This is a genomic window from Mycobacterium sp. H4Y (assembly GCF_000364405.1).
Lineage (GTDB): Bacteria > Actinomycetota > Actinomycetes > Mycobacteriales > Mycobacteriaceae > Mycobacterium > Mycobacterium intracellulare.
This window is the reverse complement of the sequence record NZ_AKIG01000001.1, coordinates 2,133,215-2,248,557: the sequence shown is the minus strand read 5'-3', so window position 1 is coordinate 2,248,557 and position 115,343 is coordinate 2,133,215. Positions and strand designations below refer to the sequence as shown.

Annotated in this window: 90 protein-coding genes and 7 pseudogenes (2 of these 97 running past the window's edge); 30 read left to right on the top strand and 67 right to left on the bottom strand. The window is 65.0% G+C overall.

Annotation, left to right across the window (positions count from 1 at the left end; translation table 11 throughout):
* The 4 genes from nbtC to W7U_RS09855 all read right to left on the bottom strand — a co-directional run.
* Nucleotides 1-1,472: the start of a nocobactin polyketide synthase NbtC gene (gene nbtC, locus W7U_RS09870; protein ID WP_014942255.1), read on the bottom strand. It extends 1,630 nt beyond the left edge of the window; only the first 1,472 of its 3,102 coding nucleotides appear in the window; it begins with the start codon at nt 1,470-1,472; its stop codon lies off the left edge, out of view.
* A gap of 3 nt (nt 1,473-1,475) precedes the next feature.
* Nucleotides 1,476-2,774: a polyketide synthase gene (locus W7U_RS09865; protein WP_008257493.1), complete on the bottom strand. Its 1,299-nt coding sequence runs from the start codon at nt 2,772-2,774 to the stop codon at nt 1,476-1,478.
* On the bottom strand, nt 2,771-3,529 hold the full coding sequence (locus tag W7U_RS09860) for an alpha/beta fold hydrolase (RefSeq protein WP_008257491.1): 759 nt from the start codon (nt 3,527-3,529) through the stop codon (nt 2,771-2,773). The genes W7U_RS09865 and W7U_RS09860 overlap by 4 nt, the downstream gene beginning before the upstream one ends.
* A gap of 165 nt (nt 3,530-3,694) precedes the next feature.
* Entirely contained in the window at nt 3,695-4,246 is a 552-nt protein-coding gene (locus tag W7U_RS09855; protein WP_008257489.1) for a GNAT family N-acetyltransferase, read from the bottom strand.
* A 264-nt stretch (nt 4,247-4,510) separates the two neighbouring features.
* Between W7U_RS09855 and W7U_RS09850 the strand changes: the two genes are divergently transcribed.
* Together W7U_RS09850 and W7U_RS09845 are read left to right on the top strand one after the other, a co-directional pair.
* Nucleotides 4,511-9,541 carry a non-ribosomal peptide synthetase gene (locus W7U_RS09850; RefSeq protein WP_008257486.1) on the top strand — a complete coding sequence of 1,677 codons (5,031 nt, stop codon included), beginning with the start codon at nt 4,511-4,513 and terminating at the stop codon, nt 9,539-9,541.
* A gap of 19 nt (nt 9,542-9,560) precedes the next feature.
* Nucleotides 9,561-14,108 (top strand): non-ribosomal peptide synthetase, encoded by a 4,548-nt coding sequence (locus W7U_RS09845; RefSeq protein WP_008257484.1) that lies wholly within the window; start codon nt 9,561-9,563, stop codon nt 14,106-14,108.
* A gap of 122 nt (nt 14,109-14,230) precedes the next feature.
* Here the strand turns inward: W7U_RS09845 and W7U_RS09840 are convergent, their stop codons facing one another.
* On the bottom strand, nt 14,231-15,607 hold the full coding sequence (locus W7U_RS09840; RefSeq protein ID WP_170320569.1) for a SagB family peptide dehydrogenase: 1,377 nt from the start codon (nt 15,605-15,607) through the stop codon (nt 14,231-14,233).
* A 399-nt stretch (nt 15,608-16,006) separates the two neighbouring features.
* Between W7U_RS09840 and W7U_RS09835 the strand changes: the two genes are divergently transcribed.
* The 3 genes from W7U_RS09835 to W7U_RS09825 all read left to right on the top strand — a co-directional run bounded on the left by W7U_RS09835 (nt 16,007) and on the right by W7U_RS09825 (nt 18,801).
* Entirely contained in the window at nt 16,007-16,714 is a 708-nt protein-coding gene (locus W7U_RS09835) for a YoaK family protein (protein WP_008257479.1), read from the top strand.
* A 529-nt stretch (nt 16,715-17,243) separates the two neighbouring features.
* The gene (locus W7U_RS09830) at nt 17,244-17,450 is read left to right on the top strand and encodes a hypothetical protein (protein WP_225331673.1); all 207 of its coding nucleotides are present in this window, start codon (nt 17,244-17,246) and stop codon (nt 17,448-17,450) included.
* Between the two features lie 55 nt (nt 17,451-17,505).
* Nucleotides 17,506-18,801 carry an MATE family efflux transporter gene (locus tag W7U_RS09825; protein ID WP_033717554.1) on the top strand — a complete coding sequence of 432 codons (1,296 nt, stop codon included), beginning with the start codon at nt 17,506-17,508 and terminating at the stop codon, nt 18,799-18,801.
* Nucleotides 18,802-19,018: 217 nt separating this feature from the next.
* Here W7U_RS09825 and W7U_RS09820 read toward each other — a convergent pair whose 3' ends face one another.
* Both W7U_RS09820 and W7U_RS09815 read right to left on the bottom strand, forming a co-directional pair.
* The gene (locus tag W7U_RS09820; protein ID WP_008257473.1) at nt 19,019-20,434 is read right to left on the bottom strand and encodes an ATP-binding protein; all 1,416 of its coding nucleotides are present in this window, start codon (nt 20,432-20,434) and stop codon (nt 19,019-19,021) included.
* A complete protein-coding gene (locus tag W7U_RS09815; RefSeq protein ID WP_225341437.1) occupies nt 20,427-21,218 on the bottom strand; it encodes a response regulator transcription factor in 792 nt (263 codons plus the stop codon). The genes W7U_RS09820 and W7U_RS09815 overlap by 8 nt, the downstream gene beginning before the upstream one ends.
* A gap of 821 nt (nt 21,219-22,039) precedes the next feature.
* On the opposite strand from W7U_RS09815, the gene W7U_RS09805 reads away from it, so the two are divergent.
* Genes W7U_RS09805 through W7U_RS09790 form a run of 4 tightly spaced genes read left to right on the top strand, consistent with a single transcriptional unit; the run spans nt 22,040 to nt 25,018 of the window.
* A complete protein-coding gene (locus W7U_RS09805) occupies nt 22,040-22,699 on the top strand; it encodes a TetR/AcrR family transcriptional regulator (protein WP_008257468.1) in 660 nt (219 codons plus the stop codon).
* On the top strand, nt 22,696-23,634 hold the full coding sequence (locus W7U_RS09800; RefSeq protein WP_008257465.1) for an alpha/beta fold hydrolase: 939 nt from the start codon (nt 22,696-22,698) through the stop codon (nt 23,632-23,634). The genes W7U_RS09805 and W7U_RS09800 overlap by 4 nt, the downstream gene beginning before the upstream one ends.
* Nucleotides 23,631-24,605: a carbon-nitrogen hydrolase family protein gene (locus W7U_RS09795; RefSeq protein ID WP_008257463.1), complete on the top strand. Its 975-nt coding sequence runs from the start codon at nt 23,631-23,633 to the stop codon at nt 24,603-24,605. The genes W7U_RS09800 and W7U_RS09795 overlap by 4 nt, the downstream gene beginning before the upstream one ends.
* Nucleotides 24,593-25,018: a hypothetical protein gene (locus tag W7U_RS09790; RefSeq protein WP_008257461.1), complete on the top strand. Its 426-nt coding sequence runs from the start codon at nt 24,593-24,595 to the stop codon at nt 25,016-25,018. Before W7U_RS09795 ends, W7U_RS09790 begins: the two co-directional genes overlap by 13 nt.
* On the opposite strand, the gene W7U_RS09785 is transcribed toward W7U_RS09790, so the two are convergent.
* On the bottom strand, nt 25,015-26,325 hold the full coding sequence (locus tag W7U_RS09785) for a hypothetical protein (RefSeq protein WP_008257454.1): 1,311 nt from the start codon (nt 26,323-26,325) through the stop codon (nt 25,015-25,017). The two genes, W7U_RS09790 and W7U_RS09785, sit on opposite strands and share 4 nt — an antisense overlap.
* Nucleotides 26,322-28,205, bottom strand: a complete 1,884-nt coding sequence (locus tag W7U_RS09780; RefSeq protein ID WP_008257453.1) for a N,N-dimethylformamidase beta subunit family domain-containing protein — start codon at nt 28,203-28,205, stop codon at nt 26,322-26,324. The genes W7U_RS09785 and W7U_RS09780 overlap by 4 nt, the downstream gene beginning before the upstream one ends.
* Nucleotides 28,206-28,382: 177 nt before the next feature.
* Here W7U_RS09780 and W7U_RS09775 point away from each other — a divergent pair, with 177 nt between their 5' ends.
* Nucleotides 28,383-29,753 (top strand): GMC oxidoreductase, encoded by a 1,371-nt coding sequence (locus W7U_RS09775; RefSeq protein WP_008257450.1) that lies wholly within the window; start codon nt 28,383-28,385, stop codon nt 29,751-29,753.
* A gap of 33 nt (nt 29,754-29,786) precedes the next feature.
* On the opposite strand, the gene W7U_RS09770 is transcribed toward W7U_RS09775, so the two are convergent.
* Entirely contained in the window at nt 29,787-31,061 is a 1,275-nt protein-coding gene (locus W7U_RS09770; RefSeq protein WP_008257447.1) for a DegT/DnrJ/EryC1/StrS family aminotransferase, read from the bottom strand.
* Nucleotides 31,062-31,254: 193 nt separating this feature from the next.
* Here W7U_RS09770 and W7U_RS09765 point away from each other — a divergent pair, with 193 nt between their 5' ends.
* Entirely contained in the window at nt 31,255-31,521 is a 267-nt protein-coding gene (locus W7U_RS09765; protein WP_008257445.1) for a hypothetical protein, read from the top strand.
* Nucleotides 31,522-32,302: 781 nt separating this feature from the next.
* Here the strand turns inward: W7U_RS09765 and W7U_RS09760 are convergent.
* The 3 genes and pseudogenes from W7U_RS09760 to W7U_RS09750 all read right to left on the bottom strand — a co-directional run bounded on the left by W7U_RS09760 (nt 32,303) and on the right by W7U_RS09750 (nt 35,408).
* The gene (locus tag W7U_RS09760; protein WP_225325413.1) at nt 32,303-33,553 is read right to left on the bottom strand and encodes a pyridoxal-phosphate dependent enzyme; all 1,251 of its coding nucleotides are present in this window, start codon (nt 33,551-33,553) and stop codon (nt 32,303-32,305) included.
* Nucleotides 33,554-33,857: 304 nt separating this feature from the next.
* Nucleotides 33,858-34,142 (bottom strand): annotated as a pseudogene (locus W7U_RS09755) (transposase); the annotation flags it as partial.
* 219 nt (nt 34,143-34,361) lie between these two features.
* Nucleotides 34,362-35,408 carry a PLP-dependent cysteine synthase family protein gene (locus tag W7U_RS09750; protein WP_008257440.1) on the bottom strand — a complete coding sequence of 349 codons (1,047 nt, stop codon included), beginning with the start codon at nt 35,406-35,408 and terminating at the stop codon, nt 34,362-34,364.
* A 261-nt stretch (nt 35,409-35,669) separates the two neighbouring features.
* Between W7U_RS09750 and W7U_RS26915 the strand changes: the two genes are divergently transcribed.
* The 3 genes and pseudogenes from W7U_RS26915 to W7U_RS09740 all read left to right on the top strand — a co-directional run bounded on the left by W7U_RS26915 (nt 35,670) and on the right by W7U_RS09740 (nt 38,570).
* On the top strand, nt 35,670-35,795 hold the full coding sequence (locus W7U_RS26915; protein WP_014942244.1) for a hypothetical protein: 126 nt from the start codon (nt 35,670-35,672) through the stop codon (nt 35,793-35,795).
* Between the two features lie 816 nt (nt 35,796-36,611).
* Nucleotides 36,612-37,007: pseudogene (locus tag W7U_RS09745) on the top strand (response regulator); the annotation flags it as partial.
* Nucleotides 37,008-37,373: 366 nt separating this feature from the next.
* On the top strand, nt 37,374-38,570 hold the full coding sequence (locus tag W7U_RS09740) for an ATP-binding protein (RefSeq protein WP_008257437.1): 1,197 nt from the start codon (nt 37,374-37,376) through the stop codon (nt 38,568-38,570).
* A gap of 722 nt (nt 38,571-39,292) precedes the next feature.
* Here W7U_RS09740 and istB read toward each other — a convergent pair.
* The 15 genes and pseudogenes from istB to W7U_RS09670 form a co-directional block, all read right to left on the bottom strand.
* Entirely contained in the window at nt 39,293-40,144 is an 852-nt protein-coding gene (istB, locus tag W7U_RS09735) for an IS21-like element helper ATPase IstB (protein WP_008257435.1), read from the bottom strand.
* Nucleotides 40,141-41,500 (bottom strand): annotated as a pseudogene (locus tag W7U_RS26175) (IS21 family transposase). Before W7U_RS26175 ends, istB begins: the two are co-directional and overlap by 4 nt.
* A 526-nt stretch (nt 41,501-42,026) precedes the next feature.
* Nucleotides 42,027-43,430 (bottom strand): NADH-quinone oxidoreductase subunit N, encoded by a 1,404-nt coding sequence (locus tag W7U_RS09725; protein ID WP_008257434.1) that lies wholly within the window; start codon nt 43,428-43,430, stop codon nt 42,027-42,029.
* Nucleotides 43,431-43,448: 18 nt separating this feature from the next.
* Nucleotides 43,449-44,939 carry an NADH-quinone oxidoreductase subunit M gene (locus W7U_RS09720; protein ID WP_008257432.1) on the bottom strand — a complete coding sequence of 497 codons (1,491 nt, stop codon included), beginning with the start codon at nt 44,937-44,939 and terminating at the stop codon, nt 43,449-43,451.
* 2 nt (nt 44,940-44,941) lie between these two features.
* The gene (locus W7U_RS09715) at nt 44,942-46,774 is read right to left on the bottom strand and encodes a proton-conducting transporter membrane subunit (RefSeq protein WP_008257430.1); all 1,833 of its coding nucleotides are present in this window, start codon (nt 46,772-46,774) and stop codon (nt 44,942-44,944) included.
* 17 nt (nt 46,775-46,791) lie between these two features.
* Nucleotides 46,792-47,094, bottom strand: a complete 303-nt coding sequence (locus tag W7U_RS09710; protein ID WP_008257429.1) for an NADH-quinone oxidoreductase subunit K — start codon at nt 47,092-47,094, stop codon at nt 46,792-46,794.
* A complete protein-coding gene (locus W7U_RS09705; protein WP_008257421.1) occupies nt 47,091-47,654 on the bottom strand; it encodes an NADH-quinone oxidoreductase subunit J in 564 nt (187 codons plus the stop codon). Before W7U_RS09705 ends, W7U_RS09710 begins: the two co-directional genes overlap by 4 nt.
* A gap of 3 nt (nt 47,655-47,657) precedes the next feature.
* Nucleotides 47,658-48,596, bottom strand: a complete 939-nt coding sequence (locus W7U_RS09700) for a complex I subunit 1 family protein (RefSeq protein WP_008257418.1) — start codon at nt 48,594-48,596, stop codon at nt 47,658-47,660.
* Complete coding sequence (locus W7U_RS09695) at nt 48,589-49,707, bottom strand: hypothetical protein (RefSeq protein WP_008257417.1); 1,119 nt, start codon at nt 49,705-49,707, stop codon at nt 48,589-48,591. Before W7U_RS09695 ends, W7U_RS09700 begins: the two co-directional genes overlap by 8 nt.
* Before the next feature lie 161 nt (nt 49,708-49,868).
* Complete coding sequence (locus W7U_RS09690; protein ID WP_008257416.1) at nt 49,869-50,213, bottom strand: NADH-quinone oxidoreductase subunit A; 345 nt, start codon at nt 50,211-50,213, stop codon at nt 49,869-49,871.
* 764 nt (nt 50,214-50,977) lie between these two features.
* On the bottom strand, nt 50,978-51,358 hold the full coding sequence (locus tag W7U_RS09685) for a nitroreductase/quinone reductase family protein (protein ID WP_008257415.1): 381 nt from the start codon (nt 51,356-51,358) through the stop codon (nt 50,978-50,980).
* Between the two features lie 122 nt (nt 51,359-51,480).
* On the bottom strand, nt 51,481-53,505 hold the full coding sequence (locus W7U_RS25030) for a hypothetical protein (protein WP_139016037.1): 2,025 nt from the start codon (nt 53,503-53,505) through the stop codon (nt 51,481-51,483).
* Nucleotides 53,439-54,974: an adenylate/guanylate cyclase domain-containing protein gene (locus W7U_RS25025; RefSeq protein ID WP_139016036.1), complete on the bottom strand. Its 1,536-nt coding sequence runs from the start codon at nt 54,972-54,974 to the stop codon at nt 53,439-53,441. The genes W7U_RS25030 and W7U_RS25025 overlap by 67 nt, the downstream gene beginning before the upstream one ends.
* Nucleotides 54,974-55,894 carry a TIGR03619 family F420-dependent LLM class oxidoreductase gene (locus tag W7U_RS09675; RefSeq protein WP_008257414.1) on the bottom strand — a complete coding sequence of 307 codons (921 nt, stop codon included), beginning with the start codon at nt 55,892-55,894 and terminating at the stop codon, nt 54,974-54,976. The genes W7U_RS25025 and W7U_RS09675 overlap by 1 nt, the downstream gene beginning before the upstream one ends.
* Nucleotides 55,891-56,955 (bottom strand): NAD-dependent epimerase/dehydratase family protein, encoded by a 1,065-nt coding sequence (locus W7U_RS09670; RefSeq protein WP_008257412.1) that lies wholly within the window; start codon nt 56,953-56,955, stop codon nt 55,891-55,893. Before W7U_RS09670 ends, W7U_RS09675 begins: the two co-directional genes overlap by 4 nt.
* 849 nt (nt 56,956-57,804) lie before the next feature.
* Between W7U_RS09670 and W7U_RS09665 the strand changes: the two genes are divergently transcribed.
* Together W7U_RS09665 and W7U_RS09660 are read left to right on the top strand one after the other, a co-directional pair.
* Entirely contained in the window at nt 57,805-58,212 is a 408-nt protein-coding gene (locus tag W7U_RS09665) for a nuclear transport factor 2 family protein (RefSeq protein WP_225325687.1), read from the top strand.
* 245 nt (nt 58,213-58,457) lie between these two features.
* Nucleotides 58,458-59,684 carry a cytochrome P450 gene (locus W7U_RS09660; RefSeq protein WP_033717547.1) on the top strand — a complete coding sequence of 409 codons (1,227 nt, stop codon included), beginning with the start codon at nt 58,458-58,460 and terminating at the stop codon, nt 59,682-59,684.
* Between the two features lie 79 nt (nt 59,685-59,763).
* On the opposite strand, the gene W7U_RS09655 is transcribed toward W7U_RS09660, so the two are convergent.
* Together W7U_RS09655 and W7U_RS09650 are read right to left on the bottom strand one after the other, a co-directional pair.
* Nucleotides 59,764-60,897: a helix-turn-helix transcriptional regulator gene (locus W7U_RS09655; protein WP_008257409.1), complete on the bottom strand. Its 1,134-nt coding sequence runs from the start codon at nt 60,895-60,897 to the stop codon at nt 59,764-59,766.
* Complete coding sequence (locus W7U_RS09650; protein ID WP_008257408.1) at nt 60,894-61,997, bottom strand: helix-turn-helix transcriptional regulator; 1,104 nt, start codon at nt 61,995-61,997, stop codon at nt 60,894-60,896. Before W7U_RS09650 ends, W7U_RS09655 begins: the two co-directional genes overlap by 4 nt.
* A 334-nt stretch (nt 61,998-62,331) precedes the next feature.
* Between W7U_RS09650 and W7U_RS09645 the strand changes: the two genes are divergently transcribed.
* On the top strand, nt 62,332-64,899 hold the full coding sequence (locus W7U_RS09645) for a LuxR family transcriptional regulator (protein WP_225325686.1): 2,568 nt from the start codon (nt 62,332-62,334) through the stop codon (nt 64,897-64,899).
* A gap of 659 nt (nt 64,900-65,558) precedes the next feature.
* On the opposite strand, the gene W7U_RS09640 is transcribed toward W7U_RS09645, so the two are convergent.
* From W7U_RS09640 to W7U_RS09600, 9 genes and pseudogenes are all read right to left on the bottom strand, one after another.
* The gene (locus W7U_RS09640; protein WP_008257405.1) at nt 65,559-65,843 is read right to left on the bottom strand and encodes a WXG100 family type VII secretion target; all 285 of its coding nucleotides are present in this window, start codon (nt 65,841-65,843) and stop codon (nt 65,559-65,561) included.
* Between the two features lie 11 nt (nt 65,844-65,854).
* Complete coding sequence (locus W7U_RS09635) at nt 65,855-66,151, bottom strand: WXG100 family type VII secretion target (protein WP_008257404.1); 297 nt, start codon at nt 66,149-66,151, stop codon at nt 65,855-65,857.
* 90 nt (nt 66,152-66,241) lie between these two features.
* A complete protein-coding gene (locus W7U_RS09630) occupies nt 66,242-67,432 on the bottom strand; it encodes a PPE family protein (protein WP_014942231.1) in 1,191 nt (396 codons plus the stop codon).
* 15 nt (nt 67,433-67,447) lie between these two features.
* Entirely contained in the window at nt 67,448-67,747 is a 300-nt protein-coding gene (locus W7U_RS09625) for a PE family protein (protein WP_008257399.1), read from the bottom strand.
* 248 nt (nt 67,748-67,995) lie between these two features.
* On the bottom strand, nt 67,996-68,424 hold the full coding sequence (locus W7U_RS09620) for a hypothetical protein (protein ID WP_008257397.1): 429 nt from the start codon (nt 68,422-68,424) through the stop codon (nt 67,996-67,998).
* Between the two features lie 683 nt (nt 68,425-69,107).
* Nucleotides 69,108-70,325, bottom strand: a pseudogene (locus W7U_RS09615) (MFS transporter); the annotation flags it as partial.
* Complete coding sequence (locus W7U_RS09610) at nt 70,322-71,467, bottom strand: PLP-dependent cysteine synthase family protein (protein WP_008257392.1); 1,146 nt, start codon at nt 71,465-71,467, stop codon at nt 70,322-70,324. The gene W7U_RS09610 and the pseudogene W7U_RS09615, both read right to left, overlap by 4 nt.
* Before the next feature lie 111 nt (nt 71,468-71,578).
* Entirely contained in the window at nt 71,579-71,977 is a 399-nt protein-coding gene (locus W7U_RS09605; protein WP_008257390.1) for a hypothetical protein, read from the bottom strand.
* Nucleotides 71,978-72,342: 365 nt separating this feature from the next.
* Nucleotides 72,343-72,999: a class I SAM-dependent methyltransferase gene (locus W7U_RS09600; protein WP_033717528.1), complete on the bottom strand. Its 657-nt coding sequence runs from the start codon at nt 72,997-72,999 to the stop codon at nt 72,343-72,345.
* Between the two features lie 198 nt (nt 73,000-73,197).
* Between W7U_RS09600 and W7U_RS09595 the strand changes: the two genes are divergently transcribed.
* Entirely contained in the window at nt 73,198-74,673 is a 1,476-nt protein-coding gene (locus W7U_RS09595) for a multicopper oxidase family protein (RefSeq protein ID WP_008257387.1), read from the top strand.
* Nucleotides 74,674-75,030: 357 nt separating this feature from the next.
* Here the strand turns inward: W7U_RS09595 and W7U_RS25495 are convergent, their stop codons facing one another.
* From W7U_RS25495 to W7U_RS09540, 14 genes and pseudogenes are all read right to left on the bottom strand, one after another.
* The gene (locus W7U_RS25495) at nt 75,031-75,378 is read right to left on the bottom strand and encodes a DUF732 domain-containing protein (protein WP_014942227.1); all 348 of its coding nucleotides are present in this window, start codon (nt 75,376-75,378) and stop codon (nt 75,031-75,033) included.
* On the bottom strand, nt 75,378-75,611 hold the full coding sequence (locus tag W7U_RS25490) for a hypothetical protein (RefSeq protein WP_014942226.1): 234 nt from the start codon (nt 75,609-75,611) through the stop codon (nt 75,378-75,380). Before W7U_RS25490 ends, W7U_RS25495 begins: the two co-directional genes overlap by 1 nt.
* A gap of 27 nt (nt 75,612-75,638) precedes the next feature.
* On the bottom strand, nt 75,639-77,237 hold the full coding sequence (locus tag W7U_RS09585; RefSeq protein ID WP_008257385.1) for an Nramp family divalent metal transporter: 1,599 nt from the start codon (nt 77,235-77,237) through the stop codon (nt 75,639-75,641).
* Between the two features lie 74 nt (nt 77,238-77,311).
* Nucleotides 77,312-78,604: a CBS domain-containing protein gene (locus W7U_RS09580; RefSeq protein ID WP_008257382.1), complete on the bottom strand. Its 1,293-nt coding sequence runs from the start codon at nt 78,602-78,604 to the stop codon at nt 77,312-77,314.
* Nucleotides 78,605-78,871: 267 nt separating this feature from the next.
* Entirely contained in the window at nt 78,872-81,193 is a 2,322-nt protein-coding gene (locus tag W7U_RS09575; RefSeq protein WP_008257380.1) for a heavy metal translocating P-type ATPase, read from the bottom strand.
* An 80-nt stretch (nt 81,194-81,273) separates the two neighbouring features.
* Nucleotides 81,274-81,555, bottom strand: a complete 282-nt coding sequence (locus W7U_RS09570) for a DUF1490 family protein (RefSeq protein ID WP_008257377.1) — start codon at nt 81,553-81,555, stop codon at nt 81,274-81,276.
* Nucleotides 81,556-81,605: 50 nt separating this feature from the next.
* A complete protein-coding gene (locus W7U_RS25485) occupies nt 81,606-81,965 on the bottom strand; it encodes a metalloregulator ArsR/SmtB family transcription factor (RefSeq protein WP_008257374.1) in 360 nt (119 codons plus the stop codon).
* Nucleotides 81,966-82,227: 262 nt separating this feature from the next.
* A pseudogene (locus W7U_RS09565) lies at nt 82,228-82,830 on the bottom strand (isoprenylcysteine carboxylmethyltransferase family protein).
* Nucleotides 82,831-82,835: 5 nt separating this feature from the next.
* Nucleotides 82,836-85,118, bottom strand: coding sequence for a manganese-exporting P-type ATPase CtpC (gene ctpC, locus W7U_RS09560; RefSeq protein WP_014942224.1), 2,283 nt, complete (start codon nt 85,116-85,118; stop codon nt 82,836-82,838).
* A gap of 8 nt (nt 85,119-85,126) precedes the next feature.
* Nucleotides 85,127-85,408: a DUF1490 family protein gene (locus tag W7U_RS09555; protein ID WP_008257367.1), complete on the bottom strand. Its 282-nt coding sequence runs from the start codon at nt 85,406-85,408 to the stop codon at nt 85,127-85,129.
* 434 nt (nt 85,409-85,842) lie between these two features.
* Nucleotides 85,843-86,178, bottom strand: a complete 336-nt coding sequence (locus tag W7U_RS25480) for a zf-TFIIB domain-containing protein (RefSeq protein ID WP_008257365.1) — start codon at nt 86,176-86,178, stop codon at nt 85,843-85,845.
* A gap of 122 nt (nt 86,179-86,300) precedes the next feature.
* Nucleotides 86,301-87,041, bottom strand: coding sequence for a DUF1275 family protein (locus W7U_RS09550; protein WP_008257363.1), 741 nt, complete (start codon nt 87,039-87,041; stop codon nt 86,301-86,303).
* A 50-nt stretch (nt 87,042-87,091) separates the two neighbouring features.
* Nucleotides 87,092-88,054, bottom strand: coding sequence for a cation diffusion facilitator family transporter (locus W7U_RS09545; RefSeq protein ID WP_008257362.1), 963 nt, complete (start codon nt 88,052-88,054; stop codon nt 87,092-87,094).
* Nucleotides 88,055-88,157: 103 nt separating this feature from the next.
* Nucleotides 88,158-88,778, bottom strand: coding sequence for a cation transporter (locus W7U_RS09540; RefSeq protein ID WP_020822717.1), 621 nt, complete (start codon nt 88,776-88,778; stop codon nt 88,158-88,160).
* A gap of 1,859 nt (nt 88,779-90,637) precedes the next feature.
* Here W7U_RS09540 and W7U_RS09535 point away from each other — a divergent pair.
* The 3 genes and pseudogenes from W7U_RS09535 (at nt 90,638) to W7U_RS09530 (ending at nt 93,175) form a co-directional block, all read left to right on the top strand.
* The gene (locus tag W7U_RS09535) at nt 90,638-91,015 is read left to right on the top strand and encodes a BlaI/MecI/CopY family transcriptional regulator (protein ID WP_033712913.1); all 378 of its coding nucleotides are present in this window, start codon (nt 90,638-90,640) and stop codon (nt 91,013-91,015) included.
* A 1,197-nt stretch (nt 91,016-92,212) separates the two neighbouring features.
* Nucleotides 92,213-92,308 (top strand): annotated as a pseudogene (locus W7U_RS26170) (RNA polymerase subunit sigma); the annotation flags it as partial.
* A gap of 143 nt (nt 92,309-92,451) precedes the next feature.
* A pseudogene (locus W7U_RS09530) lies at nt 92,452-93,175 on the top strand (zf-HC2 domain-containing protein).
* A gap of 842 nt (nt 93,176-94,017) precedes the next feature.
* On the opposite strand, the gene W7U_RS26445 reads toward W7U_RS09530, so the two are convergent.
* Nucleotides 94,018-94,161: a hypothetical protein gene (locus tag W7U_RS26445; RefSeq protein WP_154074424.1), complete on the bottom strand. Its 144-nt coding sequence runs from the start codon at nt 94,159-94,161 to the stop codon at nt 94,018-94,020.
* A 1,069-nt stretch (nt 94,162-95,230) separates the two neighbouring features.
* Nucleotides 95,231-95,671: a heavy metal-responsive transcriptional regulator gene (locus W7U_RS09525; RefSeq protein WP_008257349.1), complete on the bottom strand. Its 441-nt coding sequence runs from the start codon at nt 95,669-95,671 to the stop codon at nt 95,231-95,233.
* 278 nt (nt 95,672-95,949) lie between these two features.
* On the opposite strand from W7U_RS09525, the gene W7U_RS09520 reads away from it, so the two are divergent.
* Nucleotides 95,950-96,240 carry a DUF1490 family protein gene (locus W7U_RS09520; protein ID WP_008257347.1) on the top strand — a complete coding sequence of 97 codons (291 nt, stop codon included), beginning with the start codon at nt 95,950-95,952 and terminating at the stop codon, nt 96,238-96,240.
* A gap of 59 nt (nt 96,241-96,299) precedes the next feature.
* Nucleotides 96,300-98,645 (top strand): copper-translocating P-type ATPase, encoded by a 2,346-nt coding sequence (locus W7U_RS09515; RefSeq protein ID WP_008257346.1) that lies wholly within the window; start codon nt 96,300-96,302, stop codon nt 98,643-98,645.
* Nucleotides 98,646-98,873: 228 nt separating this feature from the next.
* Here W7U_RS09515 and W7U_RS09510 read toward each other — a convergent pair whose 3' ends face one another.
* A complete protein-coding gene (locus W7U_RS09510; protein WP_008257344.1) occupies nt 98,874-99,512 on the bottom strand; it encodes a DUF5134 domain-containing protein in 639 nt (212 codons plus the stop codon).
* Between the two features lie 1,370 nt (nt 99,513-100,882).
* Here W7U_RS09510 and W7U_RS09505 point away from each other — a divergent pair.
* Nucleotides 100,883-101,842 carry a M56 family metallopeptidase gene (locus W7U_RS09505; protein WP_008257340.1) on the top strand — a complete coding sequence of 320 codons (960 nt, stop codon included), beginning with the start codon at nt 100,883-100,885 and terminating at the stop codon, nt 101,840-101,842.
* Nucleotides 101,843-102,192: 350 nt separating this feature from the next.
* Complete coding sequence (locus W7U_RS09500) at nt 102,193-103,176, top strand: DUF732 domain-containing protein (RefSeq protein ID WP_008257338.1); 984 nt, start codon at nt 102,193-102,195, stop codon at nt 103,174-103,176.
* 607 nt (nt 103,177-103,783) lie between these two features.
* Here the strand turns inward: W7U_RS09500 and W7U_RS09495 are convergent.
* Both W7U_RS09495 and W7U_RS09490 read right to left on the bottom strand, forming a co-directional pair.
* A complete protein-coding gene (locus W7U_RS09495) occupies nt 103,784-104,296 on the bottom strand; it encodes a GNAT family N-acetyltransferase (RefSeq protein WP_008257335.1) in 513 nt (170 codons plus the stop codon).
* Between the two features lie 3 nt (nt 104,297-104,299).
* Entirely contained in the window at nt 104,300-104,569 is a 270-nt protein-coding gene (locus W7U_RS09490; RefSeq protein ID WP_008257334.1) for a DUF1778 domain-containing protein, read from the bottom strand.
* Between the two features lie 282 nt (nt 104,570-104,851).
* Between W7U_RS09490 and W7U_RS09485 the strand changes: the two genes are divergently transcribed.
* Nucleotides 104,852-105,247, top strand: coding sequence for a hypothetical protein (locus tag W7U_RS09485; RefSeq protein WP_009954006.1), 396 nt, complete (start codon nt 104,852-104,854; stop codon nt 105,245-105,247).
* An 11-nt stretch (nt 105,248-105,258) separates the two neighbouring features.
* Here W7U_RS09485 and W7U_RS26910 read toward each other — a convergent pair whose 3' ends face one another.
* From W7U_RS26910 to W7U_RS09475, 3 genes are all read right to left on the bottom strand, one after another.
* The gene (locus tag W7U_RS26910) at nt 105,259-105,393 is read right to left on the bottom strand and encodes a hypothetical protein (RefSeq protein WP_008257331.1); all 135 of its coding nucleotides are present in this window, start codon (nt 105,391-105,393) and stop codon (nt 105,259-105,261) included.
* Between the two features lie 55 nt (nt 105,394-105,448).
* Entirely contained in the window at nt 105,449-105,883 is a 435-nt protein-coding gene (locus W7U_RS09480; RefSeq protein WP_008257329.1) for a DUF4383 domain-containing protein, read from the bottom strand.
* Nucleotides 105,884-105,969: 86 nt separating this feature from the next.
* A complete protein-coding gene (locus W7U_RS09475) occupies nt 105,970-107,526 on the bottom strand; it encodes a succinic semialdehyde dehydrogenase (protein WP_008257328.1) in 1,557 nt (518 codons plus the stop codon).
* Between the two features lie 426 nt (nt 107,527-107,952).
* Between W7U_RS09475 and W7U_RS09470 the strand changes: the two genes are divergently transcribed.
* On the top strand, nt 107,953-109,191 hold the full coding sequence (locus tag W7U_RS09470) for an acyl-CoA desaturase (RefSeq protein WP_008257326.1): 1,239 nt from the start codon (nt 107,953-107,955) through the stop codon (nt 109,189-109,191).
* Nucleotides 109,192-109,340: 149 nt separating this feature from the next.
* On the opposite strand, the gene W7U_RS09465 is transcribed toward W7U_RS09470, so the two are convergent.
* The 4 genes from W7U_RS09465 to W7U_RS09455 form a co-directional block, all read right to left on the bottom strand.
* A complete protein-coding gene (locus tag W7U_RS09465) occupies nt 109,341-109,544 on the bottom strand; it encodes a cold-shock protein (RefSeq protein ID WP_008257323.1) in 204 nt (67 codons plus the stop codon).
* 161 nt (nt 109,545-109,705) lie between these two features.
* Nucleotides 109,706-109,840 (bottom strand): hypothetical protein, encoded by a 135-nt coding sequence (locus W7U_RS26905; protein ID WP_255348940.1) that lies wholly within the window; start codon nt 109,838-109,840, stop codon nt 109,706-109,708.
* Between the two features lie 232 nt (nt 109,841-110,072).
* A complete protein-coding gene (locus tag W7U_RS26740) occupies nt 110,073-110,540 on the bottom strand; it encodes a DUF5994 family protein (RefSeq protein ID WP_008257318.1) in 468 nt (155 codons plus the stop codon).
* Between the two features lie 250 nt (nt 110,541-110,790).
* On the bottom strand, nt 110,791-111,582 hold the full coding sequence (locus tag W7U_RS09455; protein WP_008257316.1) for a transglutaminase family protein: 792 nt from the start codon (nt 111,580-111,582) through the stop codon (nt 110,791-110,793).
* 107 nt (nt 111,583-111,689) lie between these two features.
* On the opposite strand from W7U_RS09455, the gene W7U_RS09450 reads away from it, so the two are divergent.
* Complete coding sequence (locus W7U_RS09450; protein ID WP_036428932.1) at nt 111,690-112,436, top strand: ANTAR domain-containing protein; 747 nt, start codon at nt 111,690-111,692, stop codon at nt 112,434-112,436.
* Between the two features lie 32 nt (nt 112,437-112,468).
* Here the strand turns inward: W7U_RS09450 and W7U_RS09445 are convergent, their stop codons facing one another.
* Together W7U_RS09445 and W7U_RS26165 are read right to left on the bottom strand one after the other, a co-directional pair.
* Nucleotides 112,469-113,260 carry a GAP family protein gene (locus W7U_RS09445; protein ID WP_014711784.1) on the bottom strand — a complete coding sequence of 264 codons (792 nt, stop codon included), beginning with the start codon at nt 113,258-113,260 and terminating at the stop codon, nt 112,469-112,471.
* A gap of 179 nt (nt 113,261-113,439) precedes the next feature.
* Nucleotides 113,440-113,625: a hypothetical protein gene (locus W7U_RS26165; protein ID WP_136244581.1), complete on the bottom strand. Its 186-nt coding sequence runs from the start codon at nt 113,623-113,625 to the stop codon at nt 113,440-113,442.
* Between the two features lie 679 nt (nt 113,626-114,304).
* Here W7U_RS26165 and W7U_RS25455 point away from each other — a divergent pair.
* Together W7U_RS25455 and W7U_RS09440 are read left to right on the top strand one after the other, a co-directional pair.
* Complete coding sequence (locus W7U_RS25455; protein ID WP_008257310.1) at nt 114,305-114,526, top strand: MbtH family protein; 222 nt, start codon at nt 114,305-114,307, stop codon at nt 114,524-114,526.
* 50 nt (nt 114,527-114,576) lie between these two features.
* Nucleotides 114,577-115,343: the beginning of a non-ribosomal peptide synthetase gene (locus tag W7U_RS09440; RefSeq protein WP_036428930.1), read on the top strand. It continues 30,496 nt past the right edge of the window; the window shows 767 of its 31,263 coding nt (coding positions 1-767); the start codon lies at nt 114,577-114,579; the stop codon falls past the right edge of the window.

Here is a 115,343-nt window from a genome sequence, read left to right as displayed (position 1 = left end):
GTTTCGGCGATCCGATCGCGCGCCGAATCGGCCACTGCGGCAACGGGTGTGACAGCGGATGGTTGACGGGCACGCACGGGCAGAACCTCGTTATAGGGCAGCCACAGCCGGGTCTCGTTCATCCGGGTGTTGGGGAAATCGCGTAACGGCAGCCGGACGTGGCCGTCAGATTCGGTGCGCAGGCACTCCCACGAATAGTCGAGGTCGTGTACTGCCACCTGCGCGAGGCCGCGGGTGAACTCGCCCAAATCGGTGGCGGTTCGTTCCGACGTGCCGACCACCACCGCCTCGCGTTCGTCCGCCTGGACAGCGAGATTCTCGTGAATCGCCAACTGCAGCGTCGGATGTTCGGCCAGTTCGACGAAAGTGTCGATGCCGTGCCGCACCGCGGTCGCAATCGCTTTGTCGAAGCGAACGGTGTTGCGCAGGTTCCAGAACCAATATTCGTCGACCGGCAGCTCAGGCATGATGGGGCCGCCGAGAGTGCCTCCGAGGCAGTCGATGTCGGTGTCGAGGAACTGCGGATTTTGCAGTTGGCGCTGCATGGACGCACGTACCGAAGCGGCGAGCTCATTGATCAAGCTGCTGTGCGCGGGATACTGCACGCGAATGACGCGCGCGAACGTGCCGCGCTCGGTCAACGTGTCCACGATGCCCTGCACCGTCTCTTGATCACCTGAAATGCCCACCATGCTCGGGGAATTCACCACCGAGAGCTGGGCCCAGCCCGAGCAACGCGCGAGTAAGTCCTCGCAGGTGTCACGGTCGGTGGCGACAACGGCCATGGCGTAATCACCGGAGGCGAACTCGTCGGCGGCACGTGCGCGGAGCCCGACGACGAGCGCGGCATCTGCCAAAGTGGTCATCCCGGATACGTAGGCCGCGGCGATCTCGCCTTGGCTGTGCCCGATGGTGACGTGGGGCGCAACGCCGAATGATCGCCACATCGCGGCCAGGCCGGCCATCTGTGTGAACAACGCGGGCTGGACGACGCCCGAACTGTCTTCGGCAGGAAAGTTGTCGTCGAGAAGGTATTTCAGCGGTGACTCGCCGAACTGCGTCTGGAATGCCTCGGCACAGCGATCTGCCTCGATTCGGAATGCCGGTATCGCTTCGTAAAAGAGCCGCCCCATCCCCGGTCGTTGGCCTCCCTGCCCGGGAAAAACATAGGCGAGCCGGCGGGTGCTGGCGGGTGTATTGGTGCGCACCAACGAAGGATGTTCGTGTTCATCGATAACCGCGTGCAGGGCGCTGATCAACTCGTCGCGCTGGGTCACCATGGCTAGGGCTTGGTGCCGGCGCGCGATCCGCGTCCGAAACAGCATTTCGGCGATCCGGTCGGGTGTCACCTCGGGATGGTCTGCGGCATAAGAAAGGAGGGCGACAGCCTCATCCCGCAGTAGTTCGCGCGTTTCGGCCGATAACAGGACGGGAATGGTGTCGTTCGGAAGCCGGTAGGTAAGAGGTGCCACTATTCACTCCAGGGAACTTGCGGGCATCGCGATGATCGCATGCGCGTTGGCGCCACCGGCGCCGAACGATGAGACCGCGCCGTAGCGGACGCCGCCTATGGGCTCCCACTGGTGCAGTTTTGTCGCCAATCGCAGGCCCGTCAGGTCCCAGTCCACCGTCTCGGTGGGGTTGTCCGAGAAGAGCGTTGGTGGGATCTGACCGTGCTGGCCGGCGAGTAACAGTTTGATCAGTCCGAGGATTCCGGATGCCGCTTGTGCGTGCCCGGCGTTCGACTTCAACGAGCCCAGCCGCGCCTTGGATCCCGCCGCGCCGTAGGTCTTGAAAAGGGCCAGCAATTCCACCGGGTCGCCCGCGCGGGTCGCGGTGCCGTGCCCTTCAATCATTCCGACTTCGGCCGGATCGATCCCCGACGCGTCAATTGTCTTGCGGATGAGCTGCTCTTGCGCGCGCACCCGGGGTACGAGGATCGGCTTGCCTTTGCCGTTGTGGTTGGTGCGGACGGCCAGGATGCGTCCATAGATCCGGTGTCCCAGTCGGCGTGCGCGGGATTCAGGTTCGACAACGACCATCCCCGCGCCTTCCCCCCACACGGTGCCGCTGGCGTCCTCCGAGTAGGCGCGGCAATGCCCGTCAGTGGAAAGCGCATTGAGCCTTGCGAATTCGTAGAAAGCTCCCGGTGACCCCATGACGCACGCCGCGCCGGCAAGCGCCCATTCGCATTCGCCCGTCCGCACCGCCGTCGCGGCCAGGTGCAGTGCGGTCAACGACGACGCACACGCCGAATCGATACACATCGATGGCCCGGACAGTCCAAGGCAGTGCGAGATACGCCCGGCGGCCCCCAGCTGGCCTAGGCTGGCGATCCGATGCCCGCTGTGGGCATCGGCTAAGGCCGCACGCGGGCCGTACTCCATCGGGGACATCCCGACGAAACAGCCGACGTCGGCGCCGTCGAGCGCGCCGGGGTTTATCCCCGAATTCTCCAGTGCCTTCCACGCCACACGCATCGCCACCCGTTGCTGGGGCTGCATCACGAGGGCCTCGCGATGCGTGATACCGAAAAAAGGAGGGTCGAATGTTGTTGCGCCGTCCAGGAACCCGCCCGCGTCGAAAACCGGCCCCCAGCCGTCTAGCTCGGATACCGACAGGAGATCGTCGATCGGCCAGCCGCGGTCGCGTGGAAAGGGGGCAATCAGTTCCCTGGCTTCGGCAAGCGCGGACCACAAGGCTGCGGGACTGTCGATTCCCCCGGGCGCCTCGACGGCCATTCCGGAAATGACGATTGGGTCGTCGCTGCTCACGCCGTCTGCTCGCGGTGCGCACTAGACGCCAACAACTCCGCGACGGCGCCTATGTGCGATTCCAGGTAGAAGTGTCCGCCGTCGAACATCGTGACCTTGAGGGTGTCGGTATGTTTGCCCCACCCGTACAGATCGCCCAACGTTATATACGGGTCTTGATTACCGCCCATCGCATGTACCGGAGCCGCTACCTTGATGTCGTCGGCGCAGGAGTAGGCGTCAAAGGCATTGTAGTCGGCTTTAATTACCGGAAGCGCCCGTCTCATGATTTCGCGGTCGGTGAACACATCCGTGCTGGTTCCCTCCAGCGCCGCTAGATGGTTGAGGATCCCCTCGTCATCCTTGGGATGCGGTGGCTTGGCCGCGGCGCGGTAAGGGGCAACCGCCGCGGAGACGTTCAACTGGCGCACATCGATTCCGCTGGCTTCGGCGATACGGACAAACTCGAACGCGACCAACGCCCCCATGCTGTGCCCAAACGTGACGATTGGGATCCCGCGATTGTGCTCTGACGTCCAGAATTCGCCGAACGCTCCAGCGGCGATGTCGGGGAGTGATTGCAACGACGCTTCAGCCGCCCGGTCCTGTCGTCCCGGGTACTGGAAAATAATGACCTTGAATGTCGTGCGCAGTGCTTTCGAAAATTCGCGGTAGGCCGACGCGCCAGCCCCAGCATGCGGAAAAATCAGCAACGGAACGCTTTCGGGCAAATCCGGTTCGTGGAACTGTCTGATCCACCCCAGTGTGCGCGGCATGCAACGCTACCTTTCGCTTCGTGTCGCTGTATGCGCCTCGAGGAGCCCGCGCGGCGGCACAACCACCGCATGCGTCATTAACTTAGCGTAGGCTAACATAAGCTCCTCGCCTTCGGGGGATCGCACCGGCCCGCCGTCCGGGTTTGGGGCGGCGCTTGGTCGGCCCTATCGGTCACGGATCATGAGGGCGGCGCGCTTGTTTGGCAGATCGAGGTCCGTGATGCGCTGAAACCCGGCGTGGTCGAGCACCCGGAGCACCCGCACATTGTCAACGTCGGGCTCGGCGACCACCCGTGCGGCCAGCGGATCCGCCTCCAGTTGCCATGACGAGACCGTGCGTAGCAGGTCCACCGCCAGCCGCCGTCCGCGGCACTCGGGTGGACCCAGCAGCATGTGCACGCCTGCGTCGTGCTCGCGGGCGGGGTAGTAGTCGGACAGCGGATCAAGATCGGCGCGGTAAAGCTCCCAGTAACTCATCGGGACGCTATCCAACAGACCCAGGTACGGAACCGAGTGTGCGCTGGAGTGCTGTTGATGCAGATAGGACGCAATCCGGACGCGGGACCACGGCTTCCGCCAGAATCGCGCCACCTCGGGGTCGTTCATCCAGCAATGCATCAGGTCGAGGTCGCCGTCGGGGTCCAGCCGGCGCAGCGAGAATTCGCCCGCGAACACTTCATGATCAACCGCGGCGCGGCATTGCTGCAGATCTTGCATCTGCACCCGTGTACCTCCCGACCAAAGGGGCCCTGTAGTGCGCGACGAGCACATAAAGCGATGGGCGATCCGATCTCGTCGCCGCGGCAGGCGCACGAGCCCTGTAACTTAGTGAAGGCTAACATAAGCCCGCAGTCGCGGTAGGGTGCCGGCGACGAAGGGATCGTTACTGCGTGTCGTGTCGTTCGGGTTCCGGATCTGGGGTGTAGGACGCCCCATGCTCGGACCGATCCGGCGAACTGAATAACGGGAGTGAGGCGAGCCATGGCCGACGACGTCAAGACTTTGGAGCAACGTCGCCTGGAACTGCTACGTAGGCGCATCGCCGAACGCGGTCTGGCGGCGCGGGAGTCGGTCGAGCTGGTGCGGATCTGTGCGGGAGAACGTTACCGTCTGTCGCCCGGCCAGCGGCGGATGTGGTTCCTGCAGGCCATGGACACAAGCGACGTTACGCTGAACATTTGCGTCGCCTACCGGCTCACGGGCGCCCTGGACGAGGCACGCTTGCGCGCCGCCTTCAATCAGGTCGTTGCCCGGCACGCGATCCTGCGTACCACCTACGCGGTGGACACCGAGGGTGAGCCTTATCAAGTGTTTTCCGATGGCGTTGAGATCGGTTGGCGAACAGATGATTTGACCCATCTTTCAGAGGAGGACCGCGATCGCCGGGTCCAGGCGCTGGCACGAGACGAGTTCGGCCGGTCATTCGACCTCACCGAGGAGCTTACGCTGCGGACAACCCTGATCCGCTCCGGCCCAGACGAATTCGTGCTGTTCTTCGTCGTACACCACATTTGTTGGGATGACGATTCCTGGGCTGTCTTCTTCGGCGAGCTGAGCGCTGCCTATAACGGTCTTCAGTTGAATAGCCGTGCGCCACAGTTCGTTTCGGTCGCGGTGCTAGGTAATGAGGCGGAACCCGCGAGTGCCGACGTCGGTTACTGGGCGGACACTTTGCGGCCGTCACCGGATCCGCTGGAGCTTCCCGGTGCGGCTGCCGTGCATCCGTCCAGGCAGGCCGATCGTCGGGCTCGCGCCCTTCCCGCCGGCTTGTTCGGCAGGGTCGAGGATTTTGCCCGAGACCGCTCCGCTTCACCATTTATGGTGTTGTTGGCGGCCTTTGGCGTGCTGATACGCCGCTATACCGGCGCAGCAGATTTTGTGATCTCCGTGCCGGTCACCGGACGCAGCGCCCCGGCCGAGGGGGCGATCGGGTACTTCGGCAACACGCTGTTGCTGCGGATCGTCGTTCGACCGCACGACACGTTCACCTCGTTCGTCGACGCGGTACGCGAAACCTGTTTTGCCGGGTTCGCCCACCAGTCCGTTGGCATCGATCGAGTGGTGCGCGAAGCCAACCCGGAGCGGGCAATGGGGCACGATGGCATGGACCAGCTGGTCCGCTTGGGTTTCAGCATGCGCAACAGCGCAAGTGGATTGATACTGGACGGTGTCACGGTAGGACAACTCGAATTGGGCGCGGTAGCCGCCCAGCTTCCGTTGGCCTTGACGGTTGTGCTCGACCCAAAGGGAGTATCGGTCGAGCTCGAGCACCAGACCGACGTGTTGAGCTCGGCACTCGTTGATCAGATGCTGACCCATTATCTGCAGCTGTTGAACAACGCCCTGGCCGAACCCGAACGTCGCCTAACCAAATTGGACCTGCTCGGCGCCGGCGAGCGGGAAGCCGTCCTGGCGCAGTCGCACGGGGAAGTTGTCGCCACGCCGGCCACCACGATGGTCGCGATGCTTGAAACAGCCGCGGCCGTCGCTCCCGACGCGGTCGCGCTAGTTTCCGACGCGGGTGAAGTCACCTATGCCGACCTGCATGCTCGCGCGAATCGTTTGGCGCGCTGGCTTATCGGACGAGGCTTCGGTGCCGAGGACGTCATCGGGCTGCGCATGACCACGTCGATAGAGTTCATCGTCGCGCTGCTCGCCGTGCTGAAAGCCGGTGCGGCCTACCTGCCGATCGACCCCGCCTATCCCGACGACCGCATCCAATACCTTGTCACGGATGCCCGACCCCAGACGGTTATCGGGCGACAGGAACTCGACGCCGCCGAAGACGCCGCCGCACAGTTGTCGGACGCCGCGCTCACCGATGCCGACCGGCTACGTCCGTTGCGTCCCGACCACTTGGCTTACGTCATCTACACTTCCGGTTCCACCGGGCGGCCCAAGGGCGTGGCTGTCTCGCACCGCGCGATCGCCGAGCACGTGGATGGTTTCATTGCCGAGTGGAGCGTGACCGGAGAAGACCGGTGGCTGCAATCGTCGTCGGTGAGCTTCGATGCTTCACTGGCAGACATCTTCATCCCGTTGTCGCTTGGCGCACAGCTGATCGTGCCCAGGCCCGAGGCCTTCGGTGACATCGATTACGTTGCCGAGCTGATCAATCGCCGCGGCGTCACCGTGCTCCACATGGTGCCCTCCATGCTGAGCACCCTGCTAATGCTGCCGCAGGCCAGCCAATGGCGGCAGTTGCGTCATGTGCCGGTGGGCGGAGAAGCGCTTCCCACTGAGGTAGCCGACAAATTCGCCAGCTACTTCGACGCGGAGCTACGCAATCACTATGGCCCGACCGAGGCCGTCGTGTGCTCGACACACAAGCGGGTCGCGGGGTCGCAGGGCGCGCGCGTAGTGCCGATCGGCGTGCCGAACCGCAACGTCTACGCCTACGTGCTCGACGAGCAGTTGCAACCGGTGCCCGCGGAGGTCGTCGGTGAGCTGTACCTCGGTGGCATTCAGTTGGCGCGTGGGTATCTCGGTCGTCCCGGGCTGACCGCGCAGCGATTCATCGCCGACCCTTTCAATCCCGGCATGAGGCTGTATCGATCCGGAGACCTGGTCCGCCGCAACATCTCTGGCGACCTGGAATTCGTCGGCCGAGCCGACGAGCAGGTCAAGATTCGTGGCTTCCGCATCGAGCTCGGCGAGGTCGAGTCCGTCATCAAAACGCATCCAGCGGTGCGGCACTGCCTCGTCGCCGTGGAAGACACCGAGGCTGGGCCCATGCTGGCCGCGTACCTGGTGCCAGCGGCTGATGAACACCTCTCCGCCGACTTAGATCTCGATGAGATACGCGCACATGCCGCCTCGGCGCTGCCTGAATACATGGTGCCCAGCGCATTTGCAGTTATCCATGAGATCCCGCTGACTGTGAGCGGCAAACTGGACAAACGGGCACTGCCCGCACCTACGCCTATCGCTGTGCGCCGCTACCGTGAGCCGGCGACCGAGACCGAGCGCCGGATGTGCTCGATTTTCGCCGAACTGTTCGGCTGGGAGCGTGTGGGTGCTGAGGACTCATTCTTCGGGCTGGGTGGCCATTCCCTGCTGGCGGCTCGGCTGGTCGCGCAGATCCGTGCCGAATTCGGCATAGAGCTGACCGTTCGCGCCGTGTTCGATACGCCCACCCCGGCCGGATTGGCGGCTGCGCTGGTCGAGCAGTTCCGTGCCGAGTTCGACATCGACCTTGACGCGATGGACGCCGAGGACACTTTCGACGACGCAACGTCGGCTTGGCAATCGAGCCGCCCAGAACTCGTCGAATCGGTTCGCCCGGAGCGGCTCCCGTTGTCCTACTCGCAGCTCGCCGCGTGGTTCCAGTATCGGATGGAAGGGGCGGGGGACGGCTTTAACATGCCCTTTGCGCTTCGCTTCGACGGTCCCCTGGACATCGTCGCCCTCACCGAGGCGGTCAACGACGTCGTTAAGCGCCACGACGCCCTGCGCACGAACTTCGATGAGCACGAAGGCGTTCCGTATCAAATCGTGCACCCGATCTTGCAGTTGGAACTAAAAGTCCGGGAGGTCACCCCGGACGGCTTCGATGACGCGGTGGCGCAGCAGCGCCGGCACGTGTTTACGCCCGAGTCGGGGCCGTTGATTACGGTCACCCTGTTGGCGCTCGGCACGGATACGCATGTGCTGTTGGTGGTCGTTCACCACATCGTCAGCGATCACGCCTCTCTGGGGATCTTCTTTGACGACCTCGTCACCGCCTACCGCGCGCGGCACCAAGGGCAGGCGCCGCAGTGGACCACATCGCCGATCCAATTCGTGGACTACGCGCTGTGGCAACGAGACGCATTCGCTTCCCTATGGGGACAGGCTGAGCTGGCGTATTGGCGTGACGCCCTCGCTGGGTTGCCCGACGAGGTCTCGGTTGCCCACGATTATTCCCGCCCGCCGGCGCTCGGAAAGCGTGGGGAGGTGGTGACTTTCACCGTGCCCGCCACCCGCCGGGCGTCCTTAACACAGCTCGCCGAGCAAAATGGCGCCAGCGAGTTCATGGTTTACCAGGCCGCCCTGGCGGTAGTGCTGCACAAGCTCGGCGGAGGGACGGACATTCCGCTCGGCAGCCCGGTCGCGTCCCGTGTCGAACCGATCACGGCTAATCTGATCGGCTTGTTCGCCAACGTGGTGGTGCTGCGCAACGATCTGTCCGGTGATCCAAGCCTGCGCACCATGCTCACCCGTAGCCGCCACACGGTGCTCGACGCATTCGCACACCAAGAGCTGCCCATCGAACGTCTGGTTGAGGCTCTCAACCCACCGCGCTCACGGTCCCGAAACCCGCTGTTTCAGAACATGATCCACTTTCGCGGAGAGGATTGGGCGCTGATACCGCGCCCTCTCACCGAGACCGGCGGCACCACGGTCGTACCGCTTCCGATGGACTTCGAGGTCTCACTACTGGATCTGGACGTGGGCATGAGCGTGACGCCGGCCGGTGAACTCGACGTGCGCGTCGTCGCCAATGCCGATCTCTACGAACCTGCGTCGGTTGCCCTTATCGCCGCCGCTCTGAACGCAGCACTCGATGCGTTCGCGACGGCGCCGGACCGTCCCGTGTCCAGCCTGGAGTTGCTTCCCACGGATGATTTGGAGAAACTTTTCGCCCCGCCGGCCCCGCCCATCGCTGCGCCCTCGAAACCGGCCACCGCAGGCTCGGTGGAAACCGAGCGGATCCTCATCACCTTGCTAGAGGAATTGCTCGACGTCACCGGTCTCGATCGCGACGACAACTTCTTCGCGCTCGGCGGTGACAGCATCATCTCCATTAAATGGTCGGCGCAGGCCACCGCGCAGGGACTGGCCTTCACCCCGGGAATGGTGTTCGAGTACATGACCATCGGCGAGCTGGCCGCGGCGGTCGACGCGGCAGCGGGTCAGCCGGCGGCCGAGACGGATTCGCCGCCGAAGCAGGAATATACGCCGATGAGCGCGTCGGGCCTGACCCCCGATGCGTTGGCGCAACTCAACGCATCCTGGCTCAACCAGTCGTGACGGCACCCGTGAGGTATTTGTGACCACAGCTCCGCCGCAGATCGAGGACGTGCTCGCTCTCAGCCCTTTGCAGGAAGGGCTGTTTGCGTTATACCGATTGGCGCAGGACAGTATCGACCTTTACAGCATGCAGTTCGTCGTCGATGTCGACGGACCAGTCGATCTCGAGCTGCTCCGCCGCAGCGCTCAAGCCATGCTGGTCCGACACCCGAATCTGCGCGCCGCCTTCTGGGATCGTGATGTACCGAAGCCCGTGCAGATCGTGCCCATGCAGGCCGAGCTGCCCTGGTCCGAACGGTTCGCACCGCCAACGGAATTCGATGCCATTGCACGATCGGAGCGGCGCCGCCCGTTCGATCTGAGTCGTGGACCGGCATTGCGGGTTGTGGTGCTTGGCACTCCCGGCGAGACCAGGCGCCGGATGATTTTCACCGCCCACCATATTCTGGTTGACGGCTGGTCTCTCGCCGTGTTCTTCACCGAGATGCTCACCGTGTATCGGGCGGGAGGATCGACCGACGGGCTACCGAGCCCGCGCCCCTACCGTGACTACATCGTCTGGCTTGCCCAGCAGGACAGGGCGGCCGCGACCGCTCAGTGGATGACGTATCTGCAGGGTGTGTCCGGCCCGCTCATGGTGGCGGATGGGACCGTCGCCGCGGGCGAGGGCGTGCCGGAAAAGACCGAATTGCTGTTGCCTGCGGCCGATACGGTGCGGCTGCGACAGTGGGCGGGTCGCAACGGTCTTACCCTCAACACCGCGGTGCTATTCGCGTGGGCGGTTGTGCTCAGCAGGCTCACCGACCGTCGCGATGTCGTTTTCGGCACCATCGTGTCCGGCCGGCCGGAAAACCTGCCCGGCGTGGAAACCATGGTCGGACTGTTCATTAACGCCGTGCCGGTGGTGCACCAGGTGAGCACCGCCGACTCGGTGGTGGAGCAATGCGCCCGCTTGCAGCGCGAGTCGTCGGCGATGCGCGACATCGGTTATCTCAGCCTGTCGGAAATCCAGCGTGAGCATGGCCGGGGAACCCTATTTGATTCGCTATTCGTCTTCGAGAACGCACCGATCGAGGACGCCATCCGGACGGTGACCACACCAGACGGAGCCCGGTTCAGTCCGGTAGAGATGGAGAGTCTCACGCACTACCCGTTGACTGTGGTCTCGCACATGCGAGACGACGCGCTGTTGGTACTGGTCGAGGCGATTCCCGAGGCACTTCCGCATCTTCGGCCCTCCCAGATCGGCGAGCGCTTGCTCGCCGTGCTGCGCCAACTCCCCGATATTGGCGACGACACCCCCGACACGCTGGATATCCTCACCACGGCGGAGCGCGCCGAGTTCGAAGGACTTGCGACGCGGCCGCTACCCACTGCGGAGAGCACCTCGGTGTGGGAGACATTCGAGCGGCAGGTCCACGCCACACCGCATGCCGTCGCCCTAACTACCGGCGGTGGTGACTGCTATACCTATGCCGAACTACACGCGCACGCTTGCCGGCTCGCGGGGGAGTTGGCCGAACGGGGCATAGGACCGGAAAAAGTCGTTGCGCTGGTGCTGCCGCGCTCGACGAATTCCATCGTCGCCATCCTGGCCGTACTCGCCGCCGGTGGCGCCTATCTGCCGGTCGATATCACGTTGCCGAACGCTCGTATCGAATCTATTTTGCGGCAAGCAAATCCGGTACTCGCCATCGCCGAAGCCGGCTACACGGAGTTGGTAAGCGGCCGGGTCAACACAGTGGTGATCGACGAACCCGCTGCCGCCGGCCGCATCTCGCAACGCGCAGCCGCCAGCTTGGCGGTTCGCCGGCACCCCGAGCACAGCGCGTACGTCATCTTCACCTCGGGCTCGACCGGTGAACCCAAGGGCGTCATCGGCACCAATGCCGCTTTACTCAGCTATTTCGCTGACCACCGCGACCGTGTCTACCGGGCGGCTTCGGCACGCCTGGGCCGCCCGCTGCGGATCGCCCACGCCTGGTCCCTGAGCTTTGACGCCTCTTGGCAGCCCATGGTGGGCCTACTCGACGGGCATGCGATCCACCTGTTCGACGCCGAGGAGATGCGCGACGCAGACCGGCTGGTGCAAGGGATGGCCGCCAACCAGATCGACATGATCGACACCACCCCGTCGATGTTTCTGCAACTGCGTGCCGCGGGACTTTTGGACCACTCTCTTTCGGTGCTGGCCCTCGGCGGTGAAGCAATCGATACCGCGCTGTGGGAGCAATTGCGCGCTCCGTCGCCAACCGCGGTCTACAACTGCTATGGCCCCACCGAAACGACGGTCGAAGCGGTGGTGGCACCGGTCACGGAATACCAAAAGCCGACGATCGGCACCGCGAACGCTGGAACCGTCGGTTACGTCCTGGATTCGGCGTTGCGGATGGTGCCGGACGGTGTGGTAGGCGAGCTCTATCTGTCCGGGGCGCAGCTGGCCCGTGGCTATGTCGGCAGGTCTGCGATGACCGCGGCTCGCTTCGTGGCGGACCCGCTGCGTCCCGGCCAACGCATGTACCGCACCGGTGACCTGGTACGTCGCCTGCCGCACGGTGGATACTCCTATGTGGGACGCTGCGACTGCCAGGTCAAGATCCGTGGCTACCGCGTGGAGATCGGTGAGATCGAGGCGGCCCTGCGCGGTCAGCCGCAGGTGTGCGATGCCGCGGTTTCCGTTCTGCGTCGCGAGACCGGCGCAATTCTGGTGGGTTTTGTTGTGTGGCAGGAGGATGTGGCTGCCGACCTGATACAGCTGCGTACCGCGCTCACCGAACGGCTGCCGCCTTACATGGTTCCCGCCCGAATCGTGGCGATACCTCAGCTGCCGGTGAATGCGAACGGCAAGCTGGATGGCCGTGCATTGGACCGGCTTGCCGAGGATGCGCTCTTGCGTGTCACTGAAGGCGGGGCGGCATCGGCGTCCACCGACACCGAACGATCGCTGTGCAAAATATTCGAGGAACAGTTCAACGGCGTAGTGCCACACGTCGACGACGACGTCTTCTCGCTCGGGTTAGACAGCATCGTGGCGATTTCGTTGGTCCATAAGGCGCGGCGGCACGGCCTGTCATTGAGTCCCCGGATGCTATTCACCGCACCGACAATTCGCCAACTCGCGGACGCGTTGGACCTAGCAGCCGAATCGGGCACCGCCCTCGAGGCCGTCGAATACGGCGAGGTTCTGCCCCTGCCGATGGTGTCCTGGCTCTACGAGTACGGAAACTACCGCCGGTTCACCCATACCGTTTTGCTGCGATTGCCGTCTGAAATCGACCGCCCCTCAATCGAGTCGATGCTGCAGTTGTTGTTCGACGGGCACGACACTCTGCGATCGATTCTGGTTGAGACCGCCGGGGGACCGCGCCTTGTTACGCGCGAACCCGGCGTCGTCCGTGCCACTGATGTGCTTACCCGCGTTGAGCTACCCAATTCGTCCCGCGAGGAACTAAACACGGCCATAACAGATTCGGCGCGTAAGGTCACCGAGGAGATCGATCCCCATTCGGGTGCCATGGTGCGAGCGGTGTGGTTTTCCGGGGCCGTGCACGGCGAGCTGCTGCTGATCACCGCGCATCATCTTGCGGTAGACGTGGTGTCCTGGCACATCATTCTCGGCGACCTCGCTGGAGCTTGGCGCTCACTGACATCGGGCGAAACGCCAAAGACATTGCCAGAGTTTACTTCTTACCGACGGTGGTCGGAGCTGATGTGGCAGCGGGCCGCTACCGCCGAAGTGCAGGCCCAGCGCGATTACTGGAACGCCCAGGTTCAAGGGCCCGATCCTGCGCTGGGTAGGCGGCATCCTGATGCTACCCGTGACACGTGGTCGACTCTGCGGGTCACACGGGCGCTCATACCGATCGACGTCACTGAGCGCGTGCTCACTGCGCTCACCAGAGATAAGGGCATGGACGAATTCCTGCTGGCCGCGCTCACGATGGCCGTCGCGAGTTGGCGGCGTACTCGTGAACAAGATTCGGCGGCTGGCACGCTCGTCACGATGGAGGTCCATGGGCGCGCTGACGCCATTTTGGACACGGACACCACGAACACGGTCGGTTGGTTCACGACTGCATACCCGGTACGGCTCGGAGTGGGTGTGTCAGGCGTCGACGCCGAGCAGGCAGCAAGCGATCCGGCGGCGGCCCGAGCGCTATTCGATTCGGTGGCTGGCCATTTGAGTGCGATTCCGAATGAAGGCCTGGACTTTGGACTGCTTCGTTATGTGGACCATGTTCCAGAACTGCAGGATGCTGTCGAACCTCAGATCATGTTCAGCTACTTGGGTCGCCTCGACCTCGCCGGTGGAACGGATCAGCCCTGGTCCTTAGTTGCCGGCGACCAAGTCGACGTTTTGCCCGTCGACCCTGAGCCAGATCTGCCACTGCGTTTTGCGCTGTACCTAGCCGCGGCAGTACGGGGAACATCCGAAGGTCCGCAACTGACGGCTAACTGGCTCTGGAGCGATGCCCTGTTCGCGTCCTCCGACATCGACCGGCTAACGCAACTCTGGCAATGGGGCATAGCCGCGCTCGCGGCTGGATTGAATGAAAGCCCGGCGTAGAAAGTGGAAAAGAAATGACCCGCCGGTGAAGCTCAGCGTGGCAGGCCGGAATGCCTGCCCGTCATCGCGCCCCACTGCCTCGACGTCGCAGCATTGACCGACGAGGAGGTTCTCGCCGAGGGCTAGTTCGGGGCGGGTGACCCGACGATGATACTGCCGACGCTGCACTCCTGTAGTTCATCGACACCGGTGGCCGCGACGAAAGCGGCGGTATCACCGAAGCCTTGCGCGCACGCGCCGAGGCCCATCGCGGTCGCGGCCAGGTAGATCGTCTGCATGAGGACGCCGACATCTTTGAGGATGGCGGCATAGGCGATCTGCTCGTAGGTCCACATGATGCGACCGCAACGCGCAGCCATGACGACGAGCACTTGCGGCTCGGCACCTCCGGTGAGAGTTGCTGCGGCCGGTTTCAACAGCTGGGACACGGCCTTCGAATCTGGTCCAGCGACAGGGCGTAGGACATGGTCGAACGAGTCGTAGTGGTACATTGCCGGCTCGAGTCCGGCGACATTGCGCACCACAGGGTAGAGCTCCAGCTCATACAGACTGCCACCAGAAGGGTACGGGCGTGACACGAGTTCCTCCCCGTCAGCGACGAGTTCGGTTCTCCGCGTTCGCGCTGTGCGGTAGAGCAGTTCGGCCAACTGCCCAACAGTAATCGGGCGGGCGTCATCGAATGTCCTTGTGGAAACTCGGTCTTCGAGGACGGCCGTCAAAGTCGGGTCCTGCATTCGTTTGGCCGCCAGATCGGGAACCAGAAGGGCAATAGGCTCACCCGGATAATTCGTCCTGCGCGCGGGCGGCTGTGGGAATCGACCCTTCGCCCACTTGGTCGGGCCGAAACGCTCCCAGGTGACGGTGCGTTGCCCCAGAGTGCTGCGGCGGTGAAACCACAGATCCGGTGCGCTCCAGCTGAGAGCATCGAATCTGCTGTCTTCGGCGCCGAGGTTGGTGAGGATGCCACACCAGTGCAGATCCTCGATGAACCGCGAGGTGACGGCGCTCGGCACGCCTGAGACGTCTGCTGCAGGCCCGTCGAGCAGGACAAGCAGGCGTGAGTCGTGAATGCGCACATCACACCACGCCAGCGGATGCTCAAGGACGAAACCCTCTGAGTCTCGGTGCAGTACAGCAAATTTCGATAGCGCGAAGGACCGTGGCGACATCGGCGCCGGCCGTTTTGCGGGCCGCTCGAACGGCAGGATGGAGTAAAAATCGTTCTTTTCGTCGCGCACAGTGACCGTCAGCCAACCGCTCGTGGCGAGCTGATCTATCAGCGTGCCGACACCGCTTTCGTCTGTCGCCGTGAGTATCTCCGACAGCGTTGCCGGCCCGAGATTCAGCGTTTTGAGTGCCTGTAGCTGGCCAGGGGTCAATCGGGTCAGCTTCTCGCTGCGCGGAGGATTCAGCAGCACCGCTCCAGCGGGCGTGACCAAGCAGGTGACACCGGAACGGAACGCGAATCTCGTTTGGCCGGGGTATCTGACGTCGGGCAATCCGCGAACCCTTCCGCTTCCGAATTAATCCACCATCTCGACGCCCTCAGCGTAAGCGAGGCACAGTTCGTGCGGGTTAGCAGCTCCGGCGCGGGCTCACCAGTAAGCCAGCGGATAGCGTGCACGTGACGGGACCCGTCGCAAAACGAGGAACGCGAATCGCGAAGTGCACAATTGCCACGCGTAACACGGCGCTGCTGTTCGGTCTTCCGTGAGAACGGAAGGGGAGTATGACCATCAAATGGGTCGCTCCGGGCACGGCGGGGCGGCGGGTCGGTTGGGATGGGGCAATACAGTGGCCGCCGAGCCCCGCGCCGAGGTTTCCGCGCCCGCCTGGGGTCTTGATAACATTGCTGTGTTTGCGTATGTGGCCGACCGAGCACCGACAGGGTAGAGACGATGCCAACCTGGCCAATTCCCGAGACCTGGATCCCGCGGGTGGTTCTGCTCGGCTACAGCGGGTTGCTCGCCGCGGTCGCCGGATTCGTCAATTCGGTGGCCCTTTTGGTGTGGGCATTTCCGGTGGGCAACCTCACCGCCTTAACCACCAAGGCGGGTATGCATAGCACGAATCCTCTTATCTACCAGGGCCGGATGATCGCGGCGATCGTGTTCGGATTTCTATTCGGAGCCATTGCGGCGGGTGCGGTGCTGGCGGCCGTACGGACTATTGCTGGCCCTCGTCACGCTGCCGTCCTGCTGGCCGAAGCCGCGCTGCTGCTCGCCGCAGCTGGCGTTGAGCACCCGATCGGCAGAGCGCTCCTCGCCGCGTGCGCATGCGGGCTGCAGAACGGAATGACGTCCAATCTTCCGGGGATGCCGATTCGCACCACGCACTTCACCGGCACGATTACCGACCTCGGTCTGCTCTTGGGCCGCAGCCACCGCCACCGGGTGGACAAGTGGAAGGCCACCGTGCTGACGACGACCGTGGTGCTGTTCGTGGGTGGCGCAGCCGCCGGCGTGCTGCTTGGCAACCGGATTGGTGACCACGCGCTGATTCCCCCCGCCGTCGCCTGCCTAGCTCTGGCCGCGGTCATCATGCTGCAATACCGCCGTCGCGGCGCCCGCGGGGCTCCAGTGGCAGCGGTCGTCGAGCCCGCGTAGCGAGTCATCTCAGCTCGCCGGATCGCTCAGCAGCGACACGTGCACTACTGATGCCGAAAATCCTGTCGCAAGCGGTCATGCGCTGCCTCGCAATGTGCGCCCTGAGTGCCGGACATAGCAAGGGTAAGAACCCTGGTGCGGCTACGGGGGCCGGGCTTTATCCCAGCCACCACGACGAACATGCACGCTGAGGGGCAAAAACCTCCATCATGTTCGACGCCGACCACAGTCGTCCTGGCTGGTAGGCGGGCGACCACCACGCGACCGAGCGCCCCTAAACTGAGGTGGCACTCATTTCCCACGGGTAACGACCGACACCGGGTCGTTTCGCTCGCCCTGCCCCGCGCACATCGGCTGGCCACACCGCTGGACAACCCCGCGTTCGCCTGCCTGACGATACTGTCGTGGGTGTTGGGCTCGGCCGCCACGGTTGCCCGAAGCCGGCGGTGGTCGAGCTGGTCTATGCGGCGGTCGGAAACCGGCGGTGGTCGGCGCGCGCCCAGGGGAAGTGGAGAGCATCATCGGTATCGTGTGCACCACGCGACAGCCCGAGGTGGCGACGGTGGTTATAGAGACCGAGCCGCAACAGGGGTCGGTGCCGATGCGGGCCAAAGCCGCGGTGGATGCGGCCGCGATCATGTCGACGCTCGGCGGCGGGGACATGCTGGCCGCCAGCGATACATCCGCCGGTCCTGCCGCCGAAATGGTCACTGCCCTGGTCACGGCAGTTGCCTGACGAGCGCCCGGCGGCTGTGCCGCCGACAGGTCCGCGAAGCCGCCGCGTCGGCGACCTGGAGCGGAGCATCACCGGCCTGGCCCTGCCGGCGCTCGCGGTGCTCGCCGCCGAACCGCTTTACCTGTTATTCGATACTGCGGTGGTGGGCCACCTGGGTGCGGTGAGCCTGGCCGGGTTGGCCATCGGCGCCGTGGTGCTCGGCCTGGTCGGAGTCCAGTTCCTGTTCTTGTCGTATGGCACGACGTCACGCTCCGCCCGCCACTTCGGCGCCGGCGACCGGGCATCGGCAGTCACGGAGGGAGTGCAGGCCACCTGGTTGGCGCTCGGCCTGGGCGCGCTGATCGTCGTCATGGTGCAGGCCGCCGCGGCGCCGCTGGTGTCGGCGATCGCCGCACGCGGGCAGATCGCCGGCGCGGCGTTGCCGTGGTTGCGGATCGCGATCGTGGCCGCCCCGGCGATCCTGGTGTCGCTGGCAGGTAACGGGTGGATGCGCGGGGTGCAAGACACCGCGCGACCGCTGCGCTATGTGGTCGCCGGTTTCGGGCTGTCGGCACTGCTGTGTCCGTCGCTGGTGTACGGCTGGCTGGGCTTGCCCCGCATGGGCCTGGCGGGCTCGGCGGTGGCCAACCTGGTGGGCCAGTTGCTGACAGCATTGCTGTTCGGGCGCGCGCTGTTGGCCGAGCGGGTGCCGCTGCGGCTCGACCGCACTGTGCTGCGCGCCCAAGTGCTGATGGGCCGCGATCTGATCGTTCGGACCCTGTCGTTCCAGGTTTGTTTCATCTCCGCCGCGGCGGTGGCCGCCCGGTTCGGCACAGCGGCGGTGGCCGCTCACCAGGTGCTGCTGCAGCTGTGGGATTTAGCTGTGCTGGTGCTTGACGCGCTGGCGATCGCGGCGCAGTCGCTGGTGGGCGCGGCATTGGGGGCAGGCCAGACCGTGCGCGCCAAGTCGGTGGCCCGGCATGTGGCGGCGTATTCGCTGGTCGCCGCGACGTTGCTTGCTCTCGTGTTCGGCCTGGGCGCTCCGGTACTGCCCACGTTGTTCACTCACGACCGGTCAGTTCTGGACGCGATCGCTGTGCCGTTGTGGTTCTTGATCGCCCAGCTGCCGATCCAAGGGATCGTATTCAGCCTGGACGGAGTCTTGGTCGGCGCCGGCGACGCCAAGTTCATCCGCAACGCCACGCTGATCAGCGCATCGGCCGGGTTCTTGCCGTTGATCTGGCTGTCGTTGATCTTTGGCTGGGGACTCGCCGGGATCTGGTCGGGTTTGGGCACCTTCATGGTGGTGCGATTGGGTTTCGTGGGGTGGCGCGTCTTGTCCGGTCGTTGGACGGTGCCGGGCACCGGCTAATGCCCTTGTGGGCAATGCGCCGAAGTTTCGTGCACGGTTAGCCCAACGCCTCGTCGGCCAGTCGGCCTGCACGCGCACCGAACGACGGATTCCACCACCGCGAGCAGCCGCCACTCATCCCACGTCAGCTCATCACCCATTGTCGGCACTCACTGTGACTCGGTGACCGCGATGAATCGATACCGCTTCGCTGAAAAGCCGCTACAGGCCGCGCGGGTCAGACCGTGGGCCGCTGGTCGGCCCGTGCCGTCCGGGCTGTGCCATTCTGCCGCAAGGCGGGAAGTCGGGTGATGAATGTTGCGCCGTGGCCAGGAGTGCTGTGGGCGGTGATGGTGCCGCCATGGGCCTTGACCAGCTGGGCGACGACCGCCAGTCCGATGCCGGAGCCGTCGGCGCGCGCGGTGCGACTGCGATAGAAACGGTCAAAGATGTGCGGCAGGTCGTCGGCCGAAATGCCGGACCCGGTATCTGTGATGGTGAGTTCGGCCCATCCATCGATCTCGTGCAAGGTGAGGGTGACTGCCCCACCGGCGGGCACGAACTTCAGCGTGTTGGTCAGCTGATTGGCGACGATTTGGGCAACTCGCACCGGGTCCGCGTCAACCCATACCATGTCGAGGTCGGTGCGCACGGCTATTGCAGCTTCGTCGAATCTGCCGGCCAGCGAGTCCGCGGTGTCGGCCACGGTGCTGGTCAGTGAAATCGGATGCCGCTCCAGGGTGAACGCGGCAGCGTCGGCGGACGCGAGCGCTTCCAGGTCGGCGACCAAGTGGGTCAAGCGCAGGGTTTCGTTATGCAGGGAGCGGATGACGCCGTCGGTGGGTTGGCGAATTCCGTCTTGCACGGCCTCGAGTTCACTGCGAAGGATTGCCAGCGGCGTGCGCAACTCGTGGGCGACATCCGCGGTGAAAGCGCGGCGCAGTTGATCCTCTTTTACGAGGTGTTCGACCATGGTGTTGAAAGCCTTTGCCAACTGCCCTATTTCGTTGTTAGGAACAGTGCTGGCGCGTCGGTCCCGATGTCCGGCGGCGAGAGCGCCGGCGGCGCTGGTTAATTCGGTGATGGGTTTGGTGGCGCGCCGGGCGGTGTACACGCCGACGAGCAGCGCTACCAACGCCGCGATCAGCGCGCCGGCCACCAGTAGCCGGTTGACCGATGAATGGAATTCCTTGTCTACGGTAGATACTGAGCCCTGCGGTACGCGGACGACCAGGGTGCCGACCGGCCTGCCCGCGACAACAACGGGCAAGCTGCGGGGTGGTCCGAGACTACCGGCGGCCATCATTTTGCGATGCATCTCGGGTGTGCCGGCATCAGTGTTGGCGTCGGCCACTGACCACACTCGACGACCAGACGCATCGTGAAGTTCGGCCTCAGAGCCGGTCATGATCACGGTAGGCGCGATGCGGTTCAGCGAGACGGGATTCCAGGCATCGTTGCGGCGATAGTCGGCGGCAAACAGCGCCACCAGCTGCTCCTGCTGAGCGTGTTGCTGCTTATCGAGGTAGTCCTGGAACCGTCCGGCGAAGGCCGTGTTGACCAGGACCGCGGTCAGCAGGGCGGAGCCGACGCCGAGCGCGGCGAAGGCGAGGGCGAGCCGGCGGGCGAACCGGCCGGGTAGCAAGCTAGGCATCGCGGTCGAGTGCGAATTTATAGCCGATACCCGGCACGGTAGCCACCACCTGGAACGGTGCGGTGTCGCTGAGTTTGCGGCGCAGGTTCTTCACGTGCACATCGATGGTGCGTTCGTAGGCATCAAATGCGTGGCCCTGGATGCGGCCGACGAGTTCCAGCCGTGTCCAGGCCCGTCCCGGCCGGGACGCGAGCGCGGCGAGCAGATCGAACTCGCTCCGGGTGAGCTCGACAAGCGCATCGCCGGCACGCACTTCGCGGCGATCGGTGTCGATGCGTAGCCGTCCATCCCCGTAGGAGATATCGGTGGACGATTCGGTGGCCGAAGGCCGACTGCGGCGCAGTACCGCCTCGACGCGGGCCACCAGCTCGCGCGGACTGAATGGTTTGACCACGTAGTCGTCGGCTCCCAGCCGCAAACCGGCGACTCGGTCGTTCTCGCTGGCCTTCGCAGTGAGCATGACGATTGGAAGGTCGCTGTCCTTTCGCAGCAGGCGGGCCACTTCGTCACCGGGCAAGCGGGGCAGGCCGAGGTCGAGCAGCACCAGATCAGGGCCCGCGGTCCGGGCCAGATCGAGGGCCGTTTGGCCGTCGGCGGCTTCGAGCACCGCGTAACCCTCGCGTTCGAGGTATTCGCGCACCAGGGTCCGCAGTTTCTTCTCGTCGTCGACGACCAGTACCGTGGGGCTCACGAGTTCACGGTAGGGCACGCCGATCACGGTTTGCTGGCAAGGCGGTTGTTCGAGCGGGGCCGAAAGCTCGTGCCTTTGCCGTTGAATTTGCACATCATCCTGCTGCTGTTCGTCGCGCCTCCGTCTTGCTCGTCGCCGTCGTTCCCGACCCGACGCCGTCGGCGTCGACGTGGTTGTCGCGCGACGACCACCTGCCAGGTGTCTGAGGCGATTCCTCCGACAACCGGGGTGAAGGACATCGGCTCGACAAGAAACCACACCGGCCGCATATCGCACGCTCATCGGTTCTTCACATCCCCGGCATACGTTTGAAGTCGATCCGAACCCCGGATCGCACGCCGAACGGAATCTGTGGAAAAGGAATTCAACCATGACCATCTCAATGCGTCGCGCCGCGCCGTTGTTTGCTGCTGCCACCGCCACGGCAATCTTAGGAATCGGCGTCGCCACCGCCTCCTCCGCGTCCGCCGAACCCAGTGGCTCCGGCTCGGGCAGCGTCTTCGGCGGGTCGGCTGGCGGGGTGCAAACCCCGTTTGGCGGGGGAAACTTCGGGTCCAACACTTCTGGTGGAGTGCAAATCCCGGGCCTGCAACACCCGTTCGGCGGGGGGAGCGTTGCCGGCGGGTCGAGCACCTCTGGCGGCGTGCAAACCCCGATTGGCGGGGGAAACATCGGATCGGGCACCTCGGGCAGCATTGGAGTGGGGCATCCCCGCCATCGTTGAAACCGTTGAACGCATACTTTGCAGCCCAGGCGACCGATACCTCGGGAAGCCGGACAGAACCGTACGAATTGATGACCGCCCGCGGGTTGTAGAACCCGCGGGCGGTCATCGATGCGGCCGGCTACAACCGACTCACCGCCGCCGATCAAATATTGCAATGCAATTCTAATATTGCTATGTTGTTACAACTATGCAGACAGGGACGGCTGCCGAGACCCGGCAAACCCGGCGCAAGGCCCGCACCGCAAGTGCGATCCTCGAGGCCGCCGAACGCCTCTTTTTAACCCGCGGCTACCACGCGACCACCGTCGAGCAGCTCGCCGAGGAGGCCGATGTCGCGATCGGGTCGCTGTACGGGCACTTCGGCGGCAAGGAGGGGATCTACGCCGCCTTGATCGAGCGCGCGCTGGAGCTTGACCAGCGCTACTGCGACCAGGGGTGGGCCAGCGGCGGGGAGGACCCGATAGGCCGCCTGGTCGGGCTCGCCGACGGGTACTTGCGATTCGCGAGCGAGAACCCCGGCTACTTCCGCATCTTTCGTTTTCCGCCCCCGGATGCGCCGACCGACGGGCCGGTCGTCGCCGCCACCGAGCGGGTGACCGAGCGCATCCGGTCCGAGACCGAGCGGATGGCCGGGGCGATCGCCGAGGCCATCGAGGCGCGGGTGATGCGTGACGTCGATCCGCGGCGCGCGGCGGTGTTCCTGTGGGCGGCCTGGGATGGGGTGATCGCGGCCCACCTGCTTCCCGGCAACATGGGGCTCACCGAATCGGAGTTCGAACAGGTGCTCTCGCTCGGTCGCCAGGTGCTCACCCTCGGCCTGCTGGCGCCCCAAGGGAGTGTCGAATGATCGAGCGCATCCCGGTGGAAGGCGACTACGGCCGCCCGGCCGAGCCGGCCTGGCGGAACACGGACTGGTCGGCGCGTGAACGCGACGCCCTTATCCGCGGCCGCCGGCTTCGTTACCTCGACACGGGCCACGGCGACCGCACGTTCGTCCTCGTGCACGGGATGGGCGGTCGCTGGCAGCATTGGCTCGAGGCGATCCCGACGCTCGCCAAGCAGGGTCGGGTGCTCGCCCTGGATCTACCGGGGTTCGGCCAAAGCGAATCGCCCGCCGCCGGCGCATCCCTCGACGGTTTTGCGGACGCCGCGGCTGAGGTCGTCACCAGCCTCGGCATCGAGCGCGCGGTTTTCGTCGGCCACTCGATGGGCGGCCCGATTGCGCTGCGCTTCGCCGCACGCCATCCGGAGCTGGCCGAGGGAATCGTGCTCGTCGCCGGGGCGGTGTTCCAATTCAGTGAAGTGCTCGGCCTCCGCGGGGTTGCCCGGTTCGCTCGGGAGCGCCCGCGGGAGACTGCGGCAATCGCGATGGAGATCGCGACGGCGGGACTGCCGGCACCGGCATCGCTGCGCCGCCTCGTCGTGCGATCGCCCGCGTTGCGTCGCGTCTTCCTGTCGCCATACGTCCTCGATCCACCGGCCCTGCCCGCCGACACCGCCGCTCTGATCGTCGACGGAGCCGGCGCCCGCGGTGTCTTTCCGACCGTGCGGGCGATCGGGCGCTCGGACCCCCGCCAGGGGTTGGCCGACGTGCGCTGCCCTCTCCTTTCGCTGGCCGCCGAGCACGACCGCATCGCCCCGCTGGCAGATACCGAGGCGCTCGACGCCGAGCTATCCGGGGCTCGGACGGTCGTCCTCGAGGGTTCCGGCCATATGCCGATGCTCGAACGCCCGACGGCGTTCAACGCCCAGCTTGTGCGGTTCGCGGAGGAGCTGGGATGACCGAGGATCTGCGCGTCGCGGCCGTCCAGCTCGAGCCCGTCGTGGGCGACGTCGAGGCGAACCTCGACCGGGCCGAGCGGCTCGCTCGGCGCGCCGCCGACGCGGGAGCTGAGGTGATCGTGCTGCCCGAGTTCTTCACCACCGGCATGGCCTTCCTGGCGCAGGTGGGCGGCGGCGCGCTGCCCGCGGACGGCGCGGCCACCGAGATGCTCGCCCGGGTCGCGTCCGCCAAGCGGGTCATGGTCGGCGGATCCTTCCTGTGTCGCGGGCCCGACGGCGACGTCCGCAACGCCTTTCTGCTCGCCGGGCCCGACGGGCTGATCGGCCGTCACGACAAGGACCTGCCGACCATGTGGGAGAACTACTTCTACGCCGGCGGCGACGACCCGGGCGTCATCGAGGCGCCGGGGGGCCTCAGGATCGGCGTCGCCCTCTGCTGGGAGTTGATGCGCGCCCAGACCGTGCACCGGCTCCGCGGTCGCGTCGACCTTGTCCTCGCCGGGTCCGGGTGGTGGAGCGTCCCACAGTGGCGGCCTCGGGCGGTGTTCCGGCGGTGGGAAGCGGCCAACCGGGAGCGGGCGCGGCGCAGCGTGCTCGACTTCGCCCCGCTCGTCGGCGCCCCCGTGGCACATGCCTCGCTGTGCGGGCCGATCGTTTGCCCGCTACCGGGAATGCCGGGACGCTACCGCGGCGAATACGAAGGCCCCAGCGTGATCTGCGACCGCGACGGCGTGGTGCTCGCCGAGAGGCCGGCCCAGTCCGGCCCCGGGGTGACGGCCGCCACGGTGCCCACCGGCGCCGCCAACCCCTCGCGGGATCCAGCCCCGGGCTTCTGGCTTCGCCCGCGAGGCCCGCTGCCCGCGTTCGCCTGGGCCTATCAGGGCTGGCTCGGTCGCCGCGCCTACGCCAGTGGCTTGGGAGTCCCCCAGCGGGCAACGGGCCCGCAGACGATTCGGAGGTGGAGCGCATGACCCGCGTGAGAACGAACGAGACGCTCGTGCTGTCCGGCCTGGTCGAGCTCGCAGCCGGGGCGGTGACGGGATGGCCCTACGCGCTCGCGATCGCCGATGCCGAGCGTGCGCGTCGGATCGGGATTCGCTCGACGCCGCGCCTGCGCCAGTGGCATCTCGACCTGATTGCGCTCGGTGCACTCTCCGTGCTGGTCGGCGCCGCGGTGCCCGAGCTGCCGCGCCGCGTCGCCTGGCCGCTGGCCGCCGGATGCTGGACTAATGCGAACGCTTTCGGCTTGCTCGCCTTCCGCCCCGAGGCCGCCGAAACCCCCGCCTACCGCACAGCGGCGGCGGCGTCGTTCACCACCGTCAGCTGGGGCTTCGTGTCCCTCGCCGCGCTCGCCCTTCGACGCCGCTGGCGGATGGATCGCTAGAGCGGCTCGCTCACCAAGTCCTGCACTGCCATCAACCGGTCGAGCAGGCCGGGCGCCCGCCGGATTCGGACAGACAGCGCGGCCGACCGGTTCTCGACCCAGAGCGACTCCAGGGTCAGACCCAGGGCGGCCAGGCAGTCCTCGATCATCTCGGGGTCGTGCGGGAAGTAGCGCAGCGTGGTGGTCAAAGCGGCACTGATCTCGGCAAGCAAAGCCTCCTTGTCCCGACCACGCAGCGTCGAAAGACGGACCAGTTCGATCGAGTCGGGTGGCGCGACGCGCACCGGATCGACCCGGGATGCCCGGAAGCGGCAGGCGCGCCACTGGCCGACGGTCGGCACGCCGTGGGCGAGATAGGCGGGCAGCGCACGGCGGGCGCTGATATGCACGGCCCGGCGCCACAGGTCGATCAGGACGTTCTCGCACGCGGGATCGAAGTCCCAGGTGGCGGTGATCGCATCCGTGCCGCCGAGGCCGTGCACATCGCGCACCAGATTGGTGATCTCGTTGAGCGGCGCGAACCCGCCGGCCTCGCGCACCGTCGCGGCTCGCACGGCCAAGTTGCAGCTCAGCGCGATCGCTTCGGCGTGGTCACCGAACTCCGCGTGGGCGGCCCGGGACGAAGTGCCCGGTTGGCGCAGCCGGCGCAGAGATCTGGCCGCCAGCAATGCGCGGAAGGCATCGGCGGCAAAGAAGGCCGGCAGCATGGCGGCTGGGGTGGATTGCGGGCTGTCGAACAACACCGGGCCGAGCGCCAGCCGGGCCTGACCGGTCACCACCCGCAGCAGCCCGGCCAGCGTTCCGGCCGGTAGCCGCACGATGTCGTCGTCGGCCACCACGCAGCCAGTGGCTTCCGGATCACATTGCTGCGCGTCCAAAACCGCGTCCAGCATCAGCTGCCGCAGCACGCCGAGACGGGTGCGCTGCGCTAACGCCACCTCGGCGACGGCGAACCGCACTGCGTCACAGCCCAGCGCCGCGCCCAGACGACGTGCCCGGGTGGCGGTGTCATCCGCGGGCCGGGTCTGCGGCCGGTTCACCAGCAGCACCACCGAGATCGGCACCGACGCCCGCTGCCTGGACAGCTCGCGCATGGTGTGGCTGAGCACCCGGACGCTCTGCCCCCCGAAACCGACGGTCGGAATCAGCACCGGCAGCGCGGGGCCGACCGGCAGCTGAGCGGCCAGCTGGTCACGCACGGTGTTCAGCAGTGTCCGATAGGTCGCGTCGCGCTGCACTGCGGCTGACCGCCAGCTGGCCGCCGGGCCGGGTATCGGCGCAGTGTCAATGTCCCAGAGCGCGCTCATTGGTCCTCCCCCTGCCCAACCGGTGCATCCGCCTCGGCAATTGCTGTGGCCCGCTCGGCGATGGTGCTCGCCAGTCTAGCCACCTCCGCAAAGCCCTGCATGGACAGCGGTTTGCGCAGACCGTCCCGAACGGGGTCCCACTCCGGATCGCCGACGGGACGGTTGCCAGGGCCGATCTCGGCGACCGGATCCAGCGCGGGCACCGCCTGGATCACCAGGTCGCGAAGCCGACAGAGGAGATCGATCTGGGCGAACTCGCCGTGCGACAGAATGGGTGCGGTGGTCCACCCGAAGCACTCCTGATCATCGCCGTCGGTGACGGAGACCGTCACGGTGAGCAGGTCCGGCGTCTCGGGAACCCGGATCTCGCAGGTGTGCCGTCCGGGCACCGACTCGGCCGCGCCGTCGCCCACCGCGACCGTCCAACTGAACCGCGCGGTCCCCGCGACCGGGCGGTCGACATCGACCAGGAAGGTCGCCACCTCACCGGCGACCAGCAGCCAGCGGCGGTGACGGACCGGGAACGGCCCCAGCACGCGGACACCGTGCCGGGCGAGGCACCCGATGACGTTGCGGGTGACCCCGGCCACCACCGGGTCGTCGCCGCGGGCCAGCACCCGGGGCCAGTCGGTGGTGCCGCACGTGAAGACCGTTCCGGTGTCGGTGTAGGCACCGAGCACGGCGTGCGCGGCCGGTCCCGCCGGCCGGTCCTGCCATCCCTTTCCCAGGCGCGCCACCCCCAGCACCGCGAAGTCCGCCGGTGTCCCGTCGGTTCCGGCGGCCCGCAGCCGCGCGGCGGGGCCGGGCTCGACTACCGCACCGTCACACTCATAGCCCACCAGGTGCTCGCCGGCGCCGAAGACGTCACCCGAGTGCAGGCCTAGTCCCTGGTAGACCCAGTGGCCGGCGTGCTGGACGGTGTAGCCCAGCGGCTCCCGTTCGCCGTCCCACCAGCCACCGCCCTGCCGGTAGCTGACTCCGGTGAGCCCGTTCTCTGGCCGGCTGCGCCACCAGTTGCCGCCCAGCGGGTGGCTGACCGGCGGATGTACGCAGGTCAGATCGCCGGCCGCGTCCAGGTCGATCCGCCACCAGGCGGTGTTGCCGCTGAAGAACGCGACATTCCCGCCGGCACGGACGAAAGCGTGCACCCCGTCGCGCATCCGGGCACTCCAGTACTCGTCGTGCCCGACGCTGAGCAGCAGGCGGTACCCGTTGAGGACGGTGGGATGGTGGTGCAGGTCGAAGTCGGTGCAGTAGTCGAGCTCGATGCCCTCACGTTCCAGCCACGAGATCATCGGAGCGTCCCAGTGCGCGAAGCCCTCCCGCGGGGTGGTGGTGTCGTAGACGTCGACGTCCTCGGGGAATGAGAGGGCCCCTCCGGTTCCGCCGCCGGGCCGGCGTGTGGTCAGCCGAGTGGTGGCGATCGAGGGTACGAACGAGGCCGTGTGGTACATGCTGCCGCCGCCGGAGAAGTTGTAGGCGTGGTAGGTGGCCAGCGAGAGCTTGTACAGCACAGCGGCGCGTTTGCTGGTGGCCGCGGGCCGCACCACGAACAACGCCTGACCCGACCGGGCGTCGACGTCGGGCAGCCGGCCCGGCCCGTCCGCGTCCGATTCGTCGTCCAGGATGACCGCCAGATAGGCGCCGGACGGCCAGTCAGCGGGGATGTCGAATGTTTCCGGCGGCCATCCCCAGTCCCGGTCGGGCAGACCGGTCGGCAGCAGTTGGCCCCGCCGCCAGGAACTGCTCCCCATCGGCGCGATGTCGCGACCCGCCCGGTAGAAGCCGACGCGGTAGCGCTCGGCGGCCGTGGACACGTGCAGCACCAGCCGCCCACCGGCCGGAACACTCGGATTCGACGGATACGCCAGGGCGGTCACCGGCGCACGGCCTTGGTGTCCGCCGCGCGGTTCGCCTGAACAGGGCCTGATCCCGTTCGTGTCGACATGATCCTCCCGTCCCGGTTCAGCTAGCGACATGGTAGGCAGGTGCCGGGTGAAATGCCGGGGCGGCGTGATCTGGCATCAGCCGGCCAGGGCGGGAAGCGGAGGCGCGGAATGGGTGTCACGGCCGATGCCGTGGTCGTCGGCGCGGGCCTGAGCGGCCTCGAAGTCGCCCGCCTGCTAGCCGCCGGCGGTCTCCGGGACGTCCTGGTGCTGGACTCGGGCGGGATGGGCACCGGATTCGGGCCGGGCACCGCGGCAGTGCGGTGGCGCAGTTCACTGCCGCCGCACTACCAGGTCGTGCGGCGTTCCGACCAGGTCGGCGGGCGGTCGCTGCGCTGGCACGGCGTGGTCATCCGGATGGACGACTGGGCGCTGGCCGATCCGTGCTGGCCAGAGCGCGTTCGTAAGGCGCTGCTCGAGTCGTTGTATGACGACGTCGAGCGCGATCTCAGGGCTTGGGCCGGCGGGCCGCTGGCGCCGACGTCGCCCGTGCCGCCCGACCCGGTGTCGGCGGCGCTGGACTCGGCGCTTCGCCCGGTTCCGCAGGCGGTCCGATCCGAGGGCGAAGGCCGGCGCGCATACACCCCGCTCGACCACTGCGCTGGCGGGCGGGATCCGCGGATCCGCGCCCGCTGCGAGGCGGTGGAGCTGGTCTCGGGTCGGGGGCGGATCACCGGGGTTCGGGTCCGGGGTGCCGACGGCGCGGACGAGGTGATCTCCGCGGGCGTGGTCGTGTTGGCTGCTGGGACGCTGGAGAACACCAGGCTGGTGGCCCAGCTTCCGGAGCTGGCCGGTCACGGCCCGGCGACCGGGCTCAATGACCACCTCGTGCGCGGTTTCGTGGTCCGGTTGCCGGCTGCGGCGCTCGGGGTATCCGGCTCGGTCGACGCCCTGTGGTACGCACCCGGTGATGCGATCGCCCGCTGCAACGTCTTCGTCCGCCTGAGGGACGCGCCCGACAGCCACCCGGAAGAGGTCCTGCTGGACGTGTGGGCAATGGGGGAGCAGGTGCGATCGGAGCACACCCGGGTCTCGTTCACGCCGATGGCCCGATCGCCGTGGCCGGGCCTGATCGAGCCGGGCTTCGCGCCGGACGACCTTGAAATGCTGGCCGGTCAGCGTGAGCTGCTCGGCCGTGTGTGGGCGAACGTCGCGGCTGGCGTCGGCCTCCGCGCTCTGGACCTGTGGTTCGGCGATTTCCGCACCGCCCCCGAACCGTTCGACACGGCGATGATGCAGGTGACCGGGCTGCCGCTCGGGTCACCGGCAACCTACGGGTGGCCACTGGGGTCCGTCGATCACGAGGCCGGGACGCTGCCGCTCGGCGGTGATCTCGTCGACGAGCACGGAGGGCTGCGCACAGTGGACGGCGCTTACGTGGTCGGCCCGGCGTCCTTCCCCCGTTCCGGGGCGGCCAATCCCTCGCTGACCACACTCGCGCTCGCCCACTGGACCGCGACCGGGCTGACGTCGACGTCCTGACCATGCGCCGGCACGCTGCAGGCCAGCCGGCGGTCAGTCAGCGGCTCGCAGCTCGTCCGCGTGTGTGGCGACTTTGTGGAAGGCCGCCACAATCGCCTCTAGGCCGGCGGGCTCGGACAGTAGGGCGCGGTGGGGCAACAGGATCAGGTTCTCGTAGAGCGCCTCGGCCGCAGGGAAGCGTTGCTGCGCCGCCGCGCGCAGTCGGTCATGCAGCCACCGGTAGCGTTCCTTGGTCTGCGGGCAGTACAGGATGTTGTCGTGCAGTGGCCGATCGGACCGGTACACGCGCAGGCCGAGTTCGGCCGCCAGCGCGGCGCACACCCGCTCGGTGGGCGCGCCAGCGAAGGCGTCCGGGTCGCGGCGCACGGTGTAGGCGAAGATGCTCGGCAGCTCCAGCCGAGCCGGCCAGGCCGTGGGCCGTACGCCGGCCACCCCGGCGAGTTCGGTGTCGAGCAGCTCGGCCGCCCGTGCCCGCTGTAGCAGCTGCTGGGGCAACCGTTCGAGTTGATCGAGCAGCAGCGCCGCGGGCAGCTCTGCCAGGCAATGGTTGGTGCCCATCACCTCTCCGGCCTCGACCAGGTAGGGGTAGCCGATGTCGGGCTCGGCGGCCGGATAGCGCCGGGCATCCGCCCTCAGCTGTTGGAGCCGGTCGTAGAGCGCCGCATCCTTGGTGACGACGGCGCCGCCCTCACCGCAGGTGAGCACCTTTCCCTGCTGCATGCTGAAAGCGCCCACATCACCCAGCGAGCCGGCCGGCCGGCCAGCCCAGCGGGCGCCGTGCGCCTGCGCGCAGTCCTCGATCACCGGTAGCCCATGTTGGGTTGCCAGAGCGCCGATCTCGTCCATGTCGGCCATTCGGCAGTGCAGGTGCACGACAATGACCGCGCGGGTCCGCGCGGTCACCGCGGCCGACAGGGCCCGGGGATCCAGGCATCCGGTTTCCGGGTCGACGTCGACAAACACCGGGACCGCGTTGACATTGAGCACCGCCGTCGCCGTGGCGACCCAGGTCAGCACCGGGACAATCACCTCGTCCCCGGCGCCCACCCCGAGCGCCTCCAACGCGATCATCAGGCTGCTCGAGCCGTGATCGGTGCTCACGCAGTAGGGCACCTCGACGAATTCGGCGAACCTACGGGCGAACACCTGCTCGTAGGGCTGTGTTCCGGTCCAGCCGCCGCTGACCGTCCACCGGCCGCTGCCCAGCGCGGCGATGACCCGTTCGGATGTGCGCGCGTCGTGCTGGGGCCACAACGGCCATGCCTCCCGCCACACAGGCGAGCCGCCCCCGATCGCGAGCCGGGCCATTCGCATTCTCCTCGTCGTGCCATGCAGCACTCGGTATCGATGCGCCGAGCCAGTCCACGTCGTACTTAACGTGAGAGTGTGTGCCAGCGCGACGTCTTCGAATGCCGTCTCTAACGATCGGCGATTATGTGTTACCTAGGGGCAAGGAATTTTCGCGCGGCGATTCCTCGCGTTGCGGTTTCACCGCCCAGGGGTGGGCATCGGCATGTTCGGCATCGGGGACATGCTCGGCATCGATGGCATTGGCGACATCGACGGCATGCCAGGCGTATTCGGCATGTTTCCCATCGGCATCTTCATGCCGTCCATCATTTTCTTCATGTCCTCTCTCATGGCGGCACAACACGGCATGTCGCCATTCATGGCGCCACAACAGTTTGGGTGCGCAAACAGAAGGTATAGACCGGCGACGATGACGAATATGCCGACCGCGATGCCGGTAATGGCACCGGCTGGGTAAAGCCAGCGAGTCCACCGCCGGGTGGTGCTGGCCGGAGGGGTGGGGGTGGTGTCGGTCATTGGTTCTTACCTTTCTGTGGGTCTTCCAGGCCGAACCATACACACTTAGCCCGAATCCACCGATGGGCTTGCGTTTGAACTGAGGCTGCCTGGTCTGATCTTGGTTTCGGTGTATGGGCAGGCTGTACCTAGTTCGGCGGACCGGCGTACTCGAATCAGCCGACTTTCTCCATCGTCTGCCCGCAGCAGCAGGTCGGATTCTGCTGGCACCGGCGATCCGGGGGTGCGCTCTCGGTTACCGTCACCTCGCATCCGCAATCTGGAAGCGGGCAGCGGCAGACGTCGCCTTCGCGGAATGGCATTTGTCACCTCCTTGTGGTGTTGATCCTGCCCGGATACGCGACGGTAGAAGCTGGCCCCTGGGGCCAGGTCAAATCCATCGGAGTCATGTGTGGCGCAACGAGGTGTCCGAAGCCTTCGTGCAGACGGTGGCGGCCCCCTGGTTCGCGCGAGCACGTGCCGTCGTCGACCCGCTGGCAGGGAAATCCCATCGCGCCGTGGGTGTTCCGCAAGACACGCCGGGGCCGGGCGATCGGCGGCCAAACCGAGAACATCGCCGCGTGAGGAATCCTGCCGAGGCGGCCGGAAAAGTGCGCGCGCTGGCGCCGCCGTGATCGAGCCGGAGCTGAGTCGCGCTACGAACTTCCACTTGGAATACAACGTCGCAAGGAACCAGCTGTCGGGTGGGGCCACGATCACCGCGGTCACGCAGGCCTGCAGCGTCACCGGCACATGCCTTTCGGCAGCGCACCTTCGAGAGCTGTCAGGGTGGGTTCAAGCACCGGTAGATCCGGCAAATGGCTCGCGGACGAGCCGGGATCCTTCAACCCGGTCGACGTCGACAACACCACCACGCTCTCATCAGGATCGATCCACCTCCGCTCGGCAAGTTGTTGAGCTGCGAGCACCGCCAACACGGACGCCCCTTCTGCGTAAATGCCTTCGGTCGAGGCCAATTCGAGTTGCATGCGCGCGATCGCGTCATTGCTTGGTTCGGCGATCGCCGTCCCGTTGGTGGCTCTTATGGCGTCCAATCCCTGATAGGTGGCCCTCCGCGTCGCCACGGAAAACGCCATTGACGGCTGAGTGGCAACAGTTGGCTGCTCTCCTTCTTCGCGATGGAGCCCGCCGACGTAGGCGCCGAACGGGTCGACCGCGACCAACCTAGGCATGCGGCTGATAAGACCCAAACCGACGAGGTCGGAAAATCCCCGGCGAAGACCGGCCAACCCGTCACCGTGGGCGGTTGGCACCACGACAACGTCGGGCGTTTCGCCGAGTTGGCGCCACAGCTCGAAGGCGATCGTCTTGTACCCCTGAATGCCAAACGGATTGGAGCCGATCTGGGGAGTCACAAGCCCGGATACCGGCATCCAGCCGAACGCCTCGACGGCCGCCCGCATCACCGCCCACCGGTCCGGGCCGTTGTCGTAAGCGACGACGCAGGCGCCGTAGGCCTGCATCAGAATCCTGATCTCGCGCGGCACTGACGACACGGTGAGCACCACGCAGCCAAGCCCCGCGGCGGCGGCGTAGGCGGCGACCGCTGCGCCGTGGTTGCCGGTCGAGGAGACGACGACGGTTGAAGCTCCAAAGGCCGCCGCCTTCGTGACGGCGACCGCTGCGAGCCTGTCCTTGTATGACCATGTCGGATTGCGCGCTTCGTCTTTGAGCATGAGTCTGCGCAAGCCCAGTCGTGTCCCCAGCCGACGCAACGAAACCAGAGGCGTCCCACCTTCGCCCAGGCTCACCGGGACGTCGTCTGGCGCCAACGGCAACAATCCGCGAAAGCCGAAAATGCCCGGCTGCGACGCCTGCCACGGCAACGGACCCGGCGCCAACGCGTATGCAGGGGCCAGATTGACTCCGATGCCGTGGCGGGCGCAGGCCGGGCATCCCAACGATGCTTGGTCTTCTGGTGCTTGCACTCCGCACCGGGGACAACGGAGAAACCCAAGATAGCGTGCGTTCATAGTGTTACGCCGGCGAATTCCCGATCGAGCATGGTTAGAGGTCTGACCCATCTTCGGTGACCACCCAGGCATTTTCCGGTCGACCACCGCGGTGGTTTCGGATGAAAGTGCGGTGATGCGGGCTGACGTGGCATGTTCTTCCCCAGTCGAGGCAACCATGACGCGCAACTGTATGACAGCGTGGGAGCTGAATTACGCCACTGAAATTATGCGGGCAGCGCACAATCAGTTGTCATACCCCCTGTTCCTACCGCCGGGCACCTGGCGTCGTGGGCGCGCCTGTCACCGGGGTCCAACGAATCACGACGGCGCCGGTGGTGTCGGTCAGCACCGTCTTGGAGCGCGTTCCATTGCCAATATTGCCGCTACCCGCACCCGCCGGGTCATGCTTCTCATAGCCCAGGTGCTCGGTCATCTCCTCGTTCAAAGCCGACTCGATTACCGTTTTGGTCAGCTGTTTGAGCAGCCCGTCAGGGCCGGTCAGCGACAGCCCCTGTTCTTGCGCCAGCCGCACCAACTCGACCGCGGCCTGCTGCTCAGCCGGGAGTTCGGCCGACTTATTCTTCGTCACATCATCCAGTGTCGTCATCACGGCACCTTCCTCGCCAAGCAACGCCTAGCGTGTCAGGCCGGAAACACCGTTAGTCGCACAGTCCCAGGCGGCCTCGTATTCCTCGGCCGAAACGTAGTCGAGCTTGTGCTGTGCCGCCGGTGTTGAACCAATCGACCCACTCCATCGTCGCGTTGATGCCGAACTGGTTACATCCGGGCTCGGCGGACCAAGCTGCGGGGCTGGCGATGAAGCCCGTCAACGCTTTCCGGCGGCCGGGTCGATGACGACGGGGCAGCGGGTCCAGGACTGCACGACGCGTTCGGTGGGGTGCCTGATGACCGCCGGTTCGCGCGGCGCTTCGACGTCGAGCAGAGCGTGCTCGCGGCAGTAATCGTCGTTATAAATGGTGTCGAAGTAGCGTTGCGGCCCGTCCGGGAATACCGCGGCGATGGTGGTGCCGCGCGGGTGTGTTCGGACGGCCCAGCCCGCGACAAGTGCGACCGCGCCCACACTCCAGCCGCCGCTGACGTATTGGGTCGAAGCCAGGGTACGACATGCCCATACCGCCTCTGCAGGGGCAACCCAGTGTGCTTCGTTGAAGGCTGGATAGTCCACGTTGCCGGGATAAATGCTTGACCCGAGGCCGCGGATCAGTCGGGGGGCGGCTGGTTGCCCGAAGATGGTGGAGCCGATGGTATCCACGCCGATCAGCTTCAGGTCAGGGTTGTATTCGCGCAGCACCCGCGCCACCCCCGCCGAATGTCCACCGGTTCCCACCGAGCACACCAGTACGTCAATATTTCCTAGTTGGGAAATAAGTTCCAAGGCCAGCGGTCTGTAGGCGTCCACGTTGTCGGGGTTGTTGTACTGGTCGGGATACCAGGTATGCGGATCTTCGGCCAACAGCTCGGCGACCCGGTTCTTGCGCGCCTGCTGCCACCCACCGACCGGATCAGGCTCGGCGACCAGATCGAGGTGGGCGCCGTAGGCAGTGAGCATGCGCTCGATGATCGGCTCCATGCCGGGATCGGTGACCACGGTGACCGGATGCCCGTACACGGTCCCGGCCAACGCCAAACCCAAGCCCATGGTGCCGCTGGTGGATTCGACGATTCGCGCACCGGGCAGCAGGTCTCCGCGCGCCCGAGCTTGTTCCACCATGTGCACCGCAGGGCGGTCCTTCATACCACCGGGATTAAGTCCCTCGAGCTTGGCCCAGAAGCCGCGGTCCGGTTCACTGAACGGCGCGGACACCCGCAACACCGGCGTGGTGCCGACAATCGTGTTCGCCCGTCCCTGCATGCCCAGCGCAACAGGCTGAGATGCTATGGGTCGGTTGTTCTCAGGAGGTAAGGCAGAATTCATGTGATCGTCGCTTCTGCGTGAAAGCCGCGGCACAGCGCGGCAGCTGACAATGACAGCAGTCACCAACCGTGATGGCAGCAGAGCCACCGGTCTGACGATGACCGGTCAGCGACGAGTGATGCATAACCGGGACAAAATTTGGTTGCCGGTCACGAAGCCGCGAGCCGACCGGCCGGCGGCCGCATCATTGGCGACAGCATGGCCGCCAGCCACCCGGCAATGGCGATGCCCGCCATGGCGATGAAATCAGAACCGGCCCGCGGCGCGATTCGCGGTAAGACCGCAGCAGCAGATATGTCGGACGAACAGATGGATTCATCCTGAACATGGTCGTGACTGGCAAGCGCGAGAACACGATCCGCAGATGCCGATACCGAGCGATGTGGATGGACCGGGGAGGCTTCACAGCAGGGCAGGACGACTCTGGCGCCCAAGACGAGTAGCACCGCCGCGCCGAACACGAGAACGGTGGACCTCAGGCGAAAACTCGTCGGGGTGCCGCTGAAACTTACAATGACCCGACTGTAACAGCACCGCGACCCAAAAATCGGAACCGCGCACCTGACCTGTGCATTGCGAACCAGCAACTTACAAGGTCCTACTTGTTGCGAAAGAACGCACGGCTTGACGGAGCAGTTTGAACTGACTTCGCCGAGCATCCTTGCTCAAGAGGCGCAGTCGTTAAGGGCGACAAGGATGTTGGATCCTTCATGGCCGAGGCCCGGCGGCAACGGCACGTGCCCGTCCGGTCACTAACGATCAGCGCGGCGATGATCCTTAAAGCCATCAGCAAAGTCAGCGTAGAATCACGCGGGCGCGGCGCGCCAGTCTGATGATGTGGTGACAAGGGTGGTGAGACCACCGCGCCTCACTGATCCCAACTTGCTCCCCCAGAGTATTGCGCGAGTCATTCTCGCCGGTGAGGAGAAACCGGAGCCGCAGCGGTCGGGGCGGTGAGAGCCCGCGCGGCAGAAGCAGGCTCGGTAAGAATTCGGTCATGACAATCCGAGGACACCGACAGGTTCCCGGTCGAAGGGGACGATCGCCGCGACACCAGCGCAGAACGCGCGAAGATTCCCTCGACATCGCTCAAGCGCCGGAAAACTGATACAGCATGATCGCGGCAGGCATTATGGACGGATGGAAACAGTGCCGCAGACTTCAGTGACCGGCGCAGGCCATCGGGCATTGGTGGTCGACAACGAAGTTTCGCTGGCGGGAGTGGTCGCCAGTTATCTCGAGCATGAGCAGTTCGAAGTATGTATCGCTCACGACGGGTCCGATGCGCTCACTTTGGCCCGTGCGTTTCACCCTGATGTTGTTGTTCTTGATCTGGGCTTGCCGGGGATGGACGGCATTGAAACCTGCCGCCAGCTGCGCACCTTCTCCGATGCCTATGTTGTGATGTTGACTGCCCGCGGCACCGAGGCGGACACGCTGATCGGATTGTCGGTCGGCGCCGACGACTATGTGACCAAGCCCTTTAGGCCCCGCGAACTCGTCGCCCGCATCCTCGCGATGCTGCGCCGACCGCGCACTATGCAGCCAGGGAGCGGGGACGTCGGCACCAAGGCCACGGCCGACTAGCAGGCGGAATTTCGGTGCGTCGCCTTCGTGCACTTCTTGCCTGGCACGCAACTTGACTCCTGCGGAATGGCGAAAGGCCTAGACTGCGACCCAGAAGGGCAGTCGACCGAGTCACCTCTCACATCACGACAAAGGGCTTGACCCGCGTAGACCTTGGGGAGGAAAGATCACCTCGTCCAGACCGGCTCGGCAAGGCCCTTCGCATACAGTCGAGCGAACACGGCGACGACAGTCGAACGAACACGGCGACGAGCAATTGGGCCGCGATCGATTATCGCCCGTGACCGGCGTCGAATATCGGATGGGAATTGGCCAATGAGTGACAACACCACACCGGGTGCGAAGCCGCGCCGGTTCTTGCGCCGGCCCGGCATCGGGTTGCGCCTAGTGCTGGCCCAGACACTAGTGCTCGCCGCCGGTGCAGCGGCCACCTGGGCAATTGCCGCCGTCGTCGGACCGCCGCTTTTCCATAAGCACATGCATGGGAAGGTGCCCGTCAACTCTTTCCTGGAAATACATGCCGACCATGCCTACAGATCGGCCACCGCCGTGGCCGTCGGCGGCGCCCTTGCCATTTCCGCGTTGATGGCGCTGGCGGTCAGCTGGTATGTCAGCCGCCGGCTGCAACGGTCGGTCACCGAGGTCGCCGCAGCTGCGACCGAGGTCGCCCGCGGCCGATACGACATCCGGATTTCGCCTACCCGCCTCGACGAGGATTTCGACACCCTCGTTGACTCGTTCAACCAGATGGCGGCGCGGCTACAGACCGTCGACGCTACTCGGCGCCAGTTGTTCGGCGACCTGGCCCACGAGATCCGCACCCCCGCTTCGGTGCTGGATGCCTATATGGACGCGCTCGAAGACGGGGTGCGGTCGCTGACCCCGCAGACCACCGCGATGCTGCGCGACCAGACCCGCCGGCTAGTGCGGTTCTCCGAGGACACTGCTGCACTCGCCCAAGCCGAAGAGAGTGCCTTCTCGATGGCCTTTAGCTGGATCGACGTGCGCGAGCTGATCGATGCTGCCGTGACGGCCGCGCAGGAACGCTATCGAAGCAAACATGTCGATCTGGTCGTCACGTTACCTGCCAACCTGCCCCCGCTGCGGGGGGACTCGCAACGGCTATCTCAGGTTCTAGGCAACCTGCTTGACAACGCGCTGCGCCACACGCCGCCGGGAGGACGCGTCGAAGTCCGCGCGGCTGTGGAGGGCGATGAGTTTACGCTCTCGGTCGTCGACAGCGGTGAGGGCATCCTCGCCGAACACCTACCCCATGTGTTCGAACGGTTCTATCGAGCCGATCTCACCCACGACCGGGGCTACGGCGGAGGCGGAATCGGACTAGCCATCGTCAAGGCGCTGGTCGAGGCCCACAACGGACGCGTCGCTGCGGCCAGCGACGGCGTCGGTAAAGGCGCCGCGTTCACCGTCACTCTGCCGCTGGCTGCATCGGGTGCCGAGCGCACCCTTGAAACCGTGATATCCGCGGGCGAAAGAGCCAGCTCTACTTAGTGTCGACGCCGATCCCGACTGGGGCGGCCCCCGGGCGAGCAGTGCTGCCACCGAGTTCGCCTCTAGTAACGACATCCCGCGATTGGTAAGGCTGAGTTGGACGCCATTTGAAGGGCGCTGATGCGGTCTGGTGTTCGCTGCGGCACGACGCCATGGCGGCGCGTCCCGACACGGCTATGGTGCTCGCCGCATACGTCCGGACGGCCGCGCACATATGTGTGCTCCCGCGCCGGGAGCCTTGCCCGGCTGTGTGCGACGATGATGGCCACTCGATGCCATCACCGCGATGCGCCGGCCCGCCAAAACCTGCCGCAGAATCGTCCGAGGCCTAAGCCAAGCATCGATTTTGCCACAAAGTCGCTGGATACCCATTACATATGATTCCATTGGTGAAGCCACAGCGCTTTGCTTTGGCGACCGCCGTCATGACCGCTGGTTTGGGACTTGCCAGCGCCACCTCCGCAGCCGGTGCCCAAGCCCAGCTCGGACCCTTGCCGACACCCCTGCTACGGGTATTGGAATCCTGGCTGCGAGGACCCCGGACCCGGCCACGGTTACTATGGCCACGGAGGCTATGACCACGGAGGTCCAGGGGGACATGGTGGTAGTGGCGGCCACGGCGGCGGCGGACATGGTGGCGGCGGACACTAACGCCGCAGTTGACGGCGCTCATCGAAAGTCCCCAGGTGTGCTCGCCGAAATTCCTCACCTGTGAGCAGCGGTCAGTGTAGTGGTTGGCGGGTGCCGGTGGTGGTCCGGCGCAGGGTTTCCGCGGCGTCGTGGTGGTCGCGTAGCCGGTAGGACTCGCCGTCGAGGTTGATGACCACGGAGCGGTGCAGCAGGCGGTCGAGCATGGCGGCGGCCACGGTGGTGTCGCCGAGGATTTCTCCCCAAGCACCCACCCCGCGGTTGGTGGTGATGACGATGCTGGTCTTCAAATAGCGTTGGGAGACAACCTGAAACAGCGCCGAAGCGGCTTCGGCGGGCAGCGGCAGGTATCCGAGTTCATCGATTACGAGCAGGGTCGGTCCGGCGTAGAACCGCATGGTGGTGGCCCAGCGTCCCTCGATCGCGGCACGGTGACACCGTGCGGCCAGATCGGCGGCGGTGGTGAAGTAGGTCCGGTAGCCGGTATGGGCGGCAGCGCGGGCCAACCCGACGGACAGGTGCGTTTTTCCGGTCCCGGGTGGGCCGATGAGCAGAATGTTGGTCGCGGTTTCCAGGTAACGGCAGGTGCCCAGTTCGTCGATCAGCTTGCGGTCGATCCCGGCGGCAGCATCGACATCGAAATCGGCCAGGGTGGCCGGGGTGGGCAGGCAGGCGAACCGCAACCGGCCGGCCAACCGTCGGGCAGTGCTGGCCTCGACCTCCACGGCCAGCAGTCGCTCCAACGCCACGGTCAGTGACAGCCCCTCGGCGGTGGCCTGATCCAGCACCGCCGGTAGGGCTTCAGCGGCCGCGGCCAGTTTGAGCTCGGCCAGGTGCGAGCGCAGCTGCTGATAGCGGCTCGCCGCAGCCGATGGCGATTCCTCGGTCCTGGTGGGGGCCTTGTTGGTGCGTGGAGTAGGGGTCATTGGATGGTCCTGTTCTGCGCGGCCCGCTCGTAGGCGGACAGATCGATGACGGTGGAATCGGTTGACGGAGTGGACGTTTCACTTGAGGTGTTGGATGGCTGCTTGAGTGCAAGCAGTTGTGCGGCAGCGGCTTTGGCTGCCGGACCGGGTGGGATGCGTTCCTTGCGGCGGTGCGGGCGTCCGGTCGCCGCGGTGGCCATTGCCACGGCGTCCAGGGCGATGACATGGCCGCTGTCACGCACCATGACGCCGAGCCCGTCGGCGGCCAGTCGGTGTCGGGCGATCACGATCCCGCTCATGGTGGCGATGTCGCAGAACTGCCCGCCGACCGGATGTGACACCACCACATTGGCGGCGGCCAGTTCCGGCGGCACCGAGTAGCGGTTACCGCGGTAGGACACCATCGCTTGGCGCGAGGCGGTGCGGATCTCGGCCACGATCACCGGATACGCCTGCGCCGGTACCGGTTGCAGTGGTCGGTTTTGGCCACCACGGCGACCGAGGAGCGGCCGTCGGCGGTGGAGCGCAGGCGTGTGTCGCCTCGCACCCGGGCGAAGCGATCCAGGCTCGCTTGCGCCTGCTCGACGGTGAGGTCGTCGGCCAGGGTGCGCCACCAGCGTTGCGCGGCGGTGTGGTTGACCTTCTCCACCACCCCCTTGCGGTTACCGCGCCGGGCCGGGCAGATCGCCACCGAGACGCCGTAGTGCTTGGCCACCCCGGCGAACGAGGCGGTCACCCGCCCGCTGCCCGGATCGCAGACCGTGGCCATCCGGTCAAAGCGCCACACCCGCGTGCACCCTCCCAGGCCACGGGTCACGCGGTCCAGACCGGCGACCAGGTGCGGCTGGTCCTCGCTCGGGGCCAGATAGCCGCGCCACTTGCCCGAGTGCGACAGCGAGCCGACCAGCAGGTGCGCGGCCTTGCCCCAACCCACGATGCCGGTGGATCGGGCAAGTCCAGCCAGTCCCATTGGGTTTCATCACCCGGCGCATGTGGGATTACCGCGTTGGGGCGTTGCGTGGCGGTCCGGCACGCCTCACAGACAGGTCGCAGACCCCGGATGCGGATGTTGCGCGTCAGGCTCTGATACGACAGGACGAACCCGAGATCCTCGAGTTCGTCGTAGAGGGTGCGGGCCCACAGGTGCGGGTCCTCGGTCAGCCTCGCGGTGACGTAGTCGACGTAAGGATCGAACGGATCAGGGTCAGGCCGGGCACGCACCCCCGGCTTGCCGTCGCCGGCCAGGTACTTGCGGACCGTCTTGCGGTCGAAGCCGGTGTGTCGGGCGATCGCCGAGATCGTCCAACCACGTTTGCGTAGGGCATGTACTTCCACATCGTCCTCCCATGTGAGCATGAGAAAGCGGGCCTCCTTCGATGGAGCAACTGGCGTCAGACACCAGAAGCTTCGAAGGGGGCCCGCCCTTCTCGGCGGAGCCACACGAGTGGGGATTTTCGATGAGCGTCAGTGGGGAATTTCAGTGAGCGCGGTCACAGTCACTGTGTCAGAGGTTCCTAACGCCTAGTGCGGCGTAGGCTCCGCCGGAAAACGCCATGCTGCGCGAATCGGCTCTGACATCTTCCGGAGCCGGTGTATTAGGCCGACGCGGATTCGTATGAGTCAGCCAGGTCGCCGTGGGCCGGATGTCCGCGGTGTTGAGGCACAGTTGAAGTGTGTGCGTGGCCCAGACCTCAACGGGCGCAAGCTCAATGGTGCCGGCTTGGCAGCTTCACCTTGGCGAGCTTGTTGTAGAGGGTCGCAGCTCCTAGCACCGACACGTGCCTGGTGGTGGATCGGGGTCCTGTGCGAATAGTCGCAAGCGGAAGATGGCCGTTGGTTGCCGACTGGTCAGCAAGCCGACGGACCTAGTCTGAGAGCGCGGCTACATCAGCGATCTGGGGAGCATTTCCCAGACGGCACCGGCTGCGATTCCGAGCCCCAGACTAAGGCCCGCCGCCACTATCGCGGTGCGTGCGGACCATTTCTCCGCCGTGACGACGCCGTCTCTCACGCCTTCGGCAGGCCGCTGGAACGACGGGATGATCCAGCGCAGATAGTAGAAGAGACTAACCACGGAGTTGACGAAGACAACCACGGCGAGCCACGCCTGGCCACCGTCCCACGCCGCCGTCGCCGTCGTGAGCTTGCCGATGAAGACCGCCGTCGGCGGAGTTCCGACCAGGCCGAGCAGCGCGACCACCAGCGCCCCGGCCAGCCAGGGCCGAACGTAAGCCAGACCCCGGTAGGAGTCGAGCTGGCGTCGGTCCGGTAGCGCCGTGCTCACCGCGAATGCCGCGCTGTTGGTGAGCGTGTAGCCGGCGAGATAGAACAGCAGCGAGGGGAGCGCGAGCCCGGTGCGGCCGGCGACGACGATCGGAACCAGCAGGTAGCCGACCTGGCTGATCGTCGACCAGCCCAGCAACCGCCGAGGATCGTGTTGCCAGTAGGCGGCGAGGTTGCCCAACGTCATGCTTGCGACGGCGAGCACGGCGACCAGCAACGGCCAGGCAGTCTTTCCGGGCAGCACCTCGACCAGGCGGTACAGCGCGGTCAACGCACCGATCTTCGGCACGGTGGTCAAGAACATGGCGGCGGTCCCGTTCGCCCCTTGTGCCGCATCGGGAATCCAGAAATGCGCGGGCACACCGCCGGCTTCGAACATCAGGCCCGCGACGACACCGAGCAGTCCTGCGGCGACAGCGGCGGGCGGCGCACCGCCAAGACCGGCCGCCAGGCCGTCGTAGCGGGTGCTGCCGGAAATCCCGTACAGAACGGTCACGCCGAGCATCAGGACGATCCCGAATAGTGCGCCTATCAGGTAGGCCTTCATCGTCGCCTCGGCGCCCTTCGCGGAGCGCACCAGCCCGATCAGCCCATAGAGCGGAATGCCGGCCAGCAGATATCCGGTTATCAGCACGAGCAGATCGTCGGCTCCGGCCAGGACCATAACTCCGGCGGTGCAAAACAGCAGCAGTGCGTACGTTTCGCTTTCGCGGACCGAGCCGGCGATTTCACCGGCGGCCACAGCGAGCACCAACAGCGTCCCGACCATGACCACGATCCGCGCCACGCCCGTGGCGGTGTCGGCGGCGAAGGTGCCGTCAAAAGCGGTCCGATCCGGACCGGCCATCCCGACCACCGCGACGGCGATGGCACCGCACAGCGCGGCGGCGGCGACTCCTCGGGCCCACCACTGCCGGCGCCGGGCCAGGAACGATCCGCTGATCAGCACCACCAGCCCGCCGCCGAACACCAGCATCTCGGGCAGCATCAGCAGCGGCCGCATCCCCGTCTCCACGTCCGGCTACCGCCCGACCAGCCCGACGAGCGCGTGAGCGGCGGGTTCGATCAGATCGAGCAACGGCCGCGGAAACACGCCTATGGCGACGGATAAGGCGAGAAGCATTCCGACAGAACACGTTTCGGAATAACGGAGGTCGGCAAATCCCACCGAGTGTCCGCGCGTCTCGCCCGTGAAGATGCGCTGCAGCGCGAGCAGAAACAGCGCCGCGGTGACCAGAATGCCGGGCAGCGCGACGGCGGTGATCGGTGCGGCGGCGATACTGCCGGTGAAGATCTGGAATTCGGCGATGAAGCCGGAGAAGCCCGGCAAGCCCAGGGAGGCGAATGCGCCGACGGCGAAGAGCCAAGCCAGTTTCGGGGCCGGCCCGGCGAGCCCTCCGAAGGTGTTCATGTCGTATGTCCCAGCGCGCTCGTAAAACACGCCGGCGATCAAAAACAGCGCACCGGTGATCAAACCGTGGCTGACCATCTGGGTGACGGCGCCCGTGACCGCAACCCCGCGAGCCTGGGCGGTGTCACCCGCGATCAGCCCGGCCGCACCGACCGCGAGCACGATGTAGCCCATATGGTTGACCGACGTGTAGGCGACCATCCGCTTGAAGTCGTTTTGGGCCAACGCCACCAGCGCGCCGTAGAGCACCGACACCACGCCGACGACGATGATCACCCACGCCCACGCGCGCCAGGCCTGCGGCAGCATCGGCATTGCTATCCGCACGAACCCGTAGGCGCCCATCTTCAGCAGCACCCCGGCGAGCACCGCCGAGCCGACCGCGGGGGCATCGGTGTGCGCCGGCGGCAGCCAGGTATGGAACGGGACGGTGGGAGTCTTGACTGCCAGTCCCAGCAGGATCGCCGCGAGAACCAAGCCGCCGGCGACGGGGCTGCCGCCCAGAGGTGTGCTGGCGGCCAGGGTCACCATGTCGAACGTGTGCGGCTGGGCCGCGATATACAGGCCGATGAAACCGACGAGCAGCGCCAGCGAACCCAGGAAGGTGTAGAGGAAAAACTTCAGCGCCGACCGGCCGGCGTCGCCATGGCCCCATCCGGCGATGACGAAATACATTGCCACGATGGACAAGTCGAAGAAAACGAAGAACAGGATCAGGTCGGCGGACACGAATAGACCCAGGCTCACCGTCTGCAGGAACAAAAACAGCGCGGCCAGCGGTTTAGGCCGGTCGCGGCCGCGCAGGCTGTAGAGGGCACAGGCCAGAAAGATCACCGCCGTCATGACGACCAGCGGCAACGATAGCCCGTCGACCCCTAGGTGGTAGCTGCTGTTGACCCCGGGTATCCACCGAGCCTTCTCCTCGAACGCCAGCGCACCAGGCCTCGGCGTCTGATACAGCGCCCACACCACCGCAGTCAGCGCCACATCGGCGGCTGTGACCGCAACCCAAATCCAGGTTGCCGCAGCACCGCCAAGCCGCGGCAGCGCCAGCAGCACCAGGGCCGCCGCCAGCGGCAGGAAAACGATCACACTGAGCACGCTCACCTCGCTACGACCAGGACCACGGCACCGAATGCCAGCACCACCACAGCCGCGAGGTAGTACTGGTGCAGCTGGCCGGTTTGCGGTCGGCGCGCCAATTCACCGAGCCCGCGCATCCAACCCGCGACCGCTTCCACCGCACCGTCGACCGCGCGAATGTCCGTGTGCGCCAAACGGTGCGCTGCCCGTAGCGAGTGGATGGCGGTTGCCTCCACGGCCCGGTCGAGCACCCGGTCGTCGAATCGCGCCAGGATGCGTGCGAGGCCGAATGTGGGCCGGACGACGAGGAGATGCGCGACCTGCTCCAGGCCGAGCCAGCCGCCTGCCCACCGGGGCTCGGGTACCCACCAGTGCGCCACCGCCGCGACGACGATGACCGCTAGCGCCGCCGAGCCCAGCAGCTCGAGCGCCGTCGCGGGTGGGCTCGCGGTGCCGCGCAGCGCCCGGGTAAGAGCCGAGCCGGCCGGCGGCAACGCCAACACTCCCGCCGCTGCGGCGCCGACCGCGAGGACGACGATAGGGGCCTGCTGGAAGGCGTTGGGGCCGAGGGCGTCTCGCGTGATGCCGGGGCTGCTGTCGGCAGCTTTGGTGCGCCACAGCACGGTTAGGACCTTTCCGGCATAGGCCGCCGAGAGAGCCGACGCGGCCAATCCCACGGCGTAGAGGGCGGGGGAGTAGTGCAGGGCTGCGGCCAGCACCGTGTCTTTGGTCGCCCATAGCGACAGCGGCGCAACGCCGGCCAGAGCCAGGGCGCCGACGGTGGCCGACCAGCCCAGGAGCCGCCACCGTCGCGCGACCCCCCAAAGGTCGTCGAGCTGCTTGGTGCCCAGTACCGACAACCAGGCGCCGGCCGCAAGGAACAATCCGGCCTTGGTGAAGGCGTGGGCGATCAGCTGCGCGGCGCCGCCGCCGACGGCGCCCACACCCGCGGCCATCACCACGAATCCGAGCTGCGCTGCGGTCGAGGCCGCCAGCAGCTGTTTGAGATCACGCTGCGCCACCGCGACCGCGCCCAACAGCAGCGCGGTTCCCCCACCTATCCATGCCGCAGCCGGCGCGGCCCACCCGGTGGCCGCGAGAAGCGGCTGCGTCCGCAGCAGCAGGTAGGCGCCCATGGCGACCATCGCGGCCGAGTGCAGTAGCGCGCTGACCGCGCTGGGACCCTCCATGGCCCGGGACAGCCAGAACGAGAACGGCAGCTGCGCGGCCTTGCCGAGCGCCGCGAGCAGCACCCCGAACGCGGTGACGTGCCGCCAGCCGCCGCTCGCGCCGGGCAGGTCGGCCAGCGCAAGCCCCGCGCCACCGGCCAGCGCAGCCGCCGCAGCCAGGTAGAGGCCGAGGTCGGCGGTGCGGGTGGTCAGGAAGGCGGTGAGCCCGGCCGACATTCGGTACTCGTCGCGCCACCTGAACCCGATCAGCGCATACGACGCCGCCCCCATCACCTCCCACGCCAACAGCAGCGCCGGCAACGTCGTTGCCGACGCGGTCACGACGACAGCCGAGGCGAATAACAGCATCAACCCGTGGAACCGGCCCGGCGCTTCCCGGATGTCCCCGGCGGCGAATACCAACACCAGCTGCGTCACCGCCGCCACCATCGGAACTACCACCGCGGCCAGCGCATCTATCCGTAACGCGAATTCCGCGCCGGCCATGAACGCCACGGCCAGTTCCGGGCGGGCGAAGCTCACGACTACCGACAGCACCAGCATGACAGCCGCTGTGGTCACCGAGATCGCCGCAGCGTACCGCTCGAACCGGCGGCCCAGCAGTAACGTCGCGCCGGCCACGGCCGGCGCGAGGATCAAAAACCACAACGAAAGCTGCGCCAATGTGCCCCCTGCCACGGTTAGCCGGACAGCTCGGCGGCCATGTCGGTCATGTCGGCCCGGTGGTCGCGGTGCAGCAGCGTCGCGACGGCGAAGCCCATTGCCATCTCCACGGTCATCGCCGCGATGATCACCAGCAGCAAAACCTGGCCGGTGGGCGCCGGCGCGAGGAACCACCAAAAGCCCGCGGCGGCAAGGATGATCGCGTTGATCATCAACTCGAGACCCATCATCACCATCACCACGACCTGCTGGGAGAGCGCACCGTAGAGTCCGACGCTGAACAACGCGGCCGCCACCAGCAGCACCGTGTCGAGGGTCATCGCCCGACACCTCCCGGCTGCGGGTCGCGGGCGGGACGTTGTTTCAAGTCATCGCCGAACCGGTCGTAACGGCTCCGCTTGGCCGCCAACACAATCGCGGCCACAATGGTGGCCACCATGATTGGGCTGATAACGGCCATCGCGAGCATCTTCGGTCCCATCAACTCCTCCCCGAGCGCCACGGTGACATCGCGTGGTGGTGCGCCGCGCCGCGATGGCCAGTCGACCAGCAGGATCCCGGTCGCCAGCAGAACGAAGGTACCCACGGCGGCGGTGAGGGCCCGGCGCTTGTCGTGCACCATGCTCATCGGCATCAGCGCCGGGTTCATGCCCATGAACATGACCATATAGACGGCCATCACCGCCATCTCCATCACCATCATCAAGATCGTCACCACGCCGATGTAGTTCTGCGCCAGCAGCAGCACCGCGACACCCACGGCGACGAACGACACCGCCAGCGCATACGTGGCGCGCGCCATCGAGGTCACCCGGAAGACCGCCGCACCCGCGAGCACGGCGATCGCCGCGCAGATCCAGAAGACGATATCGACGAGCATGTATCAGCTCCTCCAAGTAGCGATTATGGCCACGACCAGGTCTTGCACGAGGACGGCCGGCAGCAGGACCACCCAGCCGAGCTCCATGAACTTCTCCGGCCGAAAGACAGGAACCCGTCTACGCAGCCATACCAAAACCGTCAGCAGCGCAACGGTTTTGAGGAACACCCACAACCAAGGCGGTAGCAACGGTCCGTCGCCGCCGCCGAGGAACATCGGCACGGCGAACGCGGCACCGGCGACCAGCAGCGCGTACCGCCCGGCGTGGAACACTAGCCGGTCCACACCGGAGAGTTCCGTGGTCACGCCGCCGCCGACGTCGGCGCCAAGCGCCGGCGTGAACGGGCCCCATACCGAAAAGGCTGCTACCCCAAGACAATAGACGACAAACGCGATCGGCATCCACACCGCGAACCACAATTGCTGCTGGGCCGCGGCGACCGCGCCGACACGCAGGCTCTGGGCCGCAATGGCCGGAGCGACCAGCGCGAACATGAGCGGGAGCTCATAGCCCAAGCCGTGGGCCAGGAATCGGTAGCCGCCGATCAGCGAATGCGCCGAATTCGGACCCCAACCGGCGAGCCACACCAGCGCCCACACCATCACGTCCATCGCGTTGAACCACACGACGCCCACATCGAGATCGAACAGCGTCCACCGGCCCAGCGGCACCACGGTCACCATCAACATGGCGGCGACGATCAGACCCGTGGCGCCGACCCGCCACAGCAGCGTGTCCGCCGCGACGATGGTGCGCCGACGCTGCCGCATCAGACGCGCCACCTCCCACAGCGGGGTGGCCGCTCCGCCCGTGCGGACACCGTCGCCGCGGGCGGTCAGCACACCATCGAGGGAGGCGGCATAGAGGCCGAGTGCTCCGAGCAACCCGGCGGCGCCGAGCGCCCAGACGCCTGGCACCGTCGTAACCGTCGGGTCACCCATGAGGGATGCTCTCGTTTGCGCGCGCGGTGTCGATGCCGAGACTGGCGACTACCAGGCGGGCAGTGGCCACGTCCAAGCCGCGCACCACGGCCGGTAGCGCATCGCTTATCTTTGTCGAGTCAAGTTCAAATAGACTGGAACTTAAGGGTTCTCGCAAGAGAGTGCGCGCTTGACCGACTCGGGTGAGTAGCCGGTCGTAGGTATCGCCGGCAAGTGCCGCGGGCAGCTCATGACGGTCGAGACTTTCAGCGGTTAGCGGCGCGAGGTCACGTAACGACCAACGCAGCAATCTGGACTTTCCGAGCATCTTATGCAGGCCGTCGAGCAGCTCCCGCGCTCGATCGACGTCAGAGTCGCCCAACAACAGGTCCCTCGCCCGCCGCGCTATGACCGACGCCCGCCACCACCCCGACAACTCCAGCAGATCGACGACGTGGTCGCACTGTCGGGCAGCCGCCACCAATTCGGTGTGTTCCGGCGGGGCCTTATATCCGCTTTCATGGTCGTTATCGACGATCCATGCCTCGGCCTCGGCGAGGACGTCTCCCTGCAATGAGCACCGCAGCACTAACCCCGCCGGCCAGTGCGGGAGGACCGGGCCGAGACGCAAGTGCAGGACATCCATCTCGAGGCCATCGCGGTCCTCTCCGCCTTCGGCCAGAGCAATGCCGGCGGGTGCCATCTCCATGCCGCCGTGGTCCATGCCGTGGTGGCCACTGTGGTCCATCGCGCTGTGGTCCATGTCGCCGTGCTCCATCGCGCCGTGCTCCATCGCGTCGTGGTCCATGTTGTGGTGGTCCATGTCGCCGTGCTCGATCGCGCCGTGGTCCATGCCGTGGTGGCCACTGTGGTCCATTGCGCCGCGGTCCGTCCCGCCGTGATCCGTGCCGCCATGGGCTGTTCCGCCGTGGTGGCCCCTGTGGTCCGGGCCGGGCGATTGTGCGCGATCACGGGCATCGTCTCGTTGTCGCCCGGAATCGAGCAGCTCCGCGCCTGCGCGGTCCAGCGCTGAATCGATGGACTCCTTGTCAGTAATGTCGATGCGGACACGGGGGCCGGGCAGTTGGTCCCAGATCCTTTCGACGACTTCGCCCAACTCGGACCCGGGCATACCGCACACCGCTAGAACGTCAGCGTCCGCCGGGGACACCGCTGCACACCAGCCCCGAGCAGCGACACGGCGCTCCACAGCTGCGCGCAGAACCCAATTTCCTCGGACCTCGACGATCAGGACGTGGACCCGGCGGGTAGCGGCTCGGGTTAAGGCGACGGTCATACCCATCGCAGTGCGCCCTCCCGCCACGCCCACGCGACCGCGACGAACAACGCGGCCAAAAATAGGAACATCTCGACGATCGCGGTGGTGCCCATCTGTGCGACGACCACGGCCCATGGGTACATGAACAGCATCTCGACGTCGAAAGCGAGAAAGACCAGTGTCGCTGGATACCAGCGCACGTGATACCGGGACAGCGCGTGCTCCTCGGGCCGCCACCCCGACTGGAAGGGAAGCGACGTCAACGCGGCCGGCCGCACTGCCGTGAGCCGATGCAGGCCATACATCCCCGCGACGCCAGCTAGCGAGGCCAGCAGCGTCGAGGCCAGACCGGCATACATGGCTGCACTCCTTTCACCCGCGCAGGGCGCCGAGTCTTGTCCACGTCCGATATGCGGAGCAGACCAGACTATGGTCTACCACGCTTCGACGACCCAACGTGAACCGATTGCTGCCCTTAATTCTCGGCCGCGTCACCGCCGCAGGCGACCTACGCAGCCCGAAAGTTGACCCGTAATGGGTATGCGGCGCCAATCAGCTTGCGCGCCCGCTGATTCGGCTGACTCCCCGACGTCCAGGGTGGGTCCGGTCTGTCCGGGGTGGGCTGCGCGCCGCCCGTCAGCAGAGGTCAGCGCGTGGTGGCTGCCGGTCCGGGCGGTGTTGGTGGCTGCACTCTCATCACGAGGCATTCCGCGACGGCCTTGTCGGCGCCACGGGCGTCGACGGACAGATGTCGATACACGGTCTGCCAGGCACCTCGTCGGCCTGACGCAACCCCGCCTTGGTCAGGTCATCGAGCAACTACCCGCTGGGAGAGATAAGCGCCATGGCCGCAGCCTGATCCCGCTACGCGACTAGACCACCGCTCGCGCAGCCCTTTCGCATCCGCGCCGCATTCATGGCCGTGGCTAGGTTCGTCAATTGGACGCGGTTCGTCCCATGAATTCGATGGCACCCTCGATCCGAGGGTTCGTGTAGCCACGAACATGGTCGGCGCGGTGCTTCCGCATAGGTGTGATCAACGGCGTACGCCGCGTAGTCATGAGCCATCAGTCATGAAACATAACTAGTACGTTCGGGTTACGACGAGACCAACTCATCGAGGTCAGCCGGCGCGGGGTACCAAGCGGATCACCGGCAGTTGGCGGTCCGTCTTCTGTTGATACTGCGCGAAGCGGGGCGAGGCCGCGGTGATCTGTCGCCAAGCGTTTTCGCGCGTCGTGCCGTTGAGCTGCTCGGCGCTTACGGCTATCTCGCGACCGGCGACCTCGATATGAATCTCGTCGGGATGTGCGGCGATGTTGTAGTACCACGCCGGGTTTCTGGCCGCGCCGGCGGCTGAGGCCACGACGAGCCAGCCGTCATTGCCGCTGCGGAAATAGCCGACTGGAGTGCGACGTTGTGCTCCGGTCTTGCGGCCCACTGTCGTCAGGACCAATGCGTCCATGCCGCCCATGAACTTGCCGCTCTTTCGGATTCGGCTCATGGCCCAGTTGTTAAACCACCGCATCGCGCGACTTGCGCGCGGTTGGCGAGAGCCGCGGGTGCCGTTGGGGGTATCGAAGCTCATGTGACCTCCTGAGTGATCCAACCGAGTGCTTTTGCGGTCTATCCCGTTTCGGCGATCAAGGCCTTGGCATCCCGCAGGTCGGCGGTGTCAAACCCCTCCGAATACCAGTCGTAAACGGCTGCCAGAACCTTCACCGGGCGGTGCCGGTTGCCTTGCTTGTACCGGAGTCGGGTGATGCTCATTGCCGCTCGTAGCTCCCAGGACTTGGCCTGCTGACGGTGCGCAATGTCCATGGCCCGCCGAAAACATTCTTCCGCCTCGGCGGCGTTCGCAGCGTCCTGTTCGAGTAGTAGCTGACCTTTCTGCCGATACGCTTCGGCCGCGTAGAGATGCTCGTCGTTGTGCTGGACCCACCCCAGTGCCTCTTCTGCGGCACGCAGGCCATCGTCAACATTTCCGGCTCGTCCGTAGGCCTCGCCCAGCACGGTGTAGAACCACGGTAGGACGGCTTTAGCTCCGGTTGCGTGCCGCGCATCCAGCGCCTCGTGTATGTTCGCGATGCCTTCCATCGCATGTCCCTGCTGTGCCTCAGCCCACCCCCGGGGGAGCAGGCACCAGGTGCGATATGCCTCGAAGCCGTGCTCGATACATAGCGCCAACGCCTCCTCAGCGCGGGCCCGCGCAGCCTGAGGTTCTCGGAGCAACTGATACAGATGGGCGGAAAAGAGAAGTGTCTGCGCCTCGCTGAAGGGATGCGCCAGTCCGCGGGCGCGTGCCAGGGTTTCGTCCATACTGTGCACGGCTTGGTCCGGATACCCTAGAACCCACTTGGTGAGGGCTCGGATCCAACCGCAGCAGACTCCAGAGTCCTGTCCATAGCTGACCAGGCTCGCACGATGCTGCTCAGGATTGTAAATAGCCAGGCCTTCACGGCTGTGGTCTAGCGCTTCTTTCAAGTCGCCCTGCCACCACGCGGTATTGGCCAGCATCCGGTGGCCCGCCGCAAGTACGAGCGGGTCTCGCTGCCGGCGCGCCAGCTCGAGGTAATCCGCGGCCAGTTCCCGTGCCGGTGGCATCTGGCCCTGCGCGATACGCGCATACCAGTACCCCCACAAGGCAGCGAACAGTTCCGGTGTGCTGCCCCCTTGACGGGCCAGCTCACAGGCCCGGGTGTAGACGTGACCCACCGCCTGTTGGCCCTGCGTGGCGCCCAGCGCAGCGCCCAGCATGATCTGCAAGCCGAGCTCCTGTTGCGCGCGTTCCGGCGTCTCGGGCATGGTGCCCAGGACTTCCAAGCCGCGCGTCACATGGGCAACCGCCTCCCGGTTGGCGGAGCGCTGAAGTGCTCGCTGCCCCGCGGCTTGCCAGTAGGGGACGGCCTTGGCGGTCAAGCCGGCTTCGCCGTAGTGGTGGGCGAGCAGTTCCGGCTCCGTTGCGACGGTCTCGCGGAACCGAGATTCGAGTACTTCGGCGATGCGTAGGTGATGGCGCTGACGGGTGCTCTTCAACAGTGACTCGTAGGCCGTGTCCTGGATAAGGGCGTGTTTGAAGCGGTAGGTCGCTTGTGGCGGCAAACCCTGTTGGTAGAGAAACTCGGCGGTTACCAGCTGCTGCAGTCCCTGCTTCAGCGGGCCGTCGTCCCACGAGGCGACTGCTTTCAGCAGCGGATACGTGAATTCGCGCCCCACGGTGGCACACAGCTGCGCCAGACCCCTGACCGCCGACAAGCGGTCCAAGCGTGCCATCAGCGAGTCATGCAGCGTGCTGGGAATCGCCAGCGGCGGGAGCCGGCTCGTCAGCGCGTACCGGTCTTCTTCCTCCCGCAGAAGGCCGGATTCAAGGACCATCTTGGTGAGCTCTTCAACGAACAGCGGCACACCGTCGGTCTTGGCGACCACCTGCCGCACAACCTCCGCCGGCAGTTGCTTGCCCTGCGTAACGTGGCCAACCAACTCGAGCACCTCATCGGGTGGAAGGCGAGAAAGAGTCAGCTCGGTGACACCTGAGCGGGCCGGCCATGGCGGCGTGAAGTCCGGGCGATAGGTGAAAAGAGCCATCACGCGGACGGTGGAAAGCTCCTCGACGAGAAGACCGAGCAGTTCCAGCGTGGTGGGATCAACCAATGCAGGTCCTCAATGACGAATAAGACTGGTTGCTGAGCTGCTCGCTGCATCACGACATCTATCAGCGCACGCAGCGTCCGTTGCTTCTGCTGTTCGGGGGATATGTCGAGCGACGCGTAGTCATCAGTCAGCGGAATGGAAAGCAGGGAGGCGAACAGCGGCACGGTCTCCGCCAAAGGCCGACCGTTTTGGACCAGAAACCCTTCCAGCTTGCGCAGTTTCTGCTCCGGCGACTCCTGACGTTCGAACCGCAGCACGATGCGCTCGAGTAGGTCGATCACCGGATACAGCGCCGAGTGTTGATGGTACGGCGAACTCTGGCCTGGGATGAGCCACGCGTCGCCTTCGGCGGCAATTTCGGTAAGTGCCCGTACCAGTCGGGACTTGCCGATCCCGGCCTCGCCGCTCAGCAGCACTACTTGCCCTTGCCCGTCGAGTACTTGGGTCCACCGGTCTAGCAGCAGCGCCACTTCGCGTTCGCGCCCGACCAGGGGGGTCAAACCGCCCATGCCGAGCGCTTCCAGGCGCGTGCGGGCGCTGCTCTCCGACAGCACCCGGTACAGCTGGAGCGGTTGTGCGACGCCTTTGAGCGTTGGGGTTCCTAACGATTCACAGGCAAACAGGCCTCCCAGAAGCTGATGGGTTGCGGCGCTGATTACCAGTGTGTTTGGAGCGGCAACGCCTTGCAGGCGGGCGGCAATGTTGGGTGTTTCGCCCAACGCCAGCTCTTCGCGGCGCGCGTCGCCCCCGAGCGCGCCCACCACGACCAGCCCGGTATGGCACCCCAAGCGAACATCGAGTGACAACCCGCGCTTATCGACCAGACCCGTGTTGAGCTGCGCTATGGCCTCCACGATTCCCAAGCCGGCGCGAACGGCTCGGTGCGCGTCGTCCTCATGGGCTCGGGGGAAGCCGAAATAAACAAGCAGGCCATCGCCGAGAAATGCGCCGATATGCCCGTCATAGCGGGCGATGACCTTTTCGCAAGTGTCTTGATAGATCTGCACCACCTCGCTGAAGTCCTCGGGGTCGAGCCGCCCGGCGAGCGGAGTGGAGTCAACGAGGTCACAGAACAGCACCGTCAGGTGCCGACGTTCTGCGAATTGTGCCGAAGTATTTTCTGGCTCAGTGATTTTGGCGGTCGTCCGCGGCGGGCTGGTCCAGGCCAAGCCGAGTCCATCCTCAGTCACGGCGTCAGAATGTGCGTAGAGCAGCTCCTCCTTGAGTGCGTCGAGATCATCATCGCCGAGATCGAACTGGCGCCTGAGCGCGCGGTAGGAGACCCGGCCTCGACTGCGAAGTAAGTCAAACGCCTGATCAACGACCGCGTAAAAATCCATGACAATCCCGCCTTCGGCATAGTCTCCTACGCCCCGAGACATTGCGATCGACAAACCCGTCTCAGGAGTTTCAATCCGAGTGGGGCCGTCCCCGTTTTTTCCGGTGGTGAACCGACTCGTCTCTTCCACTAGGGCACCTTTGGCTTGACTTCCTCGATGACCCACTGCGCGTAGTCGAGGTAAGCATTGACGTCCTTGACCGGCGGGATCGGCACCCCGGTCATCGTTACTCCCAGCTCGGCGAACCAGCCGAGTTGGTCGATGATTTCCTCTGCGCTCATGCCGGGTTGTTGTGTGGGGTCGTCGATGGCAACGTGTCCTTCGCCGACTTGCGAGCTGCCCAGTCCGTACAGCACTTCGAACGGCCGTCCGTCGTACGTTGGCTGAGATTTGATGAAGTCGATCTTCGCGGGAATGTCCGCCGGACTCGTCAGCCACGGGAACCAACCTGATGCGTATCGGGCCGCGCGCTTGAGCATCGGCTCGGCGTCCCCGCCGATCCAGATCGGCAGATGCGGCTTCTGAACCGGCTTTGGCTCGAACGCAACGTCTTTGAAGGATACGTACTTGCCCTCGAACCCGGGCGAATCGCTCGTCCACAGTTCAACGATGGCGGCAAGGTATTCGTCGGCCATGCGTCCGCGCTCGTGGAATGGCACGCCGAGAATCTTGAATTCCTCTGCGTCCCAACCGACGCCGAACGTGACTGTGATGCGCCCGCCGCTCATCCAGTCTGCCGTCGACAACGCCTTGGCCATGATGACTGGGTGTTGCAGCGGCAGCAGCGTCACGCACGAGTTGACCCGGATGCGTTGTGTGGCGCCGGCAATGCACGCCTGCGCGACCGTCGAGTGAAAGTAGTGGGGTCCTGACAGCTCCACGTGTGCGTTCGGGACGATGAAGTGTTCCGGGATCGGGATCATGTCGTAGCCGAGGTCCTCGGCACGTTTGGCCATGACGATCTGATCCGGACCGGTCACGTCGAGCTCGAAGGGCTGCGTGAGTGCTTTGACGCGGACGGTGTTTGGCATTGCAAAGGAAAATTTCATGGGGCACCGTGCCTTTCGATAACCGACACGGCATGGGGAGTACCCAGCCGGCCGGCCTTCTTGACCGGGATATGCCCGGCCTCGACCATCCAGCGGATGGTGTCTCCGAGGGTCTCTTCCCCCGGTCGGAAGCACAAACCCGACTTCGCCACAAAGCGGCTCGAGTCCGCGGGTGGCCACAGGGTGTTGATCGCCATTGATTCGGCTGAGATCTGCGTCTCAAACGGCACCAGCTTCTTGGCGCGATCCGCGGTGGTGCCTATCGCGCGTATTAGCCGCGGCGAGACGCGTGGACTGAAGATGCGCCGCCCAAGCAGCGCTTCGAGGCGCTCGCGTAGCTGGTCCCACGCATAAAAGTGGCCGCCGATGATGTAGCGCGCGTCCTCGAAGGCACGGCTGGGTGGATGCGCTAACAGCCATTGGTGTGCCTGCGCCAGGTCGCGCACATCGACACACTGGAAACCCGTTGTACTTCGCGGCAGCATCTGCCCGACGAAGGTTGCCAGCGCGCGGTTGGCTGCACTGAGCTTGGGATCATCGGGCCCGACGACGGCGACCGGATACGTGATCTGCACCGGCAAGCCGCGCTGCTGCAGCTCGCGGACATACTCTTCGCTATCGCGCTTGGATCGCGAATACGCCTCGGACACATCGGCCAGCGGCGTTGATTCGTCGACGCGGGCGGCTCCGGGATGAAACAACGCGGCGACGCTGGAGACATACAGCATCTTGCCGATGCCGAGCGCGTGTGCGGCGCCGAGCACCGCCCTCGTCGCGCCGACGTTGGTGTCGTAGGTTTCCCGGCCCTTACGCGGGTCCAGCGACACGGATGCCGCGGCGTGAAACACGGCATCGCAGCCGGCCATCGCGTGCTGCACGGCTGCCTGATCGGTGATGTCGACGGTGACGAAGCGCTCGATGTGCTGACCGCGAGACTCGAACCAGCGCCGCGCCCTTGGTTCGTCGCGTACCAGCAAGCGCATCTCGTGGCCCGCATCGAGCAGCGCCAGTACGGTGTGAGCGCCAACTAAACCGGTCGCGCCTGTGGCGAAGACCCTCATTCGCCACCGACCCGCACCTCCACCACGGTGAACAGCTATTTGAGCCATTCCGCCCCCAACGTCACCCACTGCCTGGTGCAACATGCCAGCACCCAACCACTCTCGGCTGCGCAATTCCTCATCCAAATGGGTGAGGTCAGTTGCGCGTTGACACGAGCAGACTCGAACCGGCGAATCGAGGACGTGCGATGGGCGCGTCGATGAGTTCCCGCGCCTAGAGGCGATCCATTTCACGGGCCATGCAGGAGTACTCAAGGAATGCGTAGTGTCTCGGGCAGTCGTGACGCACTGGGCGGGCATCTCGCCGCGAGCTCGCAACCATGCGGCGAATGGACGTCAAGAGAACCGAGGCTGTCCCGGTCCAGCGGCGTACCGTCGGCTTCGCCCGCACAACCACCGCCGTGCCGAACATGACCTCCTGCTCGGTAATCAAGACTGGCGTACGAGATGCGCCCTCAACGGTGGGCTCACGATGCCGTGCACCGGTATCGGTGTCTGGTGTTGCGGTCATTTCCACGCCCCTCACGGCCGAGATTGATTGCTGATGAGGTGCCGCCCCTCGATCTCGACTGGGCGGTCTTGTCGTAGCTGTGATATCGGCGGCGCGCATGTGATTCCTCCGTTCGTGTCATCGTGGGAACAGTTCGACACTTGTGCTGGCTCACGTTCCGTTACTGGGAATAGTGGATCGCGCTGGACCAATCGACATGAGTGGTGCACTACTCACATTTCGCAGCATGACGGCGTGGTACCACGCATACGCGATCTCGCGCCGGGGTCTTGTCCGCTCGCCCGAGACGACGAGAATCAAGTGTGGCTTCGTGCCGGGAAATGGAGTGGGAGACGGCGATGGCTGACAGCCAGATGCGGGCACTCGTGGACCGCCACATGAGTGCCGAAGGTCAAGGAGATATCGACGGCGCGGTAGCGGTGTACACCGACGACATCGAGCATGATGTAGTCGGATTCCCCAATGGCCCCACTCGCGGTAAGGACGGGGCCCGCGGCTTTTATGCCTACCTCACCGCCAACTTCCGCAGCGAAAGCTGGAACATTTTGCACCGGTACGTGGCCGGCGACGCGATGATCCTCGAAATGCTCATGACGGGCACCGTGATCGGATCGTTGCTCGGGCTTCCGGGCAACGGGCGGCGCATCAGTTTTCGGATGTTGCATGTCTTCGAGTTCCGCGACGGGCTGATTAGCCGCGAGAATGTATGGCTGGACACGGCCGCGGTGGTTAGTCAGTTGGATTGACGCGCTGTCGCCATGGCGTTGCCCGGGCGCGAGAACTAGATGGTCCCGGCACGCTGCGCGTCGAACGAGCAGCCGGAGGCACGACTCAGTGACGACAGGCAGTTCCGCGTGCCCGACAGCTAAAGATGAGTAGCCCACTACTTACGTGCCTTCGCGAGACCGAAACAACGATGGCCTCATGGCTTGCAACCGCTACGGCCAGCCGACTTGTCCCCGCCTGAGAGGCCATCATGACCGTCGACACGATGCCTACGCCCGTTTGCCCGAACGTCTTCGAGGCGGGGCTGCCCATCTTGGCCTACGAGCAGGTGCCCAATCCTGAGGAGGCGCACCGGCTCATCGCGCAAGCCCGCGCTCGGGCGCCGATCGCCATGGGCACCCACGGGCCCGAAGTCTTGAGCTACGAACTTGTGCGCTCGGTGCTACGCGATTCACGATTCCGCGTACCACAAGGGATGTTCCTTGCCGCACAAGGCATTACCTCCGGCCCAATATGGGACCGCGTCGCCACCAACCTGATCAGTCTCGACGGCGCCGAACACCACCGGCTACGCCGCCTGGTGTCAAAGGCCTTCACACCCCGAGCCACCGCACGGCTGCGCACGACGATCCACGACGTCATCACCGAACTCGTGGACCGGCACACGGCTCACGGGCGATGCGAGGTGGTCGCCGACATCGCACGCCAATACCCGATCCCCATCATCTGTGCGCTGCTCGGCGCGCCAGCCGAGGACTGGCAACTGTTCTCCGACTGGACCGACGACATCTTCAAGGTCTTCGGCTGGAACGTGGCTGGCCAAACTCCCTCGATCCTCACGGCCTGGGAGGCGCTAGACGCCTACATCGATGACATGGTCGCCGACCGACGGCACACATTGACAGACGACCTGATCTCCGAGCTGATCCGCGCCGAAGACGACGGCGATCGCCTGGGCACGGACGAGCTGCGCATGCTCGTCGCCGGCCTGCTGATGGCCGGCACCGACACCACCCGCAATCAGCTCGCCGCCGCGGTCCACGTGCTGTGCGATCATCCCGAGCAGTGGGCACTGCTCGGACAGCGGCCCGAGCTGGCAGGCAATGCCGTCGAGGAGATCATGCGGCATTCCCCGGTGGCGTTCGCGATGCTGCGCACCGCCATCGATGACGTCGAATTCGCCGGTGTCATAATGCCGGCCGGCACCCTGGTCCTCGCGAATATGGCTGCGGCTAACCGGGATCCCGCCGTGTACGACGATCCCGACCGCCTCGACATTACCCGCGACGGCGCCCCGGCGATGCAGACGTTCGGCGCGGGCATGCACTACTGCCTCGGTTCGCACCTCGCGCGCCTTGAGCTCGCCGAAGCCCTCACCGTCATGACGCAACGCATGCACAACCCGCGCCGCACCGGACCGGCCCCGTGGAAGCCGCTGACCGCGCTCAGCGGCCCGACCACCCTACCTATCGAATTCGACACCGGAGATTGAGCATCGGCCAGCGCGGCGAACGGATCCACCAGCGGCGCCAACGCGGGACATACGACCGTTGGCCTCAATCTCGGCGGTTTCATGGAGTGAGTGCGAGCACAAGACCAACGAGTTCGGCTTGGCGGTGGGTGTCGGTCTTGTCGAAGGCGTGTTGTAGGTGGGTGCGAACCGTCTCATACGACACGGACAATTCGTCGGCGATTTGTTTCAGACCTGCACCGCGGGTGAGCCGCAGCGCGACTTCGGCTTCGCCCTCGGTGAGGCGGTAGAATCGGCGCAACAGCCTTGTGGCGGAATCAGTTTCGCGTTCTGGATCCTTGATCAGGACCAACGCCGATGGCTCCGCTACCCTTTCATTAGTTTTGGTGCGATGCAGCGGGATCACCTGAATCACATAGGGACGCAGGCCCGATGGGCGCCTACAGATCAAGGAGCTTCCGCCACGAACCCCTGAATCGCCGCCGATCAGCGCACGATGCAGCGCGCGGTGCAGCTCCCGCTGGGTCTGAATAATTGCTGACCCGAGGCGTCCCGATTCGACGCGCAGTCCGTCGTGGCCGCGCAGAACTTCTTCGGCAGTGGAATTGAGACTGATCACCCGGCAATCTGTTCCGACGATGATGAGACCGTCGCGGATCGCGTCGAGCGCTCCCGAGAGGTCAGCGCTGCGCGCTCGGGCAGCTTCGAGTTGGTTGTGCGTGCGCACGGCCTGCTGCAGATGGACCACCAAGCCGCGCATTACCTTCGTGCGTTCGGGCGTGTCGAGCGACGCCTTCGGTGAGATCACCAGGAAACAGGTCGGGTGCGGACCCTCGGTGAGCCGGACGAATAACCCGTCCTCCATGCCGTTAGGGCGCATCCAGTCGTTGTAGAACTCGGGGTTTCGATTCGGAACAACGATTTCCGGTCCGGTCCGCACCACGCCGACCGGACTTTTGTCCACCGCAGCGAGCACATAGTCCAATCGCTGGTAATGCGTCGCATAGCTTTCGAAGGCGGCCACGGGAATCGTTGAAGCCTGGAACGACCAGAGCGACCAGGGTGTAGCGTCGCGCCTCAACAGCGAACCGCCTGTCGCGCCAAGCGCGCGCTGAATGTCGCGGATGGCCGCGTCCCACTGCTCGGGCGCGGCGGCCGCGGCGTAGATGTCGGCTACGAGGCGCGAGAAGTCCTCGACCGTGACCGTCGCCCGGCGCCGGATTCGCTCAGTCATCGGCTTAGCGCGAGTAGTAGACGGACGAGCTCAGCTTGGCGGTGGGTGTCAGTTTTGTCGAAGACGTGTTGCAGATGGGTGCGAACCGTCGTCACCGAGACCGACAACTCCTGTGCAATTTGCTTGAGGTTCGCGCCGTGCATCACGTGTAGGGCAACCTGGGCTTCCGCTTCGGTGAGCTGGTAGAGCCGGCGCAACAACGCTGCGGCGGGTTCGGGTTCGTCCTCTGGGTCGATAATCAGCACCAGGGCCGTTGGCTGCCGGAGTGGCTCATCGGCATTGCGGCGGTGCGAGGGCAGCACGTGAATGACGTAGGGCCGCTCGCCCGAGCGCCGAATGCAGCTGAGCGACCGGCCTGTGCGAATGGCGGACCGCTCACCGACAAGGGCATCGTTAATAGCCCGATGCAGCTCTTGTTCGACGTGCGCGGTTGTTGCGGCGATGCGTCCTGACCGTATGCAGAGCCCGTCTTCCGAACGAAGAATCCGTTCGGCGGCCGAATTCAGGTTTATCACCAGATGCTCGCCCGCGACGATGAGTATCCCGTGCCGGACAACCTCTAGCGCGCCTGCCAGCTCAACCGCGCTGTTGGTCAGCGCCGCTAGTTTCTCCTGCGTGCGCAGCGCCTGTCGCAAGTGTGGCACCAACCCGCTCATTAACTTCATACGCTCAGACGTGTCGAACGACTCGGTGCGCCTCGGCGCCGCCACGATCAAACACGAGGGGCGTTGTCCACTGGTCAGGCCCACGAACAGGCCGTCTTTGAGTTCGTTCGGTCGCAGCCAGTCGTTGTAGAACTCCGAGTTCGTCCGCGGCGCAATCAGCTCTGTCCCGGTGCGCACCGCGCCGACTGGACTGTTTCCCACCCCAGCGAGCACATAATCCAGGCGGTAGTAATGCTCGGCATAGGACTTACCGACGTCAGCCGGCGCAGTCGTGGCCTGGATCGACCACACTCCGTCCACGGCTTCACTGAGCGTGCCCACCGTCCCGCCTAGGCTGCGGCAAACTTCGTCGAGGGCCGGCTCCCAGTGCCGGGGAGTGACCGCGGCGGCGTAGATGCCGGAGACTAGGCGCGAGAAGTCCTCGACCGTGACCATTGACCGGCCCCTGATTCGCAGGCTGGTATCCGCATGGGCAGCTTCCTAGGTGTGAATCCTATGAAGAGAAGAGTAGCTGGATCTCACCCATTTGCATGAGGCATTGGGCGAGTCATGGTGCTTGTGTTCAGGCATGCTCACGCGGGCGGGTGTTATGTCGTCCGCTGCAGCGCCTGTCGTAGCTGCGGCTGATCGGCCGCGCCGCCCGGATGAGGGCAGCCACCGACGGGGTAGGGCGGCGCCAGCGATTACTGAAATGAGACGGCATGGTGGGTGCCGGGACGATCAAGGACCGGTGCGCCTGAGGTGGCCGCTGACGGGCCGCGCCGAGGAGATGCGGCTCATCGAGGCCGTGCTGTGGGATCCGGATCCTTGCGGGATGGTCATTCATGGGTCTGCCGGTATCGGCAAGAGCCGGATCGCCCGCGAAGCGCTGTCGTTTGCGGCATCAAAAGGATGCGAAACCCATTGGGCCGTGGCGACATCGTCGTCGCAAAAAATCCCGCTGGGCGCCTTCGCTCATTGGGCCGGATCGGCCGTGGGTGACACGCTACAACTGGTAGGCAGCGTGATCGAATCGCTGATAGCGGCATCGGGCGGGAGCCAAGTGGTGATCGGCGTTGACGACGTCAGTTTGCTCGATGACGCGTCGACTTTTGTGTTGCATCAGATCGTCCAGCGCCGCGCGGCCAAGCTCATCCTGACGTTGCGGGACGGGGAACCGATCAGCGCGGGGACGCGTGAGCTGTGGAAGGTTGCCCAATTCGGACGGCTCGATCTGCGGCCATTGTCACCTGAGGAAACGACCGAGCTGCTATTGGCGACCCTGGGTGGACGTTTGGATCCAGACGCTGTCCGCCGCTTATGGAACCTGACCTGCGGCAACGTTTTGTACCTGCGCAACATCGTGGAGCAGGAGATCGCCGATGGCCGGCTCGTCGAGCAGCACGGTCGTTGGTGCTGGGTCGGCGACCCGGTCGTGCCGCCCGATTTGGCTGAACTGATCGAATCGCGCATCGGTGCCCTGCCGGCACCGGTGAACGATGTAGTCGATGTGCTGGCGGTCGGCGAGCCGATCGAGCTGGGGTCGCTTACGCGTATCACCGATCCCGCGGCTGTCGAGGAGGCCGACGTGCGCGGCCTCCTCACGCTGGACCAGGTCGACGGTCGTGTCGAGGTGCGGGTGGCGCATCCGCTGTATGCCGAGGTGCGTAAGCGGCGTGCGGCACCCACCAGGCTGCGCCGGTTGCGGGGATTGGTCGCGGCTGAACTCGCCACTGCCGGCCGCGCCGACGTGCGGGCGGTGGTGCGGCGAGCGGTGTTGAGCCTCGACTCCGACCTTGAGCCGGACGCCGACCTTCTGACCAGAGCTGCTCCGGGGGCGGTGTGGCTGATGGATCTGCCCCTGGCCGATCGGCTCGCCGATGCGGCCATCCGCGCTGGCGGGGGCCCGGAAGCGAATTTCCTGCGCGCGTATGTCTTATCGTCGCTGAGCCGAGGCGAGGAGGCCGACGCGGTACTCGCGGACATGCCCACTAGCGAATTGGCCGACGGCGAGCGTGCCAGGCTCGCCAATCTGCGGGCCACCAACAGGCTGTTCACCCTCGCGGATCCCCAAGGGGCAAAAAGGCTGATTGACGACGCGACGCGCGCGATACCGGCGCAGGCGCGCAGCTGCATCAACGCCTTTCTCACCGTGTACTGGGCGGCGATGGGCAGGCCCTACGCCGCCCGCGAAGCGTCGAAAGGTGTTGTGCTGGAACAGCTATCCGATGTGGCCGCGCGCTTTATAGCGTGGGCTAGAACTGTTGCCGCAGGGGACGCCGGTCGCACCAGCGAAGCCGCGGTCGCCGCGAACACCGGATACCCCGTGGCGGTGCGTGGCTTCGTCATCATCACTGACGCGCACGTCGGCGCTCTGTTGCTGGCTGGTCAGATACCGGAAGCCCGGGCAGCGGCCGAGTGGCTGCGCCAACGGGCGTCCAACGTTTCAGGCCCGGGCCACCTACAGAGTGCTCCCGTCGCGGCTCGCGCCGCTCTTGGCGCGGGCCGCCTCGATGCCGCATGCGCGCTTCTTGAACCCGTCATCGACACGTTGGCGGCGTCCGGCGAGCGCAACGGATGGGTGTACCGCTGCCAGATCCCACACACGATCGCGCTCGCCATGCGCGGATCAACCGGTGATGCCGTCGCCGCACTTGCCCGGCTTGAGCAGCAGCGGCATCCGGGTTGGCGCTACCTCGACTACGAGTACGAGCTGGCTCGCGCGTGGGTGGCCGCCTGCCAGGGCGCTGTCAGCAATGCAATCGCGATGACGCTCTCGGCGGCCGGGATCGCCAGCGCCAATGGGCAATTCGCTGCCGAAGTGATGTGTCTGCAGACCGCGGTGCAGTTTGGTGACGATTCCAGTGCGCCGCGCTTACGCGAGCTCGAAACGATCGTGGAAGGACCACGCGCCGGTGTTGCGGCCCGATTCGCTGAGGCTCTTCATGTCGGGGATGCGGCTGTATTAGCGTGGGTGTCGCAGGAATTCGAGCGCATGGGTGATCGGGTTGCGGCGATGGACGCGACCGCCCACGCAGCTATCGCATATCGCCGACAGGACAAACGCGGGTCGGCGTTGGCATGCTCGACGCGCGCCGAGGCGTTCGCGCAGCAGTGCGGCGGCGCCAGCACACCGGCGCTTCGGCAGGCCGCCGAGCGGGTGCCGGTGACCGGTCGCGAACGAGAAATCGTGATGCTCCTCGGTGAAGGGTTGTCTAACCGTGAGATCGCTGCGAGACTGACGCTGTCGGTCCGTACCGTCGAGAACCACATCTACAATGCGATGGGCAAAACCGGCACGGCCAGCCGCGACGACCTCGCCGCTCTGATGCGTCCACGCATCGCCAAGCCCCGGTAACGACGTCAGCGCGAGGCGCTCGCAGAACGGGCATTGCGATGGATGCAATCGTGGACGGTCGGCTGCTGCGTTCCGTCCAAATCCGTAGACCGTTCAGCTGGATACCAGGCACGAGATGCCTTCATACTGTCGAGGAAAGACGGCGCCGAATTCACAGGCATAGCAAAGGCGGGCTGCTCAATATGCCTGGTACCGCGCAGGCGGGTCGCGCTGCAGCGCCCAGGGGCGCCCGGAGCACTGATCTGGTACATGACCGATCGATCATTACCGTCAACGAAAATGCCGGCGCGGCATCGAATCTGAAAGCACTATCTGCTCCCACCGAAGCCGCGGCCACCTTGGGCCAGCTAGAGCGATAACCGCAACGGCGTTGTAGTCGCCAGCGCGTCTGTCGCCCGCCTATTGACCGGCGAGCGCGAGATCCTCGGGACCGGCAGCTGCCGCTGTATCGAAGCCGTCACTCCAGTCGGCCGTGTCCTTTGCCGGGCTTGTGTTACATTGTGGCGTTCATGTCGATGTGGCTCAACCCTCCAAAGGCATGATGCAGCAACAGCTTTCGAGTTCAATACCCCCCCCTGGGGAAGTGCTCGGTATCGATCGACAATACGCAAGTCGTGATTTTGCGTTACCTGTGCGATCGAGCTGCGGCTGAGGACGTACTAGGCCCAGCTGGATCCAACGGCGCTGTCGGTGGAGGCCATGTTGGCCCCGGCGGTTTGGACTTTTTGCCCATGGGCGTTGGCCTGCTCGTAGATGACCTGGAAGTTGCGGCCCAACTGGGTGATGAACTCTTGGCAGGCCACCGAACCCGCACCGCCCCAAAAGTCCCCGGCGGCAAGCACATCGCGGATGATGGCCTGATGCTCGGCCTCCAAGGAAGCGGCCTGGGCGCGGATCAGGGCGCCGTGGGCGTCGACGTCGCCGAATTGGTAGTTGATGCTCATCGTCGGTTCTCCTAACTGCCTAGCATCTGCTGTGAGGCTTGCTCTTGCTGTTCGTAGTTGTTGGCGTCGCGGATCAGGCCGTCGCGCACCCCGTGCAGCATGGTGACGATGTTGCGGAACGCGGTGTTCGTTTGGCCCATGGTGTCGTAGGACGCGGCCTGAGCGGTCCCGCTCCATCCGGCACCGGCAATGTTCAGCGAGGACGCCCACATCTTGCGAGCTTCATCTTCGACGGTTTGGGCGTGCACATCGAAACGGCCTGCCATGGATCGCATCTCGTTCGGATCGGTCATAAAGCGTGTAGTCATTGGAGTGTTTCCTTACCTGGAAATCATCAGTTTTGCTCGACGTGGCCGGCGTGATGGCCGCCTGCCAAAACGAATTGGTGCTCTCCTTTGTTATCCGACGGTCGCCGAGGGCGGTACCACTGTCAGGCGGGGCATGAAGCGAAGGTCGGTTTCGCCGACGTTGCCTATGCCGCGCCCGGGCATCGTTGCCAGCGGCGCGCCGAGCATGCTTGCGGGAGCCCCCGTTGTGGCTCCTGGGGCAGTGGCCAGGCTGGTGCTGGGCAGCGCCGTCGCGGCAGGACTCATTGCCGGGGCCGCCGAAGCCCAGGTTTGGGGCACCGACAACGCCCCGACCGTGGCCGCGCGGCCCACTCCCGCCGACACGGCCGCCCCGCCGAGTCCTGCTGAGCCGGGTGCTCCCAGCGCGCCGGACGCGAGCGCGCCCGTCAACCCCGGTCCCGAAGCTGCGGTGCTGGCGGCGGTGACGGCCGGCATCAAATTCTTCATCTGATTCGCGTTCGAGAGCAGCGAACTCGATATCCACCCGACCGAACTTGTCATCGACAACGCCGGATTCATGGAACTGAGCGACGAACTCAGCGACGACAGCGACCCCGTGGACGACTCGGACGTGGACGATAGCGGCGAGGCGAGCTGCTGCAGAGCCGTGGGCACCGTGGAGGTCACCTGTGACAGGACCGCCTGGGTGTCGGTGCTGGCCGAGCTGCCGACAGCTTGGCCGACCGCGGTCCCCTGTCCGGCCAGGCCGGCCGGGTTGCTGGTGGGCTGCGGCGGGATGAACTGGGTCAGGAGCGACGCACTGGCCGAGGCGGCCGCGTAGCCATACATCGCGGCGGCGTCCTGGGCCCACATCGCCGTGTACTGTGCCTCGGTGGCCGCGATCGCGGGCGTGTTTTGCCCGAGGATGTTGGTCGCGATCAGCGACAGCAACAGGCTGCGGTTGGCCGCGATGACTGGTGGCGGCACCGTCATCGCAAAGGCTGCCTCATAGGCGGCCGCGGCCTCCATGGCCTGCGAAGCCGTCTGCTGTGCCGTGGCGGCAGTGGTGTCCATCCACGCCACGAAGGGGGCGCTCGCGGCGGCCATCGCCGTCGACGCTGGACCTAGCCACGGTCCGCTGGTCAGCTCCGCAACTACCGAGGAATACGAAGCGGCCTCCGCATATAGCTGCTCGGCGAGCCCCTCCCAGGCCGACGCTGCGGCCAGCATCGAGCCCGGCCCCGGACCGGCATAGATCCTTGCCGAGTTGATCTCGGGTGGCAAAGCTGCGAAATCCATCATTTCACCTCGGAATGCTTAGCCGGCCGCGATCGCGTTGGCGGCCTCGGTGAGCGCATACGAGTCAGCGCTGACACCAAGGGTTTTCGCGACCAATTCGTGGATCGCCGCAGCTTGGGCGCTGACGGCCTGGTACATCTGCGCGTGCGCGGCAAACTGCAGCGCCGTCAACGCCGACACCTCATCGGCGGCGGCGGGACCCACCCCGGTCGTCGGTGTGGCCGCGGCCGCGTTTTCGGCGCTCATCGCCGAGCCGATGCCCTGCAGGTTACCGGTCGCCGCCGTCAACATTTGCGGGGCGACGGTGAGTGAGAACATGGATTTCTCCTTGGAGACTTGGGATTACGGACATGGGCTGACCCCGTCCGCTGCGGTGTGTTAAGGCGCTGGTGCGGTCGCCGCGGCATGGAAGCCGCGTCGCCTGATTCGGCTAGACAGCGTCAGGGAGGATTGATGTGTTCAATGGCCCGGCATTCATCCGGGCGAAAGGGGCGGCAGAGATTGGTGATGGTGAGCGAGTGCTCACCGATCCTCGTGGCGTAACACAATGGCCTGCCGCCGGCCGATCACCGGCGAGCTATGCAGAACCGCGTCAAGAGGTCTCGACCGGTGAAGGCAATGGCAGCCGCGCGGGGCGGGGCCCGCCCGACCGGCACCACAAGTTTGACCCGCGAACCTGCGACGGCGACCACCGCGACCGCGAGACCGAGTTCCACCAGCGCGGTAACCGGCCCCGGCACCGGCATAGCCCCGAACACCTTGGAGCATTTGGCGGCCAGGCCGCGGTAAAGCGAAGCATGGTCGGCCTGCATCCCGGGCCCGCCAGTGCCAGACCCGCCATCCGCCGATGTCACGAAGGCGTGCGGTGGGTCAAACGCGAGAGGAGCGAAATGCACCAGCCCGCACCCCAGGGCGCCGAGGGCCAGCCACACTGCAGCCGCGATCGCGACGACAGCGCGCAACCGCACCGAACTGCCTGCGCCGCCGGGTTTCATAGTGTCTCAACTGTACCTGTCTATAGGGGGGTATGCCATACATAGGGCGGTCGATACCGCATCGTGCCCGGGCCGCGATCGTGCCTCCTGGCGGCCCTAATGCTGCAGCTCAAGCAGATATCAGCAGTCGGGCCGCAGGGACTGACGCGCACAATTGCACCTCCATCCCAAATACCCCTACCCACCGGAGGTATAGCGGCGCCCGAGCTGGCATTCCTCTACCGAGGCGGTAATCGGTGCGTCGGCCCGCTCGCACGACAACACCAACTCGCGGCTTCGATCTATCGGCCCGGACACATAAGGACTCACCCGGCAGGCGATGCCCCCGGCCGAGCCGTTGGCAGCTGTTCACGTCGAATCCCTTAATCGCATGGGGATTTCGCGCCGATCGGGTGCTTAACGGTGGATCCTGCGGATTCACATGGGTCATTACCAGGTGACGACATCGAGGTGACCGAACGTGAGCAATCTTGCGCCTGGTTGCGTGCCGATGCCATTCTGCGGCGACTCTTTGGGGTCAGAGTCGTCGTCATCGCGGGCCGGCGTCCGACAGGATGACCAGGAGACGGGGACACAGATGCCTTGCCATGTGGCGGTGTGAATCGCCGGCGTCGGCCCCGGCCGGTTATCGCCGGTACCGCCGCTTGGAAGCCGCCAAGCTCGGAATGAGCCGGTTGCAGGTCGCGTGCGGGTTCGAGACGGTAGAGGGCAACTGCGGCGATGATGCCGATGAGAACCAGCCCGCCCCAAACCAGTGCGCCGGCGCTCAGCCGTTGTGCCGCACCGAATATCGATCCGGTAGCCAGGTTGCCGACGAGGATTCCGGCTCCGACGATGGTGTTGTAGAACCCATAATGGGTGGCCACGAGCCGGCCTCCGGCCAGCGAGACGACGGTGTCCATCTCGAACGGGAAGACCGCGGCCGAACCGACGGCCAGCAGCGCCGCCGACACCAGCAGGGCCCCCACCGCCGCGGGTGTCCCGAACCGATGGCCGTCGGGGACGACCGTCAGCGGCACGAACGAGGCCGCCAGGATGGCCACACCGATGGCCAGGCTACGTCCGGATCCCCAGCGTTTGGTGAACCAGCGGGTGATGCGCAGCTGTCCGATCACCGCAACCAGGCCAGAGACAACGAAAAGAGCTGCAACCAAAGCCTTTCCAGAGCGCGGCGTCAGCATCGACGCCTGCAGCGGCAGCGCCAGGTACACCTGGAAGGTCAATACGTAGGAGCCGATCATCGCCGCCGCGAAGAGCAGGAACGGCCGATTGCGGGCGACAACCCGCCAGTCCTGCAGGAACGACTTCTGCTGCGGCGCCGAATCGACACCGCGTCGCGGCAACGCCAACAGCTGCGCCACGGTCAGCACTGCGAACACGGCCGCCGCTGCCGCCGCCGTGACCTGAAAGTCGACGGCCACCAGGACCAGTCCGACCAGCGGACCCAACAGGATTCCGGCCTGATAGAAGAGGTTGAATATGGCGAAGGCCTCCACCCGGCGATCTCCGGCGTCAGCGGCCAGATAGGCCCGCACCGCCGGGTTGAACAACGCGCCGGCGAACCCGGTGGCCGCCGCGGCGATCAGCACAGCCGGCAACGACTGGGCCACCACAAGCAGCGCGAATCCGCCTGTGCGCAGCAGACATCCAGCCACGATCAACGGCTTATAGCCCACCCGGTCGGCCAGTGTGCCGCCCACGATGAACATGCCCTGCTGGGAGAAATTCCGCACGCCGAGCACCAATCCGACCGCCCAGGCCGCCAGCCCGAGCGGGCCAGCCAGGTACCCGGCCAGATACGGCATCAGCATGTAGAAACCCATGTTGATGCCGAACTGGTTGAGCATCAGGACCTGGCTGGGCCGGTCGAAGCCTCGAAACCGGGTGAGGAAATCCCTCATGCGGCTGCGATCAGTGCGGGATTGACGACGGTGCTGGTGCGAGTCCAGGAGGTCACCACCTGCTGGGTGGGGTCGGTGATGACGGTGGGCTCGGCGACGGGTTGCCAATCCAACAGCTGGTGCTGGTGGCAGTAGTCGTCGTTGTAGATGGTGTCGAAGTAGCGTTGCGGACCGTCAGGAAACACCGCGGCGATGCGGGTGTCCTGCGGGAAGGTGCGCGCGGCCCAGCCCGCGACCAGCGCCACGGCCCCCACGCTCCAGCCGCCGCTGGCGAAGTTGCTGGCCGCCAAAGTGCGGCACGCCCACACCGACTCCTGCGGGGCCACCCAGTGCACCTCGTCAAAGGCGGCGTAGTCGATGTTGCGCGGATAGATGCTCGAGCCCAGCCCGCGCATCAACCGGCTGGCCACCGGCTGACCGAAAATAGTCGAGCCGATGGTGTCGACCCCGATCAGCTTCATCGCCGGGTTGAACTCGCGCAGCACCCGCGCCACCCCGGCCGAATGCCCGCCGGTGCCCACCGAGCACACCAGCACATCCACCCCGCCGAGCTGATCAAGCAGCTCCAACGCCAACGACCGGTAGCCGGTGATGTTGTCGGGGTTGCTGTACTGGTCGGGGCACCAGGCCCCCGGCTCGGCGGCCAACAGCTGGGCGACCCGGTCTTTACGGGCCTGTTGCCAGCCCCCCACCGGGTGCGGCTCGGTGACCAGCTCGACATCGGCGCCGTAGGCGGCCAGCATGTGACGCACGATCGGCTCCATGCCGGTGTCGGTGACCACGGTGACCGGATGCCCATAGGCCTGGCCGGCCAACGCCAGCCCCAACCCCAGGCTGCCGCTGGTGGATTCCACGATGCGCGCCCCGGGAGCTAATTCGCCGCGGGCCCGGGCGGCTTCGACCATGTGCAGGGCCGGGCGGTCTTTCATGCTGCCGCCGGGATTGAACCCTTCCAGCTTGGCCCAAAACCCGCGTCCGGGCGGGGCGAACGGCGCCTCAATGCGCAGCACCGGGGTATGGCCCACCATCGCACCGGGACGCCGATAGGTGTCGGTGCCGGGCAGGGCGCACTCACGTGGCTGAACAACTTTGAGCGCCGGGATCGGGTGAACATAGTTATCGAAAGACAAAACATCGGTCATGAGAATCGTCGCTTTCTTGCGAACGCCGCGAATCAGTGCGGCACTTGACAGGGGTCAGCGATCACCAGCCGCCGAGCACACACGTGCTGCAAACGACCTGGCGCTGACCAGTCAGCGACGAGACAAGCAGAACCGGGTCAACACGTCTTGACCGGTAACAGAAAGAGCCGGGGCGCGCGGGGGGCCGCGCCCGGCGGGCACCCCAAACCGGGCCAGCCCACCGGTCAGCGCCACGGCGGCCACCGCACTCAACGCGATTAACGCAGCCACCACCGCGCCCGAGCGCGGCAGCACCGCCGTGGTGAACTGCTCGTGATGGTCGCCCGAGGAACCCTTGCCCACATGCGGATGATCGACATCAACGGTGAACTCACCACCCAGCGAAGCCACCAACGCATGCGCCGACTGCGACATCGAAGACTGCGACACCGAAGACTGCGAATGCCCCATCACGCTGTGGGCACCGATGAGAACCCACGCCGTCAACCACGCCGCAGCCCCCACGGCCACTACATACCGGAGCCGAGGCAACCCGCTAGCGCCGCCGAATATCACGACACACCGGCCCTGGCGATATGCGAGAAAACCGAGGATGAGCCGGGGTATTTCCGATGCGCGGATTCGCAGCTCATGGTGTGCGTCGCCGATGAGCAGTTCACTGCGCGCCCGGTGGACATAGAAGCAGAATATACCCCGTACCCGTATATGTAAACCGGGGCCTTTGGCGGTCGAGCAGTCCTAGGTTGCGCCTGACCAGATGCTGACGACGCTCCACGGACTGCACGACGGCCGGCATAGTTGTGCCCGAGATCGACCGTCACCGTCGGCCCGGCATATCGATTACAACCAGTGCCCCGCCGCACCTACCACCGGGTTCATCGACCCAGCGGCCTTTGCGCCGTGATGTAGTGCAGCAACAATCGGTCACCGGTGCCGACGATGGAGAACCCCGCATCGGTAATCAGCTCATCGAGCTGGTGTAGCCGGTTCTGCTCCCTGGCATGGGCGTTGAAAACAGCAGCAATCCGGTGCAAGGTGCCACCGCCCGAGGGGCGAAGATCGGCGATGCATAGCCGCCCGCCCGGTCGCAGAACTCGAAACATTTGCCGCACTGCGTCGGCACGTCGGTCGACTGGAAAGTGGTGAAACGCCAAGCTAGATACCACCACGTCGAACGATTGGTCGGAGAAGGGCAGATCTTCGGCGGAGGCAACCTGAAAGGCCGCGTTCGCCGGCGCACGCCGCGCGGCGTAGTCCACCATCGATTGTGAAGGATCGATCCCGACAACGCTGCCACCCGGGTGCACCGCCCGTGCGATTCGTCGAGTGAAGTATCCGGTCCCGCAGCCGACGTCGAGCACCCTATTGCCGGGCTCGGCGCCGGATAGCCCGACCAGCCGGTCCCACATGCGCGCACGTAGCCCCAGAGACCACGCATTGGTGGCCCATTCGTAAGTACGGGGATAGTTGAGTACCCACCCGGACCCGTCACCGTGCCGATGATCAGCGAACAGCCTCTGCGCCAGTCCCATCTAAAAATCCTTCCTGTATATGCTTTCAGTGCGGCCAACCCAACGGTACAGCAATACCCCCATGCGGTATATTCAAGCTCGGCGGAGCGGGACGCGGCTCTTTCGGATCGAACGAAACACCGAACGGCGCAATGAAAGACAGGTACAGGCGTGCGCGAATTGACTTTTGACAGGGCGCGACTTAGCAGGCGGAGTTTTATGGCTGCCACCGTTGCCGGCGGGTTCGCCCTGGCCGCCTGCGGCCGATCCGACGAGCAAACACATACCGGCAACACGGCGATGGCGGCCGCCATCGCTGCTGCCGAGGCGGCGCGGCCCCACACCGGGCGCACCGTAACGGCGGCACTGACGCCTCAACCGACAACAATCGACCTCGGTGGCATCACTGTGCGCACGATGGCCTACGGTAACGCCATCCCGGGGCCCGTGATCCGCGCCAATGTCGGTGACGAACTCGCGGTCACGGTCACCAACCGGCTCGATTCGGCCACCTCGGTGCATTGGCACGGCATCGCGCTGCGCAACGACATGGACGGCGTCGCACCCGCCACCCCGAACATCGACGCCGGCCGCGACTTCACCTACCGCTTTTCGGTACCTCACCCCGGCACCTATTGGGCGCATCCGCACGTCGGCCTGGACGCCGACTATGGTCTGTATCTGCCCGTGATCATCGATGACCCCCGAGAGTCGGGCCGCTACGACGCCGAATGGATCGTCGTACTCGACGACTGGACCGACGGCGTCGGCAAGACCCCCAGGCAGCTCTACGACGATTTGACCAATCAGCGCAGGCCCAGCATGAGCAGCATGCCCGGCATGGGAAACATGCCCGCCATGGAGATGGACGGCGTCGGGACCAGCAATCTGCTCGGCGGCGATCCAGGCGATATTGCCTATCCGCACTACCTCATCAACGGCCGTATTCCCGCCGCTCCCACCACATTCAGCGCCAAGCCCGGACAGCGCATCCGGATCCGGATCATCAATTCCGGCTCCGACACCGCGTTCCGCGTCGCGCTAGCCGGGCACTCGATGACCGTCACCCACACCGACGGCTACCCCGTAGTGCCCACCGAGGTCGACGCGCTACTGATCGGCATGGCCGAACGCTACGACGTCGTCGTCACCGCCGCCGATGGCGTTTTCCCGCTGGTCGCTCTTGCCGAAGGCAAAAATGCGCTGGCGCGGGCTGTGCTCTCCACCGGCGCCGGTAACGCCCCTGATCCGGGTTTCCAGCCGCCCGAACTCAACAAGCGAGTCGGCACCGTCGAAATGTTCTCCGCCGCACCGGAAGTCGATTTGGGTGTGGCCAAATCCGATGTGAATCTCCCGGTGGTCCTCAGTGGCGACATGACGAAGTATGATTGGCTGATCAACGGCGAGCCCTACAGCAAGACCAAGCCGCTACAGGTACGCCAGGGCCAACGCGCCACGCTGGCATTCGACAACACCACCATGATGTACCACCCGATGCACCTGCACGGACACACTTTCCAGGTGATCAAGCCCGATGGCACGCCCGGCCCCCGCAAAGACACCGTCAACGTACTGCCCAAGCAGAAATTGAGCGCCGTCCTCGTCGCGGACAACCCCGGCGTCTGGATGTTCCACTGCCACAACACCTATCACCAAGAGGCCGGCATGATGACTCGCCTCGAGTACACCAGCTGAGCCATCACGGCGTGCGCGCAGTCCCTCAACATGGCTAGGGTGATGCCGAGGTCGCTAGCCTTGCTAGACGAAGATTGTCTGAGATGTCATTCTCGACGGCCTGGATTGAGTGGCGTGCGCTCCGGCAGGCTTCTAATTGGTGAGTAACCCAAACCACCGTTCAACCTGCTCGAGCACGACGAGTATGTTGGGGTGAAGCAGATTCGGACTCGAGGATGGGTGACGAGCCGTTTCGTTATCCGTCGAATTTCACGAACGATGTGTCGTTGCGTCGGTGGGGTGCGAGTGCAAGGGGCTACGCCGCCCGCTGAGTGCCCCGTGGCCGCTAGTGGTGCGCCATTTGTCCGTCTTCTTGGTCTATGCTCCCGGCACAGTGGTATCCGGGCGGTATTGCGGGCAGTAGGCATTGACTGCGGTGCCGAAGAAATAGCCGGCCACGTGTGCCGACAGGTCGGTGTCTTTTACCAGCGACAAAATCAGGTTGGCCGGCGTCTGGCCTGCATCGAGTCCGGTGCACACTTTATGGCCGGCCGTGATCGCGACATCGCGGTTGGTAAAGACGATCCCGTGTTTCTTGAGCGCGGCGAGGAAGTCATCGTCAGTTTGATCCGCTGATACAGGTGGAGCGAATTGCAGCGCAGCAGCGAAGAGCAGGATTACGCTCGTTGTCAACCATTTCCACCGAGGCACATTGGTTTGGGCCATTAATCGCTCCTGCGGGTGCTAAAAGGTCTTGAGACGCGGGAGCGTCGGGGGCCACCGACATGGCTTTGTTTGGTGCGCGCGCGGCGTCGTCGACGTTGGATGATGATGAATGCCACTGCCAGGGCGACCGCGATGGTGGCGAGGATGGCAGTTCCTGTGATCTGCTGGATGTCGTTGTAGTGCGGTAGGTAGTTGGCTTCCGCGGCGAATCGCCCGTTGCGTGGCGTGCTCATTTGGTGACCTTTCGGATTGGCCCAAATTCATCGGCCGCTGAGCTGGACAGCCTTGACGATGAGCAGGACGGCGCCGACGACGAGGTAGCCGCGCAGCGCAATCATGCCTAGACGGGTCCCTGGCGACCACGTCACGGGCTCTAACAAGGTCAGTGGTGGCATTCGCCAGCTATTGCGGTCAATAGGCCGCGCCGGGCTCGATGCCGCCGGTGGTGAGGGCTGGCGGCGACCCATCCAACGAAGTGCCGGTACCGTGGCTGCGGCGAGTATGACCAAGGTCAGTGCCAGGTAGCCGGCGACAACGATCACGTCGAGGCCGGGGAACAAGGTAGTCGCCATCAGGATTCCCGACAGCAACAGCAGGACGCCGACGATCAGCCCGGCAACCCAGTTGAGCCAGGGCCGATTCACCCAGGGGCCCAATACTTCCCGGTCGTTGCACAGCAGCAGGAGGAACACGCTGGCGCTGGGCAACAGCAAGCCAGCGAGGGCCTGCACGGCGGTGGTGATCAACCCAAGGGGGGCGCCAGGAATCAGCACGATCGCCGCCGCAAACGCCACCATTGCGCTGTAGGAAAGGTAGAACGGTTTGGCATCGGCGAACCCCCGGTGCAGCGAGTGTTTCAGGCCGAATACGTCGCCAAAGGCGTAGCTGGTGGCCAGGGTCACTGCGGCGGCGCCGACGATCGAGGCGTCCATCAGCACGATCGCGAACAACCAGCCGAGCGTCGAATTGTGTTGGCCCAGCAGATGCGAGATGGCGCCGGCGTCGGTGAAACCACCTGCTGTGCCAGTGGAGCGCGCCGCCCAATCGCCGATCATGACCAGCGCGGTGGCGCCGATCACCACGATGAACGCCCCCAACACCGTATCGGCGCGCTCGTAGCCCATAAATCGAGGTGTAATGCGCTTGTCGACGACGTTGGACTGCTGAAAAAACAGCTGCCAAGGCGCCACGGTGGTGCCGACGATGGCAATGATCAAAAGCACCGCATCCGAGGTCACGCCGCCGGAGATGTTCGGCACCACAAATGATTTGGCGGCGTGGGCCCACTGTGGGTGCGCCATCAACAGGATTGGGATCTGCACCAAAGTGATGGCGATGAAGACGAACATGGCCCGCTCCCACCGGCGAAAGCTGCCGCTGGCCATGATCGCGATGAGCGCGATCGCTGAGACCGGAACGACAATGTATTTGGAGATACCGATGTAGGTGGCGGCCAAAGTGATGCCGATGAACTCGGTGACGATCGTGAGGAAGTTGAGCAGGAACAGGTCGCCGACGGAGAACCAGCCCCAGCCGCGGCCGAAGCGTTCGTTGATCAAGCGGGCGTGTCCGACGCCGGTAACCGCGCCGAGCCGGACCACCATCTCTTGGTTGACGATGAGCACCGGGATGAGCAGGAGTAGCACCCACAGCAGGGAGTAGCCATAATTTTGGCCAGCTTGGGTGTAGGTGGCCACCCCGCCGGCATCGTTATCGCCGACCATCACAATGATTCCGGGACCGATAATGGCAAGCAGCGTCAGCAGCCGCGTCTTGAAAGTGCGGGGATGGTCGGTTTCCGCGACGTTAATGCGCCCGAAGGCGCCCTCGATATTACCGAGGTGAGCCGAGTCAAGCACAGCGGTGCGCTTCGGTGGTGGCGACTCGGATCGGTGAGTCGCTGCTGCGTGGCCGGTGGCCTTCTCGCCGGAGGTCACGGCGCCTCACTCTCTGGTGCAGGCGCGTCGCGATCGTCATGCGGTGGGGTGATTTCGCGGACCGGGCGGGGGGCGGGTTCGCGGCGACGCCAATCCTCGGGGATGGTGGCTTCTAGCACGTCGTCGACGGTGACAACCCCGAGCACGCGGTCCTGGCCGTCGACGACGGGGATGGAGTAGAGGTTGAAGTCGGCCATCAATAGGGCGACGTCGGTCAGATCGGCTTCAGCGCCGATTCGAATTGGGTCGCAATCCATCAGTGCTTCAACGGTTTGACCGGGTTCGGCTTGCAGCAGGTCGATCACCGACACGACACCAGCCAGGCGGTTGTCTTCATCAAGGACATGCATCTTGACCAATGCCTCGGGCTGTATCGTCGTGGCGCCCGCGATCAGTGCCAGCGCCGTGCCGGCAGTGGTGCTTGCGGCGCAGGAGACGAAGTCGACGTTCATCAGGCCGCCGGCACTGTCGGGGTTAAAGCCCATCAGGGTGATCACCTTCGTGCGCTGCGGGCCCGGCATCAGCTCCAGGACGCGCCGGCGCCGCGATTGACGCAGGTCTGCGATCGCGTCGGCGGCGTCGTCGGCGCGCATCCGGCCCAATAGTGCGGCGACCTCGTCATCGGCCATGTCATTGAGCAATCGGCTGGCCTTGTCAGGGTCGAGTTCTTCGAACACGTCGGCTTCCAATTCCGGGTCGCTGCGGACCCGGTCGAGGATCTCCCCACCCTCGGCTTTGTCAGCGTCTTCGAGAAGATCAGCGATGTCCGCGGGTTTGAACCCGCCGAGCCGGCCTGACTGACGTCGCGATGCACCGGAGCGGGCGTGGCCGATCAGTGGTTCGAATGCCTTCCAATCTCGGGCCGCATGCCCACCCCGACTTTTGACTAGTCCGAAGAACCGCGCCGGGCGGCGAGTATCCAGACGGGCAAGCACCCACCCGCCGCCGGTATCTTCGAGCTCCACGTCATAGGCGCGTACCAACTCCACGGCAGCCACATCGATCAACCGGTGTCCTAGCACATCAGTGCGCAGCAACACCTCGCCGTCGCGGCGTTCGAAACCGCGCAGATCGATTTTGTGTGTCGCCAATACCACGCGGTCTGGGGCGTACTGAGAAATGGAGGGGCTGCCGATGAACACCCGCCGCCTCCCCACCACAGCGACGATCCCACTCACCAACGGATACTCGTCGGCGCCGCGCAGCCGCACGATCACGTCCTGCACCCGGCCCACAGCCTCGCCCGACCGGGCCAGGACCGGCGCGTGCAGCAACTCTGAGAGATGCATAACCGGGTGCGACCCGACCTGCTTAGCTGGCGTTTCTGGTCCACTCACTTGTGCTTACCTTTCTTACCGGGGCGCTCGTCGGGCTCAGGATGCCGTAGCCCACTCGAACGGGTAACCCCCGCGAGTCACGCGCACTTCGGGGATTCGCTGCGGGGGAGACGCGACGGCATGGGCAATCAATTGGCGACCAGGGCCGACATCGCGTCCTGATACCGCCGCCACGGCGGTACTTGACGATCCTGGACGGGCCGTAGATTCGTTGCATCGTTACGTTGAATCGTGACTCGATGGCCTTGGCCCAGCAAGTGGTTTGATGCGTCCGGCGCGCACGCCATTGGCGATGACGACGACCTCGGTGAGCTCGTGCACGAATACCACCGCAGCCAAACCCAGGGTCCCGAACAGCGACAGCGGCATCAGCACGGTGATGATCGCTAGCGATAGCCCGACGTTTTGCAACATGATCTGCCGGGAACGGCGGGCATGGTGCAGCGCTTGGGGCAGATGGCGCAGGTCTTGGCCCATCAACGCGACGTCGGCGGTTTCGATGGCGACGTCGGTTCCCATGGCGCCCATAGCGATTCCCAGGTCGGCGGCGGCCAGGGCCGGAGCATCGTTGACGCCGTCGCCAACCATCGCGGTCCGCCGCTGGGCACGTAGCTCTGTGACCAGGTGTGCCTTGTCCTCAGGACGCAGCTCGGCGTACACGTGCTCGATTCCGGCTTCGGCGGCCAAAGCTGAAGCGGTGGCGCGATTGTCGCCGGTGAGCATCGCCACCTGGTAGTTGCCGGCTCGCAATTCGGCGACGACCTCGGCGGCTTCCGGACGTAGTTCGTCGCGCACGGCGATGGCCCCGAGTAGCCGCCCGTCGCGTTCGACGAGAACCGTTGTGGCTCCGGCGTGTTGCATGCGCATGACGTCCTCGGTGAGGTCGGCTGGATCGAGCCAGCCGGCGCGTCCCAGTCGGACATCGTGGCCGTCGACTCGGCCGGTCAATCCGGCGCCGGGGATGGCTTGCACGTCGCTGGCCGCGGCGACCGACGTTCGGGTCGTGGCGAGAACAGCCGCGGCCAGTGGGTGCTCGCTGCGGGCCTCCAGCGCGGCTGCCACCGCCAGCACGTCTTCGTGAGTGGCGCCCCCAGTGGTGGCGACCTCGATGACCGCGGGCCGATTGGCCGTCAGGGTTCCGGTCTTGTCCAGGGCAATTGCGCCGATGGTGCCCATGCCTTCCAGGGCGGCGCCACCTTTGATGAGTACACCGAACCGGGCGGCCGCCCCGATGGACGCCACCACCGACACGGGCACCGCGATGGCCAATGCGCATGGCGAGGCAGCAACCAGTACCACCAGAGCACGTTCGATCCAGACGGCAGGGCTACCGAAAATGCTGCCCACCCCGGCGATCGCGGCCCCGGCGATCATGATGCCCGGCACCAGCGGTCGCGCGATGCGGTCGGCCAGTCGCTGACTGGCGCCCTTGCGCGCCTGCTCGGCTTCCACGATGTGCACGATGCGCGCCAGCGAGTTGTCTTCTGCCGTTGCGGTGACCTGCACCAGCAGCGCGCCGGAACCGTTGATCGACCCGGCGAACACGTCGTCGCCGGGTCCGGCTTCGACCGGTACGGATTCACCGGTGATCGCGGAGACGTCCAATGAGGTGCGACCGTCACGAATGATGCCGTCAGTGGCCAGACGTTCACCTGGTTTGACGATCATTTGATCACCGACCTGAAGGTCGGCTGCGGCCACCACGGTTTCGCTGCCCGCGCGCAGCACTGTGGCCTGATCCGGCACCAGCGACAGCAGCGCGCGCAAGCCGCGGCGCGTACGCGACACCGCGAATTCCTCCAAGCCCTCACTGATGGAGAACAAGAACGCCAGCATGGCAGCCTCGCCGACCTGACCGAGACCCACGGCGCCGGCCGCAGCGATGGTCATCAACGTGCCGACACCGATGTGGCCCTGCGTAAGTCGCTTGATGGCCGACGGCACGAATGTCGAGGCCCCCACCGCCAAGGCGACGACTTTGAAACCCAGAGCGACCGGCCCCAGCGGAGTGACCCATGCGGTGATCACCGACCCCGTCAGCAACACCCCGGACAATGCAGCGCGTCGCAGCTTGACGACCTGCCAGAGCCGCTCCGGCGCGTCCTCGCTGTCATCATGCTCGCAGCAGCCATCGCTAACCGTCCCCCAAGGACGACGCTGTTCAACGTCACACGAACCCGACCGCACCCGCGTGCTCCAGTCGATGACTCGTTGCACCACACCGGGCTTGCGGCCGTCCGCCGAGTGCGGGGTACGCGGTGGCACCGACGCTACCGGGATGTGCTCGGCATCGGCGATCGCAGACAGGACGGAGGCTGTGTCGCAGCGCTCAGGCGTGTACCAGATCACCACTGAGGCGGTGCGCGGATAGGCCCGCACGGCTTCGACGCCGGTGACCATACCAACGGCGTCCTCGATCGCCACCGCGCGGACGGTGTCGAATCGAAACCCGCTGGCGTGCACCCGCATTCGTCGCGCCGTCGCAGACACAACGGTCAGCCTCAGGTCGGCATCGGGATGCGCAGCGGTGGTCGGCATCATCAGCCCTCCTAGCGGTATATCGGCGGATCCCTACCAAGGATGTCAACCTGCCCTGTCCGCCGAGGGCGCAGCGTGCGATGTCAGCTACAGCAGTCGTCGCCTACGGGGTCGACAGAAAGGGAGGCGTCGTCACCGATGCGATCGCGAGCTTCGGCGACCACGTCGGCAACTTTCAGCCGAGCAGCCTCGGCCGCCACCTCGGCGCGCCGGGTTCCCCGCAGGCCCCATTCCGTCGCGGTCACCGCCGCGCGGTGGACCGGAGCTTTTCCCACCGCCTTGCGCAACACCTCATAGGCACTCACCCCGACGAGCCCGGTGAACACCGTCCCGGTCGCCTTAACCAGCAGTCCATGTGCAACCACGGCCAACCCTCCTTATGTTCTGCTTTGTCGTCGCGATTCGGCGAGCCCGCTCATCGACTAGCCGGCGCGGTGCGGACCTCCTCGAACGTGGCTTGCTCACCACCGCAAGGCTGATCGGTGTCCACCGCGAGAACGACCTGAACCAACTCGCTCAGGGCACGCGCGAGGTGACTATCGGCCAGGGCATAACGAACCTGGCGGCCCTCATACGTTGCGATGACCAGGCCGCAGCCCCGTAAGCACGACAGATGGTTGGACACATTGGATCGGGTCAATCCCAAGTGCGAAGCCAACTGGCCGGGATAGCAAACTCCATCCAGCAGCGCGACGAGAATTCGGCAGCGCGTCGGATCGGCCAGCGCCCGGCCCAGCCGAGACAACGCCGATTCCCGCACCTCACACGTCAGCATAGCCGCAACTGTACAGTCGTCGCTGATATAACAGCAACGGCTGAACTATGGTTCCGAATCGCGGTGCACCTGTGATGTGTGGCGTCGGTATGCAGTCGACGGGTTTGGGAATTCCGCGGCGGGGCATGCGCAGCCGGGGTCGTGGCGGCCAAAGAACCCCATTTCTCGGTCGTAGTTGCGGGAATTCTTGTCCGAGTATCGGTTCCACGGGCAGCGGGGGCATTGGCCGGCGTCATGGGGCCTCCGTCTTCAGCGGCGGTGTCTAGTTGCGCCCGATGCCGGGCGCAAACCGCCCAACCGCGGCGCGGTAATCGGTGTAGGCGCGGCCGTGGATGCGGGCCAGGTATGGCTCTTCGACGACACGGACCTGAACCTCGATGGCCGCCAGCAGGACCACGAACGCGGCCAGGGCCAGCGGGTTGGGCGTCATCAGAGCGATGCCGGCGGCGAAGACGAGCATGGCAGCGAAGATGGGATTGCGGACCCAGCCGAACACACCCGTGCGTACCAAGGTGGTGGTTTCGCCGGGGTCGACCCCGATCCGCCAGGACTCACCCATGCCGTGTTGGGCGTAGAGGGTGGCGGCGAGTCCTGCAATCGCCGCCACCACCCCGGGCGCCTGGACAGCAGGTGCGTGCAGGACCGGCATCGGGGTGAGGATTCCAGTCAGTTGCAGCAGCGGCGCGGCCACCCCGGCGAGGATGGCGCCCACGAATCCGACACCGGCCCACCATTCCAGCGAGCCGGGACGCCCACTGACGCCGCGAAATCCGGTCGAGCCGGTGCGCCGATGCTGGGTCCAGCTGCGCCAGCCGAACCCGAGTACGGCGAAGACGACTTAGAGCGCCAGCGCGGACACAGGCATCATGGTCAACCCTGTCCTGTGCGAACCGGCGACAGCCTGCGCGATTGCTTGCTATGCGGTGACGACGCCGCGGGCTGCTCGCTAGCGGTGCCGACAGGCGCCCCCGTCGAATGTTCGTTCGCGGCCGGGGATTGGCCGTTCATCAGGCGGTAGCGGATCAGTCGAGAGCTGTTGGTGACCACCGCGACCGAGGACGCGTTGTGCAGGATCGCGGCCAGCACCGGCGACAGGGCCCCTCCGGCGCCCATGAGCAGACCGACGGAGTTGACGGCGATGGACATGCCGTAGTTCTGCCGGATCACCGCGACGGCTCGTGCACCCAAATCGGGTACATCGAGCAGGCGCTGCAGGTTGTCGTTGGCCAGTGCGATATCGGCGGTTTCCACGGCGACGTCCGTGCCGGCCAGACCCATGGCAATCCCGATATCGGCGGTCGCCAGTGCCGGCGCGTCATTGACGCCATCACCGATCATCGCGACCACGTAACCTTCGTCCTGCAGTTGGCGCACCGCCTGAAGCTTGTCTTCGGGCAGCACCTCGGCGCGCCACTCGTCGATACCGAGTTCGCCGGCCACCACCTCGGCGGTATCCGGATGATCACCAGTCAGCATCACGATGCGCCGAATGCCCTTGCTGCGCAACTTGTTCAGCACATCGGCGGCCTCGGGGCGGATTTCGTCGCGCAGGCTGATCAGCCCGACCAGCGTGCCGTCCACCGCCAGCAACAGCGGGGTCTCGGCCTGGCGCCGCAATTTGTCAACCCACTCGGTTGCCTTCTTGGACACGCGGACTTTTTCGGCACGCAGCAGCGACGGGCTACCCAACAGCAAAACGCGGCCATCAGCCCAGGTGCGCATGCCCAGGCCGACCAATACTTCGCACTGTTCGTGCGGCGGGATCGTGATGTGGCGTTCGTTGGTCGAGCGGATCACCGCTTCGGCCAGCGGATGACGCGAATGGATCTCCGAGCTGGCCGCATAGGCCAGGACCTCTTCGGGCTGCCAGTCCTTCTGGAAGGCAACAACATTCGTCACGACGGGGCGCCCAACTGTCAGCGTCCCGGTCTTGTCGAACACGATGGCGTTCACCCGCCCGGCTTGTTCGAGGTGCGATCCGCCCTTGATCAGGATGCCGCGGCGCGCCCCGTTGCCGATCGCGGCGCTGATCGCGGTCGGGGTCGACAATCCCACCGCGCACGGGCACGCGATCAACAGCATGGTCATCGCGCGCCGGATGTCGCCGGTCAGCAGCAGGGTCGCCGCGGACACGATGAATGAGATCGGAACAAACCGGCGCGAGAAGTTCTCACCGACCGTTTGAATCGGTGCCCGGTCGTGTTGGGCCTCTTCGACGCGGGAAATGATGCGCCCGATCGTGGTTTCGCTGCCCACCGCGGCCGCGCGCACCACCAGGCGTCCGCGTACCACCACCGATCCGGCGTGTACACGGGAGCCGACGACCATGCTGACCGGCAACGTCTCTCCGGTGATCGCCGACTGGTCGACCACCGCTTCGCCGTCGAGCACCTCGCCGTCCACCGGGATCGCCACGTGATCGTGAATGACGACCTCGTCGCCGATTTGCAAGGTATCGATGGGGACTTGGACTTCGCTGCCATCATTGGCCCTGATCCACGCGGTGTCCGCGGTGCCGCGCAACAGGTCGGCGATGGCCCGCCGGGTGCGGCGCAGCGTCAGGTCCTGCAGGTACTCGCCGATATTGAGTAGCCACAGCACGGTCAGTGCGACCACGTTCTCCCGCAACACCATGCTGGCCACCGTGGCCACCGTCACCAGCGTGTCGGTGCCGGCGCGGCCAGAACGAAGCGAGCGTAGCGCCCCGCGGAAGAACGGATAGCCCATGAACACCGTCGCGCCGGTGGCCACCAACTGACCCTTGGGGCCCAGCAGCGGCGGGCGGCGGAAACCGTAGCGGCGCACACCCAACAACACCAGCGCCGCCCCGCCGATCGCGATGCGCAGTACCTCAGTGTTGCGGACGTCCGCCGAGCGCGGCGTACGCGCGGGAATCAGCTCAGCTGCAACGTCTTTGGCCGCCGCAATGGCCGCCATGATCGCCGAGCGATCGCAACGCTTGGGTGAATACCACACCACGACCGATCCGGTGTGGGGATAGGCGTGCACCGCGCGCACCCCGGTCTGCTTGTCCACCTTGTCTTCGACGGCCACCGCACGACGGGAATCCGAACGAACCCACGGAACATGCAATCTCATCCGCCCCGCCGCATCGGAGAGAATTTCTACGGCGGTGTCCTCGACAACAGTCATAACAGCGATCAGTGGTCGTGGTCGTGGACCGCGGCCGCAGCCGGTGGGGAAGCCTCTTCGCCGATGCGTTCACGCGCCTCGGCGACCACGTCAGCCGCCTTCAGCCGAGCCGACTCCGCTACCACTTCTGCGCGACGCGTCCCTCGCAAACTCAACTCCGCGGCCGCGACCGTCGCCCGACGCACCGGCGCCCCACCAGCCGCCTTACGCAACAGCTCATAGGCACTCACGCCCACCAATCCCGTGAACACCGTAGCGGCCGCCTTCGCCGCTAGCGCATGCGGAAACATCAACTTCCTCCTCGTGTTCGGCCCTGTCGGGCGCATTTCATCTACTACTCATTCGACCGTAACATAGATACATCGCAATATCACTATGAATTTCGGTTGGGCCAACCGGCCGCGAGCGCCGGTAAGCAAAGCGCAGCCGCCAGCCCGCGCGTAGCACCTGCATCGGCTGCGACTGCCAGGCGTCGTGCCGGCGGGGTGGTCAGCGTGAGGGGGCCTCGGTACTAACCGGTCCATCAAGGGGGGAGGGCCTCACGACGGCGCCATGCGCCGTGAAGTTGGTCAGATGCGAGCCCGGCTGTCCGATCGCCGCTGGCCGCCGCCGACGGCGACTCAACATTTGGGCTGGATAAACTTGCCGGTGCGCGACTGTGGGATGTGGAGGCCACTGGGTCGGGCGTGCACGGAAGTTGAAGGCAATGCCGCCGGCGCAATCGTCAGTGGTGTCCGCCCCGATATCCTCCGTGGTGACCACCGTAATAGCCCTCTCCGAACAATCCACCCAAAAATCCTCTAGGGCGGGAATTTTCGACGTACACGGGCTGCGCTGGGTACTGCGCAGGCGCATACCCTCCCGGCGGTGGCGCGGGTTGGGGTGGCTGTTGGGCGGCGTAGAACTTGGCCTCGGCCTCGGAGAGTTGCTCTAGTTCGCCCCGGTCCAGGAAGACGCCGCCGCAACCCGTGCACTGATCGATCGTCACGCCGAAGCGCTGCACCGGCAGCATCTGCGACACACACCGCGGACACAGCAGCGTTGACTCTTTGGCCTCCATTGATCCGCGCTCGTCTGCCATTTGGACCTCCCTAATCAGGCAACGGCGATGCCTTACCCGCCCAGACTAACAAACTATAAACGCATGCGCATATACGAATGCGCATGGCTTGGACTCTGCGGTTACCCCGCCGTCGCCTGATCAGCAAGGGAGCGATGCGAGCGCTCGGGGGCCGATATCGCGCGGGCCAATCGGGTGCTGCGCCGCCGGCTATACAGCAGGCTGGCTATCGCGACAGCCAGGCAGGCGGCAGCTGGAAGAAGCAGTGCGTTGTGGCCGAACCGGCCGCCAATGAGGGCGCCCGTCGCGCCGCCGCCGACGAATAGCACCACGGTCGTCGTGAGCACCGCGGCCTTCCACTTGTCCATCCCGTGGCGGCGGCTGCGGCCCAGTATCAATCCGAGGTCGGTGATGGTGCCGGTGAAGTGCGTTGTGCGGATTGCCATCCCGGGCGAGTTCGAGGTCATCGCGTTTTGCAGCCCGCACGCGGCCGCCGCCAGCAGCGCCTTGAACCCGGGAATCTCGATACCGGCTGCGGCCACCAGCAGCGCGGCCTCGGCGAGCAGGACCGCGGCGTGGCGCGCACTGGTGTGGGTTTGCACCGGCGCCAGTACAGCTCCGGCCCCGGCGGCTCCGGCCAGAAATCCGCCTACGATCAGTGCGATCATGCAGCTCTCGTACAGCAGCGGATTGGCTGAGTCCATGCCCAGCTTGGTGCTCAATGCAGTTAGGTTGCCCACCGGAAACGTCAAGACCAGCAGTGCCACCGAGTTGATGAACCCGGCGATCGCGGCCAGCAGCCCGTTGTAGCCCAGTACCAATACCCGCAGCTCGCGTGTTTCGCGGGTTGGCGTGTGCGGCATGGTTTCTCCTTCCGGTGACCGGAGGCTGGGTATGGTCCGTGGTGGGTTTGTCAGGCGCCGGTAAAACGATGCGTCGGGCCGTGTGGATCCTCGCAGTGCGCATGCTCGCCGGCTGCATCCTGCCTGCCGATTTCGGAGGCTTCGTGGTCGAGCTGCAACGTGGTGTGGGAGATGCCATATTCGTGGGCCAGCAGCTGCGCCAAGTCGTTTCGGGTGGCGTGGCAGTCGCGGCCCGGCGCGACGATCACGTGCGCCGACAGGGCCGGTTCACCTGAGGTGATTTCCCACACATGCAGATCATGAACTTCCACGACGGAATCGTGAGCGGCCATGGCCCGCCCGATCGAGTCCGGATCGATACCTTGGGGCGCGGCCTCGAGAAAAACGAGGCTAGCGGCCCGCACCAATCCGATGCCGGCTCGCAGCATCAGCGCCACCACGACCAGCGTGGCGATCGCGTCCGCACGCCCGAACCCGGTGACCATGATCATTACCCCGGCCACGGCGGTGGCGATGAAGGCGAACAAGTCGTTGAGTATGTGCTGAAAAGCGCCCTCGACGTTCAGGCTGGCCCGGTTGGCCCGGCTGATCATCCACGTGGCCACCAGGTTCACCACCACACCGACCAGCGCAGTGACTAGCACCAGTGCGCCTGTGACCTGCGGCGGATGGATCAGCCTTTTGATCGCCTCATACGCCAGCCATGCCGCCAACACCAGCAAGGTCACGCCGTTGGCCTGCGCGGACAAAATCTCCACGCGCCGCCACCCGTAGGTCATCCGCCCTGCCGCCGGCCGCGCGGACAGCCGAATCGCCCACAACGCCAACGCAATCGAGGCCGCATCGGTGAGCATGTGTGCCGCATCGGAGAGCAACGCCAATGAGCCCGCGATGATCCCCACGACCACCTCACCCAGCATGAACCCCGCGATCACCGCCAGCGCACCGCCCAGCCATCGCCGGTCAGAATCTGCCGATGTATGCCCGTGGGTGTGGCTATGGTCCGCGTTCATTGACGTCCCCCGGCTGCCCGATCCATGTCGACAAACTATGCGTATATCGCGATATATGCAATGACCGTGCCGAGTATTGCGGTGCCGTTCATCCGGCCCGGGCCTAGCATCCGCAATCCTCGCCGCGCCACGATCGCCGCCCTTGCCAGACGGCGACGGCGGCGATGCCCAGCCCGATGGCGGGGTCTAACCACCATCCGTTGCGCCATGCGAGGGTGACCGCCAAGCCGAGGAGGACTGCGGCCGCCTGTGCGGCGCACAGATAGTTTTGGATGCCCTTGCCGATCGTGGCGCCCGAGCCCAGCCGTGCGCCGAGTTTCTGTTGCGCGCGGCCCAGGATCGGCATCTGCACCAAGGCGGCAGCCGTCAAGACAACACCGACCAGCGACGTGTGTGACACGTGCTCTTTGAGTAGATGGTGCAGGGATTCAGCGGCAATGTAGGGGGCGCTGAGCCAAAACGACACCGCTACGCCACGTTGCGCACGGAGCTCGGCCGTCTCGGACAAGGTTCGCGTGCCGCTGAACCGCCAAATCACGACCAGGCTGGCCATCGCCTCGGGCGCGCTTCCTAATGCCCATGCGGTCAGTGCGACAGATCCTGTAGCCACGCCCTGCCACAGGCCGAGGGCCCCTTCGGCGACCACAAAGATCAGGCTGACCCAAGCCAGCCATCGCGCCCATCGTGCGGCAGCGTGCCATCGGGAATCGCGTTGAAATGTCATCGCTGTTCTCGAAGTGGTCGTGCTGCAACAGCTAAGGTCGTCGCTTCCCGGGGTGGCGGCTGATCCAAACTGCGTCATGAGACTCGCTCCACGAGTGAGCCGAGCGCGCCGTTAGACTCGCGGTGACAACGCTGCGAAATACACGCCGTTGGGCCGATTGGCTCGGTGCCTTTAGCGATGAATGGCGCCGCGCTCATTAGTACGCCGCGGGCGGCGACTGAGTCAACTATTTCCATGACTGGCTCTGCGGGTTCAGCGGTCCGCTGACGGGCGGTGTCACGAACCGCGGCCGGAGACCGGGCGCGATGGTGTGGTGGCGCATCAAAATCCTCCCGAACGACAAAGGCATTTGACGAAACGACTCAGGTGGCGTCGCTTCACTGTTCTTAGACGCGGCCGACTGGCCCTGGGCCGCATGGTGAGTGAGGACGCCAGATAACGCGACGCAGCTTGGCTGCCGGGTCAACTCATCGAAAATATCGACAGGTCTTCGACCCAGCCCGCGTGAAAGAATGCTCGTCAATCAAGCAGCGGGATTACCGGTAGACCGTGCAACGCCGTGTGATGTGGCGTCGACCTATCAGCGTCGTGCGAGACAAAATCGTGTTAGCAGGTCTTGACCGGCGACGGGTGTAGCGGGCCCTCGGGGTGGACCTCGTTTGGCCTGTCGCGCCCACACAAAGCAATAACCGACAACGGCCACCGCCGCGACCCCGGCGTACACCAGAAACGCGTCATCCCAGCGCGGGACATCCGCCACCGCCGTCGCTACGAGGCAGGAGTGCGACAGCCCGCTGTCGCACTGCGCGTGATCGCCATCAACCGCTAGTGCACCACTCGATGAGCTACCCGACTGCTGAGCCGCATCAACCGTGGCGGCCGCGTGCCACGCGTGCTCGGCGGCACCACCCAGCAACCAGAGTGCCGCGATGATGGCGATGGCCGATCGCAGCAGGGGAAGCTTGAGAAGGTCGCTATGCACAGTGCTTCCAAATGTAGCAGCGCTAGGCGTGTGCCTCCGACATTGCAACCTGGGGGGCTGCTGTGTCTTTCAGATCGAAACTGCGGCGTGTGAGGCGCTCGTTTCTTGTTGAATCCTGAATGGCGGTGTTGGTTCTCCTTCGGCACAATGGAGGTTCGCTGAGGCAGCCAAGCTCCGTTTTGTGTCTCCGAGATGCACAATGCCCGAATCGCTTGCTTGGCGCTCAACGCGTGGCTGAATCACCCAGGATGCTAGAAAAATCTGGAATCTCGACGCCTACCTGGTCCAGGTAGGCCCACTGACCACACCGGCGCTTCCCGGGCCGCCAGGCGCCTCCGAAACGCGGACCGCCAACCTCAATAGCTGACGTGGACGCGCATTCGTAGCGCGAACGCCATTTCGACTGGTTTGTGCCTACATAAGGAAGGAATAGGCAAGGCAGTGGGCGGGCGGCGGGATTGACCAAGCTGGCGGCGATGAGTTCGGAGGCGCCCGAACATGCGGGTGGTGCCGGCCATGGGACTCGCACCGGGCGGCGGCGCGGGGCAAAAAGTAGAGCGCAGCTGACGGTCAGTACACGACGACGGCCCAGCGGCAATTGTTTCCATAACCGAATAAGAGCGTATCGGGTCGTTACCCGACATGGTCGCCGAAGTCGTGGCGGGCGATCGAAGCGATGCGTCGGTGCGACAATTGCGTTTCGACGGTCTCCCAACGGCAGGAAACGAACACGCCGGCAACACGTTGATTGGGTTTCGCCGCCGTCGTGATCAGACATCCGACATTGTGTGTCGGCCATGGGTAATCTACTATGTGCGTACGTAGTTAGTGTATGACGGCGACCGACGTCGAATGCTGTGCGGATCGGAGGGTGACGGTGCGGGTGCGGGGCTTCGGGGAGTTGGAAGCGGTGGTGATGGACCGCATCTGGGACCGGGATGGAACCACGACGGTCCGCGAGATTTTTGACGAGCTGGCCGCTGAACGCGAGATCGCCTACACGACAGTGATGTCGACCATGGACAACCTGCACACCAAGGGGTGGCTGGCGCGTGAGCGAGATGGCAAGGCCTACCGGTACTGGCCGGCGTTGACCCGCGAGCAGCACAGTGCGCAACTGATGCGCGAGGTGTTTGACGCCGGGGGGCGCTCTGAACTGGTGCTCAGCCACTTTCTCGAACAGATCAGTCCCGAGGAATCCGCGCATTTGCGTGCTGCGTTGCAGCGTCTGGCCAGAAGAACCCGGCGCAAGTAACCATTACCGGGCCGCCAGAGTGCTGCCTTTACCGCATCGAATAGGGCTGCGTTGCAGACGTATTGTTGAAAGTCATCTCGTGATCGCGGGCCGCTATGGTGGTCCCACGGGCCCGCCGGCCCCGTCCATCACGTCCTGCATCGTCGTGGTATCCCGTCGTGCACGAAACCACTCACCTCGCGGGCATGAGCTCGGATGGTGCCAGACAACGCGGGACCAGACGTTCTTACGGCGATGGTGGCCCCTGCGCGTCGCCGTAGGCGGCAGCCACCCCAGTATCGCGGTACAGCGTCGGCGGGGTCGAGCTCATACCAAACGAACTCCGCGCTGCGGTCAGCTACCCCAAATCATTTGTACACGGTCAATTACTCGCGCAGTCATCGCATCTCGCCCGCCTACATCAACCGGCGGTAAGATTCATCCTCTTCCGTATCGCCGCGCGCATGAGGTGATCCGACCCGAGCAAACGCGCCATCTCCTCCCGCTGACGGGCCGCTTCGTCCCGCGCCGCTAAGGTGAACCGCAAGCACCACGGCCGCGGTGATGACACCCAAAATCACCATCACCCCCAACGTGTTGAATAACGCGCTACACCAAACCCAGCCATCGCCGCCATACGACATCATCAGCGTATTACCTCCGTCTCGTTACCGATCACCACGCGACTGCGGGATTTGAAAGCCGATACTGCCCCAACCGTATCGCCCACCTAGACGGCGACGCCCCGCCAGAATCGGTCGGGCGACGGAGTCCGATATGCATTTCTACTATCTATGTACACAGATAGTAGATCAATTCGAAATTTCCGGCAACGGACCAAGATGATGCGGCTCTGGCCGCGTCCGGCTACTCGTGTCACGGGCCAAGCCGGTCGCGCGACGATGAACACGTTCGGCCGCGCGTAGTCGAGGAGTCGGACGAAACAATCGTGACTACGGGATATGAAACTGCGTCTACGTACCGACTGTCGTAGATGATCAAGGTGGTGACGCTTCGGCTGGTGAACTTGCCAGGTGCTTCCCTCGTGATATAGCAGGAGGTGATGAAGTGCCCAAGGGTCATCGGCGGATCGGATTTGCAAGCGGCGGTGACAGTTCGCGACGTCGATCAGGCTGCCGTCTTGTGACGATCCGCGTTGCGATTGATGGGTGGCGCTTGTCGTGCCAAAGTCGTGGTCTGGGAAACGCTACTCCGGGGGACCTCGGAATCGCTGAGGGACCGGTCAAGTCCCGATTGCGCTATGTCGCTCGGGCACAACGGCTTTCGCTGCAAGAGGACGGGATGACACGTTGACCGCGCTACCGGCGATTGCGATGCCAGCTGGCGGCGAAAGCCAAATGATGCAAGGCAATTGGCTCGAGACCAAAAGCCGTCCGGCAGGCCGATCCGTGTGCCTTCGAGCCCGAATGCCTGCTAGTAGCTAGGGATGGAGGGCGATGATGATATCGTTACGCGGACTTGGCCCGCCTGGTGACAACCACCTCCACGTGATGTGGGATGCCGCGTACGTCTTGGGATCACTGTCGGCCACCGATTGGCGGGAATTCGAGGCGCACATGGCCGGCTGCCCGCAATGCCGTCAGGCCGTTGCCGAGCTCAGCGGCATTCCGGCCATGCTGGCACAACTCGACCGCAGTGAGGTTTGTGCGATCAACGAGGCAGACCACCCATCCGGAGCAACCGAGATGCCTCCAGAGTTGCTGCCGTCGATGCAAGCAGCGGTCCGTTTACACCGCGTTCGAAGCCGCAGGATGACCTGGGTGGTCTCGGCAGCCGCTGCCGTCATCCTGACGATCTGTGTGCTAGTTGGGGTTCACGGCAGGTTCCCGACATCGCCGCCACAGACGGCCCTGCCGGCACTGCCGATGGACCAAATCGGGACGACCCTGTTGGCATCGACGGTCGCTTAGCGGCCAGCAGTGGGGTACAAACATCGCGCTGAATTTCGTGTGCCTAGCTCCACCCGATGCTCCTCACGATACGGTGGCGTTGGTCGTCGTCAGCCGCGACGGCAGCCTGACCCGGCTGGCGACGTGGGTGGCGATCCCAGGCCATACGGCGGCGCCCACCGGCAGCATTTCGATGCCAGTTACCCAGATCGCCACAGTACAAGTTGTTTTGGCCGACAACGGCCACGTGATGCTCCAGCGCTCGATCTAGCCTCGACAGTAGCCGCAACAATGGTGATGCGACGCGCAGCGCTACGGCCCCGCCTCGAAGTTGTTCTGGGTCGGTATGAGTTCTCCGGGCTGGACGGTGCCGTAGGTCAGGACGATTTCGTCGTGCGCGTTGAGGGCGTCGTGCGCGTTGAGGGCACGGCAGCAGGGTTGCCGCTCATGGGATCGCCGTTAAGGAAGTCCCGTAGCGTCTTCGGTCACCGGCGCGTAGCCCGCCGATGCTGTCAGTGGACAGGCCCACGCCCAATTCTGTAAGAACTCGTCGAGGGTAAACGTTCCTTCACAGGCTATTGATATGAATCACTGCGTCAAGGCGTGCGTGTGCACGAGGCCGATTCTCCGACGGGCGACGCCGATCATCGCTGGACCTCGACGGTTACTCAGACCGGGGAGGCCTGTGCGCTTTATCGTTTAATCATCTACTATATGTGTACGTAGATAGTGCTGCATCGGTGACCCCTGAGGGATTGGCGCCGCTGACAGATAGGAAAGAGGATTGCTCCGTCGCAACCCGCATACTGGTATTCGATGCTGGCAGCGAATCTGATCGGGTCGAGTCCACAATATTTCCGAGGCGTTTGACCAGCTGGCGCGAACGTCAAGGGTGGAACGGCCTTCCAAGCAACGTAATATTATCTAGCGAAACCCGGAGATGCACATGACTGAAACACCCCAAGCCCCAAGCGAATCCACGGCCGGAAAACCGAGCCCTCGATCCAGCCGTCTAGGTCAGGTCGCGGCAGTGGTGGGAATCACCGCCGGTGTTGTCTTCGTCGTGGGTGCGGTGTTTTTTTCGGGCTTGTTCCTTGGCTCCCGCTGGGAGCATCACAGCGGACCGCAGATGATGCGCTGTGAGATGGGCGGGTCTGGCGGCGGAATGGGAGGCATGATGGGGCCCGGTGGCATGGGGCCGATGATGCCTGGCCAACCGCCGTCGTCGACGTCGACTACTCCTTCGGTCCCGGTCACGCCGCGACCGTAGCCGAATGGCCTAGCAACCGCATCCAGAGGTTCCTAGGCCACGCATTAACTCTGAAACCGTTCCGCAGCAGAGAAATTCGTGCTCGAAGGACAGCCGGCTCGCGCGCGTCCGTCCATGACCGCCCACGCGCGTGGCTGCTACTCCACTGGTCGTCTCCTTCGGTTGGCCGCAAATCAACTGCGCAGGGTGCATATGGAATTCGGTGGCAATAAGAGTCCATCCGTCACCCGGGTCGCTATGTCAACATGAACTGGGGTATGAATTGGCCCACTTAGGATGCTTGAGGATGCCGGGTGAGCGAAGCTGGGTGTATGCGTGCAGAGCTACTCACGAGCCCGGGGTGTCCAAATGCGGCGTTGGCTCGGCGCCTGCTCGTGGACTGTCTGTCCGAGGTTGGTTTCGCTGAGCGAGTGGTGGAAAGAGTCGGTGCATATCCATCGCCGACCGTGCTCGTTGATGGTGTCGATGTCATGACACCGGGTGCCCCATTGATCGCCAATGCGTGCCGGCTGGACCTCCCGACCAGGGAGCGCGTGCTGGCGGCGCTGAATGATGCTCGGCGCCGTTAGCCTGATCGACGCGCCCGCGGCACGGATTCAGCGGGGCTGAGACGTTAGATTTCGGGTCTGGGCCAGCCGGTAGGAGGCGGTGCCGGTTCAATAATGGCGCCGCCGAAGGTAAGTCGGGCGAATGGCGGCGCAGAAGCGTGGGGCGGTAAACGGTTTGTCCACCGTGAGGAGGCTTCGTTGCTGGCGATCGCGATAGCGTTCTTTCCTCCGCTGGTCAAAACCTGGAAGAGCAGGTCGGCGCTGCACGTGCCTAGTTCCGTGTAGCCAATCAAGCAGCAGAAGATCCACACGCCCCTGGCAGTAGGTGGCCTTGGTCAGTTGTTTGTCGTCGGCGGCTTCGACGAGCTCGTTGACCAGTCATGGCCAAGGTGTAGCCCGACCTGTCACAGACATCCGCAAGTCTGACTCGATGAACCCACTACTGCCTACGCAAACGCGCATGAGCCCTGGGAGACCGTGCACGTGCTGGTCCCGCCAGGGTACCGATCTAGCCACGGGCGTCCGTGAGTTCGGCGGCTTCTGGGGCGTCCAGGTCGTTTTCCAAGATCCAGCACACGGTGGAATGGTCATGTTTGGTCGGCGCATGGCGTGATGCACGGTCGAGAAGGGTCTGCAAGTGGCCCTCAAGCGCGACGAGTTCGGCGATCTGGGCGCGGACTTGGTCAAGGCGGCTATGCAGGACTTGGCGGACGTGCCCGCACGGCACCTCGCCGCGGTCATGAATCGCCAGGATTTGGCGAACCTTCTGCAGGGTCAACCCGGCCGCTTGACCGCGATGGATGAACCGCAGCCGATCCACGATCTCGGGTCCATAGTCGCGATACCCCGAAGCGCTGCGGGCGGGCGACGGTAACAGCCCCGAGTCCTCGTAGAAGCGGATCGTCTTGGTGCTGGTGTTGGTCAGTTTGGCCAGCTCGCCGATCTTCATGCGCCCTCCTTGACCTTCCAGTGCACTGGAAGGATAACACTGGATTCATGGCAATCGCGAGCAGCGGAGGTGCGCTCAAGGTTGACGGTTGGTTTCGGTGAGTCCAGAAGTCACCTCGGTGCCAGAAATTGTTGCCGGCTTGTACGCCAGTAATTGGCCTATGACGCCCGCGGTAATGGCTTGATGGTCTCTTCAGCCCGGTCATCACGGCGGACACCACCGAAGTTGAACCCACTGACGGGTCAACGATTTGCATGACATGAAAGGGACTACTCGGAATGGTGTTGCACGGATTCTTGGTGAAGGCGGTACCCACGCTGGTGACCGGCGTAGTCGGGGTTGCCGCGTATGAGGCACTGCGCAAGGCGGCGGGGAAGGCTCCGTTGCGGAAGGCGACGGTCATCGCTACCGCTTGGGGCATACGCGTTGTCCGCGAGGCCGAGCGCAAGGCCGGGGCGGGCGCCGAGCAGGCTCGACTGACGGTCGCCGACGTGGTGGCTGAGGCCAAAGAGCGCGCCGGGGAGGAAGCTGGACCACTGACGGTGGTCGACTCGAGCGACGACAAATGACTACTGGGGTCCTTGACGGCGACGTCGCATTGAAAGTTGTATCCGATGCGTCGGGGCGGATGCGTGTGCGCGTCACCGGGTTTGGTGTGGACGCGATTCGGGCCGTTGCGATCGAGGAGATGGTCTCCCAAGTGACCGGCGTGCAGGCCGTGCAAGCGTATCCGCGTACCGCATCCGTGGTGGTCTGGTACATGCCCCAAGCCTGCGACACCGCTGACGTGCTGTCGGCGATCGCCGAAGCCGAGCACATCCCCGCCGAATCGGTGCCCGCGCGGGCCCCGCACTCGGCTGATATTCCAAAGACCGGTGTGCTGCGACGAATTGCCAGTGGGATCGGGTTGGCGCTGTTCGGCTTGCGCCGTGATGTGCAAGACCGTACTACGGACGGCGAGAGTTGCGGCGGCTGCGGGTCCGGGCCGGTCATCGGGAGCGAGTTGTCGCCGGACGAGCAGGGTCGGCGCGAGCGGCGCAAGTGGTGGCGGCGGGTGTGGTTGGCCTTCCCGCTGGGGCTGGTAGCGATGGCTTCGACAATGTTCTTCGGTGCCTACCCTTGGGCGGGGTGGTTGGCGTTCGCCGCGACGGTGCCGGTGCAATTCGTCGCCGGGTGGCCGTTCCTCCGGGGGGCGGTCGAGCGGGCACGGGAGTTGACCTCGAACATGGACACTCTGATCTCGCTGGGCACATTGACCGCGTTCGTCTACTCCACTTATCAGTTGTTTGCCGGTGGGCCTCTGTTCTTCGACACCTCGGCGCTGATCATCGCGTTCGTGGTGCTGGGCCGCTATTTCGAGGCCAGAGCCCAAGGCAAGGCGCGCGAGGCGATCAGCAAGCTGCTGGAGATGGGTGCCAAGGAAGCCACGCTGCTTGTGGACGGCGAGGAGCGCCGCGTGCCGGTCGATCAGGTCCGCGTCGGAGACTTGGTGCGCGTGCGGCCGGGGGAGAAGATCCCGGTCGACGGCGAAGTCATCGACGGGCGCGCCGCCGTCGATGAGTCGATGCTGACCGGCGAGTCCGTCCCGGTCGAGAAAACGGTGGGTGACCATGTTGCCGGCGCGACAGTCAACACCGATGGGCTACTGACGGTGCGCGCCACGGCGGTCGGAGCGGATACTGCGCTGGCGCAGATTGTGCGGCTTGTCGAGCAGGCGCAGAGCGGCAAGGCCGCGGTCCAGCGGCTGGCCGACCGGGTCTCGTCCGTGTTCGTTCCGGCCGTTATTGCTGTTGCCGTCGCGACGTTTGCGGGGTGGACGCTGCTTGCAGGCAACCCGATCGGTGGCATGACCGCGGCGGTGGCGGTGCTGATCATCGCGTGCCCGTGTGCGCTGGGCCTGGCCACCCCCACGGCAATCATGGTCGGCACCGGCCGGGGCGCAGACCTGGGAATCCTGGTCAAGGGCGGCGAGGTGCTCGAAGCCTCGAAGAAGATCGACACGGTGGTGTTCGACAAGACCGGCACCCTCACCCGCGCCCAGATGCGGGTGACCGAGGTCGTTGCCGGCAAGCGGCGCAAGCCCGATCTGGTGCTGCGGATCGCCGCCGCAGTCGAGTCGGGCTCCGAACACCCGATCGGTGCGGCGATCGTCGCCGATGCGCATGAGCGGGGATTGGAGATCCCGGCCGCCACTGCGTTCACCAACGTCGCCGGGCACGGGGTGCGCGCCGAGATTGACGGCAGGCCGGTGTTGGTTGGGCGGCGCAAGCTCATCGACGAGCACGATCTGGAGCTGCCCGACCACCTGGCTGCTGCCGCCGCAGACCTCGAAGAGCAGGGCCGCACCGCGGTATTCGTCGGCCGCGACGGTCACGTGGTGGGCGTGATCGCGGTGGCCGACACGGTCAAAGACGACGCCGTCGACGTGGTCCGTCAACTGCACGCCATGGGTCTGCGGGTCGCCATGATTACCGGCGACAACGCCCGCACCGCGAACGCAATCGCGAACCAGGTCGGCATCGACCAGGTGCTGGCCGAGGTGTTGCCGGAAGACAAGGTCACCGAGGTTCGTCGGCTCCAGGACGAGGGCAAGGTGGTCGCGATGGTCGGCGATGGCGTCAACGACGCCCCCGCCCTGGTGCAGGCCGACCTCGGCATTGCCATCGGCACCGGCACCGACGTGGCCATCGAGGCCTCCGACATCACCCTGATGTCTGACCGGCTCGACGGTGTCGTGTCTGCGATCGGACTCTCCCGGCAGACCCTGCGCACCATCTATCAGAACCTCGGCTGGGCCTTCGGCTACAACACCGCCGCAATCCCACTCGCCGCGCTCGGCATGTTGAACCCGGTCGTGGCGGGTGCCGCGATGGGGTTCTCCTCGGTCAGCGTGGTAACCAACTCGCTGCGGCTCCGCCGCTTCGGTCGCGAGGCCCAGCTGGGCGTACGCAAATCAGTGGTCGCTCTGAAATGAGGAGCCATGCATTAGGCGTTGCGCCACGCCGTATGCGATTTCGACGCGGCTCCGCTGGCCTGCAAGGCATTTCGCGGCTGACCCTGGGGCACGCAAGATTTCGCGAACGATGCAGCCCTGAACAGCCGAATGGCACTGCACGCTTGAGTTGATAAGGAAGTGGAGACGTACGTCGGCCTCGCCGATGCTGCGGGCGCGAAAGGACTGTCGGAAGCGGCTTCCACACGCTCAAATCCGGAATAGCGTGGCGGAGAACAGGATAGACATACCGATGGCCATCCCTGCCTGACTCAGGTTACCCAGCGACCTGAAGAGTGACGGCTCATGCTGACGTTTGACGAAGTACCAATAGGTCCAAAAGAGCGCCGCAACCGCGAAACCGACGGCAGCGAGCCAGTTCACAGCGCTAAACCATACAGGCGGTCCGCTGCTTGCCGGCATGGCCGTGCCGGCCATGTCCATGCCCGGCATAGACGACATAGCTGGCGGAACGTGGTGCTCGGTGCCCGTTCGGGCCGGATACCACCGAGCGTTCATCATGGCGTACATCCAGCCCGTCGCCAGCATCATCACAGTGTGATACCCGTACCTAACGCGCAAGGCGGTTGTTCGGGCCACAGCGAAGGCCATCGTCACGAACGTCATGGCCGCTAGCAGAAAAAACACTGTAGCTCCGGTCGAAGGCAGCTGTGCGCCCGACGGCGGCCAGGCCATCATCACCATTGCCACTGCCATGACGAAATGCAGCCCGTGACTGACGACCCAAGTCCACGGTCGGCGTTTGCCGACGATCGCCAGCACGCATTCGGTGGCGGTCAGGACGAACAATCCGGTGACGACCCAACGAAGTGCCAAGTCATGAATCATGCGATACCGAGCCGCTCCCATCGATGTCAGAGAGGACGCCAGTGGTCATTGTGTCGTCCGGCGCTTGCCAGTCACGCGCGTGGCACGAACACGCGCCAGGCTCACCGCTCTCGACGTGGCCCCACCGCGTAGAGCATTGCGATCGCGCGGCCCCACCGCGTAGAGCATTGCGATCGCGCGGCCAATCCCCAATTGGCGTGCTGTCCAAGACTTTTAGACGATGCACTCCGAGCCGTGCTACCGCGCCGTATACCTTGCCCGCGACGCGGGGGCTCCAGGCTAAGATCGCGCGCATCGTCGTCCATACAGGTCATAGCCATCGTTCATATGTGTCACCGTCAAACCCACCTTTGCCCTGAGGCTGTCGTCGTACTTGCTGGGCATCGCGCCATCCTTCCCAAGCAAGAAAGTGCGCACGAAACTCGGGACTGTTAAGTTGCGCCGCGCAATACGCCGAGGCGTTGGTTAGGAAGGCGATAGTTTCTGCCTGTTCAGCCACCTGCTTGCGGAGTCGCACCAATTCCGCTCGCTCCTTGGGTAAAAGCGGTTCACCACTGGGATCACCTTGTAACCCGCCAGCACTGTCTGCAGACATCCGCCACCGTTCATCGCGCACCCATGTGTGCAGCACGCTGTCATTCAAGTTGAGCTCCCGGGCGACGTCGACGACCCGCTCTTTTCCATCGATGACACGATGTGCGGCCGTAAACCTGTACTCAGGAGTAAACGATCGCCGAGTTCGTCGCATTGCGCCATCCTTCAAGGAACACAAGTCCTGTCATCGCCGGTTCCCACCGCTTCATCGCAGTCCCATGACATGCCTCGTGCGTGCTGCTAAGACCCAGACAACTACCCGAGGCTACTATCTATGTACGCAGATAGTAGATACAGGACTGCACGACTGGCAATACCGATTTCGAGCCTTTTTGCAACCCGGCGATTTCACGGAGATCGATCCGCAGCCACTGCCGTGAAGGATGCGGCCGAGGAGCTCTGGAGAGGCTGTGCGGGTTAGGTGCAGTGGTCTTGGCGCTGGCGTTTGGGAGATCGGCCAACTCGCTAATCTTCGTACCACACCTCCTTGACCTTCCAGTGCGCTGGAAGGATAACACTGGGTGGTGTGCCACGGATCGGGAGGTACTGGCGGTGAGCACAACGATCGTTTCGGTACTCGAAATCTCGTGTGCTGCTTGCAAGTGCGCGAATGCTGACGCGATGACGGAATCCACGAACTCACCTGCGGGCCCCGATTTGGCCTCGGCTAGCTTCCTCAACCCGATCCTCACGAGCGCGGCAATGGAATTGTCTTCGGTCAGCGTGGGCGCCACTGCGGTGCGCCTGACGAGCTCCGACGAGAGCCCGACGGCACGATGAGCGTCGCAGTCTGCCTGCTGCTGTACAGCTTCGCTGTCGCGACGCTCTCACCGTGGGTGCTGCCTCGGTTGACCCATGCGGGTACCGTCCCGCGATTAGGGGTGGTTGCGTGGTTGGTGGTGATGGTCAGCGTTGTCGCTTCGTGGCTGGCCGCGACCGCATTCCTCATCGTGTCCCTCGTGCGTTATTGGCATGAGCCAGGTCGACTCGCCACCGCATGTTTCGAGTCGCTGCGGCGGCTGGTCGACGGCGGCGCCGCGATAGCGCTGCAGGTGGCCTTGCTTGTGCTGGCCGCGATCGCGGTCAGCACACTGAGCATGCTGGGTTGGCGCTCGGGCAGGTCTCTGTGGCGGGCACGCGCGCAGAGCCGCGGGCACGCCGAAAGAGCTCGGGTGATCGGCCGCCGCATCGATGGAGTGGATGCCGTCGTGGTGGACGCTGCCGAACGGGCCGCGTACTGCGTGGCCGGCCACCCTGACACCGTCGTCGTGACCAGCGCAGCGCTGGACTCGCTTACCGATCGCAATCTGCAGGCTGTGCTGGCACACGAACGGGCCCACCTGGCCGGGCGCCACCACCATGTTCTGGCCTTCGTGCGCGCCCTAGCGGTTGCCATTCCCGGGGTGCCCCTGTTCAGCACGGCCGATCGAGAGATCTCTCTGTTGCTGGAGATGGCCGCCGATGACGCCGCGGCCCGCAGATGCGGTTCGCTGACACTGTTGGACGCGCTGCTGGCATTGTCCATGGATGCCCAGGCGCCGCAAGGCGCCTTCGGGGCCACTGGAACGGACGTGCTGGCCCGCGCCGAACGTCTGGCCGCACCGGCCGCCGCTCGAAATCGGTGGAACAGCCGGCTGTTGCTAACCGCCGCAACCTTCCTCATCACGGGCGGGCCTCTGATTCTCGCCGCTCTCACTGCATCCAGCGCCATGTGGTGCCACCCGATAGCTATCTAAAGGCGAACGTCGGCCGAGCGCGTATCTACTTAATACCGAGTTGCGACGCTACCTCGGCGACAACCGCGCCTGTCGGAACGCCGCCTGCCGAGCCCTCGCGCGACAGGTTCTGCCTTTACGGCGCCATTACGGAAAACTAATCCCGACAAGCCTCGGCGCTCAGGGCCAAATCAATTGCGCGGCAACGTGATCAGCTTTCACCATCTGTATCACACTCCGCGGCCCGCCGCACTTGCTAATGTACCCAGCTACTAAGTACTATAGTAGACAGTACATATCCGCTCCGCCGGGAGGAGCCAAGGCCTCGCCAAGGGGAGCGATGGGATGGCCAAAAGAATGGAAGCACTGCCATGTTCGCCGGCATCACTAGCCACGCCGGCGCCCTGGTTACCGCCACTGTGGTGCTAGCCGGCACCGCAATCGTGGGCGCCGGCACAGTAGCCGCCGACCCCAACCAGGACGACCAGTTTCTGGCGCTGCTCGTTGAAAAAAAGATCCCCGCCCGCCGGAACGTGCCGAGCCTCATCGCCACTGCCCATAAGGTTTGTCGCAAACTCGATGGCGGCATGCCGGTGGACGACGTAGTGGACTTGATGAGGAACACTGCGTTCAACGTGGACCCGATCGAGCGCCAATACCCGCCCGAGCGCATCACGCGTACCCTCACCCGATTCATCACTGCGGCAGTGGAGGTCTACTGCCCGTACAACCAACAAAAGATTGATTCCATCACGGCTATGGCTAGTCGCGCGCCTGGATCGAATGAACCGACGCACCGGGTTGCCGCGTCGACGCACGACACGGTCAACTCAGCAAGCGGTAAGCGCGAGCCGCCGCCGCGGTTGGACACGATCAACATGCTCGCAGAGTGGCAGGAACCGATGGGCACCGTCGTGGTCCGGCTGCCACACTTGATAGACGGCGCCAAATTCGTGGCTGGCCGCTCTGGGAACGACCGGTCGGATGGTCACGCGCGGGGCACAAAGCTCGCCTCGCTGACCGGAGCGGTTCCCGAGGGAGATTCCGACTTGCCGAACCCGCCGCAGATTCCGCCACCACCGCCGCCCACGGCGCACAACCTGATCCCACCCCGGCCAAACGCGGCACCGCCGCCACCAAAACAGCCGCCGGCGCAAGAGCCCCCGCCGCCACCGCAACAGGCGGAACCACCCGCCGCCGCTCCTCAGCCGGGCGGCACTGCGGGCGGAGGCGGGGGCGGCGACGGCGGTGGAGGCATCGGCGGCGGTGACGGTGGTGGCAACGGAGGTGGCGGCCCGGTGGAGTCACCACCGGCGCCTCACATGCCGCCGGGCTTTGTCCGGCTCGCACCATGAGACAGCAACGGCCCGTCACCGCCGCCAAAGCCTTCCGATGGTCGCGTCGTTGGGTGTAGTCATGGTCTCGTGTTTAGCCTTCAGACGAAGCGGCCTTAGGGCAGTTATCGATTTGGCGTGAGCCATCGCGGCTTCTTATCGAAATCGGCCGCGACCCACCAGAAGGTCTCGTCATCGCTGAGTGGATACAGGCCGATATGTGTTTCGCCTCGCAGGTGGGCATCAACGACCTCAGGGGTCAGTGGTAGGTAAGGCGCGTCGGCGCGGTTCATACCCTTGCGCCAATATCGTTTGATCGCCGGCATCCAACCTGAACGGCCCTCTCGACGATTTTCCCAGCGCAGTGCGTAAACGTCGGTGCGACAACGGAACAAATCGAAAAGAACCGCACCTTATGAGCGGAGCTGGAGTCCATTGTCACCGGTGAGGCCGGCACCCCCGTCACCGTCGCCTGGTCACCGGAGGCCGCGCGTGCCTGTTCCTCACTCAATTGAAGGAGATGACGCAAACTCGCGTTGTCGGCACGCGCATGTCTAACTCACCGGGGAAACTCTCGACACCGCTAACGGCCAACTCCTTTGTGCAGCACACTGTTCGGCGGAAGGGCCTACTGCCGCCAACGCTCCCCGAGCGCTTTCGCCGCGGTGGACACCTTCATGACCAGACGACGCTCGCGGTTCGTGACGGGGACGAAATGGTAGTGCTCGTAGAAGGATTGCGCCTCGTCGTCTATGGCATCGACGACGATGAGCCGGCCGCCGCCGATTTCCGATGCGGCGACGGCTTTGCCTAGTGCGTCCAGAAGCAGCTGCTCGCCATATCCCTGTCCCCGTAGAGATGTGTCGATCGCCAGGCGGGCAATCAAGTATCCGGGTATGCGGGAATAGCCACCGGCCATGGATCCCGAGACGCCGTCGTCGTTGCGTACTACTTCGGTGGGGCAGATGGCGAAATAGGCACTGACTTTCGGTTCGCCGAGCGGGGTCCACACGTAGACGTGCGCGACCCCGCTGCTGTCCGCGCGACGGGCATGGGCGATGAGCCAGGTATTCAGCGACTCCTTACCGCAGTCGAACCCTTCCAGCGTGTGGGCGTCAGTGAGTCGCGCGGACTCGAACACAGTTCAACGCCTTGTGAAGACCGCTGGTTTCCGTGCGGCTGCCGCCAGCCGCGGCGCTTCGTCAGCAGCCTCGAGTGAGGACATCAGTTTGTCAAACTGTTCGGGCTCCATTGCCGTTACCAGCTCCTGGCGCAGGATGTCTTCGGCCCGTTGCATCGCAGCTTTCCGCACGAACTCCGAGGTCTGCTCATGGACAAGGTTGGCGGCGCGCTGGATGCGGTCCAAGGTCGCTTGCTCCGCGCGAAGCTCGATGCGCTTCGTTTTGACTGCCACAACAACACCTCCTTCTTCCTTCAGTTATCTGTGCTCGCAATTGCCGATCACTTCATTGTACGGCGAATGTACGTACACAGTGAGTATAGGTTGGGCCGGTACCGGGGACCACCTCGGGACCACACGTTATGCGCGAGGCCAAACGATCTGCACTTCCGTGAACGTCGCACACCGCGCCCTTGCAACGAAAACCGCCGACGACCTGCGAAAACACGCTACCGCTACTTCCTGGGGGTCAAGTGGTCGCAGGTTCAAATCCTGTCAGCCCGACCAAGCCTACGAATGGCGGCGGCGAACGCCTCGCCCGCGGCGGCCGCTCACCGTGATGAGAGCATGGGCCCGATGACAACCCACACCTGCATGGGCTGCGGGCTCAAAACCCGCTACTCCTACGGGCGCAACTGCGTGGCCTGCGGCCGACAGACCCGCCGCTCGTACTACGGCGAGTGGGCGGATCGGTATCAGCAGGCCGCGATCGCGTTTGCGGCGCCCGCCAGGATCGTCAGCATGGGCGAGAAGCACCCGACGGCCGCGTTGACGTTGGGGGTGCCCGGCTCGCTCATCGCCATGGCCGCTGTCGCCGCGTACCCGATGGTGTTCGTGCCGTTGCTGTTCCTGCTCGCCGTGGCTTTGGTGGCGTCCATCCGCTACGAGGAAGCCCGCAACCCCTCCAAGTAGGTTCTGCCCCGTCAGTCCTCACGGTCCGGCTCGGTGAGTTCCGGCGCGTTCTCGCGAGTCGCCATGCCACCTTCGTGGCCGTGATCCGCGGGGCCGGGACGGCCGCCCTTGGGCTCGTCGTCATCCTTTTCCGAGTGCTTGCCCATCGCAACCTCCTTCGTCGACCGGAGGACTACCCGCAACGGCGCGATCTGAAGACTCCTACCGCGCCTTCCGGAGGTCGGCGAGCGATTGCTTGAGCCCGCCGTCCATCCGGATCTGCACGGCGGCCACCGCCACCATGATCGCGGCGGTCACCAGGTGCACGACCGCGTCGGTGACGTTGTTGGGAAAGGTGAACACGAACGCGACCCGATGCGAGAAGAACGCCCAAATGCCCGGCAGCGCACCGGCGATCGCGGCGAGCAGCAGATACAACACCGACCACGACTTGCGCATCGCGAAGACCAGGCCTGGAGCGAACAACGCAAGGCCGGCGACCGCGTGCCACCCGTTGTAGTCCATTCCGAACAGCTGGACGGTCGGCGCGGTGGGCCCGATCGCGAAACTGGGATTCATGATGAAGCCGACCACCGCCTGAATGACGTGGAAAACACAAATGATCAGCAGCCCGACCTGGGCGAAACTCCACCTCACATGGCACCCCCTTGTGCGCGGCAAGATGCCCGAATACTACGCGTTGTAGTAGCTCCTGGCAATGGGCCGCACCAAGCGGCTGAAGGTCAGTTCCGCCCGGGAATCTTCATCACGGTCCGCACGATGGGCAACAGCGACTTCTGCCACAGGGTCGACGGAATGCCAAGCGGCGGATCAAGATTGAACACGCGTGCGGTCGCGATCGTCTGCGATTCGGTGTACTTCAACAGGCCCTCGGGACCGTGGCGGCGCCCGACGCCGGACTGACCCATCCCGCCCATCGGTGCGCCGAGGCTGCCCCACGCGAACGCGTAACCCTCGTTGACGTTCACCGTCCCCGAGCGCAGCCGGGCGGCGATCTGCTGGCCCTCGGCGGAGGAACCCGCGAACACGCTGGCGTTGAGCCCGTACTCGGTGGCGTTGGCCTTCTCGACGGCTTCGTCGACGTCGGCCACCGGATAGATCGAGACGACCGGGCCGAACGTCTCGTTGGCCGCGCACTCCATCTCCGGCGTCACGTCGGTCAGCACCGTGGGCTCGTAGAACAGCGGCCCGATGTCGGGGCGAGCCTTGCCGCCGGCAATCACCTTGGCGCCCTTGGCTTTCGCGTCGTCCACATGGTCGGTCACGGTGTCCAGCTGGCCGGCGGAGATCAGGCTTCCCATGTCGATCGAGAAGTCATACGCGGAGCCCAGCTTCATGTTGCGCACCGCGGCGCCGAACTTGCCGATGAAATCGTCGGCGATGTCTTTCTCGACGTAGATCCGCTCGATGGAGATGCACAGCTGGCCCGCGTTGGAGAAGCATGCGCGGGTGGCCGCCTTGGCCGCCTTGTCGAGGTTGGCGCCGCGCGTGACGATCATCGCGTTCTTGCCGCCGAGCTCGGCGGAGAAACCGATCAGCCGCCGGCCGGCGTGCTCCGCGAGCTGCCTGCCGGTGGCGGTCGAGCCGGTGAACATCAAGTAGTCGCAGTTGTCGATGATCGCGGTGCCGACCACCGAGCCCGGCCCGGGCACCACCGCGTAGAGCGCTCGCGGCAGGCCGGCGCGATACAAACGCTCGGCGCACGCGAGCGCGCAATACGGGGTCTGGCTGTCCGGCTTCAGCACCACCGCGTTACCGGCCAGCAGCGCGGGCACCGAGTCCGAGGCCGTCAGGGTCATCGGATAGTTCCACGGCGAAATCACCCCGACCACGCCCTTGGGCTGGTAACCCACCGTGGTCTTGCCGATGCCCGGGAGCAGCGACTGCACCGTGCGCGGCTTCAGCAGGTCCGCGGAGACCCGCGCATAGTAATTCGCGTTGGCGACCAGGTCGACGATCTCCTCCTGTGCGGCCCATCGGGCCTTGCCCGCCTCGGCCTGCAGGAGATCCATCAGGAACTCGCGGTTCTCGACGACCAGGTCGCGATACCGGCTGATGACATCGACGCGCTCGCTGACCGGACGGTTCGCCCAGTCGGCCTGCGCCGCGCGCGCCTCGGCGAAGGCGGCTTCGACGTCTTCGGCCGTGCCGACGGGGATGGTGGTCAGCGGCTTGCCGGTGAAGACCTCGTCGATCGTCTTGGTCTGGCGTGCGGTGGCGTCCTTGATCGCGGCCAACTGGCGCAAGCGGTCGAAGACCTCGGCTGACGGTGCGGGCATATCGTGACCTCTCAAAAAGCGCAGGCGTCCAAAACACCAGACTATTGGCTCTGCGATGCCGGGGGCCTCCGGTGCCCGTGGGCTTGCTTTGAGCGGCTATCACCGAGTGGAAGACGCTGATGAGTCCGAAGGGTCTGAGAAGTCATGTAGCCTCAGGTATCGACCAACCCACGAGCCGATCAGGCAGGTGCTCTCACACAGATGATACGGCCGTCCACCGGACCGGTAGGTCCCGGACGCGTCGCCGTGCCGCCCCAACCCGCGGGCCGGTTTTCTAGATCGAGAAGTTCGCCGCTTATCTGACCTCGCGTCGATCCTCGCCACTCGCGCGTAACCACCCACAAGATCGGACGTGACCCCTTTTGCCGCGGTTCGTAAACCCGCCCTGTCCGCATGTCTCCGCTCAGCCCGAATCTCACTGATTCCATGGCGATTACCGAAGTACCTGAATACGCCCACCTCAGCGATGAAGACGTCGAGAACCTCGCGGCCGCACTGGACACGATCCGTTGCGACGTCGAAGGTTCGCGCGGCACCAAGGACCGTGACTACATCCGGCGGGCCATCGCCTTTCAGCGATGCCTGGAGGTCGCGGCCAGACTGACCCTCATCGGCAGCAAATCGAAGGCCGGATGGGCTCTCGGAACCGCAGCGCTGGCTGCGGCCAAGTGTATCGAGAACATGGAACTCAGCCACAACATCAGCCACGGTCAGTGGGATTGGATGAACGATCCGGAAATCCATTCCAGTACCTGGGAATGGGACATGGTCGGTCCCTCGAAGCACTGGCAGTCCTCTCACAACCACCTGCACCACGTGTACACCAACGTCGTGGGCATGGACGACGACCTCGGATTCGGAGTCCTGCGGGTCACGCGCGATCAGGAGTGGGTGCCGAGCGCCCTGGCGCAACCGTTGCGCGCGGTGTTGCTGGCGCTGGCATTCGAATGGGGCGTCGCGCTGCATGGCCTGTACGCGGTGCGGGATCGCGAGACAACAGAGGCCGGTAGATCTGCCCACAAACGGGTGATGATCCGCAAGATGGCTCGCCAGGCCGCTAAGGATTACGTCTTCTTTCCTGCGCTGGGCCGACGGCGATGGCGCCGCACGCTCGGCGCGAACGTGGTCGCCAACGGGTTACGCAACGTGTGGGCGTACGCGGTCATCGTCTGCGGTCACTTCGCGGACGGAGCGGAAAAGTTCACCCCGTCGGTCTTGGAGAACGAGACGAAACCCGAATGGTATCTCCGGCAGATGCTCGGGACCGCCAACTTCCGAGCCGGTCCGGCGTTGGCGTTCATGAGCGGAAACCTCTGCTATCAAATCGAACACCATCTGTTTCCCGATCTGCCGAGCAATCGTTACCCCGAGATCGCTCAACGGGTTCGCGCGCTGTGCGTCAGATACGACTTGCCCTACACCACCGGTCCGCTGCTCCGGCAGTACCTGCTCACCGTCCGCACGATCTGCAAATTGGCGCTGCCCGACCGATTTTTGTCCGCGACCGCCGACGACGCGCCAGAGACAGCGTCCGAGCATAGATTTCGGGACGCCGCGGGCCGGCCGCAAGTAGCAATCGCGGACACTGACGTGAGGCGACGCGGGTTGGCGACGGCGATGCTCACCCGCGGTCGACGAGGCCAGCCGGGGGGCCGCACCGCCTAGCGCGCAGTGCGGACGCAATAAGGCGGCTTTTGGATTGGCGCCCCGCGTATCTCGACGGGCGCACGAGCCCAGCGGCCGAGACAAGGGCATCGCCCGGCCCTTGGGCCGTGTGGAATGCGTTCAGCCCCAGGGGTTTTCGTGCTCCACCGCTAGAGGGTGGTCACTCCCACCGCTTGGGGGCCTTTAGGCCCCTGGCTGATCTCGAACTGGACGCGCTGATTCTCCTCGAGGCTGCGAAAGCCGCTTTCCTGGATCTCAGAATGGTGGACGAATACATCCTTTTCGCCGCCGTCAGGGGCGATGAATCCGAAGCCCTTGTCGCTGTTGAACCATTTCACGGTTCCCTGTGTCATACGAATTTCGCTTTCTTTCGGAGCGGATGAAATTAGCTACATCCGGGTCAACCGTAACACAATCCAGCGAAAAAGTCGCGGGCGTTAATTGCCGCAAGCACGCTGGGGACCTACGGCATCCGATCACGGATAAACGGGCGCTATCGAGGAAGATCGTCGCCTCAGCGCTTCTTGGTGACCAGCAGGGCTTCCGTCTGCGAGACCTCGGCGGCCTTGCCGCGCTTCGCCGCTCGTTTTTCTTTCAGGGATTTACCCGATTTCTTACCCATGGTTTGTCGGGGAGATTTATCAGACATCGCGGCCTTTTTGACTTGGGGACCTGGCAGGTCCCGATTTAGCGAGCATACACCCCTCCTGCGCACCCCGGCCCCGCTATCAAAGCGGCCACCAACTAAACCGACCTAAAATTCCAAATCAAAATAATTCGGGCCGCCTGCAACGCGCATGACCGGAGAAAATGCACCGTGAAGTCAGGTTAAAACAGGGTCAGTCGAATCCGGCGCTGATGCGTGATGTGTCCGACATGGTCTACTCGTGGGCGTCCACTTTTTGCCCGCTGATCATGAGGCTCGCGACCGTCAAGGCGTTGTTCGGGCCGGCCGCGGTCATCATGACGGTGTGCGCATCGTGTTCGTCGGTGTGCGGTGAAACCACCAGGAGGGTGATTCTCTGGCGGTTGAGCCCGAGCACCTCGACGGTGTGAACCGGCTGGCGGCGGTACCCGTCGAGCCGCACCGTCTGTGAGCCGAACGCCAATTTCGCTGGCGCCGTTGCCCATTCGGTGAGGTTGTAGATGACACGACCCACCGGACCAAGCCGAACCGATAGCACTGCCAGCAGATCTGGCAGCTCCGCCGTCAGGTCGTCACTGTGCGGCCACCACGCTCCATCGACATACCCGCTGCGGGGCGACTTCGGTTTCAGGCGCAGGCGCGGTGTGTGTAGCGGCGGGGCGTGCCGGCCCCCGGCAGTGGTGTGGTCGTCATGCGGCGCCATATTGACGCTCCCGTCTTGGCCGCGAAGTGGGCCAAATCATTCGAATCGACGATGACATGGCTTTGATTCGTCACGTTCGAGGTATCGCCGATGGTCTCACACTACTCCGGTCGTGTCCGAACGCGAGCGCGAATCATGATTGCCACCGGCTTGCGACGCGGCTCTTGCCGTCGCCGTGGCGCAAACACGCCGCGGCGCAGCGGATTTCATCGAACATACGATGGCACGGTGTTCGGGTTTGCGGCTGACGTCAGCGGATCGAAACCAGTTGGTCGATCGAGTCCCGGGGCAATTCGCCGTTCACCAGGGCGCTGACCACCAGCCGATCCAGCGTGATCGCGCCCTTGTGATTATCGAGGAAGGCCGTGTCGGCCGCGTCGCGACCGGTGGCTATGCGCACCAGCGTCTGTCGCGGCGCCAGCAGCGTCGCGTCGACCACCCGCCATTGCCCCTCGACGAAAGCTTCGGCGACCGCGTGGAAGTCCATCGGATTTACCCCGGGCGCGTAGACGGATACCAAGCGGGCCGGCACGCTGACCGCTCGCAGAAGTGCCACGACCAGATGCGCGTAGTCACGGCACACACCTTCGCCGGCGAGCAGGGTGTCCACCGCCCCGTCAATCGGATCGCTCGAGCCGGGTACGTAGTTGAGTCTGGTGCCCACCCAGGAACTGACGTGCTCCAGCAACGCCGTCGGATCGCGGTCATTGCCGAATTCTGTGGCGGCGAAACCATAGAACTTGTCGGCCTCGGCGTAACGGCTCGGCCGCAGGTACATCGACTGGTCGTATTCGGTCACCGGAGCCGGATCAGTGTGCCCCACGATCGTCGCTGCGTAGTCCACGCGCAGCGTGCCGACCTCCGCGTCGAACTTGTGGATGCGGTTGCCGTGCAGTCCGCTGACCTCCAAGGGCTGGATTCGCTCTCCGTTCAAGACGAAGCGCAGCGACTCGAAGACCTCAGCATGCGGGTGCGGCGCAACTGCAATCTGGAACTCCAGCGTCGTGGCCGCAGTGATTTCGACTTCAATCTCGGCGCCCACTTCTCGTCTCATAGCGAGATAGTGCGCCGGAGGGGCCCAGATCGCCAGCCGCGCGCCGGCGATCGTGGGTGGTTGAGCGTTTTTACAAACGGGTAGTGGCATAAACGATGCGTAACCAGGGGCAGTTCGACGCGATAGCCCGAGAGATGGTCCAAGGGGTCTCGGGCGTCTGTTGCGTGCTGCTTGATCGCGACCTGCGGATCCGGGCGGCAAGCCGGGCCTACGAGCAGGCCACGCTGCGGGAACACAACGAGCTGCCGGGCCAGTATCTGTTCGAGGCCTTCCCGGACAACCCGAAGGACCCGCAATCCGACGGGACGTCGAAGCTCGCGTCGTCCCTCGAGGTCGCGATGAGCAGCGGCCACACGCACAAGATGCGGCTGCAGCGCTACGACATTCCCGATCCCGCGGCGCCCGAGGAATTCCTGCCCAAGGTGTGGAGGCCCACTAACTCCCCGCTGCTCGACCACGGCGAGCTGGTGGGAGTGGTGCACTGCGTCAAGGAAGTCTCCGAAAGCAGGCAGCTGCTTGCCGAGGTGGCGCGCGACGTCGAACACGGGGACGCCTGGGATCCGGCCGAGCTGCTGCACACGTTCGAGGCCGTCAGCGCCGTGGAAGCCGGCCTTCACGCCCAGCGCCAGGAGTCGCTGGCCCTCGAGAACAAGCAACTGATGCGCGCCATCGAGACCCGAGACGTGATCGGGCAGGCCAAGGGCGTCCTGATGGAACGATTCAACATCGACGCCGGTGGGGCGTTCGGCCTGTTGACCCGGCTCTCGCAGCAGACGAACACCCGGGTCGAGCAGATCGCCCGCACGCTGGTCGAGACGAAGCGCCCTCCGCGCTCGGCCTGAGCCGCCGGCACGGCGCGGACCGCGATCGGGGCTCATACGATGTGCAGACCCTGCGCCAGCTGCGACACCCCAACCACCGTGAACAGGATGACCAAAATCTGCCGGTGGTAGGTCCGCACCCAGTCGTGCAACACCCGGAGTAGGGATTGGGTCTTGGCCGGCGTGGCCACGTACCCGACGAGGATCACCTCGACGACGGCGTACATCAGGACGATGAACGCGATGGCGGCGCCGAACTGTGCGGTGAGCGACGCGCCCGACGCCATGATGATCGCGACGATGAAGAGGACGCCGTCGACCGGCACCGAGATCAGCCCGATCACCCACGCGACCCACGACGACCCGCCCTCCCATGCGTCGTGGATGCGGCCGAGCAGGCGCCGGACGGGGGAGCCGTCGTCGCTCGAGACATCTTGGACCCGGGTCAGCAGCCGCGGCATGGCGATGGGCGCCGCGGAGGCTGACGACGGTGCCGGCGATCGGGCGTCGGGCGAGGGTTGCGCCACCCGCTGGCGCGTCACGAAGCGCACCGTCATCGCCGCCGCGATCGACAGCCCGATCACGCCGAGGCCGATTTGAACCTTTCCGAGGGTCGCGCCCGTAGAAGGGGAAGACGAACCGTGCGCGATGTGCCCGAACATGGGGGTGAAGTTCAGCAGCATCAGGGGGAGCAAGAGCTCGGGTACGCATACCGTCAGCCCGCCGATCCAGTAGGCGAGCAGACTCGGTCCCGGCCGTGGCCGCGAGATCATCAGCAGGGCAAGCCCGAGACGAACCGGGTTGAGCGCAGCCAGAATTCCCAAGCCCAGCACTGACCCCCACATGGCCGCAGCTCTACCCGCACCTGTCGACGCTTAAACGCCGACGGGTCGCGACCGGATCGGCGCCGCCGCGAAGCGCGGCCCGCCCAAAGCTATGAGCCCGCTGTGCGCCGAATCTTGATCTTGGTCAACGGATTCGGGCGAAGCCGACGAGCGGCACGCAAGCGCGTCCGTGAGATCAATCACAAGGCCCCGGGGTTGCCGGTTGGCCGGTCCCGCCGGCCAAAACGGCCGGAAGAATCGTGCGCCAGACGTAGCCAGCCGTATGTGCGCAGCGTCACGCCCGAAAGCAAACGCACCACTTGGCCGAACGCCGCCGCGGCAATCCGACTCGCCACAGCTACGGCGAAGCTCGATGTGTCGATCATGATGGCGGGGTGCTAATCGCGGTTTAGCAAGCGTCCGTACGTTTTTGCACGGTGCGGCAAACGGACTGTGTCGCCGGGTATCAATTGGCTACTCCGAATCGTGGCGCCGCGAATAGACTGTTGAAGCCATGATTCGGACCGCACCTGCGGCAGGATTATCGGTTACGCCGCGGCCACGGCGCCGCGCGCCGAGCCGCCGGACGGGCCAGAGGCAAATATTTTTCGTTCACGTAAGCGACGTCCGGAATGCCGGGCCGGCAAATTCATTATTTCCCTAGGTCGCTTGCGAAAAGAACGGTATGGCACCCGTGTCGTGGCGATATCAAACGGTGCCGAGCGTCAAAGTTGTTTTGCTGGACAGCGAGACACGAGTGCAACAACGGCCGCTGTTAATGTCTTACATGAGAACGTAATTCAAATGTTTCGGAACGAGCGGTCGGGGTACACCGCGAGCGTGAATGGCGACATTGACGTTCGTGGGACCTACCCGGGTAGGGGGTCTGCCATGGCCGTCATGGCTCAGTTGCCACCGCGTCCAAACTCACGGGCGCCATTTTCGACCGCATCTGCCGGTCGAGATGCTGATCGAGCCTAACGGCTCAATCCTTAAGTGCCGCACGGTACTTCGTGTGGTGCGCAGCGCTTTGGAGTTTTCGTTTCGGTGTTAGGGGGTCCATCAATGCAGCTCAATCCGTTCGACGACGACGGCGGCAGTTTTTTCGTCCTGGTCAATAACGAAGAACAACACAGTCTTTGGCCAACTTTCACTACCGTTCCCGCCGGTTGGAGAGTAGTTTTTGGGCAAGCCGACCGCGCCGCATGCCTGCACTACATCGAAGAACACTGGCCCGATATCCGGGCGAAAAGCCTCCGCGACACGCCGACCCGCGCCGGTTTGTGATGTTTACACCGATGTCATATGAAGGACTTCGGTAGAGCTTGGGGGGTTCAGTGGAGCGTGGTGGTGACCGGGCACTCCCGGTAACGCGAGGCCAGCTCGATATCTGGTTAGCACAACAGACCGGCCACTTCGACGCGGCGTGGCAGCTGGGCGTGCTGGTCCGTATCGACGGGGCGATCGACCCCCGTCTGCTGCACCAAGCTATGCGACACGTGGTCAACGAGGCCGAGAGCCTGCGGGCCTCGTTCTTCGAGGCCGACGGCCAGGTCTTCCAGAAGGCCGTCGACTACGACGACGTCGACTTGGTCTTCTACGACCTGACGGAATCGCAGGATCCGGAGCGGGAAGTCCGGGAGACCGCGGCATCGATCCAGCGAACGCCGATGCCGCTCACCGGCCCGATGATCAAATTCGCTTTGTTCCGTACGGGTCCCGACGAGTACTACTGGTTCACCGTCTGCCATCACATCGCCATCGACGGCATGGGCATCGCGCTGACCGGACGACGGATCGCCGCCGTCTACTCCGCGCTGGCCGCCGGCAAGCCAGTTCCCCCCGCCTTCTTCGGCTCCCTGCATGACCTCGTCAGCGGCGAGCTGGAATACGAGGCATCCGCCAAATTCCGTGAAGATCAAGAGTATTGGGTCGCGCACCGCCCCGCGGGCAGCGGGGCGGACTATCCGGCACCGGCGCGGAATGACGGGCGAGACCCGTATTCACCGTCTCCGCCAGTGCAACTGGATCAGTCCGTGGTCGGCAGGGTCAAAGAGTTGTCCAAGACGTTGGGCATCCGTCGGTCATCGGTACTCACCGCGGC

Bases quoted from the DNA above. Each gene is read 5' to 3' on its own strand.
- W7U_RS09860 (WP_008257491.1), bottom strand. From the start codon at position 3,529: ATGCCGCGCACACTGGGGTGGATCAGACAGTTCCACGAACCGGATTTG.
- W7U_RS09855 (WP_008257489.1), bottom strand. From the start codon at position 4,246: ATGCAAGATCTGCAGCAATGCCGCGCCGCGGTTGATCATGAAGTGTTC.
- W7U_RS09850 (WP_008257486.1), top strand. From the start codon at position 4,511: ATGGCCGACGACGTCAAGACTTTGGAGCAACGTCGCCTGGAACTGCTA.
- W7U_RS09835 (WP_008257479.1), top strand. From the start codon at position 16,007: ATGCCAACCTGGCCAATTCCCGAGACCTGGATCCCGCGGGTGGTTCTG.
- W7U_RS09820 (WP_008257473.1), bottom strand. From the start codon at position 20,434: ATGCCTAGCTTGCTACCCGGCCGGTTCGCCCGCCGGCTCGCCCTCGCC.
- W7U_RS09805 (WP_008257468.1), top strand. From the start codon at position 22,040: ATGCAGACAGGGACGGCTGCCGAGACCCGGCAAACCCGGCGCAAGGCC.
- W7U_RS09800 (WP_008257465.1), top strand. From the start codon at position 22,696: ATGATCGAGCGCATCCCGGTGGAAGGCGACTACGGCCGCCCGGCCGAG.
- W7U_RS09795 (WP_008257463.1), top strand. From the start codon at position 23,631: ATGACCGAGGATCTGCGCGTCGCGGCCGTCCAGCTCGAGCCCGTCGTG.
- W7U_RS09785 (WP_008257454.1), bottom strand. From the start codon at position 26,325: ATGAGCGCGCTCTGGGACATTGACACTGCGCCGATACCCGGCCCGGCG.
- W7U_RS09775 (WP_008257450.1), top strand. From the start codon at position 28,383: ATGGGTGTCACGGCCGATGCCGTGGTCGTCGGCGCGGGCCTGAGCGGC.
- W7U_RS09770 (WP_008257447.1), bottom strand. From the start codon at position 31,061: ATGGCCCGGCTCGCGATCGGGGGCGGCTCGCCTGTGTGGCGGGAGGCA.
- W7U_RS09760 (WP_225325413.1), bottom strand. From the start codon at position 33,553: ATGAACGCACGCTATCTTGGGTTTCTCCGTTGTCCCCGGTGCGGAGTG.
- W7U_RS09750 (WP_008257440.1), bottom strand. From the start codon at position 35,408: ATGCAGGGACGGGCGAACACGATTGTCGGCACCACGCCGGTGTTGCGG.
- W7U_RS26915 (WP_014942244.1), top strand. From the start codon at position 35,670: ATGGCCGCCAGCCACCCGGCAATGGCGATGCCCGCCATGGCGATGAAA.
- W7U_RS09740 (WP_008257437.1), top strand. From the start codon at position 37,374: ATGAGTGACAACACCACACCGGGTGCGAAGCCGCGCCGGTTCTTGCGC.
- istB (WP_008257435.1), bottom strand. From the start codon at position 40,144: ATGACCCCTACTCCACGCACCAACAAGGCCCCCACCAGGACCGAGGAA.
- W7U_RS09725 (WP_008257434.1), bottom strand. From the start codon at position 43,430: ATGCGGCCGCTGCTGATGCTGCCCGAGATGCTGGTGTTCGGCGGCGGG.
- W7U_RS09710 (WP_008257429.1), bottom strand. From the start codon at position 47,094: ATGACCCTCGACACGGTGCTGCTGGTGGCGGCCGCGTTGTTCAGCGTC.
- W7U_RS09705 (WP_008257421.1), bottom strand. From the start codon at position 47,654: ATGCTCGTCGATATCGTCTTCTGGATCTGCGCGGCGATCGCCGTGCTC.
- W7U_RS09700 (WP_008257418.1), bottom strand. From the start codon at position 48,596: ATGGGTGACCCGACGGTTACGACGGTGCCAGGCGTCTGGGCGCTCGGC.
- W7U_RS09695 (WP_008257417.1), bottom strand. From the start codon at position 49,707: ATGCCCGGGTCCGAGTTGGGCGAAGTCGTCGAAAGGATCTGGGACCAA.
- W7U_RS09690 (WP_008257416.1), bottom strand. From the start codon at position 50,213: ATGTATGCCGGTCTGGCCTCGACGCTGCTGGCCTCGCTAGCTGGCGTC.
- W7U_RS09685 (WP_008257415.1), bottom strand. From the start codon at position 51,358: ATGAGCCGAATCCGAAAGAGCGGCAAGTTCATGGGCGGCATGGACGCA.
- W7U_RS09675 (WP_008257414.1), bottom strand. From the start codon at position 55,894: ATGAAATTTTCCTTTGCAATGCCAAACACCGTCCGCGTCAAAGCACTC.
- W7U_RS09670 (WP_008257412.1), bottom strand. From the start codon at position 56,955: ATGAGGGTCTTCGCCACAGGCGCGACCGGTTTAGTTGGCGCTCACACC.
- W7U_RS09665 (WP_225325687.1), top strand. From the start codon at position 57,805: ATGGCTGACAGCCAGATGCGGGCACTCGTGGACCGCCACATGAGTGCC.
- W7U_RS09660 (WP_033717547.1), top strand. From the start codon at position 58,458: ATGCCTACGCCCGTTTGCCCGAACGTCTTCGAGGCGGGGCTGCCCATC.
- W7U_RS09655 (WP_008257409.1), bottom strand. From the start codon at position 60,897: ATGACTGAGCGAATCCGGCGCCGGGCGACGGTCACGGTCGAGGACTTC.
- W7U_RS09650 (WP_008257408.1), bottom strand. From the start codon at position 61,997: ATGGTCACGGTCGAGGACTTCTCGCGCCTAGTCTCCGGCATCTACGCC.
- W7U_RS09645 (WP_225325686.1), top strand. From the start codon at position 62,332: ATGCGGCTCATCGAGGCCGTGCTGTGGGATCCGGATCCTTGCGGGATG.
- W7U_RS09640 (WP_008257405.1), bottom strand. From the start codon at position 65,843: ATGAGCATCAACTACCAATTCGGCGACGTCGACGCCCACGGCGCCCTG.
- W7U_RS09635 (WP_008257404.1), bottom strand. From the start codon at position 66,151: ATGACTACACGCTTTATGACCGATCCGAACGAGATGCGATCCATGGCA.
- W7U_RS09630 (WP_014942231.1), bottom strand. From the start codon at position 67,432: ATGATGGATTTCGCAGCTTTGCCACCCGAGATCAACTCGGCAAGGATC.
- W7U_RS09625 (WP_008257399.1), bottom strand. From the start codon at position 67,747: ATGTTCTCACTCACCGTCGCCCCGCAAATGTTGACGGCGGCGACCGGT.
- W7U_RS09620 (WP_008257397.1), bottom strand. From the start codon at position 68,424: ATGAAACCCGGCGGCGCAGGCAGTTCGGTGCGGTTGCGCGCTGTCGTC.
- W7U_RS09610 (WP_008257392.1), bottom strand. From the start codon at position 71,467: ATGACCGATGTTTTGTCTTTCGATAACTATGTTCACCCGATCCCGGCG.
- W7U_RS09600 (WP_033717528.1), bottom strand. From the start codon at position 72,999: ATGGGACTGGCGCAGAGGCTGTTCGCTGATCATCGGCACGGTGACGGG.
- W7U_RS09595 (WP_008257387.1), top strand. From the start codon at position 73,198: ATGGCTGCCACCGTTGCCGGCGGGTTCGCCCTGGCCGCCTGCGGCCGA.
- W7U_RS25495 (WP_014942227.1), bottom strand. From the start codon at position 75,378: ATGGCCCAAACCAATGTGCCTCGGTGGAAATGGTTGACAACGAGCGTA.
- W7U_RS25490 (WP_014942226.1), bottom strand. From the start codon at position 75,611: ATGAGCACGCCACGCAACGGGCGATTCGCCGCGGAAGCCAACTACCTA.
- W7U_RS09580 (WP_008257382.1), bottom strand. From the start codon at position 78,604: ATGCATCTCTCAGAGTTGCTGCACGCGCCGGTCCTGGCCCGGTCGGGC.
- W7U_RS09575 (WP_008257380.1), bottom strand. From the start codon at position 81,193: ATGATGCCGACCACCGCTGCGCATCCCGATGCCGACCTGAGGCTGACC.
- W7U_RS25485 (WP_008257374.1), bottom strand. From the start codon at position 81,965: ATGCTGACGTGTGAGGTGCGGGAATCGGCGTTGTCTCGGCTGGGCCGG.
- ctpC (WP_014942224.1), bottom strand. From the start codon at position 85,118: ATGACTGTTGTCGAGGACACCGCCGTAGAAATTCTCTCCGATGCGGCG.
- W7U_RS09555 (WP_008257367.1), bottom strand. From the start codon at position 85,408: ATGTTTCCGCATGCGCTAGCGGCGAAGGCGGCCGCTACGGTGTTCACG.
- W7U_RS25480 (WP_008257365.1), bottom strand. From the start codon at position 86,178: ATGGAGGCCAAAGAGTCAACGCTGCTGTGTCCGCGGTGTGTGTCGCAG.
- W7U_RS09550 (WP_008257363.1), bottom strand. From the start codon at position 87,041: ATGCCGCACACGCCAACCCGCGAAACACGCGAGCTGCGGGTATTGGTA.
- W7U_RS09545 (WP_008257362.1), bottom strand. From the start codon at position 88,054: ATGAACGCGGACCATAGCCACACCCACGGGCATACATCGGCAGATTCT.
- W7U_RS09540 (WP_020822717.1), bottom strand. From the start codon at position 88,778: ATGACATTTCAACGCGATTCCCGATGGCACGCTGCCGCACGATGGGCG.
- W7U_RS09525 (WP_008257349.1), bottom strand. From the start codon at position 95,671: ATGAAGATCGGCGAGCTGGCCAAACTGACCAACACCAGCACCAAGACG.
- W7U_RS09520 (WP_008257347.1), top strand. From the start codon at position 95,950: ATGGTGTTGCACGGATTCTTGGTGAAGGCGGTACCCACGCTGGTGACC.
- W7U_RS09515 (WP_008257346.1), top strand. From the start codon at position 96,300: ATGCGTGTGCGCGTCACCGGGTTTGGTGTGGACGCGATTCGGGCCGTT.
- W7U_RS09510 (WP_008257344.1), bottom strand. From the start codon at position 99,512: ATGATTCATGACTTGGCACTTCGTTGGGTCGTCACCGGATTGTTCGTC.
- W7U_RS09505 (WP_008257340.1), top strand. From the start codon at position 100,883: ATGAGCGTCGCAGTCTGCCTGCTGCTGTACAGCTTCGCTGTCGCGACG.
- W7U_RS09500 (WP_008257338.1), top strand. From the start codon at position 102,193: ATGTTCGCCGGCATCACTAGCCACGCCGGCGCCCTGGTTACCGCCACT.
- W7U_RS09485 (WP_009954006.1), top strand. From the start codon at position 104,852: ATGGCGGCGGCGAACGCCTCGCCCGCGGCGGCCGCTCACCGTGATGAG.
- W7U_RS26910 (WP_008257331.1), bottom strand. From the start codon at position 105,393: ATGGGCAAGCACTCGGAAAAGGATGACGACGAGCCCAAGGGCGGCCGT.
- W7U_RS09475 (WP_008257328.1), bottom strand. From the start codon at position 107,526: ATGCCCGCACCGTCAGCCGAGGTCTTCGACCGCTTGCGCCAGTTGGCC.
- W7U_RS09470 (WP_008257326.1), top strand. From the start codon at position 107,953: ATGGCGATTACCGAAGTACCTGAATACGCCCACCTCAGCGATGAAGAC.
- W7U_RS09465 (WP_008257323.1), bottom strand. From the start codon at position 109,544: ATGACACAGGGAACCGTGAAATGGTTCAACAGCGACAAGGGCTTCGGA.
- W7U_RS26905 (WP_255348940.1), bottom strand. From the start codon at position 109,840: ATGTCTGATAAATCTCCCCGACAAACCATGGGTAAGAAATCGGGTAAA.
- W7U_RS26740 (WP_008257318.1), bottom strand. From the start codon at position 110,540: ATGGCGCCGCATGACGACCACACCACTGCCGGGGGCCGGCACGCCCCG.
- W7U_RS09450 (WP_036428932.1), top strand. From the start codon at position 111,690: ATGCGTAACCAGGGGCAGTTCGACGCGATAGCCCGAGAGATGGTCCAA.
- W7U_RS09445 (WP_014711784.1), bottom strand. From the start codon at position 113,260: ATGTGGGGGTCAGTGCTGGGCTTGGGAATTCTGGCTGCGCTCAACCCG.
- W7U_RS26165 (WP_136244581.1), bottom strand. From the start codon at position 113,625: ATGATCGACACATCGAGCTTCGCCGTAGCTGTGGCGAGTCGGATTGCC.
- W7U_RS25455 (WP_008257310.1), top strand. From the start codon at position 114,305: ATGCAGCTCAATCCGTTCGACGACGACGGCGGCAGTTTTTTCGTCCTG.